The organism is Flavobacterium sp. JAS (genome assembly GCF_020991455.1).
Taxonomy (GTDB): domain Bacteria; phylum Bacteroidota; class Bacteroidia; order Flavobacteriales; family Flavobacteriaceae; genus Flavobacterium.
In genome coordinates this window covers 173,014-288,356 of sequence record NZ_JAJMOX010000007.1, presented here as the reverse complement: position 1 = coordinate 288,356, position 115,343 = coordinate 173,014, and the positions used below count along the sequence as shown (strand labels likewise).

77 protein-coding genes (2 of these 77 only partly in view) are annotated in these 115,343 nt (G+C 34.7%); 23 read left to right on the top strand and 54 right to left on the bottom strand.

Going from position 1 to position 115,343, the window contains the following annotated elements:
* The 4 genes from LPB88_RS12350 to LPB88_RS12335 form a co-directional block, all read right to left on the bottom strand.
* Positions 1 to 85, bottom strand: the 5' portion of a protein-coding gene (locus tag LPB88_RS12350) for an AAA family ATPase (RefSeq protein WP_230715962.1). 650 nt of this gene lie to the left of the window's left edge; the window shows 85 of its 735 coding nt (coding positions 1-85); the start codon lies at positions 83 to 85; its stop codon lies beyond the left edge, outside the window.
* 262 nt (positions 86 to 347) lie between these two features.
* Positions 348 to 641 carry a DUF3861 domain-containing protein gene (locus LPB88_RS12345; protein WP_110836236.1) on the bottom strand — a complete coding sequence of 98 codons (294 nt, stop codon included), beginning with the start codon at positions 639 to 641 and terminating at the stop codon, positions 348 to 350.
* Between the two features lie 17 nt (positions 642 to 658).
* A complete protein-coding gene (locus tag LPB88_RS12340; RefSeq protein WP_230715960.1) occupies positions 659 to 1,390 on the bottom strand; it encodes a LytTR family DNA-binding domain-containing protein in 732 nt (243 codons plus the stop codon).
* The gene (locus LPB88_RS12335) at positions 1,387 to 2,436 is read right to left on the bottom strand and encodes a sensor histidine kinase (RefSeq protein ID WP_230715958.1); all 1,050 of its coding nucleotides are present in this window, start codon (positions 2,434 to 2,436) and stop codon (positions 1,387 to 1,389) included. Before LPB88_RS12335 ends, LPB88_RS12340 begins: the two co-directional genes overlap by 4 nt.
* Positions 2,437 to 2,703: 267 nt before the next feature.
* Between LPB88_RS12335 and LPB88_RS12330 the strand changes: the two genes are divergently transcribed.
* The 4 genes from LPB88_RS12330 (at position 2,704) to LPB88_RS12315 (ending at position 9,283) form a co-directional block, all read left to right on the top strand.
* Positions 2,704 to 3,867, top strand: a complete 1,164-nt coding sequence (locus LPB88_RS12330; protein WP_230715956.1) for an efflux RND transporter periplasmic adaptor subunit — start codon at positions 2,704 to 2,706, stop codon at positions 3,865 to 3,867.
* Between the two features lie 6 nt (positions 3,868 to 3,873).
* Positions 3,874 to 7,038, top strand: a complete 3,165-nt coding sequence (locus tag LPB88_RS12325; protein ID WP_230715954.1) for an efflux RND transporter permease subunit — start codon at positions 3,874 to 3,876, stop codon at positions 7,036 to 7,038.
* Between the two features lie 19 nt (positions 7,039 to 7,057).
* A complete protein-coding gene (locus tag LPB88_RS12320; RefSeq protein WP_230715952.1) occupies positions 7,058 to 8,461 on the top strand; it encodes an efflux transporter outer membrane subunit in 1,404 nt (467 codons plus the stop codon).
* A gap of 360 nt (positions 8,462 to 8,821) precedes the next feature.
* Positions 8,822 to 9,283: an MEKHLA domain-containing protein gene (locus LPB88_RS12315; RefSeq protein ID WP_230715950.1), complete on the top strand. Its 462-nt coding sequence runs from the start codon at positions 8,822 to 8,824 to the stop codon at positions 9,281 to 9,283.
* 5 nt (positions 9,284 to 9,288) lie between these two features.
* Here the strand turns inward: LPB88_RS12315 and LPB88_RS12310 are convergent, their stop codons facing one another.
* The 4 genes from LPB88_RS12310 to LPB88_RS12295 form a co-directional block, all read right to left on the bottom strand.
* Entirely contained in the window at positions 9,289 to 10,302 is a 1,014-nt protein-coding gene (locus LPB88_RS12310) for an FAD:protein FMN transferase (protein ID WP_230715948.1), read from the bottom strand.
* A gap of 20 nt (positions 10,303 to 10,322) precedes the next feature.
* On the bottom strand, positions 10,323 to 12,512 hold the full coding sequence (locus tag LPB88_RS12305; protein ID WP_230715946.1) for a PepSY domain-containing protein: 2,190 nt from the start codon (positions 12,510 to 12,512) through the stop codon (positions 10,323 to 10,325).
* An 83-nt stretch (positions 12,513 to 12,595) separates the two neighbouring features.
* On the bottom strand, positions 12,596 to 13,075 hold the full coding sequence (locus LPB88_RS12300) for a DUF2271 domain-containing protein (protein ID WP_230715945.1): 480 nt from the start codon (positions 13,073 to 13,075) through the stop codon (positions 12,596 to 12,598).
* 73 nt (positions 13,076 to 13,148) lie between these two features.
* A complete protein-coding gene (locus LPB88_RS12295) occupies positions 13,149 to 14,627 on the bottom strand; it encodes an ankyrin repeat domain-containing protein (protein ID WP_230715943.1) in 1,479 nt (492 codons plus the stop codon).
* A 763-nt stretch (positions 14,628 to 15,390) separates the two neighbouring features.
* Between LPB88_RS12295 and LPB88_RS12290 the strand changes: the two genes are divergently transcribed.
* Together LPB88_RS12290 and LPB88_RS12285 are read left to right on the top strand one after the other, a co-directional pair.
* Positions 15,391 to 16,365 carry a ribonucleotide-diphosphate reductase subunit beta gene (locus tag LPB88_RS12290; RefSeq protein WP_230715941.1) on the top strand — a complete coding sequence of 325 codons (975 nt, stop codon included), beginning with the start codon at positions 15,391 to 15,393 and terminating at the stop codon, positions 16,363 to 16,365.
* A 15-nt stretch (positions 16,366 to 16,380) separates the two neighbouring features.
* Positions 16,381 to 18,078, top strand: a complete 1,698-nt coding sequence (locus LPB88_RS12285) for a ribonucleoside-diphosphate reductase subunit alpha (RefSeq protein WP_230715939.1) — start codon at positions 16,381 to 16,383, stop codon at positions 18,076 to 18,078.
* Positions 18,079 to 18,144: 66 nt separating this feature from the next.
* Here LPB88_RS12285 and LPB88_RS12280 read toward each other — a convergent pair whose 3' ends face one another.
* The 3 genes from LPB88_RS12280 to LPB88_RS12270 form a co-directional block, all read right to left on the bottom strand.
* Complete coding sequence (locus LPB88_RS12280; RefSeq protein WP_230715938.1) at positions 18,145 to 20,619, bottom strand: hypothetical protein; 2,475 nt, start codon at positions 20,617 to 20,619, stop codon at positions 18,145 to 18,147.
* A 394-nt stretch (positions 20,620 to 21,013) separates the two neighbouring features.
* The gene (locus tag LPB88_RS12275; protein WP_230715936.1) at positions 21,014 to 21,340 is read right to left on the bottom strand and encodes a multidrug efflux SMR transporter; all 327 of its coding nucleotides are present in this window, start codon (positions 21,338 to 21,340) and stop codon (positions 21,014 to 21,016) included.
* Positions 21,341 to 21,413: 73 nt separating this feature from the next.
* Positions 21,414 to 21,977, bottom strand: a complete 564-nt coding sequence (locus tag LPB88_RS12270; protein WP_230715934.1) for a Crp/Fnr family transcriptional regulator — start codon at positions 21,975 to 21,977, stop codon at positions 21,414 to 21,416.
* A 285-nt stretch (positions 21,978 to 22,262) separates the two neighbouring features.
* Between LPB88_RS12270 and LPB88_RS12265 the strand changes: the two genes are divergently transcribed.
* Genes LPB88_RS12265 through LPB88_RS12255 form a run of 3 tightly spaced genes read left to right on the top strand, consistent with a single transcriptional unit; the run spans position 22,263 to position 25,212 of the window.
* A complete protein-coding gene (locus LPB88_RS12265) occupies positions 22,263 to 23,276 on the top strand; it encodes an alpha/beta fold hydrolase (protein ID WP_230715932.1) in 1,014 nt (337 codons plus the stop codon).
* Positions 23,277 to 23,300: 24 nt separating this feature from the next.
* Positions 23,301 to 24,320 carry an MBL fold metallo-hydrolase gene (locus LPB88_RS12260; protein WP_230715930.1) on the top strand — a complete coding sequence of 340 codons (1,020 nt, stop codon included), beginning with the start codon at positions 23,301 to 23,303 and terminating at the stop codon, positions 24,318 to 24,320.
* 46 nt (positions 24,321 to 24,366) lie between these two features.
* Complete coding sequence (locus LPB88_RS12255; RefSeq protein WP_230715928.1) at positions 24,367 to 25,212, top strand: oxidoreductase; 846 nt, start codon at positions 24,367 to 24,369, stop codon at positions 25,210 to 25,212.
* A gap of 211 nt (positions 25,213 to 25,423) precedes the next feature.
* Here the strand turns inward: LPB88_RS12255 and LPB88_RS12250 are convergent, their stop codons facing one another.
* From LPB88_RS12250 to LPB88_RS12235, 4 genes are all read right to left on the bottom strand, one after another.
* Complete coding sequence (locus tag LPB88_RS12250) at positions 25,424 to 27,871, bottom strand: histidine kinase dimerization/phosphoacceptor domain -containing protein (protein WP_230715926.1); 2,448 nt, start codon at positions 27,869 to 27,871, stop codon at positions 25,424 to 25,426.
* Positions 27,872 to 28,066: 195 nt separating this feature from the next.
* Complete coding sequence (locus LPB88_RS12245; protein WP_230715924.1) at positions 28,067 to 29,098, bottom strand: serine hydrolase; 1,032 nt, start codon at positions 29,096 to 29,098, stop codon at positions 28,067 to 28,069.
* Positions 29,099 to 29,256: 158 nt separating this feature from the next.
* Complete coding sequence (locus LPB88_RS12240) at positions 29,257 to 30,069, bottom strand: SDR family NAD(P)-dependent oxidoreductase (RefSeq protein ID WP_230715922.1); 813 nt, start codon at positions 30,067 to 30,069, stop codon at positions 29,257 to 29,259.
* A 77-nt stretch (positions 30,070 to 30,146) separates the two neighbouring features.
* Positions 30,147 to 30,734 (bottom strand): TetR/AcrR family transcriptional regulator, encoded by a 588-nt coding sequence (locus LPB88_RS12235; RefSeq protein WP_230715920.1) that lies wholly within the window; start codon positions 30,732 to 30,734, stop codon positions 30,147 to 30,149.
* A gap of 439 nt (positions 30,735 to 31,173) precedes the next feature.
* Between LPB88_RS12235 and LPB88_RS12230 the strand changes: the two genes are divergently transcribed.
* Both LPB88_RS12230 and LPB88_RS12225 read left to right on the top strand, forming a co-directional pair.
* On the top strand, positions 31,174 to 31,665 hold the full coding sequence (locus tag LPB88_RS12230) for a GNAT family N-acetyltransferase (protein ID WP_230715918.1): 492 nt from the start codon (positions 31,174 to 31,176) through the stop codon (positions 31,663 to 31,665).
* Positions 31,666 to 31,668: 3 nt separating this feature from the next.
* Complete coding sequence (locus LPB88_RS12225; RefSeq protein ID WP_230715917.1) at positions 31,669 to 32,157, top strand: MarR family winged helix-turn-helix transcriptional regulator; 489 nt, start codon at positions 31,669 to 31,671, stop codon at positions 32,155 to 32,157.
* A 163-nt stretch (positions 32,158 to 32,320) separates the two neighbouring features.
* Here the strand turns inward: LPB88_RS12225 and LPB88_RS12220 are convergent, their stop codons facing one another.
* Positions 32,321 to 33,142, bottom strand: coding sequence for an AraC family transcriptional regulator (locus LPB88_RS12220; RefSeq protein ID WP_230715915.1), 822 nt, complete (start codon positions 33,140 to 33,142; stop codon positions 32,321 to 32,323).
* A gap of 278 nt (positions 33,143 to 33,420) precedes the next feature.
* Between LPB88_RS12220 and LPB88_RS12215 the strand changes: the two genes are divergently transcribed.
* Positions 33,421 to 34,647, top strand: coding sequence for a PQQ-dependent sugar dehydrogenase (locus LPB88_RS12215; RefSeq protein ID WP_230715913.1), 1,227 nt, complete (start codon positions 33,421 to 33,423; stop codon positions 34,645 to 34,647).
* A gap of 223 nt (positions 34,648 to 34,870) precedes the next feature.
* Here the strand turns inward: LPB88_RS12215 and LPB88_RS12210 are convergent, their stop codons facing one another.
* Positions 34,871 to 35,866, bottom strand: coding sequence for an SDR family NAD(P)-dependent oxidoreductase (locus tag LPB88_RS12210; RefSeq protein WP_230715911.1), 996 nt, complete (start codon positions 35,864 to 35,866; stop codon positions 34,871 to 34,873).
* A 470-nt stretch (positions 35,867 to 36,336) separates the two neighbouring features.
* Here LPB88_RS12210 and LPB88_RS12205 point away from each other — a divergent pair, with 470 nt between their 5' ends.
* From LPB88_RS12205 to LPB88_RS12185, 5 genes are all read left to right on the top strand, one after another.
* Positions 36,337 to 39,213 (top strand): TonB-dependent receptor, encoded by a 2,877-nt coding sequence (locus LPB88_RS12205; RefSeq protein WP_230715909.1) that lies wholly within the window; start codon positions 36,337 to 36,339, stop codon positions 39,211 to 39,213.
* Positions 39,214 to 39,370: 157 nt separating this feature from the next.
* Positions 39,371 to 40,651, top strand: a complete 1,281-nt coding sequence (locus tag LPB88_RS12200) for a DUF5690 family protein (RefSeq protein WP_230715907.1) — start codon at positions 39,371 to 39,373, stop codon at positions 40,649 to 40,651.
* Between the two features lie 54 nt (positions 40,652 to 40,705).
* Positions 40,706 to 41,863 (top strand): TIGR03364 family FAD-dependent oxidoreductase, encoded by a 1,158-nt coding sequence (locus LPB88_RS12195; protein ID WP_230715905.1) that lies wholly within the window; start codon positions 40,706 to 40,708, stop codon positions 41,861 to 41,863.
* A gap of 103 nt (positions 41,864 to 41,966) precedes the next feature.
* Positions 41,967 to 42,647 carry a phosphonatase-like hydrolase gene (locus tag LPB88_RS12190; protein WP_230715903.1) on the top strand — a complete coding sequence of 227 codons (681 nt, stop codon included), beginning with the start codon at positions 41,967 to 41,969 and terminating at the stop codon, positions 42,645 to 42,647.
* Positions 42,648 to 42,892: 245 nt separating this feature from the next.
* On the top strand, positions 42,893 to 44,575 hold the full coding sequence (locus LPB88_RS12185) for a DUF4983 domain-containing protein (protein ID WP_230715901.1): 1,683 nt from the start codon (positions 42,893 to 42,895) through the stop codon (positions 44,573 to 44,575).
* A gap of 248 nt (positions 44,576 to 44,823) precedes the next feature.
* On the opposite strand, the gene LPB88_RS12180 is transcribed toward LPB88_RS12185, so the two are convergent.
* From LPB88_RS12180 to LPB88_RS12085, 20 genes are all read right to left on the bottom strand, one after another.
* On the bottom strand, positions 44,824 to 45,408 hold the full coding sequence (locus LPB88_RS12180) for a helix-turn-helix domain-containing protein (protein WP_230715899.1): 585 nt from the start codon (positions 45,406 to 45,408) through the stop codon (positions 44,824 to 44,826).
* Positions 45,409 to 45,491: 83 nt separating this feature from the next.
* Entirely contained in the window at positions 45,492 to 46,055 is a 564-nt protein-coding gene (locus LPB88_RS12175; protein ID WP_230715898.1) for a tetratricopeptide repeat protein, read from the bottom strand.
* 1,034 nt (positions 46,056 to 47,089) lie between these two features.
* The gene (locus LPB88_RS12170) at positions 47,090 to 50,704 is read right to left on the bottom strand and encodes a hypothetical protein (protein ID WP_230715895.1); all 3,615 of its coding nucleotides are present in this window, start codon (positions 50,702 to 50,704) and stop codon (positions 47,090 to 47,092) included.
* Between the two features lie 65 nt (positions 50,705 to 50,769).
* Positions 50,770 to 52,383 carry a fibronectin type III domain-containing protein gene (locus LPB88_RS12165; protein ID WP_230715893.1) on the bottom strand — a complete coding sequence of 538 codons (1,614 nt, stop codon included), beginning with the start codon at positions 52,381 to 52,383 and terminating at the stop codon, positions 50,770 to 50,772.
* A gap of 2 nt (positions 52,384 to 52,385) precedes the next feature.
* Positions 52,386 to 52,850: a hypothetical protein gene (locus tag LPB88_RS12160; RefSeq protein ID WP_230715891.1), complete on the bottom strand. Its 465-nt coding sequence runs from the start codon at positions 52,848 to 52,850 to the stop codon at positions 52,386 to 52,388.
* 467 nt (positions 52,851 to 53,317) lie between these two features.
* The gene (locus LPB88_RS12155; protein ID WP_230715889.1) at positions 53,318 to 55,549 is read right to left on the bottom strand and encodes a hypothetical protein; all 2,232 of its coding nucleotides are present in this window, start codon (positions 55,547 to 55,549) and stop codon (positions 53,318 to 53,320) included.
* Between the two features lie 229 nt (positions 55,550 to 55,778).
* On the bottom strand, positions 55,779 to 56,651 hold the full coding sequence (locus LPB88_RS12150) for a Hint domain-containing protein (RefSeq protein WP_230715887.1): 873 nt from the start codon (positions 56,649 to 56,651) through the stop codon (positions 55,779 to 55,781).
* Positions 56,652 to 56,662: 11 nt separating this feature from the next.
* Positions 56,663 to 57,460: a DUF5977 domain-containing protein gene (locus tag LPB88_RS12145; RefSeq protein WP_230715885.1), complete on the bottom strand. Its 798-nt coding sequence runs from the start codon at positions 57,458 to 57,460 to the stop codon at positions 56,663 to 56,665.
* A 481-nt stretch (positions 57,461 to 57,941) separates the two neighbouring features.
* Positions 57,942 to 58,211: a hypothetical protein gene (locus LPB88_RS12140; RefSeq protein WP_230715883.1), complete on the bottom strand. Its 270-nt coding sequence runs from the start codon at positions 58,209 to 58,211 to the stop codon at positions 57,942 to 57,944.
* Positions 58,212 to 58,260: 49 nt separating this feature from the next.
* Positions 58,261 to 60,210 (bottom strand): BspA family leucine-rich repeat surface protein, encoded by a 1,950-nt coding sequence (locus tag LPB88_RS12135; RefSeq protein ID WP_230715881.1) that lies wholly within the window; start codon positions 60,208 to 60,210, stop codon positions 58,261 to 58,263.
* A 2-nt stretch (positions 60,211 to 60,212) separates the two neighbouring features.
* On the bottom strand, positions 60,213 to 62,165 hold the full coding sequence (locus LPB88_RS12130) for a hypothetical protein (RefSeq protein ID WP_230715879.1): 1,953 nt from the start codon (positions 62,163 to 62,165) through the stop codon (positions 60,213 to 60,215).
* Between the two features lie 93 nt (positions 62,166 to 62,258).
* Positions 62,259 to 68,114 carry a hypothetical protein gene (locus LPB88_RS12125; protein ID WP_230715877.1) on the bottom strand — a complete coding sequence of 1,952 codons (5,856 nt, stop codon included), beginning with the start codon at positions 68,112 to 68,114 and terminating at the stop codon, positions 62,259 to 62,261.
* Positions 68,115 to 68,126: 12 nt separating this feature from the next.
* Entirely contained in the window at positions 68,127 to 75,479 is a 7,353-nt protein-coding gene (locus tag LPB88_RS12120; RefSeq protein ID WP_230715875.1) for a hypothetical protein, read from the bottom strand.
* A 1,002-nt stretch (positions 75,480 to 76,481) separates the two neighbouring features.
* A complete protein-coding gene (locus tag LPB88_RS12115; RefSeq protein WP_230715873.1) occupies positions 76,482 to 77,111 on the bottom strand; it encodes a hypothetical protein in 630 nt (209 codons plus the stop codon).
* Between the two features lie 2 nt (positions 77,112 to 77,113).
* Entirely contained in the window at positions 77,114 to 80,029 is a 2,916-nt protein-coding gene (locus tag LPB88_RS12110; protein WP_230715871.1) for a hypothetical protein, read from the bottom strand.
* A gap of 2 nt (positions 80,030 to 80,031) precedes the next feature.
* Entirely contained in the window at positions 80,032 to 82,200 is a 2,169-nt protein-coding gene (locus tag LPB88_RS12105) for a hypothetical protein (protein WP_230715869.1), read from the bottom strand.
* A gap of 38 nt (positions 82,201 to 82,238) precedes the next feature.
* On the bottom strand, positions 82,239 to 82,730 hold the full coding sequence (locus LPB88_RS12100) for a hypothetical protein (protein ID WP_230715867.1): 492 nt from the start codon (positions 82,728 to 82,730) through the stop codon (positions 82,239 to 82,241).
* Between the two features lie 668 nt (positions 82,731 to 83,398).
* Entirely contained in the window at positions 83,399 to 83,599 is a 201-nt protein-coding gene (locus LPB88_RS12095) for a hypothetical protein (protein ID WP_230715866.1), read from the bottom strand.
* A 134-nt stretch (positions 83,600 to 83,733) separates the two neighbouring features.
* Entirely contained in the window at positions 83,734 to 84,015 is a 282-nt protein-coding gene (locus LPB88_RS12090; protein WP_230715864.1) for a hypothetical protein, read from the bottom strand.
* Positions 84,008 to 84,148 carry a hypothetical protein gene (locus LPB88_RS12085; protein ID WP_230715862.1) on the bottom strand — a complete coding sequence of 47 codons (141 nt, stop codon included), beginning with the start codon at positions 84,146 to 84,148 and terminating at the stop codon, positions 84,008 to 84,010. The genes LPB88_RS12090 and LPB88_RS12085 overlap by 8 nt, the downstream gene beginning before the upstream one ends.
* A 155-nt stretch (positions 84,149 to 84,303) precedes the next feature.
* Between LPB88_RS12085 and LPB88_RS12080 the strand changes: the two genes are divergently transcribed.
* On the top strand, positions 84,304 to 84,777 hold the full coding sequence (locus LPB88_RS12080) for a hypothetical protein (protein ID WP_230715860.1): 474 nt from the start codon (positions 84,304 to 84,306) through the stop codon (positions 84,775 to 84,777).
* A gap of 969 nt (positions 84,778 to 85,746) precedes the next feature.
* Here LPB88_RS12080 and LPB88_RS12075 read toward each other — a convergent pair.
* From LPB88_RS12075 to LPB88_RS12060, 4 genes are all read right to left on the bottom strand, one after another.
* Positions 85,747 to 86,259, bottom strand: a complete 513-nt coding sequence (locus tag LPB88_RS12075) for a hypothetical protein (protein ID WP_230715859.1) — start codon at positions 86,257 to 86,259, stop codon at positions 85,747 to 85,749.
* A 37-nt stretch (positions 86,260 to 86,296) separates the two neighbouring features.
* On the bottom strand, positions 86,297 to 86,749 hold the full coding sequence (locus LPB88_RS12070; RefSeq protein ID WP_230715857.1) for a CHAP domain-containing protein: 453 nt from the start codon (positions 86,747 to 86,749) through the stop codon (positions 86,297 to 86,299).
* Positions 86,746 to 86,967, bottom strand: a complete 222-nt coding sequence (locus LPB88_RS12065; protein WP_230715855.1) for a hypothetical protein — start codon at positions 86,965 to 86,967, stop codon at positions 86,746 to 86,748. The genes LPB88_RS12070 and LPB88_RS12065 overlap by 4 nt, the downstream gene beginning before the upstream one ends.
* A 433-nt stretch (positions 86,968 to 87,400) precedes the next feature.
* Positions 87,401 to 88,507, bottom strand: a complete 1,107-nt coding sequence (locus LPB88_RS12060; protein ID WP_230715854.1) for a PepSY domain-containing protein — start codon at positions 88,505 to 88,507, stop codon at positions 87,401 to 87,403.
* A gap of 460 nt (positions 88,508 to 88,967) precedes the next feature.
* On the opposite strand from LPB88_RS12060, the gene LPB88_RS12055 reads away from it, so the two are divergent.
* A complete protein-coding gene (locus LPB88_RS12055) occupies positions 88,968 to 91,307 on the top strand; it encodes a TonB-dependent receptor (protein WP_230715852.1) in 2,340 nt (779 codons plus the stop codon).
* Between the two features lie 79 nt (positions 91,308 to 91,386).
* On the opposite strand, the gene LPB88_RS12050 is transcribed toward LPB88_RS12055, so the two are convergent.
* The 8 genes from LPB88_RS12050 to LPB88_RS12015 form a co-directional block, all read right to left on the bottom strand.
* Positions 91,387 to 92,778, bottom strand: a complete 1,392-nt coding sequence (locus tag LPB88_RS12050) for an AMP-binding protein (protein ID WP_230715849.1) — start codon at positions 92,776 to 92,778, stop codon at positions 91,387 to 91,389.
* A 15-nt stretch (positions 92,779 to 92,793) separates the two neighbouring features.
* Positions 92,794 to 93,036, bottom strand: a complete 243-nt coding sequence (locus LPB88_RS12045; protein ID WP_230715847.1) for an acyl carrier protein — start codon at positions 93,034 to 93,036, stop codon at positions 92,794 to 92,796.
* 164 nt (positions 93,037 to 93,200) lie between these two features.
* Entirely contained in the window at positions 93,201 to 94,607 is a 1,407-nt protein-coding gene (locus LPB88_RS12040; RefSeq protein WP_230715845.1) for an MATE family efflux transporter, read from the bottom strand.
* Positions 94,607 to 96,439 (bottom strand): IucA/IucC family siderophore biosynthesis protein, encoded by a 1,833-nt coding sequence (locus LPB88_RS12035; protein WP_230715844.1) that lies wholly within the window; start codon positions 96,437 to 96,439, stop codon positions 94,607 to 94,609. Before LPB88_RS12035 ends, LPB88_RS12040 begins: the two co-directional genes overlap by 1 nt.
* A gap of 205 nt (positions 96,440 to 96,644) precedes the next feature.
* Positions 96,645 to 97,997 carry a lysine N(6)-hydroxylase/L-ornithine N(5)-oxygenase family protein gene (locus LPB88_RS12030; RefSeq protein WP_230715842.1) on the bottom strand — a complete coding sequence of 451 codons (1,353 nt, stop codon included), beginning with the start codon at positions 97,995 to 97,997 and terminating at the stop codon, positions 96,645 to 96,647.
* A gap of 17 nt (positions 97,998 to 98,014) precedes the next feature.
* On the bottom strand, positions 98,015 to 100,456 hold the full coding sequence (locus tag LPB88_RS12025; RefSeq protein WP_230715840.1) for a GNAT family N-acetyltransferase: 2,442 nt from the start codon (positions 100,454 to 100,456) through the stop codon (positions 98,015 to 98,017).
* Positions 100,434 to 101,957: an aspartate aminotransferase family protein gene (locus LPB88_RS12020; protein ID WP_230715838.1), complete on the bottom strand. Its 1,524-nt coding sequence runs from the start codon at positions 101,955 to 101,957 to the stop codon at positions 100,434 to 100,436. The genes LPB88_RS12025 and LPB88_RS12020 overlap by 23 nt, the downstream gene beginning before the upstream one ends.
* A gap of 28 nt (positions 101,958 to 101,985) precedes the next feature.
* A complete protein-coding gene (locus LPB88_RS12015; protein WP_230715836.1) occupies positions 101,986 to 102,618 on the bottom strand; it encodes a nitroreductase in 633 nt (210 codons plus the stop codon).
* 268 nt (positions 102,619 to 102,886) lie between these two features.
* Here LPB88_RS12015 and LPB88_RS12010 point away from each other — a divergent pair, with 268 nt between their 5' ends.
* The gene (locus LPB88_RS12010) at positions 102,887 to 104,002 is read left to right on the top strand and encodes a taurine catabolism dioxygenase TauD (RefSeq protein WP_230715834.1); all 1,116 of its coding nucleotides are present in this window, start codon (positions 102,887 to 102,889) and stop codon (positions 104,000 to 104,002) included.
* A gap of 98 nt (positions 104,003 to 104,100) precedes the next feature.
* Here LPB88_RS12010 and LPB88_RS12005 read toward each other — a convergent pair whose 3' ends face one another.
* A complete protein-coding gene (locus LPB88_RS12005) occupies positions 104,101 to 104,631 on the bottom strand; it encodes an NAD(P)H-dependent oxidoreductase (protein WP_230715832.1) in 531 nt (176 codons plus the stop codon).
* A 156-nt stretch (positions 104,632 to 104,787) separates the two neighbouring features.
* On the opposite strand from LPB88_RS12005, the gene LPB88_RS12000 reads away from it, so the two are divergent.
* Positions 104,788 to 105,156 carry a helix-turn-helix domain-containing protein gene (locus LPB88_RS12000; RefSeq protein ID WP_230715831.1) on the top strand — a complete coding sequence of 123 codons (369 nt, stop codon included), beginning with the start codon at positions 104,788 to 104,790 and terminating at the stop codon, positions 105,154 to 105,156.
* A gap of 147 nt (positions 105,157 to 105,303) precedes the next feature.
* Positions 105,304 to 105,729, top strand: a complete 426-nt coding sequence (locus LPB88_RS11995) for an MgtC/SapB family protein (protein ID WP_230715829.1) — start codon at positions 105,304 to 105,306, stop codon at positions 105,727 to 105,729.
* 103 nt (positions 105,730 to 105,832) lie between these two features.
* Here LPB88_RS11995 and LPB88_RS11990 read toward each other — a convergent pair whose 3' ends face one another.
* Together LPB88_RS11990 and LPB88_RS11985 are read right to left on the bottom strand one after the other, a co-directional pair.
* Complete coding sequence (locus LPB88_RS11990; protein WP_230715827.1) at positions 105,833 to 106,681, bottom strand: outer membrane beta-barrel protein; 849 nt, start codon at positions 106,679 to 106,681, stop codon at positions 105,833 to 105,835.
* A 51-nt stretch (positions 106,682 to 106,732) separates the two neighbouring features.
* Positions 106,733 to 112,330, bottom strand: a complete 5,598-nt coding sequence (locus LPB88_RS11985) for a T9SS type A sorting domain-containing protein (protein ID WP_230715825.1) — start codon at positions 112,328 to 112,330, stop codon at positions 106,733 to 106,735.
* 86 nt (positions 112,331 to 112,416) lie between these two features.
* On the opposite strand from LPB88_RS11985, the gene LPB88_RS11980 reads away from it, so the two are divergent.
* Positions 112,417 to 113,436: a hypothetical protein gene (locus tag LPB88_RS11980; RefSeq protein WP_230715823.1), complete on the top strand. Its 1,020-nt coding sequence runs from the start codon at positions 112,417 to 112,419 to the stop codon at positions 113,434 to 113,436.
* Here LPB88_RS11980 and LPB88_RS11975 read toward each other — a convergent pair whose 3' ends face one another.
* Together LPB88_RS11975 and LPB88_RS11970 are read right to left on the bottom strand one after the other, a co-directional pair.
* A complete protein-coding gene (locus tag LPB88_RS11975) occupies positions 113,437 to 113,991 on the bottom strand; it encodes a phage tail protein (RefSeq protein ID WP_230715821.1) in 555 nt (184 codons plus the stop codon). It abuts the gene before it with no gap.
* Positions 113,992 to 115,167: 1,176 nt separating this feature from the next.
* Positions 115,168 to 115,343, bottom strand: partial view of an META domain-containing protein gene (locus LPB88_RS11970; protein WP_230715819.1) — the final stretch only. 259 nt of this gene lie beyond the right edge of the window; 176 of the gene's 435 nt are visible here — the last part of the coding sequence; the start codon falls outside the window, past its right edge — the gene reads right to left on this strand; the stop codon is at positions 115,168 to 115,170.

The window sequence follows — 115,343 nt, the reverse complement described above, 5'->3', positions numbered from 1 at the left end:
GTGCAGCTTTATTTTCCGGGCTGAAATGTAAATCATCTAATGCTACTTTTTCAGTATCATTTATAATAAGTTCGTACAGATTCATTTAAGTATTTATTTGGTGCAAAATTAGGTTTTATTCTGCAATATTTTCGTTCCAGATTTCTTTTCCTAAAAAGCGGTTAAGAAGTAATTTACTTTTTTGTCATTTCGACGAAGGAGAAATCACACTAGAAACTCCGCATAGAAAATCGCCAATCTTTGTAGAGTTTCTAGTGTGATCCTTCCTCCGTCAGGATGACAAGATTGTGGTTACTATTTGTTGTTTTACAAAAAAAAGACCGCCATTTAAGACAGTCTTTTATACATTACATACTTTTCAGTTTCTTCATAAAGACAGGAAACACCTCGTTTAATTCGTCAAAAAGAGGATTATTGCGATGTTTTAATTTTATTTCGCTGAACAATTTCAGTCCGAGTGCAAATTGCGTTGCTTCGTGCGGATTTTCAAATAAGTTTTTGTCTTTTATTTTTTCGATGATGCCAAATATTTCATCGTGATTGTCAAATTCTATTCCGAGTTCTTTTGCAGGTTCGGTTTCACCGTTTGCATATTCCTTTAAGCTTAATGTAAGGGAGTATTTATTTGATCTTTTTTCCATGTAGTATTATATTATAATTATTTCAACCATTTGTCTACTATGGTTTTAAAGGTTTCCTTGTATTGTTCGCCAACTGTTATTTCGGCTTTATTAACGAAAATTGAGTTTTTACTGATGGAGCTTATTTTATCTAACGAAACAATGAACGAACGATTGATACGCATAAATTTTGAAGAAGGTAATTTTTCTTCCAACGCTTTAAGCGAAATTAAAGACATCAGTGACTTCTGAGAATCTTCAAGATGAACTTTTACATAATCCTTTAAACTTTCGATATATAAGATATCTTTCAAAGAAATTCGAACCCATTGATATTCTACTTTCAGAAAAATAAATTCGTCATCTGCGGTAACAGAATGGAAATGATTTGATGCTTCTTCAGACAATTGTAAAACTTTATTAGCAGCTCTTAAAAACTCTTCATAACTAAAAGGTTTCAATAAATAATCCACAGCATTTACTCTGTAACCTTCAATGGCATAATGATTGTAGGCTGTTGTAAAAATGATTTTTGGTAATGGTCCGGGTTGTTCCTGCAAAAGTCGGGCAAGCTCCATTCCGGTTAAATTGGGCATGTTTATGTCCAGAAATACAATATCGGGTTGTTGTTCGCGTATTAGGCTCATGGCTTCAACGGCATTATCACAACTGCAGGCCAATTGCAAAAACGGGGTTTGCTCTATAAAGGTTTCCACAAGTCTCAAGGCAAGTGGCTCATCGTCTACTGCTATACATTTTAATACCATCATTGTTCTAAAGTTATTTGCAGATTTACTTTGTATTTCCCATTTTGGTCAATACCGGCTGTCATAAAATGCTTGTTTGGATAAATCAAATGCAATCTGCGTTTGGTATTTGTCAGTCCAATTCCGCCCTGATCAGTAAGGGATGTTTTTTCAAAAAAAGTATTTTCTACCTCAAATTCAAGATCGGCTCCCTTTTGCTTTAGCGAAATATGTATTTCGCTTTTATCAGTTGCATTTACGCCATGTTTAAAGGCGTTTTCCACTAAAGGAAGCAATAACATTGGAACGATAGGATAATCGTGAATTTTCTCTGGAATATCTGTTGTTATAGTTAGCTTGCTATTGGCACGAAGTTTCATTAAAGCAATATAATCTTTCATGAATTCTCCTTCTTTTAGCAATGTAGTTCGTTCGCCTTCTGTACTATAAAGTAAATAGCGCATCATGCGGCTCAAGGTATGCAGCGCACTTCGGGAATCTTCAATATTGGTGTAGGTAAGGGAATAAATACTATTGAGCGAATTAAAGAAAAAGTGAGGATTAATTTGCGCTTTTAGCATCGCTAGTTCAGCCATAGTTTTATCCTGCTCGAGTTTTTGTTTGTGTTGTGCGGCTTTTTGCCAATGTTGGAGCATGGCATAACTTGTACTGATTCCTAATACCAGTAAGGTTAAGCTAAAGACATAATTATCAAAATAGTTATTTCGGTATTTTTTAAATCCTATAAGAGCAGCAAGCTTGTTATGAAGATCTGTATTTGCATTATATAAATAAGAAATGAGCTGCATGGCAAAAATGAAGCATAATACCCAAAATAGAAACGGACCAATTTTGTCTTTTATAATTGTTTTTGGGACAACCACTTTGGCATTATAATAAAAAATAACAATCATAAAAAATAAGACAATAGTCTGCCAAAGCCAGAATATCGTTGGAAGCATTATATTCCAGGTAAGGGGTATATAAAACAACTGAATATATCCTAGTAGTATCCAGGCAAGGATATGCAATCCGGTTGACATATACGGTTTAAAAAAAATGGGTTTCATTATAATTTATGATTTTAAAGGCAATATTACATTTTATTTGTATTCGATGGTCGACCAATCGCTCAAAACGGAATTACAATCCATAAAAACCATTTTAGAACCGATGAGCCTCTATCAAAAATACATTTTTTAATCGATTCAACTTTTATCGGTTCTTATGGCATATCTATCGATTGTGTCCGGGGCTACGTCTATTTGAAAAATTTCGCGTGAAGAGTTTTAGTTCTTTTGCTTCTTAATAAATAGATAATCTCATATTTGATCAAAATGAATAAGCAATCTTTTTTAAGCATTCTTGCCTTGTCAGTTATCATCGCTTCATGCGGAAATAAAAATGACAAATCGGCTCAGGCCGGAGGCGCACCACAGGTTAAAGAGTATAAAACGCTGACTTTAGAGCCTAAATCAGCGACCTTGTATACTGATTTTCCCGCAACTATTCAGGGACAGCAAAATATAGAAATCCGCCCGAGGGTAGAAGGATATATTGATAAGATTTTTGTTGATGAAGGCGCCGTTGTAAAGGCCGGACAACCACTGTTTAAAATCAGTGCGCCAGAATATGAGCAGGAAGTTCGTACAGCATCGGCAAGTATAAAAAGTGCTCAGGCAAGTTTAAGCGCAGCAAAACTGGCTGTAAATAAAGTAAAGCCGTTGGTCGAGAAAGGAATCATTAGTAAATATGATTTAGAATCGGCGCAATATACTTACGAATCTGCTTTGGCAACATTAGCCCAGGCAAATGCAAGTTTAGTAAATGCCAAAACTAATTTGGGATATACCACCGTAACAAGCCCTGTTAATGGAGTTGTAGGTTCAATTCCGTTTCGTTTAGGAAGTTTAGTAAGCTCCAATACTGCCGATCCTTTGACTACGGTTTCAAGTATTGGTAATGTCTATGCTTATTTTGCATTGAATGAAAAAATGCTTTTAGGTTTTACACAAACTGCTGCCGAAGGAAGCTCACTGGCTCATGTAATTAAAAAAATGCCAGCCGTTTCATTACTTCTTTCAGATGGTTCAACTTATAACCAAAAGGGATTTATAGAAACCGTAAACGGATTAATTAATACTGAGACAGGTTCGGTTACCTTTAGAGCACGTTTTCCCAATCCAAAAGGAATTATAAGAAGCGGAAGTAGTTCAACAGTAAAAATTCCAACAGATATAAATGAAAAACTACTAATTCCGCAAAGCGCCACTTTTGAGCTTCAGGACAAAATGTTTGCTGTTACCGTTGGAAAAGACGGAAAAACTAAAAATGTTGCTATTAAAGTCTTAGAAAATGCTGCCGGAAATTATTATGTAGTAACCGAAGGGTTAAAAACAGGCGATCAAATTGTATTAGAAGGAGTTGCCGCATTAAAAGACGGAAGCGAGATCAAACCTCAAAATCAGAGTCAGGAAACAGTTTACGCTGAATTAAAATAAAAAAAAATGTTTAAAATATTCATACAAAGACCTGTTCTTTCCACAGTAATATCTGTTATTATTGTCATTCTTGGGATTTTAGGACTTATTGAGCTCCCTATTTCTCAATATCCTGATATTGCCCCGCCAACAGTAAATGTCTCCGCAAGTTATACAGGAGCTAATGCTGATGTGGTTTTAAAAAGTATTGTGATTCCGCTGGAAGAGCAAATTAATGGTGTAGAAAACATGACTTACATGACTTCTACCGCGACAAATGACGGAAATGCATCCATAAAAATCTTCTTTAAAGTAGGAACAAATCCCGATTTAGCAGCGGTAAACGTTCAAAACAGGGTTTCGAGAGCCACTAGTTTATTGCCGGTAGAGGTAACTCAGGCGGGTGTAACGGTAACCAAGAGTCAAAGTAGTAACTTGTTGATTTTCTCTTTATATAGCGATGGTAATGCCTATAGTCAGACTTTTCTCCAAAATTATGCTAAGATTAACCTTGTTCCACAAATTCAACGTGTAGTTGGAGTAGGAGATGTAACGGTTTTTGGAGCAAACGATTACTCGATGAGAATCTGGCTCAAACCAGATGTAATGCAACAATACAAACTGATTCCGAGTGATATTTCGGCTGCTTTGGCAGAACAAAATATAGAAGCGGCACCAGGTAAATTTGGTGAGAATGGAAATCAGGCTTTCCAATACGTAATCAAATACAAAGGGCGTTTAACTAGCGACAAGGAATTTGGGGATATCATCATTAAATCGATTGGTAACGGACAAATGTTACGTTTAAAAGATGTTGCTAAAGTAGAACTTGGATCGTTAAGTTATGCCTCAACCACTAAAACAAACGGTATAGAATCGACAGCTATGGCCATTAGCCAGACCCCTGGATCTAATGCCCGTGATGTAATTATCAATTCTAAAAAACTAATTGAAGAAGCTGCAAAGAGTTTCCCAAAAGGAGTAAAATATACCATTCTTGTTGATGTTAACGAAAATCTGGATGCTTCTATCGAAAAGGTAATTCATACTTTAATTGAAGCTTTTATATTGGTTTTTATTGTGGTTTTTATCTTTTTACAGGATTTCAGATCAACATTAATTCCGGCAATCGCGGTTCCGGTTGCCATTGTAGGTACGTTCTTCTTTTTGAATTTATTTGGGTTCACCATTAACTTATTAACGCTTTTTGCGATGGTTTTGGCCATTGGTATTGTCGTGGATGATGCGATTGTCGTTGTCGAGGCGGTACATGCCAAACTGGATCATGGTTATAAATCGTCTAAGAAAGCTACCATTGATGCCATGGATGAAATCTCGGGTGCGATTATTTCGATCACACTTGTCATGGCGGCGGTATTTATTCCCGTTACGTTTATTAACGGATCTACAGGGGTTTTCTACAAACAGTTTGGTATCACATTAGCCGTTGCGATTATTCTCTCGGCCATTAACGCCTTGACATTAAGTCCTGCATTGTGCGCCTTGCTTTTAAAACCGCATGCAGAGGATCACAAACATCAAAGTTTTATTCAGAGATTCTATACTTCGTTTAACGTTGCATTTGATAATGTAACGGGTAGATATAAACGTTCCGTTCAATTTCTTTCGGTTAAAAAATGGATTGTATTAGCGGCTATTATGATTTCGAGCGCAGCATTATTCTATATGATGAAAACCACACCTTCAGCTTTTGTTCCAGCGGAAGATCAGGGTACTGTTTTTGCCAATATTAGCTTACCGCCATCAGCTTCTATGGAACGTTCTGATGTAATTGCCAAGAAAGTAGACAGTATTGCCAAAACGATTCCTGGGGTTAAAAATACGCTTCGTATTGTGGGGCAGAACTTTACTGCAGGAGCGGGAAGTGCCTACAGTATGGTTATTATAAAACTCGAAACGTGGGAAAAACGTGATTTAAGTGTTAATGATGTAATTGGTCAGCTTTTTGCCAAAACCAGCGGAATTCGTGAAGCTAATATTTTCTTTATTTCGCCACCAACAATTTCAGGATTCGGACAAAGTGGTGGATTCGAATTTCAATTGCAGGATAAAGGCGGACATACAACGGCAGAGTTTTTTAAAGTAAATAATGAATTTTTAGAAAAACTATCAAAACGTCCGGAAATACAATATGCAACAACGCCATTTAACCCTGGTTTTCCACAATATATGATGGAAATTAATTTGGCCAAAGCCAAAGATGCAGGAGTTCCGGTAAATACAATTTTGTCAACAATGCAAGGGTATTACGGTGGATTGTACGCCTCGAACTTCAATAAATTCGGAAAACAATATCGTGTTATGGTACAGGCTTCTCCGGAATTCCGTACCAATACAGAAGGACTAAATAAAATCTTCGTTAGAAATAGTGCCGGGGTAATGGCTCCAATTACTGAGTTTATAAAAATGACCAGAGTTTTTGGACCAGAATCAATTTCTAGATTTAACCTGTTTACCTCTATTTCGATCACAGGAGCACCAAATCCGGGATTTAGTTCAGGAGATGCTATTAAAGCCATTCAGGAAGTGGCGGCAGAGAATCTCCCGGCTGGTTATGGTTATGAATTCTCCGGATTAACACGTGAAGAATTAGCCTCAGGAAGTGAAACTATTTTCATCTTCATATTGTGTCTAGTGTTTGTTTACTTCTTGTTAAGTGCACAATACGAGAGTTATATATTGCCATTTGCAGTATTATTGTCGATCCCCTTTGGACTCGCAGGAGCTTATTTGTTCTCGATTATATTCAAATTAAACAGTAATATTTATTTGCAGATTTCCTTAATCATGTTAATTGGATTGCTGGCCAAGAACGGTATTTTGATTGTCGAATTTGCTTTGGAAAGAAGGCGAAAAGGAATGCCAATTGTACAAGCTGCAATTGAAGGAGCCGTAGCGCGTTTGAGACCAATTTTAATGACTTCATTTGCCTTTATTTTAGGACTTGTACCGTTAATGTTTGCTAGTGGAGCAGGAGCTGTGGGAAATAAATCAATTGGTACAGGAGCCGTTGGAGGAATGTTAATCGGAACCATTTTGGGAGTATTTGTGATTCCGATATTATTTATCATTTTCCAGACTTTACAGGAAAAAATCAGTGGTCCTGCCAAAGATGGTTATGACGATGAGGATGAAGAGGAAACACAACTAATAGATGCTCATAAAGAGTAATAATTTAATTAATACAGAGATGACTCATAGTTCAAATAAATATATTGTAATGGTAATTGCGGCCACTCTTTTGAGTGCCTGTGTTACCCAAAAATACGAGCGCCCCAAAACGATATCGACCGATAAGTTGTATCGCGATCAGGCTTCTGCTGATTCTACTACCCTGGCCAGTATGCCTTGGCAAAGTGTTTTTAAGGATGAAAAACTAAATGCTTTAATTCAAAAAGGATTAGATCAGAACCTCAACTTAAAAAATGCCATTGAAAACATCGTTCAGTCGCGCGCTTCTTTGCGTCAGGCGAAATTAGCGTATTATCCAACGCTGAATATTGATGCTAATGCAACACGCAGCAAACAATCTGAGGCTGGATTGAATTTTCCGGCAGGAATTAATATCAATACCTTGACAACAACTTACAAATTAGGTTTGAGCACCTCCTGGGAAGCGGATATTTGGGGCAAACTAAGCAGTTCTAAAAGAGCCGCTTTAGCCACTTATCTTTCTACAGATGCGGCAAAACAAGCCATTCAGACGCAGCTGATTTCGGACATTGCCAACAACTATTTTTTATTGTTAGCTTATGATAAACAATTAGAAATTACAAAAGCAACCTTAGAGAGCCGTATTAAAAATGTTGAAACTATTAAAGCTTTAAAAGAAGGTGCAATAGTTACAGGAGCAGCGGTTGTACAAAGTGAAGCCAATCAGCATGCGGCAGAAGTATTGATTCCGGATTTAAAAAGAAGCATTCGTGAGACTGAGAATGCCCTTAATATTTTATTGGGACAGACTCCGGGAACAATCGAAAGAGGAACATTGGGAAATCAGGTAATTCCAGAAAATCTTGCTGTTGGATTGCCGGCTCAATTGCTGGAAAACCGTCCGGATGTCCGTCAGGCGGAATTTAATTTCAGAACGGCTTTTGAAACGACAAATATGGCTAAAACCTATTTTTACCCAAGTTTGACATTGACAGCAAGTGGAGGATTCTCGAACCTGCAATTGACGGATTTTTTCAGTAATTCTGTTTTTTATTCTTTGATTGGAGGACTCACACAACCACTTTTTAATCAGGGATTAAATAAAGCCAGATTAACCACAGCACAATCTAAACAAGTACAGGCGTTAAACAATTTCCAACAAAGCCTTTTGGTTGCGGGACAAGAAGTTTCAAATGCTTTGTATGCGTATGAAATGGCCGTTGAAAAAGAAGATTCAAGAAAAAAACAAATTGAAGCATTGATAAAATCAGTGGATTTTACCCAACAGCTTTTAGAATATAGTTCGGCTACCAATTATACAGATGTACTGACATCTGAACAAAACTTATTGGCAGCTCAATTGAGTGGTATCAATGATGATTTGCAAAAATTACAAGCAGTTGTTGATTTGTATCGTGCTTTAGGTGGTGGATGGAAATAGACTTTTGTCCTCACTGTTAATTAGGTTGTTAAAACGAAGAACTTCTGCTTTAAGCAGGAGTTTTTTTATGTTCAATGTTTTTTGAAGTATATAAATTGAAACATTGATTTAAGATCATACTATAGAAATGATAATTTAAATATTTGTTAATCAGTGATTTGATAATTTTTTGTGAGAATTTTTATATTTTTATTTCATTGAGTTTTAAATGAGATTTGTATCTTTAATATGTTAAAATCTTACAAAATAAAATTATTGTTTAGCTAATATCTGACAGAATGAATACAAATTCAAAAAGTTAGAACATTCTACAATGTTAGGTAATAATCTCTGACTTCAAAACTATAAATCAAATATATTATGGAATTAGAAAAATGGTACCCTCTGATCAAACAAATTGATGATTGTTTTCTGGCTCTTAATGGAACTAATCTTCCATGTCCGGGTGATATTAAAGATCGTTATAAATGGCTACATGAACAAGCAAATTATAGTATACTTGGAGTCGATAATAGTGCTGATTCTATTTTTATTTATGCCAATCAATATGCTTTGTCTTGTTTTAAATATACACATGAGGAATTATTGTCGCTTCCATCAAAATTAAGTGCTTCAGAAACAAATAGAGCCGCGCGTGCAGTATTATTTGAAAAAGTGAATCAAAACGGAATTGTTTATAATTATTCAGCTCCACGTGTGGATAAATATGGAAATAGTTTTACCATTCACGATGCAATCATTTGGAAATTGGAAGACAAAAGTGGCAATGTATTGGGACAGGCAGCACTTTTTCATTCCCAAAAAAGAGAATCTGTATCATAGATAAACTAAAACTTAGCTTTAAACTTCTTGATCTTAAAGTTTTTTGACTTTACGATTTTTCCATTATCGGTAATCATTAAGCAGCTGTACTGAGGATATTTTTGAAGCAGAATAAGTCCTTCTTTTTGGCCTAAAACCATAAGAGAAGTACTTAATGCGTTTGCCGTTTGGGCATCGGGACCAAGGACAGTTACACTGCACAATCCTGTGGCCGGATATCCTGTGGCCGGATTGATGATATGCGAATAACGAACGCCATTAAAGATGACAAATTTTTCATAGCTTCCCGAAGTGGTAATGGCGTGTTGCTCTAAAGGTATAGTCGCCAAAAGCTTTTCAGGATCAAACGGATTTGTAATACCAATTTTCCATGGATTTCCATTGGGTTGTTTTCCCCAGGTACTCATATCTCCCGAGCCGTTTATAATTCCGGCTTTTATGCCTTTTGCAAGCATCATAGCGCGGCATTTATCGGTTGCGTATCCTTCGCCCAAAGCGCCAAATCCGATTTTCATTCCCTTGAGTTTTAGAAAAATAGTCGATTGTACACTATCGAGAATAATGTTTTTGTAACCTACTTTTTCCACTGATTTTTTTATGGCTTGCTCAGAAGGCATTTGGGTCATCGATCCGTCAAATTTCCAGATTCTGTCCATTGCGGCAAAGCTTACGTCAAATCCGCCCTTTGTAGCCTCAGAAAACTCAATGGCTCTTTGTGTTAATTCAAAAACTTCTCTGTCAACTCTTACGGGACGAATTCCGGCATTTTGATTTACTTCAGAGACTTGTGAATCTGGTTTCCAGTCCGAGATTAGATTCTCAATTCGAGTAATTTCAGCAATAACAGCATCTATATTTTTTTCCGCATCAAGGGAATCATTAGCCACAATAGTAATGTCAAAACGTCCACCCATAAGCAGTGTGGTTCGTTTTCGTAAAACTTGTGAATTTACTGAAACGCTAAATAGTATTGCAAAAAAAACTATTAATGACCTTGAGATTGATTTTTGAATTGACATAAATTCTTTTTTATAAACCACTAATAACAATCGGTTAAAACCTGACCATTTTCTTTATAATCTAAAATGCTTTTGATTTTCTTTGCCAGGCATAAATTATCTAAAATCGATTCTACATCTTTTTGCATTGCCAGAGAGCCACAAATCATAATTACTCCGCCTTGTTGTAACAAATCTATAAAAAAGTCAGCATCACGCTTGATCAAATCCATCACATAATAATGATTTGCTTCGCGCGATAATGCTAAATGGAAACTCTCAAGTTGTTTTTTCTGGATCATTTCCGATGTAAACTTTTTATACCCCAGAATATTTTCTGTTTCTATTCGAAAGCCAGAATACAAATGGGTTTCTGTTTTTTTCTTATTCTGTTCAATCATTCCCAGAAAAGGAGCAATCCCTGTTCCGTTAGAAATCAAGGCCACTTTAGAGGCTCTTTTAGGAAAATGAAAAGCATGATTATTGATGATTCTGGCTTTGATGGTATTTCCCGGTGCAAGATTATTTAGAAATCCCGAACCTAATCCATCCGGATGTAATTTTACCACCAGTTGAATATTTCCCGAATGATTTCCAATGGAATAAAGACGCTCCCTGGTGTCATTTGCAGGATAAATTGCCAGTAAATCACCAGAGGTAAATTTAGCTCTTATATTGGCTCGTAAGGTAACGAGAAAAGTTTGTTCGGTTTCTGAAACCATTGTTTTATCCAGAACCATTAGTTTTGATAAATCTTTTGGCGCATGATTGTACAATGAAGGTGTTGTTGCTAATGGAATTTCAGTTTTGGCACTCCATAATTTTATCCAGTCTACAAACTCTTGAGCCGATTTATCGTTTACGGTTTGTAAGTCCAGGAAACGTTCTGCCCAATCTTGAGTAGACAAAAGCTCGTCAATTTCCAGCGCAAAACCACAAAAATCAGGATAAGCTTTTGAACCAAAACCAACAACCGAAAAATTGACTTTCTGTTGTTGATTGTATTTCTTTAAAACAGATATAAATTTATTTGCGTTAGAGGGCGCATCGCCTAGTCCGTGGGTTGAAGAGAAAACAATAATATGCTGAGCCTTTGGAAAAAGCTTATAGTTATTCAATTCGGCAATATGAGCTTTTTCTCCACGATCAATTAATTGCTTCTGAATCGCATTTGCAAAACGCAATGTGCTTCCGTTTTCAGAGCCAGCTAGTAAAATGTATTTACTTTCATCGGCTCTAAATTTATTTTTAATCCGGCTAGACCTTCTTTTTAAGGTAATAGCAAAACCGGAATAGATAAAAAAGAGGATATTAACACAGGCAATGGCAAGGATTATAGCCCAAATTGTGTTTATTCTTCCGGTATGAAGATCAAGGCTTAAATCAGCAAATTGAGTTGTCATTGGCGAGAGTTTCTGCGTAATTACAGCCCCTGTTATCTGATTAACTTCAATTTCTCTGTCTTTTAGTTCAATGATATAATATTCCTGGGGATCATCAGTAAAAGGAAATTCGATTTTCTTTACATCAGCCAAAAGTGTCGTTTTAAATACATTTTGGGCAGTTCCATTTTTGGGTGGCACTAGAGTTTCTGATTTTTCTTTTTCTTTGTTTTTATCCATGAAAAAGTTAAATCTCTCCAGAGATAAATAAGTTCCGGTAAGGGCAATAATGAGAATCGGAATCAAGGCTAATCTTCCCAAAACAACGTGGTAATATTGAGCAAAATACTCTTTTATTACTTTGGAAAAGAAATTACGAATTCCTCTTTGTCTGCTCAGAACCAGAGTAAAACCTGAAATAGCAATCAGTACTAATAAAAAGGAAATTGCACCAACAAAAAAACGCCCTGTTTCATGAAGAAACAACGAACGATGTAAACTGGTTACCCACTGAATAAACTCCGTTTTTTTTACTGGTTTCCCTAATGTTTTTCCCGTTTTTGGATTAATATAAGCATTAATATCCTGACCGCCCTGATCAATTGCCTGTAGGGTTACAAACTCATTGTAATCGATGCTTAACTCGGTAATTTCGGGATATGTCTTTTTTAAAACGCGAAGGGTTTCTCCTAGGGTTATGGCGTCAAAATTTTCTACTTTATATGGGAGTGTTTTTTCCTGAACTGCATCTACTGCCAAAATAATACCCGTTAGAGATGCCAAGAGTAGAAATAAAGAAGAAAACAAAGCCAAAGCTAAGTGTGTGTAGCGCCAAAAAGAGAGAGTCATTGAGTGTAAGCTAAAGGGTAATCAAATGTGTATTAAGCTTTGTCAAAGTTTTAAACTTTGACAAAGCTTGTTGGGATAAGGTATTAAATTTTGTTTAATCTCACATATCTTATATAACCTTTACCTTCTGTTTTATCAGCAAGACCCTGGGTTGTAAGTGGAATTTCAACATCAGTTACATGATATTTTTGATCTTCAACCGCCGATTCAAATCTTAATTTATATCCTTTATTGATTTTAGAATCTTCAATTTCTATTGTGGTAATGCTGCGATCTCCACCTGTAACAGATGCTCCGGTTTTTGCACTGATATCTTCATGTTTTTGAGCCTGGAATTTATTCCATTCTTTGAGTGATTTGTACCATTTTTTATCGTCGCCCATTACATAAAGTGTTTTTTCGTAATCTCCTTTTGGATTAATTAACGAAACTACAATGTAAGCGCCTTCTCCCATATAATTTGACATCTGAAGCATACATTTGTATTTGCTTTGTGCTGATACCTGAAACGAAATTAGACAGATTAATGCAGCGGTAAGGGTTATTTTAAATATTGATTTCATTAGAATTTTAGATTTTAGAGTTCAGATTTTAGATTGATTGGAGTTTAAAAAAGATTGGAATTTTATAAGACCTTTATTTTAAAAAATCAATAGATACATTTTGTTTGGTCAAAGATTCGTTTTCTTTTGCCAATGCATAAGCGCTTTCATCAAATTCTGTTGTAAGGTCTTTTTTGGCACCTATCGAAATTAAGTATTTTAAGATTGAATCGTCTTTGGCAACCATTGCAGCTTTGTGCAGTGCCGTTAGACCGTCTTTGTTTTTAGCATTTACGTCGATTTTTAAATCGGCTAATTTTTTTAGCAAAGATAAATCGTTTTTGGCAACAGCAAAATGATATAAAGTGCTTGCGTCTTTTTGTGGGGCCGCAAGATCCAATCCTTTTTCCTGCAGCAATTTTACTTTAGTATCAAAAGATTCTTGTTTTGGTCCGGGTTTGAAAGATTGTACCAAATAAACGCCTAAATTATTACCATCTTTATCTGTTACTTTTACATCTGCACCTTTTGATAAAAGAGCCGAAACAGCTTCTGGAGTTCCTGATTTTACAGCAATTGTCAAAGCAGATTCTCCTTTTAAATTTTGCAAATTAATGTTTTTTGCTGTTGGCAATAATTGCTCTAAAACACCATTTTCTCGGGCTCCTGCAGCAAGCATAAATGGAGTATTTCCTTCTTTGTTAACTTTATTTACATCAGTACCTTTTGCTAAAAAATAAGCAATAATTTCTTTTTGATTTGGTTTTGTAGCCAGAAAATGCAGTACGTTTTGGTCAGATTTGTTAGTTGCTGTAGCTTTTATTTTTAGTTCTTCAACTAAAAATTTATACACTTCAAGCGAAGTTGTTTCTCTACGATTTCCCTGACTTGCAATAAGAAGTGCAGCAGCTGTATATTTTACTTTTTGGTCTAATATCTTTTTTAGAAGCGTAATATTTCCTGTTCTGGCAGCATAATCAAATGCTGTATTTCCATCTGCATCAACATCTTTTAAAGACAATCCTTTTGTGATAAGATAGTCTGTAAGGGTAAGTTCTTTATCATAGGCAATTGCCATTAGCAATAGATTTGAACCATCGGCATATTTCTTCTTCGGATCGATTCCTGCATTAAAAAAAAGCTCATAAAGTTTAGCATTAGTTTGTCCGCTCGAAGCAGCAAAAGCAAGCGCAGTAGTGCCGTGACTGTCTTCAAGGTTAAGATCTGAACCCTTTTCAATAAGATACTCTGTTAGCTCAACATTTCCTCTATAAGCTGCCCAGTGCAAATAGATACGATTATCGTGAGTAGATTTATTTAATGGATTTCCCGGTTGCTCTAACAGGAACTTTATAGTTGTAAAAGGGGCATCATTATTAATGGCGATAGTGGTAACATCAAATGCATTTGCGTTGGCTTCTGATGGGCTATTTCCTTTAGCGATTTCTGTTTTAAGGGCTGTAAGATCTGGTGCTGTTTTCCAATAAGACGCTTCCAATAAAGTGTTTTTTTGCTGAGCACTAACAAATAAGGTTGTGGCTAATGCGAAACAAAGAAATATATTCTTTTTCATATCTAGATATTTATTGTTTTAGGATTGGTTCAGGTTTAATTTTCTAATAGAATTACTTCGTTATAAAGCAATCTATTTAGAATAAATAAAAATAACGCAAATGTAAAAATTAATCTTAGTAAAGCAATTTATTTAGCTAAGAAAGTCCAATTTTTAATGTTTTTTTTAAATTTTGCAGTTGCTTTGTTTAAGAACGTTTTATTTGTGAATCGTAAGTTATGGCCTTAAAGAAAAACGCTCACTTAAAAATGTGGTGCGCTTTCTTAAAAGGTTTATTGGAAAAGGCTTAAAATCCTTGTGTTTTAGTTTAATGTGTTTAAAATTAATTCGTTGAGAATAAGAAGCCATGGTTTTACATCTACAATACGATTTAAGCTAATGTTTGTTTTGATCACAAACCAGCGTTTAATATTTTTTTAAAAACTATAATTTTGTAGTAAAAAGTTTATGTTTTAAACTAAGACTGTTGATAACTGTTTTTATCCTAAGGTGGTTTAAAGCCATATTTTGTGTTGATAACTTTATTTAGAAACAATACAAATAGCTATAAAATTGGAATTTAGGAAGTATTGTGCGTGTTGATAAAAAGAAAAATTCAAGCTGTTTTTAAAGGGCAAAATGCTGTTGATAATTGGTTGGTTTTTTAACATCAAAACGGGGTACAGAGAAGAACAGTGGCTTAATTTTGTAAATCTAGAAAACAACCTTATCCATGTAAAGCGATGTTTTTTTCTTTACAAGTCACCATTTAATACTTATCTATATGTCTATTTTCGATAAAAGAATCAATTATAAACCTTTTGAGTATCCAGAGGTATTACAGTTTACAGAAGCCATCAATAAAGCCTATTGGGTTCATACAGAAGTCGATTTTACTGCTGATATGCAGGATTTTCATTCGCATTTGAATCCTGCTGAAAAAACAGCCATCAAAAATAGTTTACTAGCCATTGCTCAAATAGAAGTTGCCGTAAAGAGTTTTTGGGGCAATATATATGAGCATTTTCCCAAACCCGAATTTAACGGACTCGGAAGCACCTTTGCCGAATGTGAATTCAGACATTCCGAGGCTTATTCTCGTCTTTTAGAAGTTTTGGGTTATAATGATCAATTCGAGAAATTGATGGAGATTCCCGTAATGCGTAAACGTGTGGATTATCTTTCGGATGTTCTAAAAGATACCAAATCACAAGACAATAAAAAGTATGTCGTATCGCTTATTTTGTTTAGTATTCTAATTGAAAATGTATCGCTTTTTAGTCAGTTTGCGATTTTATTGTCATTTACAAGGTTTAAAGGATATATGAAAAATGTGAGCAATATCATTGCCTGGACTTCTATCGACGAACAAATTCATGCCAATGGTGGTATTTATATTGTAAATAAAATACGCGAGGAGTTTCCCAATTATTTTGATGAGCAAACATTAACCCTGATTAGAGAAACAGTTAAGAATTCCATTGAGGTAGAAGCTGATATCTTAGATTGGATCTTTGAAGATGGTGAAATTGAAACCATCAAAAAAGCAGATTTGGTGAACTTCATGAAATTTAGAATAGATCAGAGCCTGACTCAAATAAATATTCCAACAATATTTAATGTTCCTGCCCAGGATTACAGAGCAATGGCGTGGTTTGAAGAAGAAGTTTTTGCCAACAGTCTGGATGATTTCTTTGCCAAAAGACCCGTAGAATATACTAAACATGACAAAAGTATTACTGCAAACGACCTTTTTTAATTAGCCCAAAACAATATGAAGACCATAGATACAATTACAGAAAATAGCGCTCCACTGAGTGATGCGGACAATAAAATGTGGTGGAAAAACTCTGAGAGTGAACAAATATTAAACCGAGGCTATCTTTTAAAAGGAGAAACTGTAGAAGGCGCAATTGATAGAATTTGTACCGCTGCAGCAAAAAGGCTTTACAAACCAGAGCTAAAAGATTCATTTGTAGAGATGATCGAGCGCGGCTGGATGAGTATTAGTTCACCGGTGTGGGCCAATATGGGAACAGAACGCGGTTTGCCAATTTCTTGTTTTAATGTACATGTTCCCGACGAAATCGAAGGAATTACACATAAATTAGGCGAAGTAATCATGCAAACCAAAATCGGTGGTGGAACATCAGGATATTTTGGAGAATTGCGAGAGAGAGGAAGCGCTGTAACGGATAACGGAAAGAGTAGTGGAGCGGTAAGTTTCATGAAACTTTTTGACACCACAATGGATACTATCTCGCAAGGTGGCGTTCGCCGAGGAGCATTTGCCGCTTATTTAGACGTAGATCATCCCGATATTGAAGAGTTTTTGAAAATTAAAAGTATCGGAAACCCAATTCAGAATTTATTTACCGGAATCTGTGTACCGGATTATTGGATGCAGGAAATGATCGATGGCGATAGTGACAAAAGACAAATTTGGGCAAAAGTTCTCGAGAGTCGTCAGCAAAAAGGGTTACCCTATATCTTTTTTAGTGACAACGTAAACAAGAATAAACCACAGGTATATAAAGACAAGAATCTACGTATAAACGCCAGTAATTTATGCAGCGAAATCATGCTTCCCTCTGATATTGACGAATCATTTATTTGTTGTCTTTCGTCAATGAATCTGGAGCTTTATGAGGAGTGGAAAGATACCGAAGCGGTAAAATTAGCCATCTTTTTCCTTGATGCTGTTTTACAGGAATTCATAGAAAAGACAGAAGGCAACTATTATCTTTCGGCAGCCAATCGTTTTGCCAAAAGACACCGCGCACTTGGACTTGGCGTTTTAGGCTGGCATTCGTATTTGCAAAAAAATATGATTCCCTTCGAAGGCATGGAGGCTAAAATGAAAACTACCGAAATTTTCCAGCACATTAGTGATAAAGCAGACAAAGCAACTCAGGATCTGGCCAGAATCTACGGAGAACCTGAATTACTAAAAGGATACGGGCGACGCAATACCACCACAATGGCTATTGCACCAACAACCTCATCATCGGCTATTTTAGGACAAACCTCACCTGGAATCGAACCTTTTAGCAGTAATTATTACAAAGCAGGATTGAGCAAAGGTAATTTTATGCGCAAGAATAAATACCTTAAAATATTACTTGAAGAAAAAGGACTTGATAACGAAGAAGTTTGGAGAGAAATCATGCTCAATGGTGGAAGTGTGCAACACATGAGTCAACTAAGTCAGAAAGAAAAAGATGTTTTTAAAACCTTTAAAGAAATCAGTCAGTTAGAAATTATTCAACAAGCTTCGATCAGACAAAAGTTTGTAGATCAGGGACAAAGTATAAATCTTAATATTCCATCTGAATTGCCCATCAAAGAAGTAAACCGCCTTCTTATAGAAGCTTGGCAATTGGGGATTAAAAGCCTTTATTACCAGCGCAGTCAAAGCGTATCAAAGGAACTTGTTGCAAGTCTTGTTACTTGCAGTAGCTGCGAATCATAAAAGTAAAAGCCGGATATTGAATCCGGCTTTTTTATTGTTATTTATCGAAGCAATTTTAAAAGATTATTATCTTCTGCCTCTGAATCCTCCGCCGCCTCTAAATCCTCCGCCGCCACCTAAACGGCCACCGTCTCTTTGGAAATTTTGAAAGTTTTGGGTTTGTGTCTGGCCACGATTTCTTGAGAATGCTGAGCGATCAAGATCATTTGTAACATCAGGGCGACCAGCTTCTCCCAGTGGTTTGTTAGGTTGCCCGAGTGTTTGGTCTGGTCTGGATAAGTTATCGCGTTGGATTCCTTCGCCCGCATTACGGGTTTCCCCGCCAAGATTTTGATCAGGTTTAGAAAGGTTATCATGTTGGATTCTCTCGCCTGTATTGCGGGTTGCACCGCCAAGGGTTTGATCCGGTTTGTTGCGTTGTATTTGGTTACCTGATTTTTTTGATGAACCCAGAGTACCTGCTTGCGTCCAGCCACCGTTGCCATTGTTATAATGACTCCAGTTTCCGTTTTGATCTCTTTTGTATACATGTCCGTCATGTCCTGCGTACAAATTATTATTGGTACGAACCGTAGTTCCTCCGCCTCTGTGGTGTGTAATTACACCTTCTTTTCCACCAGAGGTTTGATAACCAATTGCAGTACCGCGTCGTGTTGTAATATGACCTGTTTGTGCCCATTGATTGCCGTTTGTAGCTGCAGAATGACCCCATTGTGCATAAGCATTATGACCTTGAGCAGTTCTGGCATAATTTCCCGTCCACGGATTATAGGACTCTGCCACAGTACGACCTCCGTACCATCCTTGAACACTTGCAGAACGTCCGTATCTACCTGTTGCAGGATTATACCAGGCAGATGTTCCTGCAGAACCGTAAGGGCCGTAAACTCTTCTTCCTGCAGCCCAGCCACCCGTCCACGGATTGTAAACTGCTCCGCCTCCATAAGTGTAAGGCCAAGGGCGATAAATTGGATATAAACCTCCATAATAAATATATGGCGGATAGTAAAATCCTGTACCGTATGTTAATATAGCACCTACCGTTGCACCAATAATAAACGCGCCAAAATAACCCGCTGTAGTACTGCTTTGTACAGTTGTATCGGTTGTGGTTTGTGTCACATACGTCACATTGTATACAGGAGAACTTGGCGGAATAGTGTAAATCTCTTTAGGAACAGAATCAGCCGTTTTCCAGGGCCCATTTGGACTTGTAGAGATGAACCAAACTGCCTGAAAACACAAATAGTACAAATCGCCTACTTTTATAACCTTATCCTGAGTATTACTTGCATACTGCATTTTTGTACCTTCGATTGGCTTAAATTGAGGAGTTCCGTCATAAGTAACCTTTGCTTTTGCTTCTGCATCGGCTTTGTTTATAACGGCCATTGTTGGAACCTGAGCTAACATTACAGCATCCTGAGCTTCCTGCGTTCCGGGTACAGAAGCCAAAACATTGGCTCTTGGAGAATCTTTAGGAATTTTAGCAAAATCAGCAGGAAGTTTATTTCCGGCATACGTCCATGGTCCGGTTAATTCCTTAGATCCAAACCATCTTCCCGATAACAATACATAATATTGACCATTGCCTTCGCTGGCAAAAATATCATTTTCGGTATTGTCGATATACATCAATTTGGTTCCGGGTATTTTTACAAATTTTGGACTTCCGTTTATGGCAATTAATTCAGCTGGTTTGTTGCTGAAAAAAACTTCCGGTGCAGCGCCTGTTGATGGTGGTGGAATCATTTTTTTGACATCATCAAAGTTTTGACCTGACGGCAGACTGCTCAAACCAGAAGGAAGTTTTGTGGTTTTTACCCATTTTTCGTTTAAGTTTTTTGAAGTAAGCCAAATATTATCTGCCAGCAAATAGTAATCTTTGGATGTCTTATCAAAAAACAAATCCCAATTTGTATTGACCACATATTGTATATCTGTTTTTTCAACCGGTACCAAAACAGGTTCTCCCTGCACAATAAGCAATACTGCCGGATTTGTGCTGTAAAAAATTTGAGGAGGATCGTTCTTCGCAGTAATTCCTTTTGCTGGATTTTTGGTTTGATTTAAATCCGTCAGAATGCGATCTACTGAAATAGGATCGCCACCTTTTGGCAGCGTTTCCTTGAACAGCTTTTCCATTTCCGGAATTTTCTTTTCATCGAGTGCTGGAAATCGTATATCTGTTACCTGAATATTTTTAAGAAAAACGTTCCGATTATCTTTATCGACCAATGTTTGAGCTGTTAAAGAAGCCACACCCAAAACTTGTTTTCCATCTTTGGGAGTTAAAGAAAAAGCTAGTCTGGCTGTAATTTCTTTATAATCTTTCCAATCATCGACCTGAGGTTGATAATAAACCAATTTTGTGCCATTATTTGTAGTTTCGCGAGGCCAGCCGTTATCGGCAAGTGCACTAGAATCAGCAGCGGCAGATTGTGATGCTTCGGGATTTGCTGAATCTGGATTTTTTTCTTTCTTGCAAGAGAAAAAAAAGGAACTAACACAAAGTATAATTATTAGAATGCTTTTTTTCATAAATTAAAAATTAGATTACGATTTATTGAAAAATTTATTTTTATGATACGCTCATAAAATTGTTGCAGATAAAATTAAACGTACAAAAAATATAAAGCTATTAATCTTGGGATCAATTGGTTTCATTTTCTAAAATGAAACGACTCTTTATAGTTTTTCAAAAATAAAAATATCGTGAGAAGCCATACGTTATGCGATTCTAAAAGCTATCAGAATCGTATAAGACTATAAAAGGCAAAAGTAAATTTGTAAGTTTTTGATTTATTAATACTGAATAGTAGCGAAAAAAAAAGCCCAATTCAGACGAATTGAGCTTTAAATAAATATCTGGATTGGGTTTTATAAACTTTAGACGAAACAAAAGTTGATAAGACTAAAAAACAATCTTTTTTGATTAATGAGAAACGGCTTTAAGACCAATGATTGAACCAACCAGCGCCACCAGAAAAAACAATCTCCAAAATTCAGCAGGTTCTTTAAAAACAAAGATTCCCATTAATACTGTTCCTACAGCGCCAATTCCCGTCCAGACCGCATAAGCCGTTCCAATAGGCAAAGTTTCAGTGGCTTTAATAAGCAATAACATACTTACAGTTAGCGATACAAAAAAGCCCGCGTACCATAAATAAGCATCAGTACCAACAGCTTCTTTTGCTTTTCCCAGACAAGTTGCAAACGAAACCTCAAAGAGTCCCGCAATAATTAGAATAATCCAGTTCATATTGTTAAAATTTTATGTTGCAAAGTTCCTTCTCCTGACGCAAATAAAATTTAACAAATGATAAAAAATGAATTTATTTTATCTCGGCTCGTATTCTGCTTAAGCTAACTTGTGTAATTCCGAGATAAGAAGCAATATGTCCCAATTGAATTCTTCTAATTAATTCAGGATGATACGTTAATAATTCCAAATAGCGATCAGTAGCATTTTTAAATTGACGAGAAATCAAACGTTCTTCGGTTTTTACAAGTTCAATTTCGGCAAATTTTCTGCCCCAGTTTGCAATATGAATATCAGTTTCGAATAATTTTTGAAGATTTTCTTTCTTTAATTCATAAAGTTCACAATCTTCCAGAAGCTCAATATCTTCATATCCTTTTTCTTCCTGCGTATAGCTTTTCATCGAAATCACGGTTTGACCTTCTTTCCCAAACCAAAATGTAATTTCGCTATCATTCTGATCTACATAAGCGCGCACGATTCCTTTTTTTATAAAATAAATATTCGATTCGACTTTACCCGCATGTAAGAGAATGTGTCCTTTTGGATATTTTATCTCAGAAATATTTAGTTTTAACGCCGTTTTTGACGCTTGAGGTAATTTAAATATTTCGTCAAGAATTGTGTCGATTTCCATTTTGAAGATGTTTTGCCAAGTGATTTAATCTAAAACCCGACGCTTTATTAAAAAGCGATAAAGTTATAAAATTTACCCAATTGAAGCGTAAAAGAATCTTCGCATTATAAGAATCAAAACACATTTAATTTTAGTGTTATATCGTCAATGTTTTTAAAATGATAACGATATACAACATTTTTTATACTTCATAGAATGTGTAAAACCTTGTATTTATAGGGATTAGTGTATTAGGCACAATTCTAGTCTATTAGAAAGTATTTAACAACTTTTAAATATAAAATCATGAAATCAATTTCTAACCAAAATTTTTGGTCAAAAACTTCAAAAGGTTTCTTTGGCCTGTTAATAATCAGTTTTTTATTATTTGCATCCTGCATTAAAAAAGATGAACCTATAAAAGCTGCTGCCGAAGAATCAACTACAACAGCAGATTCAGCAGTAACAAAACCAGCAGATCCGCCGGCCAATTTTAAACATGAAACAGCATTGGTCAATGGTGTAAAGATTCATTATGTAATTGGCGGAAAAGGCGATCCATTAGTGTTAGTTCACGGTTTTGGTCAAAACTGGTACATGTGGAATCGCTTGCTTCCGGAACTTTCTAAACACTTTACCGTTATTGCACCAGATTTAAGAGGAGTAGGAGAGTCGGACAAACCAGAAGGTGGATACGACAAAAAAACAATGGCGACCGACATTCACGAACTGGTTAAAAAATTAGGTTACACCAATATCAACCTTGCAGGTCACGATATTGGTTTAATGGTAGCGTATGCTTACGCGGCGCAGTATGGCAGCGAAGTAAAAAAGATTGCTTTAATGGATGCTTTACTTCCTGGAATCGAGCCGGTTTGGTCAAAAGTTTCTGCCTCTGCATGGTGGTTTGGATTTTTTGCATGGCCAGCTTCGGGAGATATTGTTAAAGGAAAAGAGAAAGAGTTTTTGACCAATTTCTGGCCAATGGTTGGACACGTAAAAGATCCTTTTACACCCGAAGAAACAGCGGAGTTCGTAAGAGCATATGCGGTAAAAGATGCAGCAAAATCAAGTTTTAAATGGTTCGGGAATTTTCCGCAAGACGGAAAAGACAATCTGATCTTTATGAAAACAAAACTAAAAATGCCTTTGCTTGCCATGGGAGGAGAATATTTTGCGGCAGCATTTCTAAAAGATCACTCAAAATTAGTTGCTGAGAATGTAACCGAATCTAAAATTGCAGGTTCAGGACATTGGCTGGTTCAGGAAAATACAGCTCAGGTTCAAAAAGATTTACTGGCTTTTTTCCTGGCAAAATAACCTCATCATCGTAAAATAAATACCATGAAAACTAAAAATATTTTCTTAGGATTTACACTAGTTATATTGTTTTTCCTTTGTAATACGGCGGTATACGCGCAATTTCCAATGCCGGATCATGTCCCAATTTGGGATGCTAATAAAGTGGTTTTAAAACTGCATAAAATAGCAGAAAACGTTTATTCGGTAGCGCCACAAACTGCCGAAACTGAAACCACAAAAGGTATTGCTCAGGCAACTTCGGCAGGATTTATTGTAGGTGATAAAGGCGTTTTGCTCATTGAAACCATGTTGAGCAAACGACTTTACGATCAGCTTTATAAATTAATTAGATCTGTGACCGAAAAACCAATTGTTTATGCCATAAATACCAGCGATCACGGCGATCATTGTTTTGGAAATTATCTGCTTCCAAAAGAAACAATTGTCATTCAGAACGAATTTTGCAAAGACAATCTTTCTAAAAACTATGATAATATCAAACAGTTTATGATCATGCTTTTTGGTAAAGGAAGAGGAATCGAAGAAAGTGTTTACCGTCCCGCCGATATTACAATTTCAATCAATGAAACGATGAAAGTTGATATGGGAAAAGGAAATATCGTAGAGATTATAAATGTGGGAACGGCGCAATCTCCGGCAGATTTATTCGTGTATTTAAAATCGGCATCGGGAAATGTATTGTGGGCAGGAAATCCTTTTATTGCCGAGAGTCCAACAATTCCGTGGTTGTTTGACGGCTTTTTTCTGGAACCAGTTAACAATCTGAATAAAATTTATAATATGATTGGCGACAAGGATATTGTTGTTCCCGGTCATGGCCGAGTTACGAATAAAGCCGGCATAAAATATACAATTGATTATGTCGAAGCATTAAAAACAAATGTCGAAAATGCAGTTAAACAAGGACTGACTTTAGAGCAGACAAAAGCTACGGTTACGATGAAAGAATTTGATAAAGGTTACGAACTTTTTAACTGGCTTCATTTTAATTTCAACCTTCCAAATGCTTATAAAGACATTAAAGAAAATGGAAAGAAATAAGTTTCTATTCAGAAACAAGGAGAATAATAAATACAATAATGAACTTATGAAAAATCAAGATAAAACGTGGTTTATAACCGGAACATCCCAGGGAATTGGACTTATTTTGGTCAAACAATTATTGGCACAAGGATATAATGTAGCCGCAACGGCAAGAAATGCTGAATCGCTTAAAAAAGCAGTTGGCATTTCGTCGCCAAACTTTCTTCCACTTGAAGTAGATTTGGTCAATGAATCAAGTGTAAAGCAAGCAGTAAAAGATACTTTGGCAAAATTTGAATCCATAGAATATTTGGTAAATAATGCCGGATATGGTTTAATAGGTGGGATCGAAGAAAGCTCTGACAAAGAGGTACGCGCCAATTTTGACGTCAACGTATTTGGATTGCTAAATGTTACCAGAGCAATTTTACCACATATGAGAGCGGCAAAATATGGACATATCATTAATCTTTCCTCGGTATTTGGATTACTTGCCGGTGCTGGCTGGGGAATTTATTGCAGTACAAAATTTGCAGTAGAAGCAATTTCTGAAGCACTTGTACAAGAGGTTAACCCCTTCGGAATTAAAGTAACACTTATTGAACCGGGTTATGTTCGTACGAATTTTTTAAACAGTAGTTCACTCATTACCTCTTCGGCACCAATCGAGGCTTACACCGGAATTCGTGATGCAGTACGTTCGCATCAGGAAGATCTTCCGGGCAAACAATTGGGTGATCCCGAAAAAGTAGCAGCTTTAATTGTAGAAGTTACAAAATGGCCAGAACCGCCACTTCATTTATTGACTGGATCTGATGCGTATCAATTCGCTAATTATAAAATTGATTCTCTTAAAAACGAAATCGAAGCGAATAAAGAGTTTACTTTTTCTACCGATTTTGAAGCTTAAATTTTAAAAAAATAAAAGGTTTTTTATCCAAACTAATTGCACCAATTTCAATATTATTATTTGAAATTGGTGGTTAGTTTAATATGTTGAATGTGAAATGTAATCTGTAAAATCTAGTTTAACCTCAGAGAAAACTATATGTATTTAAATAAGTGAAACGCCTTATTTTAAGCTAAAAAAATCTATGTTTCTATGTGTTTAAATGAAAGTATTAGATTTTTGACTCTTTCTTAGAAATAGGAAGTTCCTCTAAAAATTCGATTTTCAATACAGTTCCATTATTGTTTTCCATTGTGAATTTGGCATCCAGATCGGCACTTAGTCCTTTGATTAGACTCAGTCCGAAAGAGTTGATTTTGTTTGATGAAAAGTCAGCGTCGATTCCAATTCCGTTATCCTGAATGGTCAGTAAATAATAGTTTTCTATAGTTGCTTCCAGCGTTACATAAATCATTCCGTTACGATCATCTGGAAAAGCATATTTGATTGAATTGGTAATCGCTTCATTCAAAATAAGTCCTAACGGAATCGCTTGTGCAACATCTAATTCTAAGGAATCTACTTTGATTTCAAAACGAATTCTTTGACCAAGATTGAACGATGCCTTCAAATATTCGATTAATTCCCGAATATAATTGGACATATTTATAGTCGAAATATTATCAGAATTATAAAGCTTCTGATGAATCAGTGACATTGAATGGATTCTATGCTGACTATTTTTTATAGCCGATAACGCCATATCATTATCCAAATATGCCGATTGTGAATTCAAAAGACTGATAACGGTTTGAAGATTGTTTTTTACACGATGATGAATCTCCTTTAAAAGCCATTCTTTTTCAGTTAGTAAATGCCTCAAATTCGTATTTTTCTGTTTGATTTCTTTTTCTTTAAGCTCCAATTTAGCATGATTTCGTTTCTTTAATCGGTAACGGTTATAAAGCAAACCAATTGTGATCGAAAGCAAAATCAAACTCCAAATCGACAGATTATTTAAGAGTTTTGATTTTTGCAATTCATTCTTTTGTAGTGAAGCCTGATTGTTTAAAAAATTGATTTTTTGCTCTTTGTTCAGGGTTTCATATTGAATTTTAAGTTCTTCGATTTGTTTGTTTTTCGAAAAATCAACCAAAGAATCATTAATTTTTTTATAGAGTTGAAAATGCTTTAATGCCGCTTGGTAATTGCCATTTAGAGAATCTGTTATGGATAAGGCAAACTCCAGATTTTGTGAAGTATAATTTCTTTTATACGCTTTAGATAGCCCCAGGATCTTGTCTGCATAAAATTTGGCTTCTACAGGTTTATGTCTTTGAGCATAAAAAGCAGTCATTGATGAATAAGAATTTAGGACATCAAAGAGCGTTTCAGGACCAGTAAGTTTTTGTGCGCAGAGATCCATTTCTTTATAATAATTTTCTGCTAAGGCATAATTATTTAAGCGTTCATAACAACCGGCTCTGACATTATTGACTATCATTTTATCAAAAAGATCTGTTGGTGGATATTTGAGCACAATCGAATTGATATATTCAACTGCTTCCTGGGTTTTTCCTCTTGAAGAAAGCGCTGCAACAAGACTCGCAAAACTTCGGTAAAAACCACCGCTATTGATGTTTTGATGTCCCGCTTCTACACTTTTTTTGTACAAATCCAGCGCTTCTTCATAATGACCAAGTGAAAGATATACATTGCCAAAACGGAGATAGAAAGTATCAGCAAAGTTGTAATCATTGATCGTTTCCATTGTTTTTATACTCTTTAGAGCATAGTATAGAGCACTTTTTGTGTTGTATCGCAAAAGTTCAACATACGATATTGTAGCTTCGGTAAAGTGTGTATGTTTGAAATTGTATTGTCGTTGGTAATACAAATTTTGATAAAACTCTTTGAGTGCCAATTTGATATTTCCGGTCCAATAGTGCACAGTGATAAGTTTCATGTGCATTTCTATTTTTTTATCGTCCAAACCTAATTCCGTATAAAGTTTTATAACTTCATTCAAAAGAATTTTCTTTTGCGGATCTGAGTTTGGGAGACACAATGCTTGATTTGCGAGAGCTTCCGCCAATGCTTTTTTATCATTTTGTTTTTTGCATTCGGCTACGACTTTTGCAAAACAATCTTTGCTTTCGCTTAAATTATTCGCCTGAGCGTAATATTTGCCCAGAAGCATTAAACTCTGATGTTGCCATTTTTGAATCTTAAGTTTATTACTAAGTTCAAGAGCTTCTTTGATAGTAGAAAAAGCATTCTGAAGATCTTCAGATTTTGTTCCTGGTTTAAATAGATAAAAACCTCCCACCTGAAGTAATAGTTTGATTCGATCTGAGTCTTTTGAATTTTCTAAAAGTCGTTTTACAGCATTGATATTTCCTTTTTCAAGAAATTCAGTTCCAATTACGATACTTCCTTTATTGTCATTATATCCTTCGTCGTAACTTAGCGAAAGCGGTAATTTATAAGCTTTTGCAGCCAAAACAGCCGAACTGTCTTCGTCAATTTTTCCTTGATTTTTGCCATACAAAAACATCGAACAAAGTTGTATTAACACTCTTTTTTTCTTTATGTCGTATTGTGCCGTTGAAGAAGGTAATTGTGAAAATGAAGGAAAAGAAATAAAAACAAGAAGAAGAAAACAGTATAATTGTTTCATGAATTACTAAGTATTTATAACAGTGGTTTTTATCGCAATCAAATATAGAAATAAACAAGGAGGAATGTTAATTTTATGAGGATTAAACTGAAATAGTGTAGTAATTTATGATTATGATAGTAAAGGGAGTATTATTTTTTTTAATAGTTATTTTTGGAGGAATAATTTTCAGAATGTTTATTCCTTTTTGATGTTTTATTTTAGAGAAGGAATCAAATCGTTCAAAAAATCATTTACCGGAAATGCATCTCCTTGATTGGTTAGTGCGATAATGACGGTATTGTTTTTTAAATCTCTCCAAAAAACAGCTCTAAAACCATTTAATCCGCCAGTGTGACTCGCAATTTTTTGACCATCAGTAGTGTTTATAAACCATCCAAAACCATATTGATTTTGATTCTCCTCTGATGTTAAACCAGGTATGTACATTAGATTTGTATTGGCTTTATTGATGATCGAATTATTTCTTAAGGCTTTGTCAAATTTGTATAAATCCTCGACGGTTGAGTATATGCCGCCATCTCCGGTTGTCTGTATCGAATAATCGTCGAGTTTTTTGTTTTGGTCAAAACCAATGGCTTTATTTTCAATTTTAGGTTTTGACTGATCGTAGACAATTGTGTTTTGCATTTTTAAAGGGCCAAAAATGTTTTCGTGCAAAAAATTCCCATAAGATTCTTTGGTTATACTCTCGATAACCAACGATAGAATAATATAACCGCTGTTACTATATTCAAATTGACTTCCGGGGGTGAATTCTAAATGTGTTTGCTCATTAAGCCATTTGATCACATCCTGATTGGTTAATCCTTTTTTGTTTGATAATATTTCTTCGTAATCTTTAATGCCAGAGGTATGATTAAGAAGCTCTCTGAGTGTAATTGATTGTGCATATTTGGGTAATGTAGTTACATATTTACTCGCGTGATCGTCGTATTTCAGTAAGCCTTTTTGCTCAAGCTGCATCATACCAACAGCCGTAAAGGATTTGCTTAAGGAAGCTATGTAAAAGGCAGAATTCTTTTTTAATTTTAGACCAGAATTAAAATTAGCATAACCCAAAACGGTATCACAAACAATTGTGCCATTTTTAGCAATTAGTACCGCACCATTAAATTTTCCGTTGTTATAATATTTAGAGATAGTGTCTTTCGGATCCTTTTGGCAAGAATTCAAAAGAAGACAAATGAATATCGCAAGTACTAAAAATGAGGGTTTTTTATACATAATTGAAGTCCTTTTACTAAAATCAGAAGATAAAATTACTCTTTTTAAAGATGAGTTTTTAAAAATGTAATTAAAAAGGATGAGAGAAGAACATAAAAAAACTGCGTAAAATTTATTTGATTTTACGCAGTTTTATCTTTTATAAATGCAGGACTTAATTATCCGTGTGCAGCTACAGAAACGTCATTCCATTCTTCCCAAGTGGCAATTTTTTGTTCGTAAGTTTGTTTTGCAAATGGCAAAGCAACTTTTCCTAAGAATAAACGTAATGGTGGATTTTCTGCTTCAACTAGTTTAATAATTGCTGGTACAGTAGCGCTTGTTTTTCCAAAAGTATCAGGATCATGTCCTTCTGCAATTGCTTTTCTAATTCCGTCATAAGCAGCAATGCTTTCGCTGTTGAATCCATTACCCCAGATATCAGTAACATAACCGTTTGGTTCAACCAAAGTAACATTGATTCCAAATTGTTTTACCTCTTGAGTTAGTGTTTCAGTAAGACCTTCTACAGCAAATTTTGTGGCATTATAAAGACCTAAATTTGGTAAAGTTGTAATTCCTAAAATAGAAGAAACTTGTATAATATGACCGCTTTTTTGGTTTCTCATCACTGGCAAAACGGCTTGTGTTAACCAAAGTGTTCCAAAGAAATTAGTTTCAAATTGTGCTCTTGCTTCTTTTTCGCTCGCTTCTTCAACAGCACCGTTTAAAGCATAACCGGCATTGTTGATCAGGATGTCGATAGTTCCAAAATGTTCTTGTACTTTTCGTACGACAGCAAACGAATCTTCGCGATTGTTTACGTCAAGGGTAAGAGGTAAAATAGCATCTCCGTATTTAGCTTTTAAATCCCCAAGAGATTCAATATTTCGGGCTGTTGCAGCTACCTTATATCCCTTTTCTAAAAATGCTTCTGCCCAGGCTCTTCCAAATCCTTTTGTTGATCCTGAAATTAAAATTGTTTTTGACATGGTGTTTTTTTTAATTGTTAATTGTAAAATGATTTTTGTTTTAAATGACCGAACGGTCATTTTTTGGTTAAAAAAAATTATATGCTGTTTTCTTCTATTAAATTTTTTAAGGTTTTAATGATTACTTTCATCTTATCATTATTACCTGACATTCTTGACATTAAATGACCACCTTCCATCATGGCAAAGATTACCGTTGCAAAATCCTCGGCGTTCCAATCAGCTTTAAATTCTCCGTTGGCAATTCCTTTAGTAATACTATTTTCTAATAATTGTTGATTGAGTTGAATTCCTTTATTTATTTTCTCTTTTACAACTGGGTTAGTATCATCAGCTTCTGTACCAAAATTTAATAATGGACAACCGCCAGTAAGGGGTGGGTTTACAGCATTGCTAAAGAATTCTATGTAGGTATACAATTCTTCTTTGGCAGTTTTTGCTTTGCTTATTTGAGCTATAAGTTTATCACCCAGAATTTTCATATTATGATCGACCGCAGCGCAGGCCAATACATCTTTGTTCTCAAAATGAACATACATACTTCCTTTCGACAATTTGGTAGCCTCCATAATATCACTCATAGCTGTAGCGGCAATCCCTTTTGTATTGAATATGGGCGCAGCTTTTTCCAGAATGAATTGTTTGGTTTCTTCTCCCTTTGTCATGGCAGTTTTCATTTTATAAGGACAAATATATGACCGATTGGTCATGTATACAAATGTTTTTTTAAATTTTGTGATAAGTTTCACATTTTGAGTAAAGTATTATTGCCACGAAGGCGCTAAGACACAAAGTTTTTGGTTTTGTATCGATTGTGCAGTTTTAATCGTGTTTTCTGTAAATATTAGCCGCGCAAAGCCGCAAAGCCGCAAAGTTTTATTTTTATAGCCACAGATTAAAGGATTAAAGATTAGAAAAAAATCTGCTTGATCTGCTAAATCTGCGAGAAACAAATACTTTGCGACTTAGCTCCAGATAGCTATCGGGATTGCGCGATTCTTCTAAAATAAAACTTTGTTTCCTAGTACTTTAGTAGCAAATAAATCATAAAATATTTTTATTTATGTATTTAACTACGTAGTTTTGCGTTTTAATTTTATTGATATGAAACCGATAATTATCCCAATTGAAAATAAATATGCAGATGCTGTAGTAGATTTAGTTTTAAGCATTCAGCAGAAGGAGTTTAATGTTCCTATTACATTAGAAGATCAACCGGATTTATTGAATATAACAAACTTTTATTATGCCAGTGGTGGTGGATTCTGGGGCGCTTTTATTAATGATGAATTGGTTGGTACAATTGCTTTAGTGAAGTTTAATGACAGTGAAGCTGCAATAAGAAAGATGTTTGTAAAAAAGGAATTCCGCGGAAAAGAGTTCTCCATTGCGCAGAAATTATTAGAGACTTTGATTGATTATTGCAAAGAAAATCAAATTGATGATTTATATTTGGGAACAATAACGATACTGGAAGCTGCTTTGCGTTTCTACGAAAGAAATGATTTTGTACGCATTGCAAAAGAATCGCTTCCAACAACTTTTCCGGTTATGAGCGCCGACAATGTATTTTGTCATTTACAACTAAAAAAATAAGGAATGAATATTATTAACGAATCTGGAATTTTAGCTATTTCGACACGATTGCAGCGTCTGAGTGAGCAATTACGTAAAGACGGGGCCTTATTTTATAAATCATACGGAATTGACTTTGAGCCTAAATGGTTTCCGGTGATTTATACTTTACATCACAAAGGAGTTTTAAGCGTTGTTGAAATTGCAAATGAGATTGGTTATACACATCCTTCAACCATTAGTTTGCTAAAAGAATTGGAAAAACAAAAACTGATTCGTTCCAAAAAAGATAAAATAGACGAGCGCAAACGACTGATAGTTTTAACCATAAAAGGGCAGGAGCTTATCTCGCAAATGGAACCTGTTTGGGGCGTAATGACGCAAGTTCTTTCTGATATTGCCGACAATCAGAATAATTTGCTCAAAGCCATTGACGAGGCCGAAAACAAGATTTTACATCAGAGTTTTTTGCAAAGAGCTTTACAATTAAAGAGCAAAAATGAAGATCAGTAATATTATTTAAACACATAGAAACATAGATTTTTAGGTGTAAAAAAGAATATAAAAAAGAAATTCATTTCTTTCATATAGCGAGTTATGTGCCTTTTAAATAAGTGAAACGTGTTTTATCACAGTTCAAACTCTATGTTTCTATGTGTTAAAATGTTATAGTTATCTAATTTATTTGATGATCCACACGAAGTAATTCTGTTGCAGTATAACCAAATTGTTTTTTAAAAGCATAAGAGAAATGCGATAGGTTCTCGAAACCCACTTCATAACAAACATCAATTGTTTTTTTCTTGTTTTTAGTCAGTTGATAATGTGCCAGATCGAGCCGTTTTTTAGTCAGCCATTTTTGAGGAGTAGTATTAAAAGACTTTTTAAAATCTCTGTTAAAAGTCGACAAACTCCTGCCTGTTAGATATCCTAATCTTTCCAGTGGCATATTGAACATAAAGTTACGTTCCATAAAATTAACCAAATCTATTTTTCCCGGTTCTTCAAAATTTGCCAGGATATTATCTATTTTGCTGTCAATTGATCTGAGAATACTAATAGCTTCGGTTATTTTTAAGTCGGCGATATTCTCGGGAAGCGTTGTCATCTCAAAATACGGAATTAACGACGCAAGACAACTTTCCAGTAATGGATGATTGTTATAAGAATATATTTTTGGCTGAATATTGGTTTTGGGTTTTACATCTAGTTTTGCATAGAAATCTTTCAGTTTTTCGGTAGACAAATGCATAACGACGGTTTTATGAGGTTGCCCGTCTTTTGGATAATTTATTATCGTTGCCAACTGATTTCTGGGAATCAGAAAAATATCTCCTTTCTTAAAAATATGGATTCCATCTGTTTGCACAATCTTAGTTTCACCCGAAATAAACCAAACCAACATGTGCTGATCAAAGATAATATCAGATTTAAAAAACTTATCTTCATAACAAGAAAGCTTGATATCTGGGGTTATATATTTTGCTTCGTATTCCATTTGTTGTGGTGATGAGATGTTATATTTTAATCGAAATATATGAAGTTTCACAAAGTTAGAGACATTTGCACAGGATTTAAATTTTTTCTGTTCTTTAGCTTTTAATCTTATCTAATCTATCCTTAAGAGATAGAAAATTTATATTTAAAAGAGTATAATCGTATAACTTTTCTCATAAATTATATAACTTTTTTTAATTTTAATTTAAGATTTTTGTTTTGTTGTAAATTAAAACATCTACTATTTGTATTTTTTTTAATCATTAAAGCCCCAAACCTATGAGAACTATTAACCAAATTACTATTGTTTCGAGCGTGCTAATGACCTTATTTAGTTGCTCAAAGGACAAAGATATCGATTCAAATCCAGGTACAATCACAACTCCTGTAGAAGCAAATGCCCCTAACACAACTTACAAACCTGCATTCGAAGGGCAAACCCGTATAAATGGCGTTCAAACCAATACACCTTATGAAGGAGTTGTTCTTGCTACAAGCTTAACAAGTCCTTGGGGAATAAAAAGTCTTCCCGATGGCAGATTATTAATTACCGAGAAAACCGGAACTATGCGTATTGCAACTACAGCCGGAGTTTTGAGTGCTCCTATAACTGGTATTCCTGCTGTTAATGCTGCCGGACAAGGTGGATTATTAGGATTAACTATTGATCCGGAATTTACTGCAAATCGTATGATTTATTGGGTTTTTGCAGAAGCTACAACAGGCGGAAATAATACCGCTGTGGCCAAAGGAAAATTATCAGCTGACGAAAAAACAATCGAAGGAGCAACCGTAATTTACAGAGCTAAACCTGCCAACGCAAGTACGCTGCATTATGGCGGACGTATTCTTTTTGATAAAACGGGTTCTCTTGTAATAAGTACAGGAGAACGTTCTGTATTAGAAACAAGACCATTGGCACAATCTGTTGCAACAGGTTTGGGAAAAGTAATCAGAATAACAAAAGATGGGCAGCCCGCAAGCGGAAATCCTACTTTTACGCAAAGTGGAGCTTTACCGGAATTGTATAGTTATGGTCATCGAAATCCACAAGGCTTAGCACTTAATCCCGTGACAAACGAAATTTGGTTGGCAGAGCACGGACCAAGAGGTGGAGATGAAATAAACCGTATAAAAGCAGGTGCAAATTACGGATGGCCAACAATTACATACGGAATCGAATATAGCGGAGAAAAAGTTGGTGCAGGAATTCAGCAACAAGATGGTTTAGAACAACCGGTTTATTATTGGGATCCGGTAGTTTCGCCAAGCGGAATGACTTTTTATACTGGTAATCGCGTTCCTGAATGGCAAAATAATCTTTTCATAGGCGCTTTAAGCGGAATGCATATCGTGCGTCTTGCTATAAAAGATAATAAAGTAATTGGTGAAGAAAGACTTCTGGCTTCAGAAAACCAACGTTTTAGAGATGTAACACAAGGAAATGACGGAGCTTTATACGCCATTACCGATGGTGGAAGGTTGTATAAAATCGACAAAAAATAAGAATCAATTTCAACGTTCTTTTATAAAAGAATACAAAAAATGGTGCTGTATAGCGCCATTTTTTTTGTTAGACAAAAAACCTTAGTCAAATTGACTAAAATCACAATTATTCTGAAATTTAAAATAAACAAAGAAACAACCTTTATCCAATAGAAAGTTGCCGCCTATAAACAACGGCAACTTAACTATTTAACATCTTTCATCTCACAAAAGATATTTCACATTAAAGAACATCAAAAGTTATTCCTGTCATTTCTTCACTAAATGACCATAATCTTTTGGCATTTTCCTGGTCAAGCGAATATAATTTTACGCCCGGAGTTACAGAGGGTTCAGTTGAAATAGACGCGATTTCAACATCTTCACAATATACACCTCCAATAGTATCAAGAAGCGGACTCGTTGCGCACCAAACCGTTGTAGCTGCGCCTTGCGGAATCGTTTTTAAATTGGCTACGATTTCCGGTAGAATATTCCCATCGGCATCACAGAAACCCATTTTTTGGAATAATTCTAATGAGGCTTCTCTGGCAAGTTCGGTACCACTAATAGATCCCGGATGAAGCGAATAAGATCTCACGCCAAACGCTTGAGCGCGATTGTCTAATTCTAAAGCAAATAAATTACAAGCCGTTTTTGATTGTCCGTAAGCCTGCAGGGTTTCATATTCTTTGTATAAAAAATTAGGGTCATCAAAATCAAAAGTACCAAACTGATGTCCTTGTGATGATACACTAATTACTCTGGCAGATTTGGCTTTTTTAAGCGCTGGCCATAATCTTGCTGTAAGTTGAAATTGAGCTAGATAATTGGTAGCCAATTGCGATTCGATTCCGCGGTTGTCACGACGATACGGAACCCACATAATTCCGGCATTATTAATCAGTATATGTAAAGGTCTTTGAGAGGAAAGGAATTTTTGAGCAAAAGCCTCTATAGAATCAGGATGCATTAAATCCATAGTTTCTAATTCTACATTGGGGATTCCGTCTAAGTTTTTCCTTGCTTTGTCGATATCTCTGGCAGGAACAATTACTGTTGCGCCGGCGCTTGCCAGAGTTTTTACAGTTTCTAAGCCAATTCCGGTATTTCCGCCGGTGACAATGGCAATTTTTCCCGTAAGGTCAATTCCTTTAATAACTTCGGATGTAGTTGATTTTGCATTGAATCCAGAACCAATTGGTTTTTGGAAAGCTCCCTGATAATTGCTTGTTTTCATTTTTGTGTATTTTTTATCTAATTGTTATAAGGCAAAATTAGAGGGAAGATAAGAGACGGAGTTTGTTTAGAATGTCATTTTACTTTGTTTAAAACGTCATTTTATTTCAAAAGGTTTTGAGTTGGTATTTTGAAGATGGCATAGCTCAAATTTGTAAAATATTATTCAAAAAGTTTACTATTTGTAAATAAGTAAGCGATTTCAAAATGGAATTGTTAAGGAATGTTTGCTTGGAAATCGTTTTCTCTTTTGTATAAAATACTCTTCAAAAGCTGCTGTTTGCCTTGTAATTAAAGGATTTTTGATATCATTTTCAATTGATTAGTGTTTTTAGTTTTTACAAATTCTTAACAAAGCGAGCCAGGAAATTTGCTTTTCTTTAACAATTACATAATTTTCATTTATTTACTATTTATAAAAATCATTGTTTATTTGCTTTAATAAATTTAATATTTGTAAACAAAATAACCATGAAAACTATTTACAAGGCAATTTTTATTTTTTCGATTGCTTTTTTTGCGCAGAACATGACCGCGCAAAAAGCTACAATAAGCGGAACCGTTACCGACTCACAATCTCCATTGCCGGGAGCAACTATTATATTATCTAACAATCAAAAAGCAACAACTGATTTCAGTGGTTATTTTACAATTCAGGATGTTAGATCTGGTAGTTTAGATTTACAAATCGCATACATAGGATATGAAACAAAAAATATAAAGATTGAAGTTAAAGATAATGAGCAAGTGAGTTTAGGAATCATTCGTTTAGAAACCAATTCAAAAGAATTAAGCGAAGTGGTAGTAAGCGCAATGAGCCAAAGAAACAGTGAGGCAAGAGCGCTCAATATGCAAAAGAAATCAATGAGCATTGTAAATGTAATTGCCGCTGATGGAATAGGAAAACTTCCCGATCGTAATGCTGCGGAAACCGTACAGCGTATGCCTGGAGTTTCGATCGAAAGAGATCAGGGTGAGGGACGTTTTGTTTCGGTAAGAGGTTTACCGCCATTTTGGTCATCCACTACAATCAACGGAAACAGAATTCCAACTGCTGAGGAAGAAACCACTTCAAGAGCCACGGCATTCGACTTTTTTCCGTCAGATCTTATCGCTTATGTTGAAGCTACAAAAGCACTTACGCCAGATATGGATGGTGATGCAATTGGTGGTAGCGTGAATTTTACAACGCAGACCGCTCCAACAAAAAGAACCATTAAAGCAAGTGTTTTTAGCGGATACAATCAAAAATCAGATAAAGGAATTTACAGCGGATCCCTTACCATTGGTGACAAAAGTAAAAACGGAAAATTCGGCTACATCATAAATGGTACGTACTGGGACAGAAACTGGGCAACAGATAATTACGAAGCCAGAAGACAAGGAGATCAGGGAGTTTACAGATTAGAGTTAAGAGATTATACCGGAATTAGAAAAACAACGGGTTTAAATGGTGCTATGGAATTTAATCCTTCTTCGAGAGATAAAATTTTCTTAAAAGCAACTTACGGCGGACTTTCGGATACTGAAACGCATTACAAACACAGAATCAGATTTGACAAATTCAACAGCACTACAAACGCTTTAACGGTGGAGCAGCAAGATATTCACAACGAATTAATGACACAATTTATTGGTATTGATTTGGGTGGAAAACATCAATTGGCAAACGGAAATTTAGATTGGAGTCTGGCTTCTTATAGAAACAGATTCAAATACGGAAACATTCCAAATGCGCAGGACAACAGTTATTTTTTAATTCAGTTCAACCAAAGCGGAGTTGGGGTAAAACCTGAATATTTAAACACGGTTCCTGTTGCAAATGGCGGAGCTGGCGGACCAAGAGCGTATTGGGCTGCTGATGGCGGAATGCTGGATCCTAACAACCCAAAGTCAATATTTGATTTTTATTCGGATCCAAATTTTAAAACCGATCCAACAAAAATGAAGTTTTCTACATTGGAACTTTATAAAATTAGCATTGTAGAGAGAGACAATATTATTGCAGCGGTAAACTACGAGCACAATTTTAATGAAAATCTTAAAATGAAGTTTGGCGCGAAATTAACAGACAAAGACCGTATTGCGACTTTTAGAGATGAGTATTACAATTGGACAGGTTCTCCAACACCATATTTATCAAGCTATGGTTCAGATTTAATTAATCAGCCAGGTGGAACAGATTATATGAGAAGAGAAACCGGAACGAATATAGGAAACACTTTTGGACCTGTTTTATCTACCGATGGAATGAATAATTTGTACAATACCTCTCAGGGGAATTTGGTTTTAAATCCTGCAGATTCTCAAATTCCTGAATTAGGAAAAGGTTTAGGCAGAAACTTTAATGTCGGTGAAACTACCTCGTCTGCTTATGCGATGGCAACTTATTCAATAACAGATAAATGGACGATTTTAGCAGGCCTTAGAACAACCAATACAATCACACAAGTTACCGGTAAAACAGTTGAAAACAATGTAGTGGTTGATGCCGAGAATACAAAAACGTATACATCAGTATTGCCGATGTTGCATGTAAAATATACTCCTGTTGAGAATTTAAACCTTCGTTTTGCTACAACCAGAACATTTGCAAGACCCAACTTTGGGGACATTTCACCAGCGGGATCATTGAATACGATTGACGGTGAATACGCAGGAGGAAATCCGAATTTGAACCCGACGTACTCCTGGAACTTTGATTTATTAGGAGAATATTTTCTGGATGAAGTTGGAGTAATCAATGCAGGTGTTTTCTACAAATCGATTACAGATCCAATTTTTGATGATACCTATCAAGGCACTATAAACGGAATTCCGGATATCGAAATCAGTTCACCAACAAATGGCGGAAATGCATGGATTGGCGGAGTTGAATTTGGAATCACAAAAAGATTCAGCTTTTTACCGGGATTCTTAAAATATTTTGGAACTCAGATCAACGCTACATTTATGAATTCTGAAATGACTTTGGGGGAAAACACTAATAATCCAAAGGGAAGAAAAGTCTCAACTCCTTATCAGGCAAAAGAATTATACAACTTACAATTGTTTTATGAAACGGGAAAACTTAACGTGAGAGCAGCATTTAACCATAAAGGAGCTTATGCAACAAGCTTTGATGCCAATGCCAAGAATACAGATATGAATGATATTTATTACGGTAAATACAACTCACTTGATTTCTCGGCTTCTTATAAAGTAGGAGAGCATTTTACAATCTTTAGTGATGTAAATAATGTTTTGAACGAGCCTTTAATGTACCATTTTGGAGAAACTCCAAACAGACCAAAACAGGTAGAATATTACGGAGCAAAATTCAATCTTGGTTTAAAATATAATCTATAGACAACTATAAGTTAACTCGTTGGATGCTGGTAGATTTTATTTTTACAGTTTATTTTTTTTGAATCAACTACATCCAGCGAGTTTCTAAAAAATTATAGAGAAACACACATTAAAACTTTACACCAAACCATCTATAACCTTAAATATTTAAGAACTAATGTCTAAAAAAGCATCTAATTTCAGGTTTATATTAAAAACATCCATTGCGGCATTTGGTACTTATTTTTGTATGTATGCTTTCCGCAAACCCTTTACCGTAGCCACATTTGACCACATGGCTTTCTGGGGAATTGACTATAAAATCTTGTTGATTTTGGCTCAGGTTTTAGGATATACACTTTCTAAATTTTTAGGAATCAAGATCATATCTGAGCTAAAATCGGCTAAGAGAATTTTATATTTAATAAGCTTTATTGTCATTTCAGAGTTGGCTTTACTGGGTTTTGCATTAGTGCCGGCGCCTTACAATATTTTGTTTTTATTCATAAACGGATTGCCTTTAGGAATGATCTGGGGAATCGTTTTCTCGTATATCGAAGGGAGAAAAACTACCGAATTATTAGGCGTTATTCTTTGTTCAAGTTTTATAGTTTCCTCTGGAGCTGCAAAATCTGTTGGGGTATTTGTCTTGAAGGTTTTGGGATGCAATGAGTTTTGGATGCCTTTTGTTTCGGGATTAATTTTTATAATTCCCCTAATTGTATTTTCATTGTTTTTGGAGAAAATCCCAAATCCTGATAGCGAAGATTTAGCCTTAAAATCAAAAAGAAAACCACTTAGTAAAAAAGAGCGCGTTTCACTTTTTCAACAATTTGCTTTTCCATTAACCATAATTATTGTTTTTTACGCCATGCTTACGGCAATGCGCGAATTCAGAGATAATTTTGCCAGAGAATTGTGGGATTCATTAGGCTATAAAGAAAGTATCTCGGTTTATATGTATTCAGAAATTCCTATTGCGATATTAGTTCTGGTTATTTTAGGATTTTTAGGAAGCATGAAAAACAATTATAAAGCTTTCAAAAATTATCATTTAATATTACTAATTGGATCGCTGCTTATTGGAATAACAACTTTTATGTTTCAAAAGCATTTGATGTCTGCACTTCCGTGGATGACAATCTCTGGATTTGGTATGTACATCTGTTATATTCCGTTTAACGGTTTGTTTTTTGACCGAATGATTGCCACGTATAAAATTGACGGAAACACCGGATTTTTAATCTACATCGCCGATGCTTTTGGATATTTAGGAAGCGTTCTGGTTTTGTTTTTCAAAAATTTTGGAGACAAGAATATTTCGCTATTGAGCTTTTTTACCACTTGTATCTATCTGTTATCCTTTGTTGGGATAATCACCACTATAATGTCTTTTAATTATTTTAAAAGGAAATTTAAAAAAAAATCAAAAATTACCACAACACCTTTATACACTTGAAATAAAGAAAAGAAATAAAATTAGAATAAAAACAAATTACACAAACACAAACACATGAAAGAGAAATATGATTTAATAATTGTTGGGTCAGGAGTTTTAGGTACATTTCATGCCTATCACGCCTTGCAAAAAGGAATGTCAGTTGCTATTTTAGAAAAAAACAGCAAACCCGAAGGCGCAACAGTTCGAAATTTTGGGCAGGTTGTACCATCAGGAATGGACAGAAAATGGCAAAATTTCGGGAAAGAAAGTTTAAAGATTTACAAAGATATCCAGTCGCAGTTTGATATTAGTATTCGTCAAAACGGAACGGTTTATTTGGCTTCAAACCAAGAAGAAATGCAATTGATCGAAGAGTTGCACCAAATAAATATAACAAATGATTACCAATCAAATTTGCTGACAAAAGAGCAATGTCTGGCAAAATACGCCGGATTACGCTCTGATTATTGTACAGGAGGATTATTTTTTGCGCAAGAAGTAACCGTTGAACCTTCGACTATGATTCATAAATTACATCAATATATGACCGCAAATTTAGGTCTTGATTTATTTATGAATACAACCATTGTAAATACTCAAAACAGAAACGATGGGGTAGTAGCAACAACTTCAGGGGGCTTAGAATACAAAGCTTCAAAAATGATTATTTGCAACGGAAGCGATTTCAAAATTCTGTATCCTGAAATTTACAATAACAGCGATTTGGTTGTTTCTAAATTACAAATGCTGCAAACCAAACCTCAGCATAATTATAAATTAGACGGTTCTATTCTAACGGGTTTAACCATTAGAAGATACGAATCTTTTGAAGAATGTAAATCGTACCCAGCAATTAAAGCCAAAGAAAATCCAGATAGTTTTGAGAAAAAATATGGCGTTCACATCTTATTCAAACAAGCTTTGGACGGATCCATAATTCTGGGGGATTCACACGAATATGCTCCTGCAAAAGATATCGATTCTCTGGGATTTGATTTGAATATGGATATCGACAATTTTATGATTGAAGAAGCCAAAAAGATAATCGATCTACCAACTTATGAAATTCAGAACAGATGGTTTGGAATGTATTCGCAATGCAAAACCAAAGATATTTTTGAACATACCGTTGGCGAGAACATTCACATTATAACTGGAATTGGAGGCAAAGGAATGACCGGAAGCGCAGGATTTGCAAAACACAATATCGATAAGATTTTTAATGCTTAAATTTAAATAAAAATACTAAACCATTAAGAGATTAAGAAAAATGAAGTTTCGCTTCTTACTATAACTTAATTCCTTAATGGTAAAAAAAACAAACACACACAAAATGAAAATCAATGAAATTGAAATGGTCGTTTTTGATATGGCCGGAACAACCATAAACGAACAAAATATAGTTTACAAATCTTTACATAAATCCATCAATAAATTCGGAATAGATGTTTCTCTTGAATTAGTGCTTTCTTTGGGAGCTGGAAAAGAAAAACATCAGGCGATAAAAGATATTTTAAAACACATCAATATTACAGATTCCAATAAATCTCAGGAGATATTCGAATATTTCAAAGAAACATTAGACGAGGAATATCTTACGGCAAAAGTTTTACCAATAGAAGGAATTGAAAATGTGTTTCAAAACCTTAAAAAAGACGGCGTAAAAGTAGTTTTAAATACAGGTTATAGCAGCCATGTTGCCAACACTTTATTAGAAAAATTAGATTGGAAAAAAAACAATCAATTCGATGCTTTAATCACGGCCGATGATGTAGCATTAGGACGTCCATTTCCGGATATGATACACAAAGCAATGGAGTTATTCGGAATCAATGACGCATCAAAAGTACTAAAAGCAGGAGATTCGGCAATAGATATTGAAGAAGGAAAAAATGCCAAATGTGGTATTACAGTTGGCGTATTATCAGGAGCACAAACCAGATCACAACTCGAAGAAGCAAAACCGGATTATATTCTGGATTCACTTGCTTCATTATATAGTATTGAGAATTAATTTTTTTTCGCCACGAATTTACTTCGTCTGTTTGCTATCGCTCGGGTCACGAATGAACACGAACTAATTAGTGAAAATTAGTGGAATTACTCCGTCTATTCACTATCGCTCGAGTCGTGGCAAGCATTTTTAATCTGTGTGAAAAAATTAAGCATATAATAATAAGCTAATTAGTTAAAATAAAATCCCTGCAGGAAATAGTTTTACAAGTAAATAAATAGTAATCCATAAAACAATTCAACCCAATGAAAAAGATTTTTAGATTAAGTTACGTTACAATTCTTGCGAGTGTACTTTTAGTCACTTCTTGTACCAATGAACCAACGCTTGCCAGCGATGAGAGTTCAGTAAATGCAAAAACTATTTCAAAAACTGGTAAATCTACCCTGAGCAGTGGAACTAAAAAACTGCTTATTATAGGTATCGATGGCTGTCGCGCAGATGCTTTAATGGGAGCCAATACACCAAATGTTCATGCATTGCTTCCTAATTCGGTTTATAGTTTGGATGCTTTAACCGAAGCGCCAACCTGGAGCGGAAACGGCTGGTCGACAATGCTTAGCGGTGTAACGCATTTAAAACATGGCGTTACGGACAATTCTTTTTCAAGTCCAAATTTTGGAACTTATCCAAGTTTTTTAAAACGTCTTGAAACGTATAATACCGCTTTAAGAACAATGTCAATTGTGCATTGGGCTCCAATCAATACATACATTGTAGATGGTATTGATCTGGAGAAAACATTAACAACAGATTTAGCCGTTAAAAATGAAGTGGTTACAGCACTGACAAATGACAATCCTGATGCTTTATTTTTACATTTTGACGATGTTGATCACGCCGGTCACAGTTACGGATTCTCGCTAAGTGTACCGCAATACAAATCTTCAATAGAAATTACAGACGGTTATATTGGGGAAATCTTAACGGCTTTAAAAAATAGACCCAATTATGCCAATGAAGATTGGTTGGTGATTGTAGCGCCAGATCATGGTGGAATTGTAACTGGTTCTACAGGATCTCACGGAGGTTCATCTTATGAGGAAAGAAATATTTTTACAATCTTCAATAATAAGAATTTCACTTCAACTAAAATCGAAAAACCTGTTGATCCTACAACTTCGATTACAGGTAAATTCGCCACTTTTAATTCCAATAGTATTTATGCTTCGACCAATAATGCACTTTACAATTTTGGAAGTTCAAGTTTTACGGTAGAATGTAGAATAAAAACCTTTGGTTATTCAAGTGATCCATCAATAGTCTCAAACAAAAACTGGGTAAGTGGTAAAAATCGCGGATTTGTAATTTGTGCCAACACAGGAGGAACTTGGAAAGTAAATATTGGCGATACTCAAAATCGTGTGGATATTTCCGGAGGTACAATCAATGACGGGAAATGGCATCATTTAACTATGGTGGTTGATCGTACAGCAAAATTGGTTAAAACCTATCAAGATGGTGCTTTTGTGGGACAAGCGGTAATTGTAAACTCTTTTGGAAGTTTAACTTCCGGATTGCCTTTTGCTGTTGGACAGGACGGAACTCTAACGTATGGCGCCAATGTAAACGGAAATATTGCAGAGGTTCGTGTTTGGAATAAAGCATTGTCCGAAGCTTCGATTCTTAATTATACCTGTTCATCGGTTACAAGTTCTCATCCTGATTATGCCAATCTTATTGGATATTGGAAAGGGGATAACGGTTTAGGAAATTCGTTTACAGATTCAAGCGCTCAACAAATTGCTCTTACTTTTCCTAACATACCTACATGGACCACAAGTACAGCTACTTTAAAATGTGGAACTGCAAGTGGAGTGGTTCCTAAAATGGTAGATATCGCATATTCTTCACTGCAATGGTTTGGTGTACCAATCAATTCTGGTTGGTTGCTAGACGGTCGCTCTTGGCTTCCTGCAGGAAATTAAAACGTTTGTGTTTTTTGTTTTTAAAAGGTTATCTCCGTTTTTGGAGGTAGCCTTTTTTGATTTAACCGCAAAGTTCTCTGTGAATTTTTGCTCGCAAAGTCGCGAAGTCGCAAAGTTTTTTTTCGCAATATTGTCATCCTGACGCAAGGAAGGATCACACTAGAAACTCCGCAAAGATTAGCATAAACTTTAAAATTAAAACTTTGCGACTTCGCGTCTTTGCGAGATTATAAAAAAGCGGTAAAATATTAACTATTACTTTCAGAATAGAAGTAAAGAACCAACATCATACAATTTTCTGTGGTTCTGTTTTCTGGTACGTGTGGATGTCTTCCGTTGAAACATAACGAATCACCTTCGTTTACAATAACCTCAACATCATCAATAATATAAGTTACGCTTCCTTTAATGATAAATTTGAATTCCCACGCATCTGTAATGACTTTCTCGCGTTTACAATTGGGCTCAACGTCAAGGATTACAGCTTCAAAACCAATAGAATTTATGCTTTTGCTGAAGATATGATAGTAATTAAAACCGGTAGTTTCGGCCCTGTCTTCTTTTTCTATTTTTTGGTAATCTTCTTTTTTAATATGAATGTATTTGGCATTTTTGGTATTTTCAACGCCTTCAAAAAAGTAACTTACATCAGTATTTAAAGATTGTATTAGTTCAATTAAAACCGGTAAGGATGGAATTGTTCTTCCATTTTCTATTCTGGAAATAAGGCCATTACTAACACCCGCCATATTGGCAACCTCGTGAATGGTCAGCGAATTTTTCTTTCTAATTTCTTTTAATCTTTTTCCGATACCAATTAAAAAATCTTCCATAATAAAAACTTCGGTTTAAATGGTAAATATATACAATTAGCACTGAAATTTTTTAAGATATTCAAAGAAGAAAATTTTTATAGTTAATTCACTTTTACACTTCGCCCTTTGACTTTTTTAATAAGATGAAGAGAATCTTTTATTAAAGTTTTTATTTCTATAGAAGGTAATGTTTTACGGGCTTCGTACATATTTTGTCTTATGCCGTCGATATTCATTTTTGCGGTAAGCAAATCAGTTTCAAAAGCTTTCAGGATGTGGTTTTCTATATTTAAATTCTTTTTGTAATAATGAATTGCATTATGAAGATCTTCGATTTGTCCTGTGAAATCTAAGATTGCTTTTTTTGATACAGCTCTGCTATAATAAATGGAAAATTCCAGCGGATTCATTTCTATTGCTTTGTCAAAATCTTCAATTGCATTGTAATGATAATCCAGTTTTTGAAGACAATTGCCTCTTACGATATATACTCCATTATCAAATCCTAAATTGATGGCGTTGTCCAGATGCAATAATGCGTCCTTAAATTTATTGGACAAGTAGAGCTGTTTTCCTTTCTCTAAATGAGCAGAACCTACATCCGATTTTGATTTTGAAAATCGTTGTTTTAAACCTTCTAGTATTGAATTGAAAAACCATTTCATATTTTCTCGATTTTGATTGATCAGATAAATTGGAGCATAAATAATTCATTAGAAGTGGGACATTAAAATTAGGTTAATTTTTTGAAAAACAACTAATTATGTTTTTGTTTTAATCAATGAATTTTGCCTTTTCGATTCCATTTTAAGTTTTTTTTCAATGTTTTAGCGGTATTCGAAGGCATTTGTTCTTTTAGTTTTTTCTATTTAAAAGAAAAGAGTGTTTTGTAATTATAAAAATTGCTTTACAGAAATCCGTAAAAAGAATACAATTTACCTGAATTAGTGTTCCTGTGGAATTTAGAAATTTGAATTAAAAAGAAAGCCAATGATTATAAAAAATGTAATGTCTTTTATAATCATTGGTTTTTAAACTAGAGCGTTTTTTATCTAATTTTCTATCTCAACGTGCGTAATATATTTTCGCTTAAATAAATTGCTTAGAAAAACACAAAACCTACTATATCTTTCTGATAAAAAAAGTATTACAGCATTTATTGTAAAAAAGAATACTCCAGATATAATAAGCACTGAAAAAGTTAGGAGGGCGGTAATGATTCCGATTGTTATGAATAGGTGTTTCATTGTTGTGGTATTTAAAGATTGTTCTTCTATTTTTACTCCTGTACTGGTTCCATAATTTAGAAGTAACTCTTATCGAATCCAGAATCAAAAGAGAAAATGTCTTTGTATGAACATACTTATTTATAAAAATTGAAAATATAGCTTATTAAATGATTTGCTCTGTCTGGTCTAATTTGGGGGATTTTCATCTAATTCGATCTTTAAGTGTTTCTAAAATAATGTTTCTAAGGCAAATGTTTTCTTTACAGCAGTTTTTAAACTGCTCTCCCTTGACTAACTATGTTAGGCTTGTCAAAACTTCGCTTTCCTCAGACTTAATCTCATAACGTAGTTCACATGTTATGTCTCCTACGCTATGAGGGAGTATATTTATTGTTAGATCTACCCCGTCCTTTGGGGTAGACCTAATTTAATTGGTTTTATTTTCATTAGTGTTTGTTATTTTTTTTTAATTAAGGGTAAACTTCAATAGTAAGCGATCCAAACGCTATATAACCATCTGTTAAAATACCAGCAAGGGTTGATGAGTATAAGCTAATTGTATTATTTGTAGTGCTATTAAGAGCAATGACCGCATTAGCCGCGCCATTGGTATATGTACAATGAACCTTTCCACTGGTAAATGCCCCCGATAAAGTACCCGTGTAAGTACCTGACGATGATCGTGTCCATACTATTGACCCAATTGAATTTTCAAGTACAGTAAATGTTGGTATGCCTGTACCTGATTGATTCATATTTATTAACTTGTACCTCTTAACACCGTTAATCCTTCCAGCAATATAAGTGTCTGTTGTTTGAGCATTTCCGATAACTGTAGTATTAGATCCTTTACCTACGGCGTTTGTTCCTATTATTATTTGATTGGTTTGTCCACTGCTTAGCGGTATTGTTCCAGCACCTATAAAAATAGAATCATTGCAAACGGTATTAGGAAAAGTAGCTCCACCAGTTGCATAAGCTCCAGAATTAATTCCGATCATAACATTTTGACTTCCAGTTGTATTGTTAGATAAACTTTGAGCACCTACCATAACGTTACCGAAACCACTAGTTGTTAAGCCTCCAGCATTAGAACCGATACCAGTATTTAAAGAACCTGTAACACTTCTTAATGCGTTTCCACCTATTCCCGTATTTTCAAGACCTGTAACTACGGCACTTAAAGTATTGTACCCTATTGCTGTGTTTATTATTCCAGTGGTTAAACTAGCTAAAGCATCTACACCAAAGCCACTATTAAAAGTATTACTCGTTGCAGTTGTTGATCTTAAAGCTCTTTCTCCAAATGATGTGTTTGACATTGCTCCAGACTTTCCGTTATTCCATACCGTTAGGTCAGTATTATTTGATTTAAGGTGTGGAATTGAAGCCGAATTTGCTAAAACAAAGGCTGTTGTTGCAATTTGAGTTGTATTTGTTCCTGCAGCGGCAGTTGGTGCAGTTGGTGTTCCTGTAAAGGGAGGACTTACCAAGTCGGCCTTTAAATCTATTTGTGATTTAATTACGACTTGGTTTGCAATTGTTGCTGGAGATGCAGTAATTGTTCCGTTAACTTGTAATTTTCCAAGAGAATTATCAGTAATTGAATTTATTAAAACACTACCATTTGCCTCTATTCTCATTTTCTCAGATCTTGCTGTTGCTCCAGTTGAAGTTGTCGAAAAATCAATATAAGTTCCTTTGCTTGTTGATGTGAAATTTTCTTTTGAAAGGCATCTGATCGCAGCAACATTAGTAGACATAGTGGTTCCATCCCAACCAGCTCCATAGAGTCCGGTTAAAACCATATTTGATAAAACTCCTGTGGGCAGGGCTTTAGTCCCTGCGTATCTTTTTCCTTGAATATTTGCACCATAACTAACATCGTCATTATACATAGCCAAACACAAAGGATCAATAGCACCTTCACTGGCAATATTTACAACTGCATCAGTTAATGTTGTTCCTATAAGAAGTTTTTTGGTTGAATTATTCCAAACAAAATTAGTATCACTGGTTTGTGATTTGGTACCATTCCAAAAAGAAACTTGACCAGGCGTCCCAGTTCCGGTAACTGCATTTGCGCTACTATTAGCAAGTACAAAAGCGGTAGTTGCTAATTGAGTTGTATTTGTTCCTACTGTAGCTGTTGGAGCTACTGGAATACCCGTCAGGTTAGGGGAATCTGTTGTCAATTTACCATTAAAATCAAAAGCAGTATTAACAATACCATTCTTTGCGAATGCTAGTAGAGCCCCAGTACTTGTGTTACTCGAATTTAATAAAAGGCCAAATCCTCCACCCGCATCTGTGTTAACTCTTATTCCGTTGCTATTACCCGATGGATTTACAATTAAACCTGTACTAGTATTAGGCGTATCTATATATATTCCTGCGCCAGTTCCTGTACTACTAGTATTGTTTATATAAATACCTCTTCCGCTGCTAGTGTTGGTTACACTTAATACCTGACTTGTTCCACTACCGTTATTAGTTAAAGATACTCCTGTAGTTAAAGTTGTTCCACTATTAGTGGCGGAGAATAACCCATTTTGATCTATTTTAGTTGTAAGAACACCATTTTTTCTAAATTGCATCAAATCACCAGTAGATGCAGTTTGAGAATTTATATATATAGCCGTACCTGTACTGCCATTGTCAATTGAATAACCTAATCCAGTAGATCCATTATTAACATAAGAACCAGTCCCTGTACCATTATTTGCAATAACTAAACTTGATCCTGTTGAGCCATTAGTTAGTAAAACACCTCTTCCTGCTCCTGTATTATTGACATTTAACACCTGAGTAGAAGCATCTGCTGAATTGGTTAAATCAATACCAATAGTACTAGTAGTTCCTGAGTTGGTTGCTATGAATTTACTGTTTTGATCGAATCTTGCAAAAACAACATTGTTTTTTCTAAAATGTAATAAATCCCCTGTAGAGGCTGTATCAGAATTTAAATAAAGTAAGTTTCCAGTCGAGGCATTGTTTAAATAAATTCCAATACCGTTGCCATTATTATTAACAAATATTCCTTGACCTGCAGCTGTGTTGTTTGCATAATAACCGTGACCAGTACCTGTATTAGTCAATAAAATACCTCTTCCAATATTGTTATTTGTAATTACTATTGAAGATGATAATGTATCGGTACCGTTATTGGTAAGATTTAAACCATTTATATTTGTAGCGCCACTATTAGTTGAAGATTTTATACCAGTAAAGTTTTCGTTAGTACTTCTATGAAGAATGCTAGAATCTGATAAAATTTCACTTTTTACAAAAGCAGTTGTTGCCAGTTGAGTAGTATTGGTTCCTGTCGCTGCAGTTGGTGCCGTTGGAACACCTGTTAAGAGTGGTGACAACAAATCGGCTTTGGAGTTTAAAGCTGTTTGCGTAGCTGTTGAAATTGGTTTATTCAGGTCGGTGGTGTTATCAACATTTGTAAGACCTACGGCGGTCTTATCCAGTGTTTGCCAGGTTTTATCCCCACGGAAATATTGGGTATTAGTTCCGGTTACGATATTGGCTTGTTTTGAATTCCAAGTTGTTTTTTCTGCATCAGTGACAAATCGGTTGCTACTATCTTGAATAATAATTCCCGGTGGATGATTTGCAGGATGAGTGTAATTAGACAATGTTCCAAGTCGGGTAATCTCAGTATCTGATAACAAACTTTTGCCTGTAACTTTGTCTACTTTATTGTTTTGCAATTGTTTCCCCATTTCGGACGTTAAAGCTTTTGTAGCTCCGCCGGTGGTGAGATCATTTACTAAAAGGGTATTTAAAGAATTTTGTACTACTTCAATGGCATCAACTAGCTCCTGAAGCGTATTTAAATTTACATTATCCGAAGCAAGTAATGCATTGATGTTATCAATTAAATCTTTTAAGACTTTTCCTTGTCGGGCATCTAGTGCTTTTCCTTGTAAATTGTAATCTAGTGCATTGTAACTGTCGATTTTAATATCATTGATATTAGTAAATTCTAGTTCACCATTTTGGTTAGTGGTTAATATCCTGTCTGGCTGATTTTGTTCGAGATCAGCTACTTTTATTCTGTTGTGATTTAAACTCATTTTATATTTTTATAGAATTATTAATTTTACTTCAGATATAATTTATTATGTTTGATTTTGTATAACTACCAGGTTTTCCTACCTAATGCGTTTTCAAATGTGTCAATTATAGAATGAAATGTTATTACCTCGGAATCTGATAATCCTTGATGTATAGCTGTGAATTGAATTCTTTGATTTGAATATCTATTATTACCATTACATACACCAATATATAAATTCAAATTTGGTACTGTACCTGTGACAGTACTTGTAGCCTGCCCTAATAAGGTTGCATTTCGATATGATTTTAGTAAACTATTACTTGTTTTACTTTGTGTAAAAATACCTCTAGCTTCATTTACACCTGATGTATAAACATTATGATTTGATATATAAGCCTGTCGATAATAGTTGGTGTTATCCGATTTAACTGATTGTCGAATTATATCAATTGCATTGACTTGGCAACCGAGTTCTTGAACATCAGTATTTGCTGGAACATTATTGGTTCCCGAAACAACTGTTGTTCCAACATCTGTAGGTGAACAAACAGTTCTGGGAATTAAAAAAGTATTTGCAAAACTGTTAGTTCCATTTGTTTGGTATCCGTTAATAGAGTGAGTGCCTCCACCACTAAATGCTAATCGAAAAGCGGCATTAGTATCTATTGGATTTTTCAGGTTAAATTTTTGATTAATTTGTGTGCTACCTATAAACGGATAAGCTGCCTGTATTTTATTCCAAAGATTATTTACTTTTAATGAAACCACTAAATTGTTTATAATATCTGCGTAATTGTAATTCTGAGAGGCATTTACGAAATTTTCAGCATCTATATCTAAATTTATATTGCCAGTTGTAACATTTATACTAGCGCTTAAAACAGATTTGTTATAAAAATTATCGACCGTTATTAAATTGATATTGTAATTGGTATTTTTAGTTAACCCTATAACCATATCTCCACTATTTTTTATCTCTTGCTTATAAAGGCCATTTACATATACTTCGTAGAAATCTATGCCGTTAATTGAATCTGCAGGGGTGAAACTGAGTTGAATTGTTGTATTATAAATAGCTATTGCAGATAAATTTGTAATGCTACTTGGTTTAGAGGAATTAGTAACATATGATACTGTATTTCCTGTTGCTAAATATGCCAGATCTCCTTCAACTCCTCCTGAATTTATGGTTTGTAATATTGGATTTGCCCAGATTTTACCTGAATTTAGATTTCCAGATCTAAAAACATTTTCATTCATAACTGTATTACCAATTCTTGTTACGGATGGAATATATAATTTCTTTAAAAGATTTTTAGGTCTTCCACTAGGATAAAGATTTTGATCAAAAGCAGCTATTGAAATGTAAGTAGCATTTGGAAAATAACCTTCTATCAGTCCAGTATTATAAAATCCTTGATAACCAATTCCGGAAACAATTCCAGTTGGATCTCTATAATAAGTAACTTGACTAACATCTGAATGATTAAATCCTTTTACCTCGTAAGTTCCACCTGTGATTGCACATTCAATATCATTATCCACAACTCGAAAAAGTTTGATTCTATTAGCGGCAATTCCTAATTTAGCTGCAAGTAGGGCAGGTGTATTTATAGTGGGGCCAACACCACCAATATAAGTGTTTACTTTGTAATTTGATCGTCCAAAAACGGTATTCTGTAATAAGCTTCCCATAATTAAACACCTAATAATAAAACGCTGTTTGTAGAACCTCTTTTGGTAAGAGTGAAAATTTGCTTTTCACTTGTTGCTGCCGGAGTACCAAATAACCAGGTATGGGGCGATGTAATTACCCAGGTAATGGTAACTCCAGGTAATGTAATACCGTTAAAAATAAAGCCTGCAAGCAAAGAAGCAGGAACAGTTAAGCTGCAGCTAGTTGTAAACAATACTGTTTTTCCGTGCCAGGAATTTGAAATAACCTGGCTGGTTCCGATTTCAATTTGATTTGAAATATCTTGTTTATTTGATAGATCAATATTCCCGTTACCGACAATTGATTCTCCGTTAATTGTTTTAAAATCTAAAAACGATGTTAGGTCATTAAACTCCAATTGACCAAGTTCATTAGTAATCAGGGTTTTGTTTGGTTCGTTAGTTTCTAAATCAGAAACCTTTATTCTGTTATGATCAATGCTCATTTTATATTTTTTAAAAGGGATTATTATTTGGTTTACTTGCTAATTGTTGAGCATTTATTAAGGAATGTAATTGATTATTATTTCTTGGGTAGAGATTAAACATTATAAATCACCCATGACTACTAACTTTGATAGCATCTATATTTTGATGAATACTTAATATTAAATTTATTTTTATTGCGCCAAAAAATAAATTATAACCAGTTTAATTGATTGAATATGATTAGGATATTGACATCTTAAAAAAGAATCAACTGTTAATTATTGTTACTCGATTTTGGAGTGTATTTTACAGATACTAGAGAAAGATCTATTTCAATCAAAGGGGTTAAGGTTGGTTTTACTTTTTTACAAATACCCGTTTATGAAATTATTTTCTTTCCCTAAAACTGAATTTAGGGAAAGAAAATAATTTTCCAAGAATATGCTCTGTATTGTAAAGATTAGTCACAACACGAGTCATATTTTTAATTATATACTCTTATTTCTACTCTGTATGTATCATTCGCTTCAATTGGTGATCCGGAAGTATTAGTTGTTCTTATTGCAATATTATTAAGATCTACAACTTGTCCAACAGCAGGAACTTGAGTTCCACTTGCTGTATATTTGGTAACTAAAACATCAGTTTTAGAATTTGTAAATGCTCCAGCTAGTGTTCCATAATACATTCCTAGTGAGTTTCTTGACCAAGCAATTGATCCTATGGTGTTTTCAATAGTTGGGCCTACAGTTGGACTTTGACTGAGATTAACTAAACCTACATAAGATTTATAAGGTCTTGAATTTGCTGCCACAAAAGCGGTTGTTGCAATTTGAGTTGTATTTGTGCCTGTAGCTGCAGTTGGTGCAGTAGGAATACCTGTTAGTGTAGCTTTCCCAGTATAACTATTTGCAACAATATCTCCAAGTTTGTTAACTGTAAAAGTATTTGCTCCAACACTTTGTCCAACAAATGCTAATCCTGTACCACCACCATCTACATTAGAAACTATACCATTTCCTGATCCTAAAACAGAAGAATATATTGATATCCCTGTACTTCCAGTAGTATTACTTGCAAATATTCCAGGACCATTAGAAGAAGTTGTTATTGAAAACCCCCTTCCTGATGATGTATTATATATTTGAAGTCCAATTCCATTGGCAGAATTATTGATGAGCATTCCACTTCCTGTATTAGATTGACTTATTCCAATTCCTGCTGGGCCAGCACCAGCACCTAAAGGGGTTCCTACTCCTCCTCCTTGATTGTATATTAGTAACCCAAATCCTGTTTGAGTAACTCTTGAAACCAAAGATGCACTATCGCCAGTCCCACCATTTGTTAATAAAATACCATTTGTTTGAGTAGTTCCATTATTTATAGAACTTTTAATTCCTGACCAAGACTCATTTCCTGTAACATGTATCGCTGTTGGAGTAGTAGGTAAATCAGCAGTACCGCCCAAATCCCCCGCTAATTTTATTTTTCCTTTTAGTGTTGTAGTTGCATCAGGAGTTATGCTGCTATTTGCTAATACAAAAGCAGTTGTAGCGACCTGTGTGGTATTAGTACCAGCAGCAGCAGTAGGAGCAGTTGGTATTCCTGTTAAGTTTGCGCCTCCAGTATAAGAAGTACCCACGATATCTCCAGTTCTATTAACTGTAAATGTATTAACGCCTGCATTTTTACCTACAAATAAGAAACCTGTTGATGAAGACATACCATTAACAGAGATAGCGTCCCCTGATCCGGCACTATTAATGACTTGAAGACCAGTTCCGTTATTAGAGTTATTTATGAAACCTCCAGAACCAGATGAGGAGTTGTTAATATTTAAAGCTTGTCCTATTCCAGTATTTGCCATTGCAATTCCAGCACCATTGGAAGTATTAATTGATGAAATACTATTACCATTTGTGGAATTATTAAGTTCAATACTATTACCTCCTAAGGTATTATTTGCAACAATTGAAGCATATCCTGAAGTAGTTTTAATGAAATTTTTAACACCAGAAATAGATTGGTCAGTACTAGTAAGAACAATACCCGATAAATTTGAAGTAGATGCTTGAACAAAAGCAGTTGTAGCTAATTGTGTTGTATTTGTTCCAATTGCTGCAGTTGGAGCTGTTGGTACACCTGTTAATACTGGCGACAATAAATCTGCTTTTGAGTTCCATTTTACTTTCTCGACATCCGTTACAAATCGATTATTAAGATCCTGTAGAATAATTCCTGGCGGATGATTAGCGGGATGAGTATAATTAGACAATGTTGCAAGTCGTGCGATTTCAGTATCCGAAAGCAGATTTTTACCGACAACTTTATCAACTTTATTGTTTTGCAATTGTTTTCCCATCTCAGCTGTTAAAGCTTTTGTAGTGCCGCCAGTTGTAAGATCATTTACTAAGAGACTACTTAGAGAATTCTGTACCAATTCAATAGCGTCTACTAACTTTTGAAGCGTGTTTAGATTAAGATTGTCAGAAGCTAGTAATATATTGATGTTATCAATTAAATCTTTTAAGACTTTTCCTTGTCTGGCATCTAATGATTTACCCGCATCAGTGTAGTCAAGTGCATTATAACTGTCGATTTTAATATTGTTAATCTCACGAAACTCCAATTGACCAAGATCATTAGTAATCAGGATTTTATTTGGTTGGTTAGTTTCTAAATCAGAAACTTTTATTCTGTTATGATCGATACTCATTTTATATTTTTTATGATTTAATACTGTTTTTAGATTTAGTTTAGAAACTAATTTAGAAAACCCAAATTCTGCATTAGGTTAAACTGTAAGAGAAAAAAGAGACTCAATTGTTAATACAGCCATGCTTTTTGTTTCTGGTTTAAAAATTTCTAATGCTGAATTTGGGCAGAACCTTGATGATGTTTAAAACGAATTTATTTAGCTCATTCTATAATCAAAAGTTAAATTATCAATCGATTGGTTGTTTGAAATTGTGTGTCAAAATTCCGTTTGCAAAATAGGTATGAAACGGATTCAATGTCAATGGATAAATCGTTCTCTCTTCTAAATTAATAGTGACAGAAGTAACCGGTATAATTTCACTGTCGATTGTATATAAATTGTCTCCAGTTAGAATATCTCCCAGAGGAATAAATTTCCAAAAACCATCTCGTTGAATCAATTGCAGATGAGTAGGAGTAGCCTCGAATAATCCATCATTAATAACAATTGTTTTGTTGGTAATCTTTTTCGATATTTTGGTTATAGGCGATATAATTCTACTCTCTGATAAGTATGCCGAAGACCATTTATAAAGTTCACTTGCATTATTGGTATCAATTAATGTTTCAATTTCAGCAGAAAGCAGCATTTGATCCAATTGTAATTCTTCGATTGCTTTTTTTGAACCATCTGGCAATGTTATTAATGTGCCTTCAACAAAGCAGCCACCTGCACCACCTCCGCCACCAGTAGGGGGGATGTAAGTAAGCTCGCATGTTCCGGAGGTATTTGCTACGCTTTGTACAGTTGCGGCTAACCATGCATCAGCTTGTGCATTAGCATCAGCTTGACTTACAGTCGAAAAAAATTGATTTGGCAAAGAGGTCAGTGTAACAGTGCTTCCACTATATCCGCTTGCACAATTATTTCTTTTTGCACTTAATTTTTTCTCTACACTATAATATCTTGTACTTGGAGCACAAGTGGCAGTATCTAAAACCGGCGCAATATAATCAGGATCAGTAACTACATTTGGTTTTGGGTCTAATCCTGTAGGAGTTCCGTCGTCTATATAGTACAACTCCAGATTAGCGAATGATTTATATCCTGTATTTCCCATATTTTAATTTTTTAGTAATTAATTACGATTTTTCCTGTACCCGAATCTTTGATGTAGGTTATATATCCCAGGTTAGTTACAGATTCAATGTTTTTATATAAATTGGTACCTTGAACTGGTACTCTTTTAGAGAAATTCTTTTGATCCACCAGAATCCCGTCAATATTAATCATATCATATCCGGATTTTTCCATTCTACCACCGCGATAAGTTATTATTTCTACATCAATATTTCCGGTGCCTAATTTTCTATACCATGAACCGGCCATTCTTACCTGAACTGTATTTAGAGCAGGATAATCTGCTGTTATTTTACTAAAATTTACAAGGCAGCTTTCTACACCATTAGCTTGTGTATTGTCACCAGCCCACATAACATAGGAGTTCTCGGCTATAGCATCTTTAGGAATTTCATTGTTAAACCCATGATTCCATCCCATCCATTTATTGTCCAGAGCAGTTCCTGAATTTATAATTCCGGTATAAGTGTCAAAATCTTCTCCGGCTCCCAGTGCCCATCTGTATCTAATAACCATATAATTAAAAGGCGATAATTCAGTTGTTGGCTCAACCACACAAGAAGGGTTTATTCCTCTCCAGGCTGTAACTCTGCAGGAACCCATATTGTTTGCATAGGCCTGTACGTTTGCAGAGAGCCATGCATCTGCTTTTGCATTTGCATCTGCGACACTTTCATTCGATACAAACTGATTTGCATTGGCATTAAGGGTGACGGAAGTTCCCATGACTCCGGCAGCGCAATCATTTTTCGCCACAGTCAATGACTTGGCTATATTGTAATATTCCATACTTTGTTTATAATTGATTATAATTTGTCTCAACTTAGAGAAGGATTGCTTTAAGCAAACAACTAAGTTTGATGAGGTAAAATCTTTGTCGTTTTTATCCGATTTTTTGATTTCACCTGTAGTACTATTAATTTATTTTCTTGCTGTAAAACTGAATTTTACAAAGAGCAATGCTAGTTTATTACTTATAAAACCAATCGATAAGGCAAGCCATATACTTGGTTCTATTTTTAAGACCAGATTTAAGAATCTAAAAAAAGTTAAAGCGATAAAAAAGCCAATAGTTAAATTAAGTAAATTGTCCTGAAACAGGAAAGACCAGGACCAGCGATAGGGAGTGTTGTCACTGTATTTGTGCTTGATTTTTGCACGAATTACAATAGCTGTAAATGCCCCGATAAAGGTTAATAGGAACCACGCCAAATAGGCTGATAAATTTGTGGTTCCTAATAACTGTTCTAAAATTGTTTTCGAGAATTTATTATTCTTCTTTTTTTACGATTTCGCCTGTTTCAATGTTTACGCGAATATCTCCGTGCTCCTCTTTGATTGCTTTTTCCAGTTCATTGAAGTTTTGCTGCTGAACAGCAATCTGACTCAAAATATCAGCTTTCTGAAATTCATATTGAATCGACAATTCTCCCAATGATAATCTGGCTTTATCCATGAAGGCATTAAAATCTTGTAACTTCTTTAATTGTTCTGCATTGATTGCTTTTACTTCTTCTTTTTTGATTTCTTGCGTTTTCATTTTTTATTATTTTAATGTGTTTTTGAATTTTAATTTTTTTTAGGGATTATTATGGAGTTATTCCACCATCAGTGATTTGCCAATTGTTTGGCGTCCCAGTAAGAATTGCTCTGGCAGTTGAACTTGCAGTAGTATATTTTGCAGAACCAAAATCGATACTAATTGATGGTTTAATTACTCTTGAACTCCAGCCATTATAAATAGCATCTAAGTTTGCAGAAGAAAATGTTGAAGAAGTTTTTCCTTGCATGAAGCTAGAAAAATTTGTAACATTTGATACATTCCAATTACCAATATTTTGATTGAAATTTGTAGCCGAAAGGAACATTCTTGACATATTTGTAACAGATGATGTGTTCCAATTGTTTAATGGCTGATTAAATGCTGAAGCAAAAAAGAACAAATCATACATATTTGTAACCTTACTAACATCCCAGTTGTTTAAAGGCTGATTGAATGCTGTAGATAATTCAAACATGCTACTCATATCTGTAACGCTTGATGTATTCCAGTTGTTTAAAGGCTGGTTGAATGGTGTTCCTGCAAACATATAATTCATACTCATAGGAACACTAGTATTTATTATCCAATTGTTTATATCAGGACTCTCACCATTATTGAATGCAGATGCCCCTAAAAACAATCCAACTAAATTTGTAACTTTACTAACATTCCAAGCACCTATATTTTGATTAAAATTTGTAGCTCCGTTAAACATGGAATTCATGTTTGTGACAGCTGATGTGTCCCAATTATTTATAGGCTGATTGAATGCAGTAGTTGAATAGAACATAAAACTCATATTAGTTACGGCAGACGTATTCCAGTTGTTTAAGGGTTGATTGTATGGCGCAGCCCAAAACATATACGACATGTCTTTAACACTTGATGTGTTCCAGCTGTTTAGAGATTGCTGAAATACGTCAGTGGATCTAAACATTCCCCCCATATTTACAACTTTACTAACATCCCAGTTATTCAATGGCTGATTGAATGCTGTAGCCTGATAGAACATATAACTCATATTTGTGGCAAATGATGTATTCCAATTGTTTAAAGGTTGATTGAATTTTGTTGCTCCTGTAAACATACCACTCATATTAATGGCTGCACTTGTATTTAATACCCAGTTATTAATATCTGGACTACCACCATTGTCAAATAATGTTTGAGAAAATATATTTATAAAACTAATTACTTTACTGACATTCCAATTACCAATATTTTGATTAAAGTTTTTAGCAGAGGTAAACATCTGTGTCATATTAGTAACATTTGATGTGTTCCAGCTACTTATTGATTGATTGAATGTTGTAGCTGCATTAAACATAAAAGTCATATTTGTAGCAGAAGATGTGTTCCAATTGTTTAAAGGTTGATTAAATGCAATAGCTGATGAAAACATCGAAGAAAAATTTACAACTTTACTAACATTCCAGTTTTCAATATTTTGATTGAAGTTTGTACCATTCAAAAACATACTTGACATATTAGTTACTAATGATGTGTTCCAATCATTCATTTTTCCAACAGTCGTTAATGTTGTACAGTTTGCGAAACAGCTTGCCAATGATGTGGTGCTTGTTAAATCTAAAATATCATTAACAGTTGATAAGTTTAAATTAGCACATCCATTAAAGTAATTTCCTTCATTAGTTCCAAGCTTTAATCCTCCCCAAAAACTTATAGATATTATTTTTAATCTGTCTCCTGTGTTAGCAAAACTCCATCCTTTGCAAATTCCTGTAATAGTAATAGTGTAAGTGCCAGAAGTAGTATATGTATGCAGAGTTTCAACTTGATTATACGAAGTTATATAATTTGATAAGCCATCACCCCAATCTATATTAAAAGCATAAGCACCAGTACTAATTAAAGGCAGTTTTACTTGTGATGCGGTACTAGATCCTGTAGAGACGTTATCAGTTTTCCAAGTAGAAATAAATGGAAGAGGAGGAATGCTCCTTACCCCATATTCATAAAATAATGATGGATTCATAATTATACGTTTGAAATTCTTAAATAATCTGTAGTACCAATACTCGAAATTGTAGCGGTGCTTCCAACTGCTCCGTTTAATATAGCCGTTGCATTAACTTGTACTAATGTTCTACCTGCCGCTTGTACAAAAGTTATTGCTCCGGTACCATGTTTTAAGTAAGAGGCGCAAAAATCAGCACCGCCATTTACAGTAATATTTATTACACTTGCCCCATTATTAAGGATTACGTTTTTACCAAGTTGTTTTTTACTATTTGCGTCAAGAGTATCAGTTGTAATGCTTACTGTTGTAGTAATGGTAATTTGGGTTGGTTCTGTTACCGTTGCGGCAGCAACAAATGCCGTAGTCGCAATTTGTGTTGTATTGGTTCCAACTGAAGCTGTAGGAGCGGTTGGTGTTCCTGTTAAAGGTGGTGAAGCTAGAGTTGCCTTTAAATTCAAAGCCGTTTGCGTAGCTATAGAAACTGGTTTATTCAAATCACTGGTATTATCAACATTGCTAAGTCCAATGGCTGTTTTATCAAGAGTTTGCCAAGATTTATCTCCTCTGTAATATTGTGAATTTGTTCCCGGAGCAATAGTATTTTCTTTACCCGATAAATCAACAACACCACCAATTTTTTTCTCAACACCATCACTACCCATTACATACATATCGGTAGTACCGCTTGTTTTGGCATATATTTTAGCATAACCTTGCAATGCAGCTGGAGTAGCAGAATCACCTAAAGATAAATATCCATCAGTAATATCGGCTTTTGCAGTAAATGAAGTAAAAGAGGTTGCAGTTACATTTCCGTCGTGTGTAATAAATGCTTTTTCTATTCCTATTTTTTTAACACTGATTGCTTTTCTGTTATTATTGGCAGTAGAGGTGTCAAAAGTAGAAGTCGTAGCGCTGGAACTTGAGTTTTGTACTAGTTTTAAACAGTTAGCACTATTATTTTTAACAATGGTTAAAACATCTTCTGCAAGACCACTATTATGCGTTAAGGTTAAAGATCCGTCTTTTGATTCATTTCCTTCTGTATGGATCACTTTTGTATCTTCAGCGTAAACTGTAGGATCAGGAAAACCATCTCCTTTAATAAATTGTGATCTTAGTCCACCGGCAGTAACAAATTTAGGAGCAGTTATATTACCCTCACTATCAATTTTTGTTTGTACAACATTATTTTTAGCTACTTGCAAAATATCTCCAGTTGATCCTGTTGCTGAGTTAATATTTACTGCAGCTCCAGCTCCGGAATTTGATACTTTAACTCCTGTACCCGTTGATGAGTTTTGCAATGAAATTCCACTTCCTGCGCCACTATTAGTAACATCAAGTGAAGTTGCGCCTGCTGCGGCACCACTGTTTTTTAATATAATGCCACTAGTTGAGTTAGCTGTTGTGTTATTAAAAGTTAATAAACCGTTTTTGGTTTCATTTCCTGAAGTATGTAAAAAACTTGTGAAGTCGATAGGCTCCCCTGATTCGCCTCCAGGACTCGCTCCTAAATTTTTGTACCAGTAATTTACCTCTAAATTTCTGTTGGTTACCTCACCTGAAAATGTAATTACTGCGGTGTCGTAATTTACAATATAATCATATTCTTGTATTGATTGTCCTTCTTGTCCTTCTTGCAACAATTGTCCGTTTTTAAATACTTTAACGCTGTATCGAATAGGCAATTTTTCTAATAATATGGTAGTACGATTAAGTGAATCCTCGAAATTTTCTTTGTGAGGCATATAGCAATTACCTGTAACGATACCAATATTCCTCAAACCGGTATACAAAAGTGCCGGAGTTACATAATGGTCATTATCAATACCACCTTCAACCATTTGAAAGTCGGCTTTGTCTTCGTCTTTATGAACGAAACTGTCAAAAATTTCTCTGAAGTCGCTCTGTGATGGAATGTCTCCGGTTTCGAATTTGTAGCCAATGTTAGTTCTGTCTGTTGCCATGTTATTTTAAATTTATTTTCTTTCTGTAAATATTTATTTGATTGACTTGATTTTGAATCCCAACGAATACTATCGTTGGGATTCATTTAAAATTTAAAGGGTTAGGATTTTTTCCTCACTACTGAACATACCTGAAGAGTTCACCGAAAGGACTTTGAAGTGATGGTAAATTCTCTTATCATCAACAGTCTTAATCACTAATTCATCAGTGTATGAAGGAACATTAGCCAAAGGCAGAATTACAATACTTTCGTTAGAGACGATTTCATGAATTTTCTCCCAGTTTCCTTGATTGTTCATTTTGTAAAGAAGGTATTTACCATTATAAACTGTTTTTTCCCAATTGAAAACAACTGGTTTCAATACAGATCCATTGGTTCCTGTTGGAACTCCTGTGGCTTGTAATACTGGAGATTCAGGTGAAACATTATCAGCAATCACTGTAGCGGTAATTTTTGATGGTTGAGATGGCGTATAATCAATATTAACAATTGGATTAAGTTCTGTAGAACTCGGATCAGCATATTCAATTTCTCTCGATACAGTAATTCTATAGAAAAGGCCATCTCCAAAAGGAACTTGTTCAAGGTCTTCAAATTCATCATAAATGGTCCAAACGCTCTCAAAATCACTAGATAAAGTATTCTGATCAATTAAAATTTCTTTGACAGGAGTCATTGTTCTAATCGATTGCGCATCAAGCACATTTTTTGCACGATAGATATTTATTTTTCTGATGTTATACTCCGGTTTATAAGCATTTAATTCTATTTGAATTGAAGGTTTGATTCCTAAAACCTTATTTTCTAAAATAGGCATGATTCGCTTGATTTCAGGAGTTTGCGGCGGATTCGAAGGAACTAGTTTTACAGGCCCTAAAAACGTACTAAACTCACTGAAATTCATTTTAATATCCATTTCACGAACTCCGTAGAAATAAATGTTTTGTGAATTTCCATCCAGATTAAAATCAGTAAATTGTGTTCTGAATTCTGTTGCATTTGTGATTTTCATCATTGGCGCAATATCCAAATCCGGATTAGGATATTTTAAAATATTCCCATTCTTGTCTTTAATCGTTTGTTTTTTATTGACAGGCACATAGTCATTGTCCTTGATATAATCGTAAACCACTGGTACTTCAGTAAGCGGTACAAAAACTGCCTGAATAGCTTGTTCAATAAAATGAATGGCTAATAAATTTCTTTCAATTCCATGTTTTGTCGAAATGATTACATCATTAAGAGAATTAAGCTTAAGAAGCTTCGGAACCTGTATTGCTGTTGGGTTTGATAGATTATGCCAATTAATAAATTCATTTATTGAAGCAATTAACAAAACGCTATCAGGAGCAGGAAAACGGTACTTAAATGCTGCAGCATCCTCAACTGGGTATTCCGTATAGTTTAATGGTACTCTTGGAGGCAACGGATTTGGCTGTTGATCAGGTCCTAATAAATCAACAGGATTCAATACGTTGTTCTTGTCTACTAGTGCTTCAAAATCTAAGAAATTCTGCCATCTGTTGGTAAAATAAGTTTCATTATTTCCGCCAAGCTTACTTAGGTTTTCACGAATTGTCTTAATTGTTGCTGTTTCGTATAAAACATTTAATAATGCATCGTCATTTGCCCTGTAATGCAGCATGCCGTAAGGACGACGTGTATATCGGGTTGTAAATGTGTATGTTGATCTATTAAAGAAATCGGGTCTTGTAGCATACAAAGCTCCTTTTACATCTTCAGGTTTAATTGGTTTTTCAATTCTAACCGCATACATTGGGCTCGGCACACTAATTCTGGAATCATAGTTTAGAGAATTAGAATGGCTGCTAATTCCAAAAATGGAATAGTGGGTATTTTCTCCTGGTCTTGGCAGAATGTTTGCTGCCGTAATTCCGTTTGCAGGATCAGCAAAAAGATATACTTTATAACTTGGATAATAATTTACTTCCTGCTCTTGTGGTATATGCGCTTCATTTTCTTTAATAAGGATATGATCATAAGCAGGATCCATGGTTTGGGTTGCGTCTTCTTTTATTTTAAAGTTAGGATCATTAATAGTCAATACTAAATCCTGATCTGTCCCTATATTATCTACACGTACAACCTTAAACTCTTTTCTGGTTTTTACAGGAATAGGGTTGTCGCCATCAAAACAGCTTTTAGTAAATAAGCGAACGCTACCGTTCATCCATTCAACCGAATTTTGCCCGTTATTATTATATTGCGGATGTTGGGCAAATTTTAATCCTTTGAAAGTAAGCTTGTATAAACCAAAATGTTTTTGTTCTGTATCAGGTAATGGAATTGCATTTTCATTAGCATCTAATACATATTTTCCGTGTTCATCTACTTGATAGGCTTTTTCCAAAACCTTTTCAATAACCACTCTTTTGTTCCAGATTCCGCGTGTTTTTTCTACTTGTAAAGTGTCATTTCCCTGACTGTCTTTTTGTAAAACAATTTCTCTATGAACCGTTTTTAAAGCTTCTGGCAACTGAACCTGAAAACCAATTGGACTAGGTTGATGCCAGTTTGCAGGCGTTAACATATTCTCAACCAAAGAGCATAATTCGTTTACGGGTGTTTTAATTTCCTTAATTTGCTCAGAATCAATTGTAGCATCTCCATCTGAAAGAAGGCTGTCGCTTACTTCTTTTTTTAATACTTCGATAGTAGCATAGTCAAATTTTCCTGCTGTAATAACAACGTCGTTAATACTTTGAATGACATAGTTTAGATCGCCAACTGTTAAAATACCTCCAACAAACCTGTTTTTGTTCTCGTTAGTTAAGTTAATCTTAATTTGTTCGTCACTACTAAGAATTTTGTATTCTTTGATAGTAATAATTGAGGTAAGTTCATTTGTAGGGCTATTGGCAATATCAGAGATTTTGGCATGCTCAATTTGAGGAAGACTGTCTCTGTAATAAAGTTTAAAATAATCAGCAAATAGTTCTTCATTATCCGGAAAAATTTCATCAGCAAGTAAAGCATTAGAGGTGCTCATACCATCGGGAATAGCATAGTTTAATGATTCCTGAACAGAATAATAATCGAAAAGAAGTCGGATGTAAGTTTTATCTACTACTGACTGATCTTTAGAAAGCGCGTCAAATTTAATTTGTTCACTCATTGAGGTAAACATTAACGGATTTTCTTTGGTAATCAACAGGGCATTAATTCCGGTTGGAGACAATAAGGTATTCTTTGGTTTAATGTCAGAACTAATCTCTAATTGACTTCCCGAGGTTGCTCTTGAAAAAATATTAATACCATAGCCCTGATAAACATATGTATTAGGTCCTGTTTTTTCCTGACGAACATTTAAAAATGATTTTCCAGATTCCGGAATAATAATAGGAGCAGGCTCATAAGAAGCAGGAGTTAATGCTGCAGTAACATTTGAGTACGCAGTATCACAAGCTAATTCAGGTTTCTGCCAATTGAGATCACCTTTAAATTTATAATCAACTCCCGCATAAATAGGGAATGTAAAAGTGCTTCCGTCGTATTCCAGAGTAGAACTAAAAAAAGAAGTATTTACATCATAATCTGTGATGTCATTCATAAACAAGCTCACATATCTTTTCTTACCATCAAAACTGTATCCATCCGGATCCGTAATTTTTGCTGTTTGTTCGTCTTCATCTGAACCTGCATTAAGGCCTGGTGAAAATTTACTTAATTGTACAGGAAGAGGCAAACGTTCTGTGTTTACAGAGGTTGGAATACTCATAGAAAGGTGCTGTACTTCTTTAGGAGTCGAACCTCCTTCTAAATTTTTAAGTGTAACATACTCTGTTAGATAAATGTATTCTCCAGAAAGTACCGTTTCATCAATATCAATACATCCCAAACCTAACATTCTGGCAATATGATAATCATTTGCAGCAATGTTTAATAAATCCAGATTAGATATTTGAGTTGAATTTTCTGCAAATTCTGCGACTTCACCTTCTTTGGGTTCGTTTACAGGAACATTGTCATTAAATTTAATAGTTTCTAAAGCTGTCGGATTAGTATCGTCAAGACTTAAGGTTAGATAACTCTGAACAACCTCTTTAATGTTTTTATCATCATCGGCAGTTGTACGTTTCCACTTATCTTTATAGTTGTTTACGTTTACGTATTCACCATCATTAAATTTCAACCATTTTCCGTGAACAGCATTTAGTTTTGGCTCTAATTGTTCAAATGCTTTATTATCATCAGTAGTCAAAGCATATTTTCCTTTTAGATCCCAAATTCCATTCTCATTTGCATTTAGGATAAAATCAGAATAAAATTCAAAATTGATTTCGCTTAATAAACAATTACTTGCCTTAAATCGAATAATTCTTCCATTCTCTGCAACGACACGTATTGTATTTACCTGTGTAGAAGAGTAAGTTTTACGATTACTAAGCCTTTTTGATGCAGCAATAGTATTTTCAGCAACAGATAATGTTTCTAATTTTACAATGCCTGAGTTGTTTGCCGAACTAAATTTTAGCTCTGCTGCAAAAAATAATTCACTTTTATTTTCAATCTCAATAATCTCATTTCCATAAGCCTGAATAAAGCCCGATGGATTTAGCATAGGATCAATACTAGCTCTTGTTATGAGATACTTTGCCTTGTTTTTAAAATAGACATAGATTGACCTTTTTGGTGCTGGTTTATAAACCCATAATGCATGGCGACTATCTACAGACTGAGGCTTTTTTGTTAAGTCTAATTTATGTGCAACTTTAGTATAAGCAGCTCTGTATACTTTTACGAAATCATCAGATTTATTGAAATTAGAATTTGTTCCTGTAAACAGATCTCCTTTTGGAAGGTGATTTGCTCCTAATTCTCCAGCCAAAATCCAACGAAGGTGGATCCCTTTTGTACTGTCAAGTCCTTTAGAACCGGCAGCAGCAATTTGCAAACTTGTAGATTGTAAAGCTGTTTTAGCAGGATCAATAACAACAGTGTATAATTCTTTTGTAACATTAAAGTTGATACTTAATCCCAAAGGATTAGTAACTTTAGCTATAACTAAAAGTGCTGGAAAATTTCCGGTTGACAAAGGTGTTCCGTCAACTCTGATGTTAACTTCAAGCTGAGACGACCCGGCGATGGTAACGGCACTTTCAAGTTTAAAAACCAATCCATTAATATTACTTGCATTATGAATTCTTGTTCCGGCAGGTAAAGTTAAGGCAACACGGCTTTTATTTTTAAGAACTAAAGTTCCTGCTGGCTTATGTACAGCCAGGCCTCTTCTTAAAACCGGATATACCAATTTGTTTTGAATAATACTTACATTGGAAACACAACCTATTTGCTTGCCCGATAAATCAGCATTAAGCTGGTTTAGTTCGCTACCCAAAGTACTAAAATCAGGAACTCTGATATAATCTGAATCCAGGATAGAAATACCGCCACTTTTTAATACTGGCGCTTTTCCTAGAAAAGAGGTAAGGGGAGTCACTAATTCACTAGCATTGTTTACAGTACTTGTTACACCGTATACAAAAATCTGTGATTTTAGATTTAAATCTCCATATAAAGTTTTAAGCGCATCAGCATTGTTGACCTGCAAACCATCTGTAACTATAACAATAACATCCGGAATTACAGATAGATTGTTTACAGCTTTTAAACCAGATGCCCAGTGATCAGACTGCTTGCTAGCCCTACCTGAACCAAATGAATTGATCCAGGTTAAAAATTCAGTTTGATTACTCGAAATTCTTTTTTGAATAACATTATCAGATCTTAAAGTATCATCATTATCAGACATTCCAATTAATGAAAGTGTAATTTTGCTCTGAGCTTGAGAATTGATAAATGAAGTTAGCCCATCACGTATTTGTTGTGCTTCGTTTCCATTTATAGAACCCGACTCATCAACAACGATTGCTACGTATGTTTCGCAGCCCGAGAGTTGACTTTCTTGTAGATTTATAGAACTCATTTTTATTGTTTTTTAAAGATTTATATTTTCTAATTCTAATGCTACTGGCAATATTTGTTTGTCAGCTGAAACTGTCAAGGGAATACTGGCTTTATCATTCCACATTCTATAATCAAATTGAATGTTCAAACTATTTTCTGTGATTTTTTTGCTGGCATGCATAATTAAGGCCTGAGAATAATCTTTAGAATGCAGCACAGTATATCCGGTACCACCAACTACCGAAATAGAATCCTTGATTTCTGCTAATGGAATTTTAGGAATATTAAAAGGCTCCGGATTACGAATTAAAAGCGCCACAACATCACCAGTAGTTGTATCGATAATACGATTCACTTCAGTTCTTTGAGCAGGATCAAGAGGTGATAGTTTTAAAATTCCCTCGATTGCTCTATCAAATGAATGTTGGTATTTCAATGCAATTGCATTACTTAATGCGTTTGTTGATACTCCGGCAACAACATCAGATAAGGCCTGAATTTGTTCTGGAACTAAACTAATTTTAACATCGTATAATGCTTTTCTTGAGTTAATTACAGCACCCAATTCATCTTTCTCTTCAATTACATAACTGTGTATTTGTTCTGCAAAATTTTTGTAACGTGATGTTTGAAATCCGAATTGATGTACTAATACATTTTCATTTTTCTCCTCAATTTGATTTTCATTAGCATTAAAATAATTATTTACTAAAACGGTGTACAATTTAGAAGGCTTTAAATCGGTTAGTTTTACCTCATATCCATATGATTTTGGTTTTAAGGCGTCCCCAATTGTAATTGTACATTTCAAATCAGGACTTCCTTTAATCATGTTTTGTAACATTTGAATATTTAAAGGAATTCTTGGGTCATTATCATCAACCCATGCTGCATTACCTGCTTCTGCTTTAGGATATGTTGTTGTTTCTGTTGGTAATGGATATGGAATAAGAACATCATTTAATGGATCTTTAATAATAAGATTCAAAACACCATCAATTTTTGGTTTACTGGCATAAGCTGTCCAATCTGTAAGCATATGATACACATATGGATTTGCAAAAAACAAAGACACTTTACATTCTTTATTCCCGTAGAATGAAGGTTTAGATAATAATAAACTTCCATCAGCATTAGGGTATGAGCGGTTGTAATCTAAATATTGTCTTAACGAAGTCAATGGTGATTTTGATAATTCTGTTAATTCATTTTTAGCAGGCGCTGGTTGACCAGCAGGAACCACAGCATCAGGAACAGGGTAGTGCCCTACAGGTCCTAATGTTTTGAAACCATAATAGTAATTAAACCTGGTGGTATCTTTATTGTCTACTTTATCTGTTAAGGTAAAATCTAAACAGTAAGTTGAATTTGGTCTCCAAATAGGCTGAACCGTATTTTGAATCGCCTTTTCCATTGCCTGATTATCTTCAATTACAGCATCAGGTCCTGGAATGGTTAAATTGTGCATAGTGCTTTCCAAACTTAACCACTCAATTTGTTGAATATAAGTTGTGTAATCTACTTCATTGTCCTCATCTGGATTTCCTCCGGCTGAACAAATAATACTACTGATTGTCAATAATTTTGAAGATTTTGTTGCTCCTTTATATTCATATTTAATAATTGTGTCTAATCCTGTAAGATTTGCAGTAGCACTTGTCAAAGCAGATGCAGACGCAGTAACCGAAACAGTTGTGGCCGGATGTAAAGAACAATTATCAAACTGATCATTAAATAAAGAGAAATAAACTCCTTTTTCATTCGGTTTTGCAGAAATCATTAAAATTTCATTCTCCGAAGGTTCGTTTTGAATGTTAATAATAGATGCTTTATCGTCTGCACTTCCTCTTTCAATTAATCTTGTAAGTTGTAATGAAGTGCTAAACACAAACAGATATTTTTCATTGTATGCAATAACAGAATTGTCAGCAAGAGTATTATTAGATAAATAAACAGCAGAATCAAAAATGGTATCGTTTTTAACAATCGTAATATTAGTTCCGTTAACTTGAGCTAATCCGAATTTCCCGTTTGTCAATTTAACGGTAAGTAAGACTTTATCATTTGCGATTACAGCAGCTGTAATTTCGGAAATTGATGCTTCAGAAACTAATTTTGTATCCGTTACTGCAATTGCTTTAGTCGTTGCATTAATACTAATATGAATGATTTTTTTATTTTTTGTAATCACGCTGAAATCAGTAGTATTATGCTGAAGAACTTCAATGGCTACTTCGTCTATTTTTACGCGACTAACAATAGAACGATCAGTTCCATTAACCCAGTTAATTTGAGTTTCAGTTGCCAGCGTATTAATCCAAAGCAATTCATTATTTAGCAATGGCAATAACTTATTGAAACCTGTAGAATAAGTATTCATATACTGCATTCCGAAGTTTTTGTTTAATTCAGAATCAAGTTCAATAATGGCAGTTGTTGCGGCAGGGTTTACGCAGCCTACTACAAAAGTATCATCGATAATGGCTTGTCCAATTCCTTTACACTGAGTAGCATCCAGAGCCTGAGTAAGTAATAAATTACCATTTACAACTTGCATCGATGTCACTAAACCATTCAATAAACGTTCTCTCAACAGATTTCCTTTAGCATCAATTTGCGCTATAACGGTGGTCTTTGGAGTTGGATGAAATGAAATTAAATAGGTCTCATTATATTTGAAAATTTTATCAAACGAATAAAGAGTTCTTCCGGTGTATCCATAAAAACGTGTAAACGTCAATGGCTCAGTAGTTCCTGTCGGATTATCGTTACCAGCATCAGCTTTTAATACTGCCAATTGCGCTAACAAATTATCATATTCCTCTAAATCACTAGGTTCAGACACAATGAATTCGCCATCAGTTGAAGCATAAGTATCATTAAATAACGCAGCAATTTTATTACGAACATCCAAAATAGCCTCAGCATTTGCTGCAACAGGACTAATTACAATTTTATCGATTTTCTTTTTTAATAAAATATCGCTTTGATTGTCGAATAATTTTATAGCTCCTTGTAGTTCAGCCTTAGTATAAGTTAACTCATCTAAAGCGGCTGAGTTGGCAGTTTTACTTATTTGAACTAATTTATAATGAGCTAACTTATCCTTGTCGTTAAAAACAGATGTATAGGCACTAACTTTTACTGTTTTGGCATGCGTTGTAAGTTTTAAAGTTGGTTCAATCGCAGACTCAGGGAAAATAATTTCCAGTTTGTCATAGTTTTTGAATGAAAGAGATCTCCTGAAACCAAAAGGATTACTTTCTGCAGAAATGCTCATAAAATCTCCATCAGTAAGTTTACCGTCTACAATTTCCGGAGATTCTCCAACGAGTTTAAAGAACAAACCATTAATCTTATCCGCTTCATATTGCGTTGGTACATAATAACGTTTTCCAATTCTTTTGTTTAAGAAATTGGTAGACTCCGGAGAAATCTGATCAGATACACAGAACAACTTAGAAGGCGTGATTCCGTATTGTTCCGGCACATGCCAGCCAGGTTCACCCGCACTTAAAAACGAAAACGGATTGGTTGCCAATACACGAATACTATCGTATTGATCAGCCACTTTTTGCCATTGCGACCAAGGTATATCTTTTACAAGATCTGTTGAAGAACCTTCTGGCAGAACGGCTTCAAAAGGATTATAAGGAATCCAGGCACTTCCATTCCATAATTTTAATCCAATTGATTCAATAGCATATTCATGTTTTACCTGACGGAGTTTTCTACCTGCTTTTGATGTTGCTTCAGGCGGCTTTATATCGGTATAATTTTTCGCATCGGCTGTATATCCTCCAATTATTTTAGAAAGGCTGGTAGGAGGTAATAATCCCTTTGCCATTTTAATATCGATGTATGTATCTAAAGGAATTATACTAGAGATTGCAGTTGCATTGGCAGGCATATTATCGAAATAATCAAGTAAGAAAGCTTGATTGGTAAGCATGTGTACCCCTTTTACAGAATCGGCTGTTCTGTTGTCATTAATATCTCCAAATGTTCCTTTAGGAAGTGGGCTGTATGGCGTACGGTCTACAATTCTGTTAATATCCCATTGCAGTTCAATTAAGAAGTTTTTACGTACTCTTATAAAACCAATTTTAACACGTACACTTAATTCTAGTTTAGCATAAATAAGGAATGGTTTAAATGATTCTACAGAGAATATGGTGTTTAAAACAATTTCAACATTGATGATCCAGATTTTAATCTGAATTCCTCCTCCAGCAGCAATATAACCACCCATTTGAGGACCTTTAAATGAAATTTTTCCACCCATTTCTAAATAAGCCCATAATTTGACTTTTGCAGGTCCAAAACTTTTCTGCAGTTTAAAGTCTAATCTTGCACCGGCTTCAATTCCCTGAGCCGATAGCATGATAAATGCTTTAGCCGTAAATAAGGTTAAGATTTCCGCTGTAATTGGATCTTTCTTAGATCCGATATTGATATACCAAGGCTTTTGGTTTTTAAAGAAAAACCCGGCTTCTAATAAAGCATGTACCTTAATGATTTCTCCACCCTGTGCAGGCATTTGAAAATCTGCGCCGGCAGCCAACTCTAATGAATCATCTCCAAAGGCAACCATTGCAAAAAACGGTGGTGTACTTTGATCTTTCTCAATAGGTCCTAATCGGTCACCAAGAACGCTTAATCCTGCCTCAATATAAAATAATGTAGGAAGAGAAAGTAATAACATTGCTCGAAGTGTCAATATACTTCCTCCTGTAGTTTCAAAAGTTGCACCAGCTCCAATAGAAAATGGTGAATCATATTGTAAAGAGTCTGGAGGACCACTGAATTTTCTAATGTTGATCCCTGCTTTTGGATGTTTATAAAATTCGTACCAAGAATTATCTACGGTTAATCCGGCAGCTTTTTTGGTAGCCACATATCTAAATCCTAATAAACCTCTAAAACCAGTGATTGAAACAAATCCAAGGGGAATACCAGTAGGTAATTCAATACTCGCATCAACTAAAAAAGCAGGATATTTAGGCGCAAAACGCATTCCGACACTTCCTGTAATTTTTGCCTTTGGTAATTTTAAGGAAACTTCTCCCACGAATTCTTTAGAAACCCCTGGTTGAGGAAGCGAAATCATACCATGAATAATAGCCATAGCTGATTCTTGCGTAGCTGTTCCGGGAATGATCAAATCGACTTCGATAGTTTGAATTCTGATGAAAGAGTCTTTAAAACCTTCTTCTGTACTATAGTAATATTTAATGCCTTCACCACGAGCATCTAATCCTAACGGATTGACACTGATAGCACCATCAAATCCCCAAAAATTATATTTTTTTCCATTAATTTGAGTAGAACCAAAATTGATATTGGTTGCCGCCATCTGAACTGGTCCAAGATCCATGGGTAAACTAATAGGAATTGGAATAGAACCTCCTTCTACTTCAATACTTCCATCACTGTAAACACGAAGTTTTTTAACCTCAAAACCCTGACCTTTTGCTAATCTGTAAATTAATGTATCTTCAGGGAAAGATACATAACAAGAGGTTCCTACGTAATAATCATTGTCTTCTTTCCCCAATTCAAAACTATAAAAGTCCAAATTTACCAGACCAAATAAATTGGCTTTCGGGGCATTTTCTTTATTAAATGAAGCAGTAAGATTAAAGTCACCGTCATCGTATAAATGCCCCTCAATAAGCGCACTAAAAGGTGTACCATCTTCTTTCTTTAATTTTCCTATAATTAATTGGCCTTTTATATTAGAACCTATAACCTTGTTTTGTTTAAAAGAAATATCGAACTTATTGAAACCTACTCTAAAACCTTTACTAGGCGAACCGATGGTTTTCCATAGTGTATTTTCAATAAGCTGCGATAAAAAGTTTTGGTAGTCTTTAGCATTCTCAAAAGTATAAACAGCAGATGCTTTGATAGTTGCGTGTACTATAGTTGGCAATGTTCTTAATGCTAAGGGATAATCAAAAGCATAAGGTAATTTAGCAGCGTTTAATTCTTGTAGAAAAGTAGTTAATTCAGTATAACCAGTAATTTCTTTTTTCTCTACTTCACCACTTTCCGGATTCTTTTCAAACATTGTAATTGGGTAAAGCAGATCGAATTTGTCATCAAAATAATGAAATGCACCATTTGTAACTTGAGGTACTGTTTCCAGATAAATATTTCCGGATAAACCTCCTGTACCTACTAATAAATCTGAAGCGCCAATTTTTAAGGTAGCTGCAGTACTGCCTTGTACTTCATCCTCGCCATGAAACCATTTTGAGGGTAAAGTAACTGAAACGGCACGCGCATAGACTCCAATAAAATCATTTGGACGACCATCTGCATCTGCCTCTGGAATGTTGGTTTTCTTACTTAAATCGACTTTTAAAGTATCTAATTCAAGAATTAAACCAGTATTACCAATGATGGCATGTGGGGGAGTTAATGTACCGGCAAGTTCTAATTGATAACCTATACCTGCCTCTGTATCGGCATATAATTGTGCTTTACCAAATACAAATATTGATTTTGTAGCAGGATTGGGATAAGCCGAGCCATCAGCACCAACGGGCCTTAAAATAGTTTGCGGAAACTCAATACCGGCGCTTAATTCAAGAGTAGCTTTTGCCTTTGGCGTGATAATTCTTTTAATATGAGCTTCGATACCATCCGGAGCGATAATATTATAGAATTCCTGAAGTTTGCTTTTAGTGTCGCTTAAATCTGATTTTAAAATATAAACCGCAAACAAAAGCAAAGGAATTGATTTTGTAATTCCTGGATTATTATTGATTAGTGAAATTACACCTGAAATAGATTGCTCAACTCCGGCAGGGAATTCTAGTTCCTGATAAGATGGGTTTTGGGTAATGGCTTGTAAATCATTAATGTCTTTTAAAAGCTGTTCGTATTTTGTAATTCCATCTGCAGCTTCTACAAAAACATTTAGCATGTGGGCAATTACCTGCTCTTCGCTGATACGAAAAACTTGCAGACCTACGGCGTAAAAATCTTCTAATGAAAACGAAAAACTACTTGAACTAAAGGTTTTAATAAACGCTAGGATCTCCCATTGATATTCAAGCGTGATAGGAAATGATGAAATATCCGAATCTCCGTCTTTTAAGTCAGGATTAAGGACAAGCCCTAAACCAAATGGTAATGGAAGAGCCAGTTTTTTGCTCGTTACGATATCAAGGCTATAAAAGGCCGAGTCGCCACGATACCCTTTTGAGTATTGTAAGTTTTTATAATGTATTTTATCAAAAATGGCATTTAAACCATTTTGAACAAATGACAAAAATTCGGGTAAATCATCTACAGTTACTACCTCAGATAATCGAGGGTAATATCTTGCTGTAGCAGCTGGAATTGGAATTGCTGGAATTGGATTAGTTGGCATATTCTATTTTTTTTGACTTTAATTTTTGTTCGTATTTTGCATGATTAAATTCTAGTTGTTACAACCAATCTCTGCAATCAAATAATTAATTCATTTATTTGGGTTTATAGGGTTTACCGCAATTTATTCGGGCTTAAATAATACTTACAAAAAGTTGCTAATTTTTAATTGTTTTTAGCGTTTTTTCCTTTTGATACTGTAAAAGTCAGCCTAAATTTGATGTTTAAAAAATTTGTGCTTAGTGGTTTAACAGGGATGTTCTATGACTTTACAAGGTTGTAAAGCAAACGGATGATATGGTAGTTCAGCTTTTGGAAAAAGCCAATAAAAGATTGATGAAACTTGTATAGAGATAAGTTTCTTTATGCATTAAATAAATAGTAATTTTTGAGTATTTTGTCTCACGAATTTCTGCGTAGATAAGTGCAGTTTTTTTAATCGTTTTGTCAGCATTAGTTTTTTTGCTGATGAGAACTGTGGAGTATTATAGTTTTTGGAGAACTCTAATTTTGAGATAAAAGCTTAGGGAACTTGTAAATGCAAGTTCCCTTTTTTTGAAGCTTTAATTTTAATTTTTTTATAATTTCTTCGAAGAAACATCTTTAGGTTTTGTGATTTTTCTGTCTTCTTCGATTTTTAGACTCTTCTCTAATTACTCCGTGTGCTGTTCAACTGTCTGTAGCTTTGTTCTATTTTTTATGGAAACGAAAATTAAAAACGAAAATTTCAGAAAGTCACTAACTTTAAACTAAACTTCACTAAAGATATGGTATGATAAGTTTTGTTCCATTTTTTTAGAAAAAAGATATTAAAAGTCAGAGACTTTATGAGATTTATAGTTTCGATAGAAATCTATGAAATTGCGCAAAGTCAGAGACATTTGCCGCAGCTTTTCGTAAGGAGACTTAGTGGATCGGGGTGATGTTTTTTAATATCTTTTCATACTTTTACATTTTTGCGTAAACCTATTTTAGGACAAGACAGAGGGAATTATAACTTTTATTAATTATGGTTTTGATTTTTAAACTCCTCCCATAATTGACTTGTCTTTTCTTGATTAGGAATTCCTCTACTACCGCTTCTTTGACATACTTCATCTATATAATTTAAGAAAAGATCATCACAAGACGGTAAAAATATTTTAGAAAAATCTAGATCCTTAAAAATTGGTGTGACATCAATTTCAATTGTAGCCATTTCTCCACGGACAATATGATTGCCTCTAGTTAAAATTTTTATAACTGGTTCATAAGGATTGGGTAAATTTATAAAATGATTAAATGAAGGATCATTTTTGAACACTTCCCAACACAAATATGCATATAAAATAGGTACATCAAGTCCTTTTCTAGAAGTGTCAAATCTTTTATCAACAATTAGATTTTTTTTAAAATCTTCTAATGATATAACACTTTCTAAAAGTTGTGGAGCAATTAGATATACTAAATTATGACTTGTGTCAGTTCTAAAAATAGTACCCCATTTTTCGATGATATCTATATTGGCATACCATTTATTCATTATTTTTAAATACTCTTTAAATAATAAAACTCCTGCAGTATTATTAGCATTTTCAGATTTAAAAACGAAGGAGTTAAATACGTCAAATTTTTTGTTAAATATTTCTTGCATTTTTATAATTTATTAATATCAATTAATTTATCTACAATTAAGTCTAAATTACTTAAGTCATTATTAGGTACTGGAATTATAATATTACTATTTCTGTTTATAGGATAAAAGTACTCATTTCCAGAGGTTATCGATATACTTTGCCAATGCGCCCCATTATCAAATGCTGTATAAATTCCAGGATCATTGAAACTTCTAAACAACATACCTTTTTCCATTAACTTAGCTTCAATGTATTCATGCGAAATTAACCATTTAAATCTTTTTATTTCAACATCAGAAATGGTGTTTAATGGATTATTTACAAAATTAAGCCATTCATCGCAATCTCCATAAGATCTTTCAAATCTTCCCTTCTGCAAGACGTTTTCGTTGAGAACAAAATGCTCATCTATGAAATAATGGTTTTTAACTTTTTGAACAATGTTTTCAGAGATACCAAGTTTGGAAGAAATTATTGCTACATCATCTGTTCTGTCTGCAATTGCAATTGCCTTTATTAATTCTGGATGTACAAAATCTTTAAGATATTCCAAGTCATTTAGCATACTAGGCTCTACTAAATACCTTTTTTCTCGAAATAAATAAGAATCTGTTATAGGTTTTTTAAAAAGTTCTGATAGCTCATCATATTTATTATTTAAATATAATTCTCTTGCTTTAATATTTCTTAACCAAATATCAGAATTGTATATAATTTCTATTCTACCTACATCATCTGAAGCTAACCAAATACTTCGCAAAACAATTATTTCTTTTTCAGCTAAAGAACTAAAATTTTTGTAAAATAAAGCTTTATCAACTGGTGATATAGTGTTGAATGCAGTTTTTAAGTCGACAAATTTATCAAATAAGACTGATGCTTTTGTATTAATTATTGTTTCAACAGCTTCTGGAACATTTCTTATTGAATATAACTCATTTTTTATTCTTTTAACAGCTTCCTCTAAAGCTTTTATTTCAGCAGGAAGTAATTTTTCTAAAGCTGCTGAATCTTTTAATATTGCCTCACCTGTACCTACTAATTTAAGTGCTTCTTCTCTAGAGAAGGCTTTTAAAATTCCTGAACCAGCGACAGCATTCAGTCCAATAGAAGCAATAGATGATAGTATTGCCATATTTTGCAAGATTTCATTTGCTCTAGTCTGACCATAAATGCTTACTAAATAATTACGGAATTCGGTATTTTGTGTTAGATAAAGTGCTGTGTCATTGCTTATCATAGCTATCCCCAAAATTGCTCTTGCAGCATTTAGAGTTCTTAATGCTGCTATTAACTCACCAAATCCAACTGCTAATGAAATTGTGTACAATACAACAATAAATACATCTTCAGCAACTTTCGTACTTTCTTTTTCTAAAATATAATCGATAAATCCAGCAAAAGTGAAAAAATTCTGTCCTACATATGTAGCATCAGATGTTAAATCTATAAAAGTGGGATTGTGATAAAAATGTATAGATACCAAATCAAAATGATTTAATTCAAATGTTTTTTCTTTTATTTCAACTGGTACTTCATCATATCCACACATAATTGGTATGCCGGCAGTACTTGTGTAATAAACTTCTTTTAACTCTGTTTTTAATATGATTTTTTCTTTAATTTCTAATTTTGCATCAGTATTTTGGATTATTTGATAAGTTACTCTTTCTTTTTTTGGCTCATTTTTAAGCTGTTTTTCTCTCCAAATAAATTGAGCTTTGGTTATTTCTTTTAATTGCTCTGGGGTATAGAGGGTAGGGACATTGATTGCAATATTGTTTTTCAATAGAACTATTCGTTGTAATTCTTTAACAAAAAAAGTGAAGTTATCCTTTCCGGCATAATCATCCATTCTATAAAATAGCATTTTGTAGAGTGTTGTATAGCTCGTATCTAGTAAAACTCCTTGGTGGTCTTTATATTCAGATTTTATGACATTTGTGGAAGCAAGTTTTTTCAAAAAAGAATCAGCATCGTCTTTACTTGTAAAAGATTTTAATATATAAATTGCTAAATCTTCTTTATGAACAAATCCAATAGAAAAATTAACCCAATACCAGTTCATCAATGCCTTTTTTTCAACTAAAATTTTTAAGATGCTAATTCTTTGATCAACAGTTAATAATGTTAGCATGTTATGACGGTACATAACATCGATAGCTATAAACAATTGTTCTTCGTGGCCTAGTTTACTTATCTCTGACTTGTATTTTTTAAGCATTTTAAGCCATAATTCAAGGCCTTCTTTATATTTTAAAAATTCGCTCCTTGCGTATCCATTTTCAGATTTATGAAAAGTAAATTTGGTTGTATCAACACCGGTTAAATTAAAATTTAAAAAGGCTTCGGCGGTTTTTTCTCCTGCACTTTTTAATAATGAAGCAATTTCACCAATAAGCCTTATATCTTCTCCATTAGTATCATAAAAGATTTGATCTTTAAAGGCATCAAAGAAATTTTTTGCATGGGTTCCATTTTCAAATGTATTGCATGAGCTACCATGAGCTGGAGCGTTTGGTGCTTTTACAGGATTTACTGGTATAGCGTAAGGATTTGTATAAATCCATGTAAACCTATTATAACATAATCCGGTTTCATCTCTTAATATACCATATATTTTATCATTAAATTGAGCACGAATTAATTTGTCGTATTTCTTAAAAGCAAAACCTGCCCATAATGCTTTTTCAACACCATCATATTTATCACCTTCTTTATGAACTTCTTTTGCTTTTAATTTATTAAAATATCCTTCTTCTACATAATCTAGAAACACATTTGATTTAAAATCAAAAAGGGCAATATTTTTTTGACCTTCATATATAAATGTGACTGCCTTACCTTGTTTGTTGAATCCTATATTATCAATACCTCCAAAATTAGAGGCTTTTACTACTAAGTCGTTTGCTAAAACAACAGCATAATCTTCCATATTTATATAATAATTTGTTCATCAATTAAATTATCGCCCTCAATCCCAACTGAAATAGGTGGCATGTACTCACTATAACCTTTGCTAAAATGATATTTCCGATCTAATGAATAAACAAAAACATTAGTGTCAGGTTTGTAAAGTTTTTTCGTTCCCTTTTCGCTTTCGGCAACGATTGCCACTTTGTATTTTTGATAAGAAATATTTTCGGGAGAAACAAATTCATTTTCATCTTCGAATAAATCAATTAGAAATAAACGAGGATTTTTTAACCCAAGCGTAATTAAAGCCTTAAGGATATTATTTTCAGTTTTGGTTAATCCTAAAATAATTTTGCCAGGTATAGTACTATCAAAAGTTTTGATTTCTAGTCCATTAATGGTCTCTGTGCCGTCTGTAAACGGCTTTAAATTGTAAGAAAATGGTTCTGGTAATTCATAAGTCTTATTTTTCGAGACAGCTCCACTTGCAGAAGCACTGGTTTTAGTATCAGGCGTGGTACTTCCAGTTGCAGAAACAGCATTATTCATCACTTCACCAGCTTCAGTAAGATAAGTTACACGAGTAACAGTTGGTGTAGCCTCAATTCCGGTTTCGATAACGTCGTTTACCGTTAGTGTTTGTGCTACAGAGATACCTTGTTGTTTCTTGTCGTAAAACTCATTGATGAGGTTTAGTTTTTCAGAAGTCATTTTAGAAAAACTAGTATCACCACTTAGTTTTAATAAAGGTTGTGCGTCAATTAAACTAAAAACATCATCAAAATAGTTGGCTTGCCTTTTTAAGATAATCGGTTCACCGTTGACATCAAGAGTTGTTTCAGAATCATAAGTATTAATTTTTCCCTGATAAAGTAATATGCTTAGTGATGCAATATTTTTTCCGGCTGTAGCAGGTGTGGTAAGCTGTACTGTTGAGGTAAGATTTTGATAATTACCCTCGGTATCGGAAGGTAATCGCAAACCATCGGCATTGATAAAATTGTCTTTTTGTGCGTTAGCTACGTTTGCAATTTGTCCGTAGAATGCGGTATTGTTATTATTATCGGTTACCAATTGCAAATACAGGTTGTTTGCAGTAACAATATTTGCCTGTTGTTGTGTATTAATTAAAACAGGCCAGCCAAGAGTCCCGTATTGAGTTTCTGTCATCGGAACAATTTTCGTGGTTGCATCTTCAAGCAATCCTGTTTTTAGATTATTGGCTCCGGTTTCACTTATTTTGTAGTTGCCATAAAAATCATAACTACGAGTACGATCGCTCTGGATATAAACATACCAATTGTTCTTGGTGAAGAATTTACCAATAATGATATCAAATATGGCAGAGCCTTTTACTTCTGTTGGAGTTCCGGCAGTCATTACACTCACACTTTCTTTAGGTACAAATAAACCGTAGAAAGCAGCAATATCAATAAATTGAGTACTTTGCTCACGCAGTAACTTCTTGTTGGCATCAGTACCACTTAAAGTAATTTTAGCCTCGTTGCTACGGGCATAGCTTAAATCGAAAGTAAACTCACCGTTATCAAAATTGTGTTTGTAATCACCGTAGTTTAGTACAACATCAATCCCGCATTCACCTGCAGCAAAATATCCTAATGATTTACCAATGTCGATCATTGGCAGTTCAAAATCATCTTTTTCATCAAAAGTATTACCAGCGGCTACAAATTCAGATTGCTTAAAAAAGAATGCTGACAATGGAATTGATAAATCGGTGATGCTTTCATCATAACCAATATATTTGGCTGTAAATGGCGGTATAGGTAAAGGAGTGACTCCATCTTGGGCTTTTCGATCTCCGTGAAAAGCATTAAAGTCAGCATTTATCTTAGTGATAAAATCAGATGAGGTTCCGGTATTGGATGAGTTGATTGTACCTGCTGTAAAAAAATCGCTTTTTTGTAAACCTCTGTATATAAAGTATTTTACATTTAATCCTTTAATAGGTTGTTTATAAGGGCGAAGAATAAGGTTTACCTTATTTGAATTACCTGTTTGAGGTTGTATTAAAACAACACCTTTACAGATCGAATAAGCTTTTTGAGGAGTAGCAACACTGAATTTTGAGGTTAGGTTAAATTCAGCATCGTTTACTGGTCCAAAAGATTGAGCCTGGCTTTGGGTAAAGCCCCCGGACTCTGTGAAAAAATGAGACGTTGCAGACATATATTGTGGTGTGAAATTATTTAAAATTGTAATCGTGGCTAGAGCAGCCTGTAGAATCTAAGAATTAGCCTGCTGATGTAATAAACCAACACCAGTAAAAAAATCCTCCCCAGCCAAATTTGTACTTTTTGCCAAAAGGTCAATTGATTTACAAATTTTGTGGTATTGATGGTTTTTACTTCGATCTCTTTTACTTGTTGAGATTTCCAATGAGCGTAGAGTTTTTGTTCTTCCAGTTGGCAGTCTACAGTTAGTTTATTGTTATCAAGACGAACCTTTGGGCTTTTTAAGCTACGCCCTGGTTCGGCTTGAGTAACATTTTGTATGGTTATTTTCCCGTTCTGGCATGCTAGTAATGCTCTGAAGGAGCTGCTGTCTTTTTCGATTTTAAAAACAGTATCGTGAAGCATTTCTTTGATAGTGATTGTCTTGGTTTTGTCTTCGCTTAGAACCGGTTTCGGGCTTGAGCACGAAACCAGAACTAAGACTAGAAAAAACAAAAAAACAATTCGTTTTAGATTTCTGGTCATATAATATATTTTGAAGTTTACAGGAAGAAGAGTAGTGTTTTCTGCTTGTTTGCCAGCAGTTGTTTCCCATTGAGACAGCAAAGATTGACCGAAAGTTGTTCTTAAAAAAATAGATGCAAAGCGCTTGTACTCATGTGTTCTGGTAGTGTACAGAGTTGTAAAGCAAGTAAACTATAGTTCATTTCTAAAATCATCAATAGTGATTTGTAGCTGTAGTTATTTAAGAGAGTTGATTCTCAAAGTTTAGTTTGTTTTTTGATTTCATCTTCAATCCTTTTTAGTTCAATAGTTACCGACGTACATAAGATTTCATACAGCGTTGTACGTGAAATAGGGTAGACAGGACAAATATATTTTCGCCAAACCACAGTAGTGGGAATATCTTCGGTTTTGTGTTTGTAATACAGATCTTTAATCAGTTTGTAGCGTAAGAGTTTGTTTCTTTGAGTGCCCAGACTTCTGTTGGTTGATATTGACATAAGATTTAGGAATAAATAAATAGTTGAATTAGTATTTAGTTTTTAAGCATAGTTGTCCCTATTGTTTTAAAGATTCTTTGAAACAATTTGTTATGATTAAATAGTTTAATCGTTTTATAATGAATATGATAGGGTAAGGGGATGTTAATTATATCTCAGAAAATGATATAACTTCCTAAAGCAATAGTATTAGCCCTTATAAGTTGCTTTCGTATGCTTTTTGAATCGGGGATTCTTAATAACTATAGTTTCATACTGAACAAAAGCCTGAAGTTCTTTAAGAGATAAATTGCAGCTATAAATCCAATTACCTTTTGGATCTTTAGAAATAGTCCGACCATTTATTTCGTAGCTTTTATGATCAGTAATTGGTTTTATCCTTACGCTCATTTTTGTATTGTTTAAATGTTGTATTTATTTTAAAATTGATCCACTCTCGGAATAATAATATAGGTTTGAGGTTGGTAATAATTAGCAGGAAAGCTAATAGCAATATGGTACTGATGTTGTTTGTTGATTCCATTTTATAAATCTGTTTCGGGTTTTTGGTAATCAAAAGGATCCTGATTACTTGGTTTATAGTTATAAATAGCAATAAGTCTTGTTACTTCCTGTATTTTGGTTTCTATTTGTACTGAAACCGGCTTAGGTTCTTCCTCTGGATTAGAGAGTATGTGCAGCCATTGAAAACGTTCTTGGTTAATGCAAATTCTTTCGCCTACAGTAAATGTTTTTATTTTTTCGGTACAAAATTGAAGTGATAAATAAAGTATGGCAATTCGATTTTCTATTTGAATTTTATTCATGACTTTTATCTAATAAGGCGGTTCTTAATTTTTTCAGGTCCGATTCTATCAAATTGCGTTCAGAACTGTGTGGGTTTTCAATTAGCCAGGTTTCCAATTCCTGAATTTTGGCTACTATTTGAGAATTTGTCATTTTTGATTGTCGTTATAGGTTAAGTTTTTTTATGCAACATGCTCCATTAATTTTTAGTAACTTTGCTTTTGAATTCGAAACAAATATCGAAACTTATTTCGATTAAACAAATAAATTCGAATGTTTTTTCGATATTATTTTTTAATACGTTAGTTATGAGTGTTATAAATGAAAAGATTAATGATATAGCCATTAAAGAATACAAAGGAAACAATAGTGCCTTTGCAAAAATAATGGGTACAAGCGAGGCTAATATTCGTAATTACAGAAAAGGAACATTACCTAAACTTGATTTTGTAGTTAAGCTACACGAGGTTTTCGAAATAAGTTTCGATTCTCTTTTGTCTGAAAAAAGTAATGAGCATAAATCTAAAATTAAAGTAGATAAACGCTCCATTGATGAGGAGTCGTTAGACTATCAAACACTAAGCTCTGAAAATAAACTATTAAAAGAAAAATTAAATTTTCAAGAAGAGCAAATAGAGTTTTATAAAAATCAGATAACATTTTTGAAAACACAAATTCCTGTGAATAAAGCCCTGAACGCAAAGGAAATTGAGGACGGGCTTAACATCATTGACGAAATTGAAAATCTTTCTTTAAAGAAATCAATTAAATCAGTTAAGTGATTCCATTTCACAAATTAGCAAAGCTTCTAAGAGCTCGATACAAATTTTTCCTTCAAGGAATAACTTACGTAACAATTTAATGTATTCTAATTTTCTAGGGGGCATTGTTTATGTTTTTAGGTTCAAGAAGTAAAATTCGGAATCGCCATAATTCAAAGTTTGAGGTTTCCCGTAAAAACAGAAAAATCTTTCATTTTTTTCGAAGCTTAAAAAAGATAAGCATTTGTTATTTTTAAAGTTAATTATTGCTTATTATTTTCCTACTTGTCAGTTTTTTAACTCATTTTATAAAAAACCTTCATTTGATAAAAATAGGCATGTCATTTTCGCCTTATATTATGTTGTTTTTCTTATTAAAAAAGGGTTAAACTTTTTTTAAAGAATAACCCTGGAATGTTAAAATGAAATTTTTAAAATAATTTCCAATATAATAATGAACCTAATTACGATCAATCGTTATGTAATATCAGTTGTTTGATTGTAAATCTTTCAATAAATTTCTAAGTATATTTTGATGTTTTTTTAATTGGTTTTTGTTCCTGAGGCAACTGTTGTTACAAAACCTGCAGGAACAATAAACCATAATAAGTTTTACTTTTTAAGTAACATCCATGCCGCCATCTCCAAGGGCAAAACTCCCCAATGCTTGCCAATATTGATTAGCGGCAATTTGATAATAATCATTTCCTTAAATTCTTGAGAACTTCCTCTACAAAATCAGTCCAAAAAAATGTAATTCTTTGACAAGATCAGATGTTATATATTTTTGCCCGATGATTACAGGAGCGGATTTAGTGATCTAAATGTCACGTTTGCATAAATCTCTATATAAAGTATCTTATATATAGTCCCGGGAAATGATGTTGATAGGGACAAAGGATGAGGTTTATGCTGTTATTTTCTGCTCCTGCTTGTGGCCACAATGAGTCATCTCTTTCAAATGGCATTTATTCTTTTTACTGGCAAGCTTTAGTCAGTATAATTTTTAGTGCTATATTGTTTTTTAAATTTTAAAGCAAATCTGACAACGTAATAGAGTAGAATTAAAACAATGATTCTTCCAAGCCAGATTTGTACTTTTTGCCAGAAGCTTAAGTAATTGATAAACTTGGTTGTATTAATTGTTTTAACCTGAATATCTTTCACTTGTTTTGACCTCCAATAAGCATATAGCTCCTGTTTTTTTAGCTCACAATCTACAAGAAGTTTATTGTTATCAAGACGAACCTTTGGGCTTTTTAAGCTACGCCCCGGTTCGGCTTGAGTAACATTTCTAAAAACTACTTTTCCATTTTGACATTCAAGTAATGCTTTGTACACACTACTGTCTTTTTCTGTTCTAAAAACAGTATCATGTACTATTTCTTTTAAGGTAACTGTATGCATTTTGTTTTCGCTTAGAACCGGTTTCGGGCTTGAGCACGAAACCAGAACTAAGACTAAAAAAAACAAAAAAACAATTCGTTCTAAATATTTGTTCATACGATTTAGGTGTACTTAATGATGATATTCTGTTGGTTTATAGTCTCAAGAAACCTTTTATGGTTTTGATTTCTCTGGTTCTTCTACAAACCTTGTAACCTTCGCGGCTCCCGGTATCATTAGTATTTCCTTCTATGGTATAAATTATATTATTAGCTATTTTTTCAACTATTCCGGTATGACCAAGGCCTTTTCCTAAATCCAGAATAAAAATGTCACCAACTTTTGGAACAGTTTGTACTAAAAGTGGTCTGGAATTGTACTGATCCAATACGCCTCCGGTTTTCTTTAAAGGGTTTTTTAAATTTGTTTGAGCTGAGGCATTTTGAGCACACCAATAAATAAAAGCCATGCACCAGGAATATCCTCTGGTTAGTCCCACACTTTTTAAATAAATTTCAACTTCAGGACCTGAGTTGCTGTGTTTTGGAATTTCTTCTACACCAATTTGTGCAGTTGCAATTTCTAATGTTTTTTGCGCTAGTGTCATTGTTGTTTTCCGTTTAATTGTTTGAATTTTTGTAACTCATCAACTAACTGTTGGTTGACCATCATTAGTTCCCTATGTTGAATTTCCATAGTTTTAATTGTTTCTGTAGCAGCAGTTAATCTTGCTGTGATATCGTCGAGTAGGTCTCGATAATATTTTACTGCATTTACTGCATTGTCAAGTTCGGCAGCTCTGTCTTGAGCTAGTGATTTTCTCATCGAGAATAACCAGGTAATAAAAGCGGCAAAAAATGCGGTGAGAGTTGGGTAAAGAAATTGTTCCATTTAATGATTGTTATAATACTTCAATATTTTCATTTTCATTTAGGAAACAAGGACTGTTACTTTAATAATTAAGTTCCCGTTTTTCATTTCAATTTCAGCCTTTGTTTCCTTTTGAGATTACAAAGATTGGTCGAAAGTTCTTCTTGAAAAAATGGGTGTGCGCCCCTTGTACAGTTATGTTCCAGAACTGTACAAAGATGTAAAGCAAGTAAACTGGTGATGACTTCCTGAAAAGTGTTTTTGTAATTAAGCAGATGAGGTAGATTCAAAAAAAAAACACCAAAGTATTAACTTTGGTGTTAGATATATTTGCTATTTAAATAGTATAAAATTGTACTTAAACAGCTTTGTTGTTATGAAATATTTGCTATTTCTTTTTCTTCCTTCCCAGCCAAATTATAAATCCGGTAATAGGTAATGTCGCTGCAAAAAGGCAAACCAAAAATGCAATTATTTTGGTTGGTAAACCATAAATACTTCCGGTGTGAATAGGGTAGTTTAAACGTCTTATTTTGTCTCCGGTTGAAAATTTTTCATAAGGTCTTGCTTCAATATTTTCGGCTGTATATTTATCAAAATAAGCAGCGCTTGATTGATTGGGAATAGTCATTTCTATATTCTCTTTAAGAACTAAAATACTATTGATTGTATCTGCTGGCATTCTAATTTGAATATTTCCTGTGTACGGAAAAATGCTATCGGCCTTATTATAAATACCTTGGTAAAAGGCAGTAGTATTGAGTTTAGGATCTATTTTGGTTGGGTTTTCAACTTTGGCCGATGGTTTTTTGGTTGTGCCTTGGGTTAAAAAATAAACACCATTTTGAAACCAGGTAAATGCAAAAGATAATCCTGTTAGAGATATAATGAGTAAAATTAAAAAGCCGTAGAAACCAAAAGTAGAGTGGAAGTCCCAATTGACTCTTTTAAAAGAACCGCTCCATTTTACCTTTAATCTTTGTTTTAAATTTTTAGCTTTTTTTGGCCACCATAAAATAAGACCGGAAATAAGCATAAATGTGAAGATTAAACAAGAAGTTCCCATAATAATTTCGCCAGATTCTCCCAGTAATAATTGTCTGTGTATGGATAAAACCACAACAAAAAACCTGCTTTCTTGAGGCGTTGTTGCCAGAACTTTTCCTGTATAAGGATCAATAGAAAAAAAATGTGCTTTTTTATCTGGATCCTTTCCTAAAATCTGTATTGTGCGAGAAGGATCATTAAAAGTATATATACGGGTTATCTTTTTTATCGCGTATTGTTTTTGAAGAATATCTACGCAATAATCAATTGTTTTTTTCGAATTTCCTATTGTAGAAACATTATAATATTCTGGATTTATGGCCTTATCAATTTCTTTTTCAAAGACTAAAATACTCCCTGTTAACGCGGCAATAAAAATAATTAAACCAGAGCCAAGTCCCAGCCATAAATGTAGTTTGCCAATATTCTTTTTAATTTTTTTCTTCATATATGCTGTTTTCTGCAATCAGTGAATTAGATCTAGGAAATGGATTTTACTCATGTTATAATACAACTGATTGTTTATTCGAAAATTCTGGCACAAATTTATGCTTATTTAGACTTAATACAGACTGTCTTTCAAAAAAAATAAACTTTTTTTCATCTAAAACAAAACATTCAGATTTTTAGTATTAGATAAGAAAAAAGAAAGTCCTTACATGGGTAATTTACGGGTTAAATTTATTGATATTGTTACTATGAACAATTAGTAAGATAATTGAAGATTGCATTTAATGATACTAAAAGGCAGATAAAATCATTGATTTATGTGATTAAGAGGATGTAGGAGTTACGATTCTGTAGAATAAATAAAAAATATTACTTGTTAAACAACTATTAATTTTTATTTTTGCACTGTTTTTATTAATTCTAAATAAAAACAAAATATTAACCAAAATCCAAAATCAATGAAATATCTTAGTTTAAGAATGTCAAAGTTTTTACTTATTATTGGCGTTTTATTTTCGACCTTTTCTTCTTTTGCGCAACAAAATCATGGAAAAATAAAAGGACAAATCACAACTTCTGACGGCAAACCTGCATCAGATGTAAATATAAAGCTTAAAGATTCAAAATACGGCACCACTACCAACGAAGATGGTAATTTTGAAATTAATAGGGTAAGAGAAAATAGATACACATTACAAATTTCTCTGGCAGGTTATGAAACTTCAGAAAAAGAAGTTACAGTTGAAGACAATAAGACTGAGATCGTAAAGGTACAGTTAAAGGTTTCTAATAAAGAGCTACAAGAAGTGGTGATTAATAATAGAAAAAGTCTTCTTTCTAAAAAAACGCAATATGTTGCGAGAATGCCTCTTAAAAATATAGAAAATCCTCAGGTTTATAACGTAATACACAAAGAGCTTATACAGGAACAAATTGTTATCGATGCTGCGGGTGCGGTAAGAAATGCACCGGGAGTTGTACCGCTTAATTATCCATCAGGAGGGTTTGCTGTTATTTTTAGAGGTTTTACGGTAGGAATTAATTCTCGAAACGGTATGGAAACACTTTCAGGAAGATCTACAGTTGGGATTGCTAATGTTGAGCGAATAGAGGTGTTAAAAGGACCTTCAGGAACTTTATTCGGTTCATCTGCTTCTTCTTTTGGAGGGGTTGTGAATTTGGTTACTAAAAAACCTTTTGAAGCATCAGCGACCGAGGTTTCTTATACAGGCGGAAGTTTTGGTTTGAACCGACTTACTGTCGATATTAATACTCCTTTGACTAAAGATAAAAATGTGCTTTTCAGACTTAACGCGGCTGTCAATAGTGAGAAAAGCTTCTTGGATTATGGGTTTAATAAAACTTTTTCTTTTACGCCAAGTATTACTTTTAAAGCAAGTGAAAAACTTACATTCAGTATTGATGCTGAGCTTTTTAAGGTTAATAATACCAAGCCATTATTCCCAACAGTTGCCGCTGCATCCGGAATTACCAATGTAGCAGATATAAAGTTAGATTATAAAAAGTCACTGGTACATGATGATGCTGATGCAAAATCTTCTTCATCAAAAGCATTTGTTCAGGCGGAGTATCAAATATCTGACCGATGGAAATCGACTACTTTGTTTTCTTATGTAAATGAAGATTTAGATTATAGTTATCAGGTTTTACCAACCTGGACTTCGCCAACTACGGCTACGATACGTGCGACACTTTTTGGACCTATTTCGAGTAATTATACTAATGTTCAGGAAAATATTAATGGTGAATTCACGACAGGAATTTTAAAACATAAAATATTAGTTGGTGCAAACTACAGGTATTATACAGATACTTTTTCTTCTGCACCAACTCCTGCGGCTCCCTTTAGAACAATTGATGTGGCTACCAATTTTGCTCCGATTAGAAGAAGCGAAATTGATAAAGTATTGTTGGCTCCGGTTATCAGAGCAGGTAGAGACGAATATACTTTTAGCGGATACGCTTCTTATGTATTGGGTGTTGCAGAGAGATTATTTGCAATGGCAAGTTTACGTTTAGATAATTTTGATCGAAAAGAGAGCGGAACTGTTCCGGGTTATAGCCAAAACTCTTTGTCACCAAAACTAGGAATTGTATACCAAGTTGTTAAAGATCAGATTTCTATTTTTGGAAATTACATGAACGGGTTTCAGAATTTAGCTCCCGTTACACAACCTTCAGGTGAACAATTGATATTAGATCCTCTTTATGCCAATCAATATGAAGCAGGTGTAAAAACGGAATTGTTTAATAAAAAATTAAGTGCTACGGTTAGTTATTATAAAATCACGAATGATAATGCCGTAATAAGACAAGCTGATTTAGTGTACCAACAAGATGGTAAACAGGTCAGTAAAGGTGTTGAATTTGAATTTTTGGCCAATCCGCTTCCTGGTTTAGATATTACAGCAGGTTATGCTTATAATGATAACCGTATTGTAAAAACAAATGCTGCCAACAAAGCTATCGAAGGCAATAAAGCACAAGATGCACCGGAAGATGTGGTAAACTTTTGGGCTTCTTATAAATTTCAAACTGTTTTAAAAGGTCTTGGTGTTGGTGTTGGAGCAAATTATGTAGACAAAAGTTATATGTCAACTGCGAATACTTTTTATATTCCATCATATACTATTTACAATCAAACTTTATTCTATGAGCAATCCAACTGGAGAGTGGGAGTTAAGGTAAATAATTTTAGCAATAAAAAATATTGGAGTTCATGGGGAGCACCTCAGCCTCCTGCAAATTTCTTAGTAAATCTGACTTTTAAATTTTAAATTTTACTTTGACTAAAACTAAAAAATCACCTCTGTTAAAATATAGAGGTGATCTTTTTTTAATATTAATGACAGGTATTTATTGTACCAAAATCTCTGACTCTAAAGATTCTTTGATAAGAGGATAATTTACTTTTCCGTTTGCTGTTAATGGCACATCAGTTATGTGATTGATTTTGATAGAACTGGCATGCAAATGAAGTTTCGTCTTTAAGGCTTGTACAATCGTCTCTTTGTTTAAATCAGGATCTGTATATAAAACAGCCAAATGTTTGTCGTTAAGATCCAGACAAATAAAGGTTTTTCCGCCTAGTGTATCTTTTAACAAAAGCTCGATTTCATCTAAATTGATTCGGGTACCAAATAACTTGACAATTCGTTTTAATCTTCCGGTTATATAATAATATCCTTCAACATCTTTTCTTGCCTGATCGCCGGTATGAAGTTTTTCTTCCTGATGGTAAAATTGCAAATCAGCTTTTCTTTCGGCATAACCGCCAAAAATATTGGGACCATAATAAATTAGTTCCGAGGTTTTATCATCGATCTCAAAATGTCCATTTTGAATTGGTCGCCCAATAGAAGCCCTTTTTCTCAGTAAATCTTCAGGAGGTAAAAAAGCCATACGTCCGCTTGCTTCAGTTTGTCCGTATTGTGCGAAGAATTTTTTACCGAATCTTTCTGTATATTCGGCTATTACTTCGATTAATTTATGATTTATGATTCCGCCGCCGTGCGTAAAATAGCGCAATGATGGGTAGTCTTTCTTAAAGAAACCAATACTGTAAAGCATTTCATAAAAATAGGGAACTCCGCCAAGGGTAGAATAACCATAATTTTTTAAATCGTACCAAAATTCCTTTTTAAAAACATCTTTATCGGTACAAATAATTTGATGTGCTTTTATACAATTGGTATTAAAAATTGACATTCCGTAAACAGAATTTATAGGAACATTCAGAGGTACAACATCATCATTTTTAACGGGCAGATATTCCAGAATCGATTTGGCATTCTCGACAAGGTTTTCATCGGATAAACGCACAAATTTAGGAGATCCTGTTGTTCCCGAAGTACTCAATAAAACCTTAACTTTTGGATGAATTGGATAAATCGAATTTTCTATACGTTTGAATAATTGTATAGTATCAGATGCATCAACAATATTATATCCTTCAATTTCACTTCGGGATGGATCAAAAATATAATATGGGGTATAACTTTCTTCTAAGTTTTTTTTGAATTCAGCGTTTACACCCAATCCTAATAATGCAATTGTAAAGCGGCTTTGATAAAAATTTAAAAATGTTTCAACTGCCGGCAACTGATTGTCGTTATAAATAAATACAAGAGAACGCAGGTTGTCAATTTCCAGCGATTGGTGAATTTCTTTTATAGATTTAGAAAATCCGGTAGCAGAATCTGTAAAAGTAAGTTTTTCGTTTTTCCTGATTAAATCGTATAGTTCCATAAGTTTAGGTCTATTCTAATTAATTTCGAATCCGTATTTTTTAAGGATATCTTTAATTTTGGTTACACTTCCCATTTCCAGAATATCTTCCATTTCGATAGAAATATTATATGTGCTTTCCAGTTCTTCTACCAAAACCAAATGGCTCATAGAATCCCATTCGGCTATAGCCTGATATTCTAATTGGTCGTTTACTTGCTCAACAGGAATTTCAAAAGCTCTTGCAAATACTCCGTGTAATTGTTCTATTGTACTCATTTTTCTATTATTTAAATTAATTGATATTTTTAAATTTGTGTTTCTATGTGTTAATTTTTCACGCAGATTTTAAAAAGATTTAAAGCAGATGTGCACAGATTATTATCTCAAAATGAATCTGCAAAATCTGCGTGAAACAAAAATCTTTGACTTTTTTTATTTTACTAAACTTTGGTATGTTTCCATTTTCCTTTTCGGAAGACTACAATACAGGCAACGGCCAATACAATTTCCGAGATAAGAATCGCTGTAAAAACACCATTTGATCCTAGGTCAAACGTGATTCCTAAAGCATAGGCAAGCGGAATCTGAACGATATAAAACATTAGGATATAAAGCCAGGTTACAACTTTGACTTCGCCCGCAGCGTTGAGCGCTCTTGAAATAACCATTGTATATCCAAGAAGGATATAAGCCATAGAAATAAGATGGATATACATCGTACTAAAGGAAATAACCTCTGGAATATCTGTAAAGATTTTTACAACAGGCGTGGCAAGAAAAATCCAACAGATTCCAACCAAAACAAGAAATCCCATGTTGAGCATTCCGGCTCTCCAAACTGATTTTTCGGCTCTTTCGGGTTGTTTTGCGCCAAGATTTTGTCCGGTTAATATTCCTGCGGCATTCCCAAGTCCCCAAGCCGGCATTGTGGCGATCGAAGTTACTCTTTGTGCGAGAATATATCCAGCCAATGCATTTGGTCCAAAATGCGACATAATCTTGATCATAAATACCCAGCTTGAAGCCGGAATAATAAATTGAACCGTTCCGCCAAAAGCGAGTTTTGCAACTCTTTTGAAAATAGCCAGATTGAATACTAATTGTGCCAAACCGATTTTCATTACCGTTTTGCCACCTACGAGATACCAAGCCTGATACAATACTCCAATAACTCGGGCAATTAAGGTTGCCAATCCAACACCAAGTAAACCGTAAGCCGGAATTGGTCCCCAGCCAAAAATAAATACCGGGCATAAAATAATGTTTATCGCATTTGATAACCAAAGTATTCTCATTGCCGTAGAAGCGTCACCCGCACCACGAAAGATTCCGTTAACTACAATGCGCAGAATCAAAAATCCGCTTGACGCAAACATGACAATTCCGTATGATGTTCCTTCCCGAACCATCGCGTCCGAAAGCCCCATAGCGCTCATAATATCAGTAGCCCAAATAGAGCAAATAATGCTTATAAGTACTGCAATTGGTACTGTTACATAAATTACCTGCATGGCAGTCTGACCTGCGGCTTTGAACTTTTTCTCACCAATTCTTCTCGAAATCATCGCCGAAGCCGCAATTCCAAGCCCTATTGAAACCGAATAACAAAACGTAATAAAAGTGGTTGTGGCACCTGCAATAGAAATAGCATTTGTGCCTAATCGACTCACAAAGAAAAGGTTTGAACAAACAAATAAAGATTCCATTAAGAGTTCTGCAACCATTGGAACAGACAACAGAATAATGGTTTTGTTGATACTTCCTGAAGTAAAATTGCTTTCGCTTCCGGCAAGAGAACGCCTTAAAAGGCCAAATAAAGAGCGTGTTTTTAAAATTGCTTCTTTCATTAGTTTTCTTTAACGATTAACGATTCCTCATTGATTAATTGATAGAGTGGATTTGGAATAAAACCGCTTTTTTTCATGTGTGGAAAACCAGCCGTTTCTTCATATCCATTATACAAACGTCTACTATTGAAAATAAGACGTTTAAATTCCGGAATGAATAAATTGTATTTATCGAACATTTCTTGTAATTCCGGATGTTCTTCCTGAAATTCTACAATAATGTCGTTAACGCAATTCCAAAAAGAAACTTCAGAATAATTTGCAGTTGTTATTAAGATATCGCTCAGGTATCTGAAGAATGCATCAAAAACAGCAATTAATAGCACTAATGGAGCATTTTCAGGATTTGGAGAAGCATTAAACATATTGTCTATGAATTCCTGCGGAAGTTTTTTCTTTCCTTCTTCATTAATTAAAATATCACCTACAAAATCCTGCAAAGCAATTCTCGTTGGCACATAATCCTTTAGAATAAGAATCACATTTTGCCCGTGCGGATCTATGCATAATGAGTGTTGGTAATAAATTTGAAGCACCGGTTTTAGATATGCCGTCATATAGGCTTTTAGCCATTGTTCTGTCGAAAGCCCTGATTTTTCGATTAGTTCTTCGACAAGGCTTTTACCATGATCATCAACATAAAGTAAAGCCGCCATGGTCATTAAATTTTCGCCATGTTTTAGAAAATTTATCGGACTTTCTCGCCACATAGCGCCCAGAAATTCATTGTACTGATAAGGAGGGTTTACAATTTTGCTGTAACTTGGATGTGTGTATGAAACCGAAACAACTTCGCCCAAAAGCACAACGCCCATTTTTTGCAAATGCGGATCTTTTTTAAGTACGTCTTTAATATATTCCGTAAGACGTGGCGCAATCGATAATTGTCTCGGACACAAACCTCTGATATGACTTGTGTTTAAGATAGACATCGACGTTTTTACGTAATGTTTGCTCGGGTTACTTTGATTAAAAAAAGTGCGAATACTTTGTTGCGGACTGTAAATATCCTCGGTTAATTCTAACGGAATAAGATCTTTAGAGGCAATATCATTGGCAAACTGCATCACCAATTTATTCTGCCATTGCCATAAATGCACGGGAATAAAAATATAATCGTCCGGATTTACTTTTGACTGAATTAGCTTGTTTCTAAAAGCTTCTATTTTTTCAGAACCAATTTCATTCTCGTAGAAAGTTTGATCGTTCATGTCCGTTTGCAGGCGCAAAGTCGCTCTGTTTTTATGAGCTGCAATCCAGACTAAACGTGTTTTTTGACCAGATTCCGGAGTGTAATTTTCATAATCTTCAGAGTCAAAACCAATTCGGCCTTTGTTTACAATTACCCACGGATGACCGTCGAGACTATGTTCTATAGTTTGAAAATCGGCATCAGCCAATTTTGCGGCAGACAAACGACGTTTCGAATGTATGAAAGCATCAGCATATAAGGTATGGAGTAATTCTTCAATATAATGAGCAAGTGTGAATGAATTGATCCCGAAAGTTTCCTGGAGTTCCAGAAAGAAACTCGGTACATCAACATGTTCTAATTTTTGTTCATTTTCAATTTTATGAAGACTTTCTTTGACGATGTGCCAGTAATTTAGAAACCTTGGATAAGCCGAAAAACTGTAATAAATGTTTTCTTTATCGGTTTCTAAAATAAAATGGGTCAGACCATCTTTTTCACGACCCGTTATTTGTGGTTTTGCCACATCTTCACGCATCAATTCTGAGATACTTTTGGCCAGTAGGTTTCGATTTACTTTATCCCAAATAGCTGAGTTGAGATGCTGTGCGTCTTTGAATATATTTTCTGGGGTTGTCATTTTTTTCTAATTATTTAATTGCTCGTTTAACATGTTGCGGTTAATTAATTTTAACACATAGACACATAGATTCTGAAAACTCAAAATAGGCGTTTCACTTATTCCAAATTCATATAGCTATGTGAAAGAAATTTATTCTTTTTATATTTTCTTTTGTACACATAAAATCTATGTCTCTTTGTGTTAAATAAAATCTTTAGGAGTTTCACGCAACGGGTTGCTCGTTTATTAATTCCAAAACATTTGCTTCAGACAATTGTGATGTTGTTTTTTGGATACCAAATTGTTGAAAAGCAATTCGTTTTTCGACTTTATAAACTTCACGATTTGCCAATTGATTTATGATCCAGGAATTTCTGTAAGCGCCCATTCCCAAGTCGGGAGTAGAGAGTCCGTGCGTGTGTAATTCAGCATTTTGAACAAAAATATCAGTGCCGTTTTTGTCGATTGTGTAATTACGATTTACATTAAACAAACCATTTTCTAAACGATTGATTTTGCTTTCAATCCCAGAAAGAATCGCCGGCTCTTTGTATTTATAACCCGTTGCCAGAATTACATAGTCAGTTTGATCTTCAAAAGGCTGATCCAGTTCTGTGTGAGTGAAATCCAGATTATAGGATCCGTCAGCTTCTTCATTTACAGACGTTAGGCGCATATTCGAACGCAATTCTACATTTAGAGGTTTGTCTTCTAAACTCATCTCATACAAACTATCAAAAATTTCGTTGATTAATTCCTGATCAATTCCTTTATAAAGCCCGTGTTGTCTGGCAAGAAGTTGTTTTCTTTTTTCTTGGGATAAACTATGAAAATGATCCACGTATTCAGGAGAAGTCAGTTCCAGAGTAAGTTTAGATTTATTATCCAAAGGAAAAAAGTGAGACGAACGCGTAAACCATTTCAGTTGCAATCCATTTTCGGTTTCAGGCAAAAGATCGCGGAAAACTTCGGCAGCACTTTGCCCCGAACCAATAATAGTAACCGATGCATTTTTGCCAATGCGTGATTTGAAATACAAATAGTTTGAAGCGTGAATAACATTATGTAACGATTCCTGATCGATAAATTCCGGTATATGAGGCGAAGTTCCTGTACCCAAAACAATTTTATGGGCATAATAAGTTGCCGTTACGCAGGTTTGAGTATTGATAACTACGATTTTGTAGACATCATCAGCATGATCTATCGAAACAACTTTGTGTGAGAATTTGCAATTTGACAACTCAGAAGCGACCCATTTGCAATACTGGTTATATTCTCGTCTGTAAATAAAGAAGTTTTCACGGATGTAAAATTTATACAAACGACCACTTTCTTTGATGTAATTTAAAAAGCTGTATTTATTGGTAGGATCGGCCATGGTAACCAAATCTCCTAAAAACGGAACCTGAAGCGTGGCGTTACTCATCATAAGCCCTGGATGCCAGTCAAAACCTTCTGACTGATCAAAAAACAGTGCTGATAATTCTTCAACAGGTTCGATAAGTGCCGCAAGCCCAAGATTAAAAGGACCAATCCCGATGCCTATTACCGAATATATTTTTTCTGTACTCATTGTGGTATTTTTATAAATTAGACTTGAGGTGCTGAAACTGCATTATTTTGAAATTCTTTGGCAGCAGGAAATTTTGCCCAATACCATTCTCTGTAACAGAAGTTTAGATTGGCTTTTTTATGTGGCATTTCGATTACTTTTTCGATTTTAAAACCTACGTGAGCTTTATTCATCATTGAGGCAATTGAATCTACAGAGCCTTCGCCCACCATTTTACCAACCTTTTGTTCTGCCAAAACAAAATCCATCATCGATTGTGTTACCGGCGAAACGTATTTTTGTTTTGGATCAGTTGGCGCAATGAATAAATGGGTTCCATAATCTGATGGTAAAACCTCATAATATTCCCCCACAACATCACGACTTGCCCAATATATTTCAATATTAAAAGTAGGAACTCCGTTTGCCTCGCCAATATAACTGTGCGAATGATCGCCCGGAATCAACATTCTGTAATAGGCTTCGAGTTCACGAATTGGCCAGTTCATTTGCCAGATTTTCAAGGCATGTTCGCGATGAAACCACTGGTGAAGCATCTCTAAATCTCTGTCAATATCTACCGGACGCAAGGTGATGGTCACGTTTTCTTTCTCAAAAAAACGACTAAAAACCGTTGTGTTTTCTTTCGGGTTAATTAGTTTTTTAGAGAAAAAGTGTTTGTTTAAAGGATTTGGATATGCTCTGTAAACCGCCGGATTGGTTCTTGGCGCACTGGCTTCATCCATATTGTTTAAACTGGTCAGAAGATTTCCTTTTACGACTAATTTTGCACTATTGGTAAAATGAGAAACTAATCCTGTTGTATCTGAATCTTCTTCTTTTTTTAAAGCTTCGTAGAGAAGGTTAAGCAATACAGTTTCATCGGCAAGTCTATTTTTGCCCAGAATATTTACAACTCCAAACAAATGATTTACTAAAAGATAATATCCCCAGAAATCAATAATTCTTTTTTCGGCGATAAAAGATCTGCTGTCTTTTCCAAAATCTGGAATCAAACGCTCCAATTCTTCAACTTTTCCCTGACGGAAAAAATAGCCCTGATTGTCTCTAAAATAGAGTTTTGCAGGAAAAAGATTTTCGTCAAATTCTACAAGCATGTTTTGTTGGTGAAATTCAGATCCAAAACCATATTCATTAAAAACTCCAACCAAAGGAGTTATAGTAATATTCAAATATTGTTTAAACCAGGAAAGTGCAGTTTCTGTGACAGTTGTATCTTGTCTTTTGGCAGCTTCATTGATAATATTTACGATTCTTGGTGTTTCTCCCAGAATCCCGTCCTGACAAAGAGAAGCGACCATACTCACATTTTTCTTGGCATTTGCTCCATGAAAAGGGTTTTGACGCACGCTTGTACTAAAACCATCAATAACTTTATCATTATAAGAAACTGCAATATAAGCAGGATCAGTAATAAGCTGAATTTGAGGATAATCGTTTTCAATGCCTTTTCCCCAATCGGTTTTCATGAGTTTTGCGGCGTCATAACCACGGTTCAATTCATGCAGGTAATTAACACGGAAAGAGTTGGTTATTTTTACATGCAAAGAGAATTTGTACATCCATTCGCTCTCGGCATTATAAACCGTACGAACAGATGACGTTGCAGTATATGATGGTCCAAACTGCCCTAAACTAAAGAGAAGCTGTTTGGATTGCATTTCTTTTACTTCGGGCAAATCCAGTAAATAATTGGCTTCCCAAGGATGCGTTGGAACTACTTTATATTGGGAATAAAAATCCAATAATTCTTTGGCGTTTTCATTAGCATATTTTGAAATTTCCTTTCTCAGATAAGCAGTCATTAGATAGTCTTCAGCGCTTTTTTCGATTACATTTTCCGGGTGAATCAAGAAAAAGTGCAATGGAAATTTTCCTCCGGTTTCAGGCGAATATTGTAGTAATTCGTCTTTGCTAAAACCTTCTCTGCTTTTTGGCAACGGGTGAACACTATGTCCTAAAATCAAAGATTGTTCAGCTTCTATAAAAGTCTGCTCGGGATTATTGGCAGTTTGATCGCTATTTTTATAATGTTCCAAATAAAGAGCGAGATTTTCAATACTGTTTTCCATACGTTTTTGCGTAGGAACGGCATCCATATCCGGATATTCTCCCAAAGAATTAGCAGCGACAAGTTCCGTAAACTCCATTGGATTTATTTCTCTAAACTCGCCTGTTTCAATATTGCGCAACACAACTGGAAAGCTGAACGAGTGAACACCGCTTTCTGAAAAATAAGTCAGCGGAGCAAAAACTTCGCGTCCAATTGTGCTAAAATCAAATCTTAGAAACGAGCTGTGATCAATAGTCTGCATGAAATCAGCAAGGGTTTGATCGTATTTCGGAAGGCCTTCGTAACGGCTCCAATTGCTAAATTCTCTGCAATAACAATTAAGCAGGGATTTGAAATTTACCTGTTCTGCCAGCTGATAAAAATTAGTTAAGTCTGTGGTATTCATTTCCATTTTGTTTTATAAGGTTAAGTATGTTTTTAATATCATTTAGGGTTGTAAGCGGATTGAAAATGGTGAATTTCAAGTAGAATTCTCCATTGACTTTGGTACTTGCTACGAGAACTTCTCCACTAAAAAAGAGTTTTTCCTTGATGTATTGATTGACTTCGCAAGAGGTAGATTCTGGTGGACCATCAAGATATCGGAATACTAAAACCCCCATATCTGAGTGGCATAAAAGTTCGAAGTTCTGGTCAGCTTCAAGATAAGCCGCTGTTTTTTGAGTCGTTTCAATTATTGTATCTGTAAACTGTCCCAACTTTTCCTTGCCCATATATCGAAGTGTGAACCAAAGTTTTAGCGCATCAAAACGACGTGTACTCTGAATAATCGATTTATTAATCTGAGCCGGAAGTGCGTCATAATTTTGCTCTTTTGGATTTAAATAATCGGCGTGATGCTTGATAATGTTGAGGTGAAGTTTGTTTTTTACGATAAAAGCACTACTGCTTATGGGCTGAAAAAATGATTTATGATAATCTATAGTTACAGAATCTGCCAGTTCGATTCCGTTTAAAAGATATCTGTGTTTCTCTGTTAGTAATAATCCACAACCGTAAGCCGCATCAACATGAAGCCATATATTATTGCGATTGGCAATTGCGGCAATAGCTTTTAACGGATCAACATTTCCGAAATCTGTGGTTCCGGCAGTTGCGGTGATTGCGATTGGAATATTTCCTTTTTCAATTTCCTTCGCGATCGCTTTTTCCAGTTTTTCCGGATCCATTCGATATCTTTCATCAACTCCTACATGCACGATTGCTTGTTCTCCAAGGCCCAGAATCCAGGCATTTTTATGATTACTGAAATGGGCTTTATCCGAAACAAAAACTCTAAATTTTGAAGCATCAGGCGGAAGTCCATCAAGTTTTATATTCCATTTTTGATATTCTAGTGAATAATAATCTCTTGCCAAAAGCAATCCCATAAGGTTACTTTGAGAACCTCCGGCGGTGAAAATTCCGTCGCCATTTTGATAACCAATTTGTTCGCTTGTCCAATCAATTAATTTGCGTTCCATAAAAGTTCCGCCAGCACTTTGATCATAAGTATCTTGTGATGAATTGATCGCGCTTATCAAAACTTCTGCTGCCAACGCCGGTATTACAACAGGACAGTTTAAGTGTGCAATATATTCCGGAAGGTGATAAGCTGTGGCGTGTTTTACATAAATTTCATCGACTTCATCAAGCAGACTTTCATAATCGGGTAGAGGAGAATCAAAGTCTATGGCTTCAATTTTGGTTTTCATCTCGCTGGGTCTGATTCCGCTAAAGGGTTTACGATTGTTTTTTAGAAAATTAGAAACACGTTCCTTTGCCAGTTCTACAGCCTGAGCATATTCGGTACCGGAATTTTGATGGAAAATATCTTTGTAAAAATCTTGTTCAAAGAGAAGTGTTTTATCCTTTTGGATTTCTTCATTGATTAGTGTGGTATTCATAAAATAATTTTTAGGGGTTTAGTTACTTTTATTCGAGATAAATGACTTTTTTAGAGAGTGGAGTTCTCTTTTTTGTGGATGATTTTAAATCTTTTGGATAATATCCGAGATAGAGAATCCCAAGTGATTTTTCATTTTCTGCCAGATCAAATTGTGCTATATAGTCGATTGCAACACTTTTGGTACTCCAAAAACTGCCAATTTTGTGTGCCGTGCAGGTAAGCGCTATATTTTGCACAGCCGATGAAACTGCGGCAATTTCTTCCCATTCCGGCAAGTTAATTTTGGTGTTTTTTACCATAATCACCCCAATAAGGCAAGCTGCATTTAATGGATAATTAGCCAGATAGCGAAGTTTTTCTTTTTGATCTTCAAATGATAATTCGCTGTAAAAATCCTTGTAATAATTGGCCATATATGCTCCATACTCTTTGAGGTATTTTCCCTTTAGAACAATAAATCTCCATGGCTCAGTCATTTTATGATTTGGAGCCCAAGTCGCATTTACCAGAATTTCTTCGAGTAATTTATCAGGCAATTCTCCCTTAATAAATTCATTGGCATAGATGCTTCTTCTATTGCGAATATTCCTGGAAACTTTTTTCAGTTTATCAGAAGAATCTGATTCCTTGATTTTACTGGGTTTGTCCTTGATTTTCATTTTTTTTGGAAATTTTTTTAAGAAAAATCTTTTTAGTTAAGTGAAATACAAATATATTTGTAAGTAAATTTTATTTAGAATAAATAAAAACAGTGCAAGGCAAAAGTATAAATTAATCCGAATAAAAAAAATAAATATTAAAAATTTTATACGAATGCCCGTACAGATTGAAAAACAGGTGTTCAGGATTAGTTTGTAATTGTCATATTGTTAAATAATTAAGTTTTAGTTATCCCTATCTATTATTAACTATAAAAGAATTGAAAAAATGAAGTCACAATCAATGATTGCAGAGGGAAGGCCTGCAGAAACGAGTTTAAATTTTAATATTCCTACAAGACCATTAATTGTAGTAGTTACGCCGCAGGAAAGGAATATTTTATCAAATGTTGGGAATCTTTTGGTAAAGGCATTTGATAATTATGAAAATCCCGATTATATAGCCGCGCTTCATCTTCATGCTTTTCAATTGCTTCCAGAACGTATTAGTAGAATTTTAAGTCAGTTTGGTACTGATTTTTCTGCAAATCAATATGGTGCAATTGTTTTCCAGGGGCTTTTAGAGGTCGATCAGGAAGATTTAGGACCAACACCACCAAACTGGCAAGGTGCTGATTATGCAAAGCTGAATAAATACGGATTTATATGTTCGCTTTTGCATGGCGCAGTGCCTTCTAAACCGGTTCAATATTATGCACAAAGAAAGGGTGGAGGACTTTTGCATGCCGTAATTCCGGACGAGAAAATGGCCGTAACACAAACCGGATCGGGATCAAAAACAGATTTGTATGTACATACCGAAGATGCTTTTTTAAGCAATCAAGCTGACTTTTTGAGTTTTCTTTATTTGCGAAATGAAGAAAGAGTTCCGTCAACTTTATATTCGATTCGCTCTCATGGTAAGATGAATCCGATTATGGAAAAATTATTTGATCCTATTTATCAGTGTCCTAAAGATGCAAATTATGATGAAGATCAAACAATTCCGGGTCCAACGGCTTCTGTTTTGTATGGAAACAGACAGCTTCCTTTTATCCGTTTTGACGCCGCCGAACAAATATTTAATGAAAATGCAGGGCAAACTCCTGAAGCGCTTTACAACTTAACAGAATTCTGGAATGAAGCTAAGGAACTTATAAACAGTGAGTATGTACCAAATTCTGGTGATGTGATCTTTGTTAATAATCATTTATGCGCGCACGGACGAAGTGCTTTTGTGGCGGGACAACGTGAAGAGAATGGCAAAATTGTAAAATGCGAACGCCGACAAATGCTTAGAATGATGAGCAAAACAAGTTTGATTCACATGAGATCTGTAACCCAAACTAATGATCCTTATTTTATTATGGAGGAACATTTGGGGAAAATCTTTGATCAGGATTAAACTCATTTGTGAAAAGGTTTTCTGCAAAATGTGAAATGACTTTACCTTCACATTTTGCAGAAAACCTTTCATTATATATATTCAATAAAGAACATTTTTCACAAAGATTCTAGAAATGAGATATATTCCTGAGTGTTTTTCTCGACTTTTTCTGCGCTTAAATCATGTTCTGCTCCATAAAATGCAAATAAGGGTTTATAATCGGCTTTGATGTAATCAAAAGTGATTTCAAATGGTGCTGTGAGTTGTTCCAGTGTGTATTTGTATCTTCCCTTTGTGCTGTAATCTTCTTTATTTATACCCGTAGAAATGCTTAAAGCAATCTTTTTATTGGCTAGTTTATAACTGCTTTCTCTACCGTAAGCCCATCCGGAGATTATTACTTCGTCGAGCCATTTTTTAAAAAGGGGAGGACAATTGAACCAGTAAAACGGAAACTGAAATATGATCTTATCGTGATTTTCTACTAATTGCTGTTCTTTTTTAATATCAATTTTTTCATCGGGATATAAGCTGTACAAATTATGCAATGTATACTGATCCGGGTATTTACTCAATTCTTCAATCCATCTTTTGTTTATTACGGAATTTTCAAGATCGGGGTGAATTATAACTACAAGTGTTTTCATTATTTTACTATTAAAATTTGTAGCTACAAAGTTCAAACTCGTTAATTAATAATACAATAAGGGACGAATTAGTCATATAGTGATTAATTAATCACTATAGATTTTTCCTGAAAAAACTCTAATTGTTTTTACTTTTGTAGTTCTAAATGATTTTTTATGTATCAACGAAAAATACCTATTGATTATACTTGTGGACTTATTGTAGCTATGGAAGTATTTGGTTCTAAATGGAAATTTTGTTTGTTGGATGAGATTTCAAAAGGCATAAAACGTCCTAAAGATTTGGTTAATGTTATTACCGGAATTACAAAACGTGTATTGCAAAATCAACTTAAGGAATTGGAATTTCATGGACTTATAGGAAAAACAGTTTATAATGAAATTCCGTTGCGTGTGGAATATTATCTAACGGAAACCGGAGAATCTCTTATGCCTTTAATTTCGGCTCTTGATAAATGGGGATTAGAATTTGCGCCTCAATTAAAAAACATCTTAGAAAATCAAACGGCTGAGGTAGAAAGCTAAATTTCTATGGAAGAAGCTTTTTGTTTTTGAATATTATTTAGTTTAAGATTCTTATATTTAAGTTTTTAAATTTATTTATCCAGTGCAATTCTAACTTTTAAAAAAGAATTTAATTGGAAAATTTTAATCCTATAAAATCATATAATTTTGAGTACTACAGAATTTTTTACCCGTCTTGTAATTGCTTTATTTGCTGGATTGTTAATAGGTTTTGAACGACAATGGCATCATAAAGAAACCGGTCTAAAAACAAATATGCTGGTGGCAACCGGCGCGGCAGCTTTTGTTTTGTTGTCTATAAAAGTTGCCGGAACAGCTCCAAATATAGATGTAACGCGTATTACGGCTCAGGTTGTTATGGGAGTTGGATTTTTGGGCGCGGGAGTTATTTTTAGGGAAGGTGCCAATGTACACGGATTAAATTCGGCCGCTACAATATGGTGCAGCGCGGCAATTGGCTGTATTGCTGCTTCGGGATATTTTGCCGAGGCTTTAATTTGTACTTTTTTAGTGGTTATCGTAAACACAGTTCTTGAGCCTGTAGAAAGTTGGTTGAGAAACAGGAAGCAATAGTTTCTTCTTCTTATTATTAATGGCATAAGAACAAGATTATTTAAACATAAAAAAGCCGATTTTCTTATGAAAATCGGCTTTAATTTTTCCTTTCGATAGATGTTTATCTCAAGGCATATCTTAGTTTAAGTCCGTAGGAAACTAATCTTATATCATTTGTATAAGGAGTGCTTAATGTACTATTGTAGTGCAATTGTACAGGTAATTCCGGATTATACTCAACTAGACTTTTGTTATTTTTTTTATCCATTATGTCATTTAATCCATAATCAAGATAAAGTCCAATATAAACAGAACTTCTGTCTCCAATTTTTTGTTTTAAACCAGTTTCAAAAGTAGCAGAATAAGAGGTTTTTGTTTCAAGATCTTGTTTGCTTGTTCTGATATCATCTGTGCTTGCAAATCCTGCAAATGCAGGACCAAATAATTCAACATTGTATTGCGGATAATAACCACTTGTGGTAAGATTCTCCATTTTTGTTTCATATTTTCCGCTTACTGCGAATCCTACTTTAACACCGGCAGCAATATATAATTTTGTTGGTCCCGGATTTTCATATTGAATAGTCACTGGAACATTTACATATCCTAAACATTGTTTTTCTCTTAACTGAGTTGCTTTGTATCTGAATTGAAATGATTCCTCTTCGGCATCAATGGTTGTATATTGTCCTGAAAGAAATGCAAATTTCGCATCAGAACTATAAGACTGATACTCTGCACCAATTCCAATACTAATGCCTTCATTTAGATAATACGAATAGCGAAGTCCGGCACTAAATCCGTTTCCGGGTACTATTTCACTGCCTTTATACTTTAGAAATGAAAACGGACCTCCTACAGAAATAGATAGTTCTTGTTTTTTATCCTGAGCATAACTCTTTAGACAAGTTCCTAAAAGTGTTATAATCAGTACTGTTGATGCTATATAGTTAATTATATATTTTTTCATCTTTAATTGTTTTTTATGCCAGTACTATTATAGAAATAGTACTGGCAGATTTTATTTGTTTACAATTACTTTTAGTGTTTTCTTGATGTTTGCGGTTTGAACAACTACAATATACATACTAGTTTCTGCCTGTGGCAATTGTATTTCTGTTTGTATTGTAGAAGATTTTACCGTTTTAATCAATTGACCTGATACAGAATAAAGACTTATTTGCATGTTCTCTAATTCTTCTGAAGGGAAATCTGCCTCAACTGTAATGGTTCTTCCTGTTTGAGTAGGGTTTGGATAAAGTTTAGCTTCTACTGATTTAGACAGTGATATTTTACTGTTGCAAGTGTGCAGTACTTTTCCATCCTTGGTAGTCATCTTTACACTGTAGTCAGCCGTAGGATCAAGTGTAGTTCCTAATGCATTTCCTGCTGAATAATATTGACCAGTTCCAACTGATTGACCGTTTTTAAACCATTCGTAAGAAACAAATTCATAACCTCCATTGGTTTGTGGATTGTTGTTTACCAGAAGTATATTATTGAATTTTTGACGTACTATATCAAAGAACGCAAATGGTTTTTCTACAGTTATTGTATAGTTAGCCGTTGTGCTTCCGTCTTCAGAAGTTATAGTTACGGTTTTGGTATAAATTCCTGGTTTAGGAGTAGTAATAGTAAAGCTAGCTGATGGAGTAATCGTTGCATTTGTTTCATTTAAAATAGAAACGCTTGGATTGTTTTCATCGCATACCATTAAGTACTTGATGTCCTTAGCCGGAGCCAGATATACCTTATTACCAATAGTAATTTTGGTAACTGTTACGTCATTATTTTTAACAATAAGAACTTGTGAAACATCTACCGCTGGCAAATAATTATTGTCTCCAGCCTGATGCGCAGTAATTACTATTTGACCAGGTCTTAGTAAGCTAACTAAACCTGTAGTCGAAACGACAGTTGCCGCAGGCAGGGCAGTAGGAGATATAAATGAATATGTTACTGCTAATCCTGAGTCAGAGGTTGCATTTAAATTGAAGCTGTTGCTTCCTCCAAGGATTTTTACCGGAATTGCTCCAAAAGTAATCAGCTGCGCGGCTTTTTTAATAGTAAGCTGTGCAGTAAGTGTAATTGGAGAGCAATTTGGCGTACTTGCAGACGGAGTTACTGTGGCAGTAATAGTATAAACACCAGCATTGGTTGCGCCATTTGCTGTTCCTGTTGCTGGAGTTGTAGCATAAGTTACTGTCGCTCCCGCTGGAAGATTGGCAACTTGTAATGACTTAAGGCTTCCATTATAAGTAAATTCAGCAGGGCTAAAAGTTACCAGATCTAAAGGAGAAGCTGTAACGTTAACAGTTTGATTCTGAGTTGAAATATTTCCATGCCCATCATCATAACTCCACGAAATTACATAACTGCCAACAGCTGTATAGCTTAAAGGATCTGTAGTTGTTGCATTTATAATTCCTGTACAATTATCAGTGGCTGTTGGAACAGGAATCTGAGTTGATAAAATGGAACAGCTGCTTGTAATAACTGGTAGATTTGCTAGATCAGGTACTGGGGCTGTTACATCGGGAATTGTTAAGATATTTACAGATTTTGCAAATGTACATCCGTTTGCATCAGTAATAGTTACGGTATAATTTCCTGCACTAAGTCCTGTTGCTGTTTGGGCAGTTCCTCCTAAGGGAGACCATACATAAGTGTATGCACCAGTTCCGCCAGTTGTCGTTACAGTTGCAGATCCATCAGTTGCTCCAATACAAGTTACATCTGTTTGAATAGTTGTTGCATCTAGAATTGTTGGTTCAGTTATGGTAACACTTTGAGTTGTACTACAACTATTTGCATCAGTCACTGTTACATTATAAATTCCTGCGCTTAGTCCTGTTGCAGTATCAGCAGTCCCACCAGAAGGTGCCCATGAATAAGTGTATGTACCAGTTCCGCCTGTCGCAGTTACAGTTGCTGATCCTGTACTTCCTCCGTTACAACTTACATTTGTAGAGGCAACTGTTGCAGTAATTGCATCAGGTTCTGTAATTGTAAACGATTGTGTGGTCTGACACAAGCTAGCATCAGTAATTGTTACAATGTAAGTTCCTGCACTAAGTCCTGTTGCTGTTTGGGCAGTACCTCCAGAAGGTGACCATGCGTAAGTATATGAACCAGTTCCACCTGTTACCACTACAGAAGCAGATCCCGTAGTTGCACCGTTACACAATAGATTGGTTTGCGATGGAGTAACTGCTAAAGCAGAAGGTTCAGTAATTGTAAAGTTTTTTACAATAGAACAACCATTAGCAGAAGTTATTGTTACACTATAATTACCAGCTGTAAGATTGCTTGCTGTATCACTAGTTCCGCCAGACGGTGCCCACACATAACTAAATGGACCCGGAGCTCCTGATGGAACTACCCAAGCTGAACCTGTATTAGCTCCATTACATAAAACATTAGTTTGAGATGTAGCAGCTGTTAAGGTGTTGGTAGTACCAATTAGAAAGGGTTTAGTAAGTGTACATCCGTTAGCATCAGTAATTAAGCAAGAGTGGTTTCCGGCAGCTAATCCTGTTGCTATCGCTGTTGTTTGACCAGATGGAGACCATGAGTAGCTATAAGAACCAGTTCCGCCACTTACAGTTACAGCTGCTGTTCCTCCTATCATACAAGTAGCATTTATTTGGCTTGTTGAGGCAATTAAAGCAGATGGCTGACCGATAGAGACTGGAACTGTTACAGTACAACCTTTAGCATCAGTAATTAAACAAGAGTAGTTTCCTACACTAAGTCCTGTAGCCATTGCAGCTGTACCACCAAAGGGTGACCATAGATAAGTATAAGTTGATGTTCCGCCAGTAGGACTAACAGTTGCTGTTCCTGTTGATCCACCGTTACAAAGTGCATCAGTTTTAGAAACTGTAGCTGCTAAAACAGCTGGTTGACCAATACTAACACCAATTGTGTGTATACATGTATTTGCGTCTTGAATAGTAACAGTGTAGTTTCCTGCAGTAAGTCCTGTTGCAGTAGCTGCGGTACCACCAGAAGGAGACCATGAATAAGTATATCCGCCAACTCCGCCACTTGCGGTTACAGTTGCTGATCCAGTTGCTCCTCCATTACAAGAAACATCAGTGTGTACTTCTGTAGCAGATATTGTAGCAGGAGTGCCAACAGTAATAGGTTTAATTAATGTACATCCTTTTGAGTCTGTAATTGTACAAGTATAATTTCCGGCAGAAAGCCCTGTCGCAATATCTGCAGACCCTCCAGAAGGTGCCCATGAATATGAATAACCAGGACTTCCTCCTGATACTGTTACGCTTGCAGTACCATTTGCGCCACTAAAACAACTAACATCTGTTGAAGCTGTAGTAGCTGAAAGTGGTGTTGGCTCGGTAATAGTAAAGTTTTGTATTGTTGGACAAAGATTAGCATCTTTTATAGTTACGCTATAATTTCCTTGCGCCAAATTAGATATAGTTGCACCAGTTGCACCAGTAGACCAAAGATAAGTGTATGATCCGGCTCCTCCCGAAGGAGCAACTGTTGCAGAACCTGTACTATCACCATTACAACTTACATTTATTTGTGTTGGATTAGCAATTATTGCTGTTGAGGATCCAACAGAAATATTGCTTATTGTTTTAGGACATCCGTTTGCATCTGTAATAGTTACGCTATAAGTTCCTGCTGCAAGCCCAGAGGCTGTAGCTCCGGTACCCCCTGATGGAGACCATGAGTAAGTATAATTTGGAGTACCTCCAGAAGCAACTACAGTAGCTGTACCATTGGTTCCTCCAAAACAAGTAACTGGAGTTGTACTTGTAGTTCCACTAAGAGTAGCAACAGGTCCTCCTACAACAATACCGGAAACAAGTTTCGGACAGCCTTTAGAATCAGTAATTGTAACACTGTAAGTTCCGGCTGTTAGCCCTGTAGCTATTACTGAGGTACCTCCGGTTGGAGCCCATGAATAAGAATAATTAGGTGTACCACCTGATGCAGTAACAGTTGCTGTACCATTACTCCCTCCAAAACAAGAAACTGGTGTAGTAGAAGCAGTTCCATCAAGAGCTGCTGTAGGTTGCCCTACGACAATACCACTTATAGTTTTTGTACATCCGTTAGCATCTGTAATGGTAACAGTATAAGTTCCTGCCGCTAGCGCCGTGGCCGTAGCTCCTGTAGCTCCATTAGACCATAAATAAGTATATAAAGCCGTGCCTCCCGATGGAGTAACGGTTGCCGTACCATTAGACCCTCCAAAACAAGAAACTGGTGTAGTAGAAGTAGTTCCATCCAGAGCTGATGTAGGTTGTCCTACAGTAATACCAGCAATGTTTTTTGTACAGGAATTAGCATCTGTAATGGTAACATTGTATGTTCCTGCCGCTAGCGCCGAGGCCGTAGCTGTTGTAGCGCCGTTAGACCATAAATAAGTATATGAACCTGCGCCTCCTGATGGAACAACGGTTGCAGTACCAGTAGATCCTCCAAAACAAGCTACTGCTGTTGTAGAAGAAATTCCGGTAAGTGCTGGTGGAGCTGTTACCATGAAGGTTCTGGTAATTTGTGTTGATTCTGCATCTGTAATAGTTACAGTATATGTTCCCGCAGCAAGAGAAGATGCTGTTGCACCAGTACCTCCAGAGGGTGACCACGAATAACTATAAGATGGAACCCCGCCTGTTGCCGTTACACCTGCGGCACCAGTGGAAGCGCCATTGCAAAGAATGTCTGTTTGCGTGGTTGATGAGGTGCTTAAAGCGGCACCAGTAGTTAGTGATTGTTCACTACCATAAGTAGTACCTGCGCTATTAGTAGCATAGGCCTTATAATAAATAGTGGTTCCGGCCGTTAATCCTGTTACAATACCGCTGAAAGCTCCAGCTCCGGTTCCATTTTGAACTTTATTATTTGCAATAGTTGGATTTGTTGTTGTAGCCCAAACTATTCCTCTCTGTACGGAAGCATCGCCACCAGTTGAAGTTACATTACCTCCCATTGTTGCCTTAACAGAACCAACATTTATAGCTGCTGTTGTGGTAACTGTAGGTAAACTTACTCCATCAACCCAGGTAAAATTGTCTACTGCAAAGTAATCATAATTACTGCTTAACTGAATTTCAAGCTGGTCAATGTTGATGTTGGTATAATTTGCCGCTCCGTCAGTAGCAAAATTAATAGGCATGAAGCCTTTATTTGGCGCCGCAGTACCGATATTTGCCCCAGTAGTGGTTTTAACAATAGTAAACTGTGTAGTACCACCAAGTTTTCCTGTAAAAGTTATAGATCCAGCTGCACCGCCATTAGTGGCTCCAGGATTTAGGTTGGCGTCACCAGAGACATAAATCCATAGATTATTAACTTTAAAGTTACCCGTTGCAGCAGTAATGGTACCTGTTTGGCCCATAGCGTCTATTCCGGGAGCATCTGCAACTTGTATAAATCTATTAGAAGAGTTATAACCCAAACCAGCAAATTGAACTACAGTAAAACTAATATAAGAACTAGTTAAATTGAAAGTTTTGCTATTACTGGTAAAATTAGGCTGAGATACCGTTAAAGTCTCAAATGTTTCTACTGTTTGTGCAGTTAGTTGCTGCATCGTAAAAAACAGAAGAATTAGTAATAAGTAGAGTTTTTTCATAATTTACTGATGTTAGATTTGTCATTTTGTATTCTTACATTTGTTTTAGTTCTAAACTTAAAAAGCCTTAACTAAAATGGAATATCATGTATAAACAAGAGCTTGTAATTATTGTTCAATCTATCATTACCTCAAATACTGTTGATGAACACATAAAATGTGCCCGGAATCTTTCAGAATTTTATGAAAAAATAGCAACAATTAACCATTTTGAAAACAACGAAATCCATGTTAAAGGAGGTATTGCTTTATCAAGTTCTGGAGCTGCAGATTGTGTTGACGATTATTTACGGACTGTTTATTTCATAAAAGGCGTTTATAAAGCTTTGATAAAATTGTGCACCGATTTCCCAGAGAGAAGCATTAATATACTTTATGCCGGTTGCGGCCCTTATGCAACTTTAATTCTTCCTTTACTTCCGTTGTTTAATAAAGATAGAATTAAAGCCATTTTATTAGATATTAATACATCTTCAATAGAATCTGTACAACAAATTTTAGCTGTTGTTGGCCTTAATGACTATTCAATACAGTTAGTAGAAACTGATGCCATCACTTATACTAAACCTCAAGGTTTTACAATTGATTTGGCAATTTCCGAAACGATGCATTACGCCCTTACCCGGGAACCACAAGTAGCTATTACTCAAAATATTGTTTCACAATTACCCTCTCATGGGATTTTAATTCCAGAAGAGATCAGGATCGATCTTGCTTATACTTTTTTTGATTATGAGCCATCGCTTAAAAATGTCAATGACAAGGTTAAGGGCCGCGACGAATTGCAGCCCTATCCTCATAGTGTATTTGTTGATAGATTATTTACAATAAACAAAGAACTTTTTGGCACTGAAAGTCAGTTTTTAAATTTTAAAAGTGACTTTTATAAGCTGCCTGATGATTTTAGTAATCATCCAGATGTGTGTATTTTTACTGAAATCAGGATATTTGAAGACATTGAATTAAAAACGGCTGAGTCCTATATTACAAACCCTTATTGTGTAGCTTCTATATACAGTCTAACAGAATATTCTGAAATTCAATTCTTATACGACTTTAGCGATATGCCAAAATGGTCTTACAATGTAAAATCCGCTCTTAATTGATTAATTTCTAGAAGGGAAAATACCTTCTAAACAAATGATATATGACATTGCCAAATAGGGCTGCATTATTGATATAGGAATGTTATTACCAGTTTGCCCGGTTGTAACATTACTTAATAAATCCACACTTGGAGTTGCAGTTGTATATCCTAATGTTGGAGTAAAAGCTCTTGACACAACTGATCCTGGTACAGCAATTGATGCATTAGTGACAGGTGTTGAATCTGTAGCATTTGCAGCACTTACAGATATTTTACCTGGTCCTGTATGTACGTGAGCAGGCATGTTGCTTGTTAAAATAGAAACATTTGTTGTACCTGCAGTTTCTCCCAGTACATAAGAACTTCCACCTCCATTTCCTTGTCCGATAGCTACAGCGCCTTGAAGGTTCGGTAAGGCAAAAGTTGTTTGGCCATTACCACCATAAGTAGTACCTAAGATTGAGAATAATGCTGTATTTTGTGCAATAGACAATATTTGTCCGTTACAAAAAGCCCAGCCTCTAGGTGCAAAATTCCCTGCAAAAAGTTTTACGATTCCAATAAATTCTTCCATAATTTTTTAGTTTAATTGGTTAATGTTAAAAATAGATCTGTTAATGATTTACAATATTTAATTTGAAATAGGTATTATTGTTAATATAATGCTAAAGTACTTTATATAACTGTCTCAGTAGCAGGTGTTTTTACCTGTTTTTAAGAGCTTTGTATTAATTTATTGTGTGTCAGATAGAGCAATCTTTTTAGCAACATTCTGGCACTATCATTTTCTTTTGAGTTTTTAAAATTAGATATCCAACACATAAAATCTGGATAATATGACATAGAACCGTTTTTTCTTGTCATAGAATCGTTTTTTAGTGTCACATTAATTTTGATCGATTATTTCTGAATAAGTTTATTTTTTTCAATCAAAATACAGAGACTTTATCGAAATATTTAGAAGGAGGGATATCTTTGTAGGCTTATAGTGAAGTATACTTTGTTGACTTGAGATAATAAATGTAGGAAAAAATACGATATAACTATCTGAAAAACAGAGTTTTTTAAAAGTGTTGTTGTTTTAGTTTAAGTGATTGTGTTAAAAGCAGGGGAAATGAAATCTAACTTGAGTCTCTAAAAAAAGATATAATCGATTTAAATCTTTACCATGAGGGTTAGTGCTTTTAAGTTATTTTGATATAAAATACGACGATATTAAAGGTTGGTTATCAGGCGCTATTTGTAAATATTTAATTTTTTATTCCCCATAGTTAATTCTTAATTTAATTACAGATTGATCAATGATATAAATTCTTGCCTAATTTTAGCTTGCTAATGATTCAAAAGTACTCATACCCTGAGTTGGATCCCTGAGTTATATCCTCGATAGATAAAGCGCTACCCAATATACCCAAACCTTTAAAACCAAGTATAGTTGGGCTAAATCCTTGTTCTGGTGAGAATTTCTTTAGCATAAGTTGTATATGTAAGGGGCCATTTGCATCTTTAAATGAATGTGCAATATGAACAGCGCAAATAGCTTTAACCATTAGATTTATTTTTATCTTTTGCCTGTTTATTTTGTTTTTGAATCAGTTTTAAAATTAAATATCTTTTGATGGCAGAAAAAAAAAGCTATAATATTATCTGCTTTTTTAGAGTATATTCTTACTTTAATAATCTCTTTACATATAAAAAAAGGATTCCCCAGTTGAAGAATCCTTTTTTGTATAGATGAAATAGCTTTTACTTATTTAGCTACTTTTTTAAATCTCATCATTGGAACATCTTTTACCAATAAATTCAGTTTTCCGTCTTTATCAATAGAATACGAATCGATTGTTCTAATTGTTTGTGTAAATGTTTGTTCGCCGCCACCTTCGCAATACATCATTGTCGTTGGGCCTTGTTCTCCAAAAGTAAGAG

Excerpts from the sequence above, each read along its gene's own strand:
- LPB88_RS12155 (WP_230715889.1), bottom strand. The coding sequence starts at position 55,549 with ATGAGTATCGATCATAACAGAATAAAAGTTTCTGATTTAGAAACTAAC.
- LPB88_RS12165 (WP_230715893.1), bottom strand. The coding sequence starts at position 52,383 with ATGGGAAGCTTATTACAGAATACCGTTTTTGGACGATCAAATTACAAA.
- LPB88_RS12290 (WP_230715941.1), top strand. The coding sequence starts at position 15,391 with ATGTCTATTTTCGATAAAAGAATCAATTATAAACCTTTTGAGTATCCA.
- LPB88_RS12180 (WP_230715899.1), bottom strand. The coding sequence starts at position 45,408 with ATGGAAGATTTTTTAATTGGTATCGGAAAAAGATTAAAAGAAATTAGA.
- LPB88_RS12100 (WP_230715867.1), bottom strand. The coding sequence starts at position 82,730 with ATGACCAGAAATCTAAAACGAATTGTTTTTTTGTTTTTTCTAGTCTTA.
- LPB88_RS12075 (WP_230715859.1), bottom strand. The coding sequence starts at position 86,259 with ATGAACAAATATTTAGAACGAATTGTTTTTTTGTTTTTTTTAGTCTTA.
- LPB88_RS12250 (WP_230715926.1), bottom strand. The coding sequence starts at position 27,871 with ATGAAACAATTATACTGTTTTCTTCTTCTTGTTTTTATTTCTTTTCCT.
- LPB88_RS12150 (WP_230715887.1), bottom strand. The coding sequence starts at position 56,651 with ATGGGAAATACAGGATATAAATCATTCGCTAATCTGGAGTTGTACTAT.
- LPB88_RS12085 (WP_230715862.1), bottom strand. The coding sequence starts at position 84,148 with ATGACAAATTCTCAAATAGTAGCCAAAATTCAGGAATTGGAAACCTGG.
- LPB88_RS12225 (WP_230715917.1), top strand. The coding sequence starts at position 31,669 with ATGAATATTATTAACGAATCTGGAATTTTAGCTATTTCGACACGATTG.
- LPB88_RS12020 (WP_230715838.1), bottom strand. The coding sequence starts at position 101,957 with ATGAATACCACACTAATCAATGAAGAAATCCAAAAGGATAAAACACTT.
- LPB88_RS12210 (WP_230715911.1), bottom strand. The coding sequence starts at position 35,866 with ATGAAAACAAGCAATTATCAGGGAGCTTTCCAAAAACCAATTGGTTCT.
- LPB88_RS12275 (WP_230715936.1), bottom strand. The coding sequence starts at position 21,340 with ATGAACTGGATTATTCTAATTATTGCGGGACTCTTTGAGGTTTCGTTT.
- LPB88_RS11985 (WP_230715825.1), bottom strand. The coding sequence starts at position 112,330 with ATGAAAAAACTCTACTTATTACTAATTCTTCTGTTTTTTACGATGCAG.
- LPB88_RS12315 (WP_230715950.1), top strand. The coding sequence starts at position 8,822 with ATGGAATTAGAAAAATGGTACCCTCTGATCAAACAAATTGATGATTGT.
- LPB88_RS12185 (WP_230715901.1), top strand. The coding sequence starts at position 42,893 with ATGAAAAAGATTTTTAGATTAAGTTACGTTACAATTCTTGCGAGTGTA.
- LPB88_RS11980 (WP_230715823.1), top strand. The coding sequence starts at position 112,417 with ATGTATAAACAAGAGCTTGTAATTATTGTTCAATCTATCATTACCTCA.
- LPB88_RS12125 (WP_230715877.1), bottom strand. The coding sequence starts at position 68,114 with ATGAGTTCTATAAATCTACAAGAAAGTCAACTCTCGGGCTGCGAAACA.
- LPB88_RS12270 (WP_230715934.1), bottom strand. The coding sequence starts at position 21,977 with ATGGAAATCGACACAATTCTTGACGAAATATTTAAATTACCTCAAGCG.
- LPB88_RS12130 (WP_230715879.1), bottom strand. The coding sequence starts at position 62,165 with ATGGCAACAGACAGAACTAACATTGGCTACAAATTCGAAACCGGAGAC.
- LPB88_RS12320 (WP_230715952.1), top strand. The coding sequence starts at position 7,058 with ATGACTCATAGTTCAAATAAATATATTGTAATGGTAATTGCGGCCACT.
- LPB88_RS12255 (WP_230715928.1), top strand. The coding sequence starts at position 24,367 with ATGAAAAATCAAGATAAAACGTGGTTTATAACCGGAACATCCCAGGGA.
- LPB88_RS12340 (WP_230715960.1), bottom strand. The coding sequence starts at position 1,390 with ATGATGGTATTAAAATGTATAGCAGTAGACGATGAGCCACTTGCCTTG.
- LPB88_RS12000 (WP_230715831.1), top strand. The coding sequence starts at position 104,788 with ATGTATCAACGAAAAATACCTATTGATTATACTTGTGGACTTATTGTA.
- LPB88_RS12040 (WP_230715845.1), bottom strand. The coding sequence starts at position 94,607 with ATGAAAGAAGCAATTTTAAAAACACGCTCTTTATTTGGCCTTTTAAGG.
- LPB88_RS12295 (WP_230715943.1), bottom strand. The coding sequence starts at position 14,627 with ATGAAAAAGAATATATTTCTTTGTTTCGCATTAGCCACAACCTTATTT.
- LPB88_RS12335 (WP_230715958.1), bottom strand. The coding sequence starts at position 2,436 with ATGAAACCCATTTTTTTTAAACCGTATATGTCAACCGGATTGCATATC.
- LPB88_RS12050 (WP_230715849.1), bottom strand. The coding sequence starts at position 92,778 with ATGGAACTATACGATTTAATCAGGAAAAACGAAAAACTTACTTTTACA.
- LPB88_RS12105 (WP_230715869.1), bottom strand. The coding sequence starts at position 82,200 with ATGTCTGCAACGTCTCATTTTTTCACAGAGTCCGGGGGCTTTACCCAA.
- LPB88_RS12160 (WP_230715891.1), bottom strand. The coding sequence starts at position 52,850 with ATGAGCATTGATCATAACAGAATAAAGGTTTCTGATTTAGAAACTAAC.
- LPB88_RS12280 (WP_230715938.1), bottom strand. The coding sequence starts at position 20,619 with ATGAAAAAAAGCATTCTAATAATTATACTTTGTGTTAGTTCCTTTTTT.
- LPB88_RS12070 (WP_230715857.1), bottom strand. The coding sequence starts at position 86,749 with ATGACACTAGCGCAAAAAACATTAGAAATTGCAACTGCACAAATTGGT.
- LPB88_RS12220 (WP_230715915.1), bottom strand. The coding sequence starts at position 33,142 with ATGGAATACGAAGCAAAATATATAACCCCAGATATCAAGCTTTCTTGT.
- LPB88_RS12045 (WP_230715847.1), bottom strand. The coding sequence starts at position 93,036 with ATGAGTACAATAGAACAATTACACGGAGTATTTGCAAGAGCTTTTGAA.
- LPB88_RS12265 (WP_230715932.1), top strand. The coding sequence starts at position 22,263 with ATGAAATCAATTTCTAACCAAAATTTTTGGTCAAAAACTTCAAAAGGT.
- LPB88_RS12120 (WP_230715875.1), bottom strand. The coding sequence starts at position 75,479 with ATGCCAACTAATCCAATTCCAGCAATTCCAATTCCAGCTGCTACAGCA.
- LPB88_RS12145 (WP_230715885.1), bottom strand. The coding sequence starts at position 57,460 with ATGGAATATTACAATATAGCCAAGTCATTGACTGTGGCGAAAAATGAT.
- LPB88_RS12015 (WP_230715836.1), bottom strand. The coding sequence starts at position 102,618 with ATGAAAATCAAGGACAAACCCAGTAAAATCAAGGAATCAGATTCTTCT.
- LPB88_RS12305 (WP_230715946.1), bottom strand. The coding sequence starts at position 12,512 with ATGACTCTCTCTTTTTGGCGCTACACACACTTAGCTTTGGCTTTGTTT.
- LPB88_RS12215 (WP_230715913.1), top strand. The coding sequence starts at position 33,421 with ATGAGAACTATTAACCAAATTACTATTGTTTCGAGCGTGCTAATGACC.
- LPB88_RS12205 (WP_230715909.1), top strand. The coding sequence starts at position 36,337 with ATGAAAACTATTTACAAGGCAATTTTTATTTTTTCGATTGCTTTTTTT.
- LPB88_RS12195 (WP_230715905.1), top strand. The coding sequence starts at position 40,706 with ATGAAAGAGAAATATGATTTAATAATTGTTGGGTCAGGAGTTTTAGGT.
- LPB88_RS12025 (WP_230715840.1), bottom strand. The coding sequence starts at position 100,456 with ATGAATACCACAGACTTAACTAATTTTTATCAGCTGGCAGAACAGGTA.
- LPB88_RS11990 (WP_230715827.1), bottom strand. The coding sequence starts at position 106,681 with ATGAAAAAATATATAATTAACTATATAGCATCAACAGTACTGATTATA.
- LPB88_RS12065 (WP_230715855.1), bottom strand. The coding sequence starts at position 86,967 with ATGAGAAAATCACTAGCTCAAGACAGAGCTGCCGAACTTGACAATGCA.
- LPB88_RS12090 (WP_230715864.1), bottom strand. The coding sequence starts at position 84,015 with ATGAATAAAATTCAAATAGAAAATCGAATTGCCATACTTTATTTATCA.
- LPB88_RS12260 (WP_230715930.1), top strand. The coding sequence starts at position 23,301 with ATGAAAACTAAAAATATTTTCTTAGGATTTACACTAGTTATATTGTTT.
- LPB88_RS12285 (WP_230715939.1), top strand. The coding sequence starts at position 16,381 with ATGAAGACCATAGATACAATTACAGAAAATAGCGCTCCACTGAGTGAT.
- LPB88_RS12080 (WP_230715860.1), top strand. The coding sequence starts at position 84,304 with ATGAGTGTTATAAATGAAAAGATTAATGATATAGCCATTAAAGAATAC.
- LPB88_RS11975 (WP_230715821.1), bottom strand. The coding sequence starts at position 113,991 with ATGGAAGAATTTATTGGAATCGTAAAACTTTTTGCAGGGAATTTTGCA.
- LPB88_RS12330 (WP_230715956.1), top strand. The coding sequence starts at position 2,704 with ATGAATAAGCAATCTTTTTTAAGCATTCTTGCCTTGTCAGTTATCATC.
- LPB88_RS12140 (WP_230715883.1), bottom strand. The coding sequence starts at position 58,211 with ATGAAAACGCAAGAAATCAAAAAAGAAGAAGTAAAAGCAATCAATGCA.
- LPB88_RS12115 (WP_230715873.1), bottom strand. The coding sequence starts at position 77,111 with ATGCAAGAAATATTTAACAAAAAATTTGACGTATTTAACTCCTTCGTT.
- LPB88_RS12175 (WP_230715898.1), bottom strand. The coding sequence starts at position 46,055 with ATGAAATGGTTTTTCAATTCAATACTAGAAGGTTTAAAACAACGATTT.
- LPB88_RS12300 (WP_230715945.1), bottom strand. The coding sequence starts at position 13,075 with ATGAAATCAATATTTAAAATAACCCTTACCGCTGCATTAATCTGTCTA.
- LPB88_RS12235 (WP_230715920.1), bottom strand. The coding sequence starts at position 30,734 with ATGACAAAGGGAGAAGAAACCAAACAATTCATTCTGGAAAAAGCTGCG.
- LPB88_RS12135 (WP_230715881.1), bottom strand. The coding sequence starts at position 60,210 with ATGAATCCATCATTATTTTATGAATATGGGGTAAGGAGCATTCCTCCT.
- LPB88_RS12310 (WP_230715948.1), bottom strand. The coding sequence starts at position 10,302 with ATGTCAATTCAAAAATCAATCTCAAGGTCATTAATAGTTTTTTTTGCA.
- LPB88_RS12055 (WP_230715852.1), top strand. The coding sequence starts at position 88,968 with ATGAAATATCTTAGTTTAAGAATGTCAAAGTTTTTACTTATTATTGGC.
- LPB88_RS12095 (WP_230715866.1), bottom strand. The coding sequence starts at position 83,599 with ATGAGCGTAAGGATAAAACCAATTACTGATCATAAAAGCTACGAAATA.
- LPB88_RS12245 (WP_230715924.1), bottom strand. The coding sequence starts at position 29,098 with ATGTATAAAAAACCCTCATTTTTAGTACTTGCGATATTCATTTGTCTT.
- LPB88_RS12345 (WP_110836236.1), bottom strand. The coding sequence starts at position 641 with ATGGAAAAAAGATCAAATAAATACTCCCTTACATTAAGCTTAAAGGAA.
- LPB88_RS12240 (WP_230715922.1), bottom strand. The coding sequence starts at position 30,069 with ATGTCAAAAACAATTTTAATTTCAGGATCAACAAAAGGATTTGGAAGA.
- LPB88_RS12110 (WP_230715871.1), bottom strand. The coding sequence starts at position 80,029 with ATGGAAGATTATGCTGTTGTTTTAGCAAACGACTTAGTAGTAAAAGCC.
- LPB88_RS12005 (WP_230715832.1), bottom strand. The coding sequence starts at position 104,631 with ATGAAAACACTTGTAGTTATAATTCACCCCGATCTTGAAAATTCCGTA.
- LPB88_RS12170 (WP_230715895.1), bottom strand. The coding sequence starts at position 50,704 with ATGAGTTTAAATCACAACAGAATAAAAGTAGCTGATCTCGAACAAAAT.
- LPB88_RS12325 (WP_230715954.1), top strand. The coding sequence starts at position 3,874 with ATGTTTAAAATATTCATACAAAGACCTGTTCTTTCCACAGTAATATCT.
- LPB88_RS12030 (WP_230715842.1), bottom strand. The coding sequence starts at position 97,997 with ATGAGTACAGAAAAAATATATTCGGTAATAGGCATCGGGATTGGTCCT.
- LPB88_RS12060 (WP_230715854.1), bottom strand. The coding sequence starts at position 88,507 with ATGAAGAAAAAAATTAAAAAGAATATTGGCAAACTACATTTATGGCTG.
- LPB88_RS12200 (WP_230715907.1), top strand. The coding sequence starts at position 39,371 with ATGTCTAAAAAAGCATCTAATTTCAGGTTTATATTAAAAACATCCATT.
- LPB88_RS12010 (WP_230715834.1), top strand. The coding sequence starts at position 102,887 with ATGAAGTCACAATCAATGATTGCAGAGGGAAGGCCTGCAGAAACGAGT.
- LPB88_RS12035 (WP_230715844.1), bottom strand. The coding sequence starts at position 96,439 with ATGACAACCCCAGAAAATATATTCAAAGACGCACAGCATCTCAACTCA.
- LPB88_RS12230 (WP_230715918.1), top strand. The coding sequence starts at position 31,174 with ATGAAACCGATAATTATCCCAATTGAAAATAAATATGCAGATGCTGTA.
- LPB88_RS12190 (WP_230715903.1), top strand. The coding sequence starts at position 41,967 with ATGAAAATCAATGAAATTGAAATGGTCGTTTTTGATATGGCCGGAACA.